Consider the following 115,343-nt stretch of genomic DNA (forward strand, 5'->3'; position numbering starts at 1 on the left):
AGCGCGCGGCGTCGAGACCGATGTCCCCGGGCTTCATCGGGCCATCACAGGCGCCCACCGCCGCCTCCAGCCGCGCCAGCGGCAACGTCAGTGCCAGCAACTCGTCGCGCAGCCCCGGCCAGTCACGCGCCAGCGCCCCGTTGATGCGCGCCGCGGCGGCGTCATCGATCCGTTTCGCCATCAGTCCTCGGATGCAATCGTCCGCCTGGGCTCCGTAACGGGCACGCAGGGCGACCTCGTCGACCCGGGTGGGTTCCAGCACGGGCGGTTGCTCATCGGCAAGCATCTCCGCCTGAAGTCTCGTCATGGAGAATGTCGCCACACCGACCTGTTCGCCATGCAGCGAACCCGGATGCGGGTCCATGAACATGTCGATGTAGTGGCTGATGCCGTGCTCGCCCATCGAGCCGGAGTGGCTGGTGCCTGAAATGACCACCCCCAGCCCGCCGAGCGTCAACAGCCGCACCAGGGCCGCCATGGCGTCAGGGTCGCCATCGAGCAGGCGGCCGGTGCTCTCCAGCACCAGCGGCTCGTCGTCGAGCTGAATGACATAGGGACTGTTGTAGTACGGCGTGCCCAGCAGCCTGTGCGACATCAGCCAGTCGACCTGGGCCACGCCACGGCACAGGGAATCGCCGACGCCAGCGCAGGTCATGCGCGCCGGAGCCGCCGAGAGAACCGAAAGGTCGAAGAAGACGCCCGCGGGGGCCTTCGACTTCAGGCTGTTCTTGTAGCCGCCCGAGGAGATGGAGGCGGTGCTGGTGACATAGCCGTTCATCGAGGCGGCGGTACCGAAGACTGCCGTCTGGCGACCATCTGGGAAGGTCGCATGCTTGCAAAGATCATTGATCGTGCCGGAACCGACCGCAACGACGGCATCGGCATGGCGGATCCGGTCCCTCAGGTCGGCTGCGGTCTCCTCGTCGGCGTGAGGATGGTCGAGAACGACCTCGATGACGTCGCCCAGCGCACGGACCACCCGCCGCCCCATCACCTCGATCGTGTTCTCGTCGCAAACGACGGCAAGCCGGCCGTCCAGCCCGGCCCTTTCCACCAGCCCGGCTTCCGCGCCGTCGAGATCGGGCTCGATCACGATCGTCCGGATCGAGCATTCGACCGGCCTGCCTGTCTCGCCGGGCACGAAACGCCCGCTGAGGAAGTCCTCGATATGCTGGTCACCCCTGGCTTTCAAGCCCGTCATCCTTCACTCTTGAACATCGCCAGCGCTTCGAGAATTTCCCGATTTGCTGGATACACTTTCCTGTAGACATCGAGCAGGCGGCCATAGGCCTGCGCATTGTCCGCCTGCGGGCGAATCTCGACATCGCCCCGTGCTGCCATGCTCGCGGCCGCCTGCTGCGCGTCCGTGAACCAGCCGGCCCCCACGGCGGCGGTGATCGCCGCCCCGAGTGCTGACGCCTCGACGACATCAGAACGGTAGACAGTCTTGCCGGTAGCATCCGCAACGATCTGACACCATGTGCGGCTTCGGGACCCTCCCCCGATGGTCAGCAATTCACGGATGGGCTGGCCGATAGCCTTTTCGATTTCAGCATAACCCATTGCCAGATCGAGCGCGATGCCCTCCATCAGTGCACGGTAGACATGAGCGCGACCATGCTCCGCCGACAGACCCAATAACCCGCCACGCGCGTTGTAGTTCCAGTAGGGGGTCATGACGCCACCCCAATAGGGCATCAGCATCAGCCCCTCGGAACCGATGGGCAGCCGGGCAGCCTCCTGCTCCAGCCGTTCGTAGATTCCGGGATCGGCTTCGGTATCGGCGCCGAACAGCCCCTTGACGAACCAGTCGACGAGAAAGGTGCCGCTGCGCAGGCAGACTTCGTAGATATAGCCGTCGCCCGACAGGCTCGCCATGGTCCGGAACGCCGGATCGGTGGCATAGGCCCGGTCGTAGACACCGCTGACGCAGGCGGTGCCGAGATTGAGATAGGCACTGCCGGCCGCCAGCGTTCCGGTGCCGAGCCCCGCGGCCTGGCCATCGCCACCACCGGCAACGATGGGCGTCCCCTCCGGCAGGCCGCTGAGAGCCGCCGCCGCTTCGCTGACATGCCCCAGCACCGTGCCCGGCCGCTCCGCAACGGCCAGCTGCTCGCGACGCAGGTCCAGCGCCTCCAGGATGACCGGGGAGTAGACGTGGTTGCCGAGGTCGTAGAACCCGGTCGGATCGGCGCTGGCCCAGCTCGTCCGGTATCGTCCGGTCAGGCGCAGGACGAGGAAGGCATGAACGTCGCAGACGCGCGCGGCACGGGCATAGAGTTCGGGCTCGTTGCGCTTGAGCCAGTGCGCGGCGTAGAGGCAGGGAGTCGGGTCCGGCGTCTTGCCGGTGATCTCGCGCAGGGTATCGCGGCCGAGTCTCTCGCTCAGCAGCCGCACATCGTCGCGGCCGCGCTCGTCCAGCCAGGTGATGCCGGGCGATGCTGGCCGGTCGTTCTCATCCAGCAGGACGAAAGTCTCCCGCTGATTGGAAACCGACAGGGCCGCTACCCGACGAAGGTCGATCTGCGCCCCAAGAACCTTCAGGGCCGCGACCAGTGACGTCCACCACTCCTCCGCGTCCTGTTCGAAGAACAGCGGTTTCGGGCTCTCCATGCCGATCGAGGCCCGCCCTTCGGCGACAAAGGCCCCTTCGCGATCGAAAGCCACGACCTTGGTTGCCGTCGTACTGCTGTCGACACCGATAACGAGATCAGCGTTCATCGGGATACATGCTGCCTGATGGTACGGTTGACGATGGCCGACGGTCTCCTACAGTTGGATTCCGCCGGCCGGTCATCAGATCAGCCGCGGAACGGTGCGGCCAGCTCGTTGGTCTGCTCGGCGATGGCATTCATCGCCTCTTCCGGTGAGGAATACTGGCCAGCCAGCAGCTTGCCGAGTTCCACCGGAATGACATTGTTGGCGATCTCCGGCCAGCTTGGCAGATCCGGTTCCGACCCCATGCGGTTGTTGATGGTCCACTCGATGGCCGGGAAGTGACGCGTCGTACCGGCACCGGGCTCGGCCGCTGCCAGCACGCGCGGGTCCTTGAACGCCGACAGGCGTACCGGCGAAGCGCCACCACCGACGATGCACGAGCGCGCAACCACGTCCTTCGATGTCACCCACTGCATGAAGAGCCATGCCGCATCGGGGTTCTTCGAGTAGCGGGACAGGGCAATCGACGAACCGCCCTGATGGCCGATGTGCGGGATCTCGTTGAAGCCCGTTTCGTCCGGTGTGCGCAGGGCCGCCTCTTCGGGTGGAATGGCCGCTGCCATCTTGCCGCCGCCGACCTTGCTGTCGCCGCCATCGAGCCCGGGGAAGAACTCGCCCCAGCTGATGCACTGGGCGGCCACACCCTGGGCCATGGACTGCCACTGGCCATCCCAGGTCCAGGTCTTGGCATCCGGCGGCATGTAATTTACCAGATCGAGCATGTATTGCAGGCCGCGCATGCCGGCCTCGTCATTGCCGGTGAACATGCCGTCCGGGCCGAAGATCGAGCCGCCATGCGACCATAGCCATGCCGTCCAGTCGCACTCCAGACTGTAATGACCGGACTTGAGCTGGCCGGTGGTACCGTAGATGCCGTTGCCGATCTCGGCCTCGTGCAGCGCCCTGGTGACATCCATGTATTCCTGCATGGTCGTCGGCACCGACAGGCCGTGCTTGTCGTACAGGTCCTTGCGGTACATCAGGATGAAGATGGGAATGTCGAACGGAACACCCATCATCTGGTCGTTGGCCATGGCGATGCCCTGGACCAGCGGTGGCGAGAAATCGTCCCAGTCGTAGCCCGGCATCGCCAGCTCGGGCTTGCTGTCGTAGTATTCGCGCGGGTTGAAGGTATCCGGCGAGAACAGCGCGGCCCAGGCCTGGTCGAGATAATAGAGGTCGTAGGTGCCGAGCTGTCCCTGCGCGTCGAGCGTGGCCTTCTGGAGGACCTGCTCCAGCGGCACGATCTCGATCTCGACGTTGATGCCGGTGGCTTCCTCGAACTCGCTCTTGAGCTCGGAGGCGACGTTGGTGGGCGGCGTGGCTTCCGAGGTGTAGCGGATGGTGGTGCCGGCGAACTGGCGGCCGACGTCCTTGAGCCACGCGGTGACGTCATCCGGCGTCTGGGCCTGTGCCAGCGGCGTCCCGAGGTTGGTGAGCCCGCCCCATGGCCGCCCGCCGCCCATCATGGTCGCGGAAAAGCCGGAAAAGCCCACGCCGGCCAAGGCCATCTTGCGGAAGAACTGCCGCCTGGTGATGCGGCGCCGACCGTAGGCCCTTGCCGTATCGGCAATGAAGGTCTTGCGGTCATGGTCTCGAAAGCTCATCAGATGCCTCCTGTTGTTTTCGAGCCTGGGAGGAAGATCGCGACCGGCCGGATACTCAGTCCTTCAGCGAGCCGAGTGTCAGGCCGCGCACGAGATGCTTTTGCACCAGCATGATGAAGATGAAGCTCGGCACGAGGGCCGCACTCCCCAACGCCGTGATCAACCCCCACTCGGTGCCCGTGGAAGTGACGAACGTGGTGATCTTGACCGGAATCGTCCGGATGCTCGTGGTGAGCAGGAGCGAGATGAGGAACTCCGTCCAGGAGAAGATGAAGCAGAGCACCGCCGTCGCCGCCAGCCCGCCCTTGACCAGCGGCAGCACGACCATGCGGAAGACCTGAAACCGCGTGGCGCCGTCCAGCATCGCCGATTCGTCGAGCTCCACCGGCACGTCGTCGAAGAAGCTCTTCAAGAGCAGCACCGCCAGCGGCAGGTTGATCAGCGTATGCGCCAGGATCAGCCCGAGATGGCTGTCGCGCAGCCCCATGTCGCGGAAGATGAAGAACAACGGGATCGCCACAGCAATGGGCGGCATCATCCTTTGCGCCAGCACGAAGAAGACCATGTGGTCCTTTCCGGGTATCGGAAACCGCGAAAGGGCGAACGCCGCGAGCGTCGCCAGCAACAGGGCGCAGAAGGTCGAACCGATGGCAACGATCAGGCTGTCGTAGATCGACGTCAGCGAATAATAGGACGATGCGCCGCCCGTCTGCCCGCCGACGCCGCCTTCGAGATTGATGCGCGACTTGCCGCCGATGGTGACCTCGTAGTTCTCCACCGTCGGCTGGAAATCGGCATAGACCGGCGGTTGGGCAAAGATCGCGGTATAGGGCTTGAACGAGGCCAGCACCCACCAGAAAAGCGGAAAGATGAAAACCAGCACGACAAACCAGGCCAGGATATCGCGCAGTATCACTTTCGAAGCATGTCCCGGCATCAGAACTTCACCCTGAAAATCTTGATGAAGGCAAAGCAGATCACGTTCAGCATGATGAGCGTGAGCAGGCTCAGCGTCGCCGCATAGGGAAAGTTGGCCACACCGAATACCCTGCCGGCATAGAAACTGAGCGTCTCGGTCGCCGTTCCGGGACCTCCCGACGTCATCGCGAAGATATAGTCATAGATGCGATACAGGTCGATCGTGCGGATCAGGACCGCCGTTGCGATGACCCGGCTGAGCATGGGCAGGGTCAGATGACGCAACGTCTGCCACCAGTTGGCACCATCGATGGCCGCCGCCTCGAACGGTTCCTTCGGCAACGCACGAAGACCGGCCATCAGGATCAGCACCATGAACGGCGTCCACTGCCAGATATCGGCTGCCATCACGCCCCAGAGGGCCATGGAGGTGCTGGCAAGGATGGGATTGTCCGGATCGACCAGTCCCATCTCCTTGAGATAATAGGACAGTACGCCGAACTGGCCATCCTCCATGAGCAGGAACATCATGCCCGTGACAGCAGGCGGAACCACCAGAGGCAGGGTCATCAGGGCGCGAAGGAGCCCGTATCCGCGCCGTTCGCAATCGAGCAGCATCGCGATCGCCATGCCCAGCACGACCTGGATGACAAGACATATCAGCGTGTACTCGATCGTCACGACCAGCGAATCGATGAAGCGATCATCGGAAAACGCCTTGATCCAGTTCTCGGCACCAATGAACTTGTAGTCCCGCAGCCCGGGAACCTTGCCCTGGGTACTGAGCCATATCGAATAGATCAAAGGATAGATGCCAAACGCGATAATCATCGCGAACATCGGTGCCAGCCATGGAAACGGATGATCGCCGCTCAGGAATTTCGGCATCCACGGACGACGCGACTCAACAGCACCCTGATATGGAACCGCCACCGTTCCTCCCTCGTATCAATCTGGATTCGGTATCGGCAGAAATTTTGTTTCGTTGCGTTACAATTGTTCAAACCACTGCCGCTGTCAAGCTCCCATACGGGCATACCACGAGCGGAGCGGATCATCGCCGGATAGCAGGGACACCTTCGAAACGGCTCCGGCCCAGTCGAACGCGCCGGCGAGGATGAAGTCGGCAAAACCGGGCCGGTCACCACAGATGCAGGGAGACTGGCGCAGGGTCATCCGCGCCGGTTCGAGGGCCTTTTGCAGGGCAGGTATCGCCGCCTCGCCCTGATGGAACTCCTCCAGCGTGCAACCGAAGCGTTGCTCGCGGGTCTCGCGGAAATAGACCTGGTCTCCGGGTGTCAGGGCCCGGTGGATGTCGAGAATCACGATGCGAAGAATGAGGGGATGAATGACGGAGTCCACCCAGTTCCGGAACGCGCCGGTGAGCGCGCGCGCCTGCTCGCCCTCCATCAGCGGAGGTTCAGGGTAAACCTCGTCGAGATAGCAGGCGATGTCCCAGCTGTCGGTGATCGTGCGCTCGCCATCGGTCAGGATCGGGACCAGCTTCTGGCCACTGAATGCAATCCGGTCCTTGTCGGTGAAACGGATCGGCACGATTTCCGCATCGAGCCCCTTGGCCGCAAGAGCCCGTCGGATGCGGTTGCAGTATGGACTGAAGCGGCACCGGGGATCGGCACCGGTAAGGTCGTAGAGACGTCGGGCCATGGTCATCTTCCTTTTCAGATCGGGGCGGGCCGATGAGGCACCGGGGACGTCGCCAACGCAAGTGAAATGACTTCTTGCATATTGCCAGCCCCATGCCCATCCGCCACCTTACCGGGCACCTGAGGACCGGCGAATACGGGAGTACGAGAGGATGCAGACGAGAGCAGCGGTGGCACACAAGGCCGGAGCACCGCTTTCCATTGAAACGGTCGAGCTGGACGGACCGAAGGCCGGTGAAGTCCTGGTCGAGGTCAAGGCGACCGGCATCTGCCACACCGACGAATTCACCCGCTCGGGCGGTGATCCCGAAGGCATCTTCCCGTCGATCCTCGGTCATGAGGGTGCGGGCGTCGTGGTGGATGTCGGTCCGGGTGTCACCTCTGTGAAGAAGGGTGACCATGTGATCCCGCTCTACACTCCGGAATGTCGCGAGTGCGAGTACTGTCTCAATCCGAAGACCAATTTGTGCCAGGCGATCCGCTCCACCCAGGGTCAGGGCCTCATGCCCGACGGCACATCCCGCTTTTCGATCGGCGGTGAGACGCTGTATCATTACATGGGCTGCTCGACCTTCTCGAACTTCACGGTCATGCCCGAGATCGCGCTGGCGAAAGTCCGCGAGGACGCGCCGTTCGACAAGATCTGCTACATCGGCTGCGGTGTCACCACCGGTATCGGTGCCGTCATCAACACCGCCAGGGTGGAGCCCGGCTCCAATGTCGTCGTCTTCGGTCTCGGCGGCATCGGCCTCAACGTCATCCAGGGCGCGCGGCTCGTGGGCGCCAACATGATCGTCGGCGTCGATCTCAATCCCGGACGCCGGGCGATTGCCGAAAAGTTCGGCATGACCCACTTCGTCAACCCGAAGGATCTCGGCGACAAGGACGTCGTCGCCCACCTTGTCGAACTCACCAGGGGCGGCGCCGATTACAGTTTCGAGTGCATCGGCAATACCCACACCATGCGCCAGGCGCTCGAATGCTGCCACAAGGGCTGGGGCGAATCGGTCATCATCGGCGTTGCCGGCGCGGGGCAGGAAATCTCCACTCGCCCCTTCCAGCTCGTCACCGGCCGGGTCTGGCGCGGCACCGCCTTCGGCGGCGCAAGGGGTCGCACCGACGTTCCGAAGATCGTCGACTGGTACATGGACGGCAAGATCAACATCGACGATCTCATCACCCACACCATGCCGCTCGATGACATCAACAAGGGCTTCGACATGATGCATCACGGCGAAAGCATCCGCAGCGTGGTCATCTACTGATCGGCGATATCCGACGCCGAGGGAAGATCCCGCCACTGGCCGCAAGAAAGGACATCGCCCCTGCGCGGTGTCCTTTCTTCATGGAACCCTTTCGGCAGGTCTCGTGACAGCCGCCAGGATGGCCGGGAACTTCCGAACGGTTCGCGTTCGAGCCGGCCCGCATCCGGGCCTGACCTACCTGGCCTGGGTGAGCCCGCCGGCTACGGCCTGCGCGAACGCTCTCGTGCCAGTGGTCCCGCCCAGGTCGCGGGTGCGCAGTCCTGGAGATGTCAGCGCCGCTTCAAGAGAGGCGTCGATGGCATCCGCAGCCTTCAGGAGTGCCGGGTCATCGTCGCGTTGCCCCATCCAGTTCAGCAGCATGACGGCGGAGCCGATCAGCGAGGAGGGGTTGGCGATGTCCTGCCCGGCAATGTCGGGAGCGGAGCCGTGCTGGGCCTGTGCCATCGCGGCGTTCTCTCCCGCGTTGAGAGAGGCTGCAAGACCGAGGCTTCCGGCGAGTTCGGATGCGAGGTCCGAGAGGATATCGCCGAACATGTTGGTGGTGACGATCACGTCATACCGGTCGGGCGACCGGACGAGGTGCGCGCACATCGCGTCGACGATACGTTCATCATAGGTGACATCCGGGTGCTCCGAGGCAACCTTGCGGCAGCACTCAAGGAACAGTCCGTCGCTTACCCGCATCACGTTGGCCTTGTGCACGGCGGTGACGTGCCTGCCCCGCGTCCCGGCAAGGGCGAAGGCCTCCCGGGCAATCCGCATCGAGCTGTGCCGGGTAATCCGGCGGAATGCCATGGAGACGTCTTCGGTCACCATGATCTCCCCAGGGCCGGAATGAAGGTTGCGGTCGGCGTAAAAACCTTCGGTATTTTCCCGGACGATCACCATGTCGAGCGGGATGCCGGCACGCGGTGCGATATTGGCACGGGTCCGGGCGGGACGAATGTTGGCGAAGAGGTCGAGCCGCTTGCGCAGTTCACCCGAAGGGTTCAGCCCGCCCTCCGCTCGCGGCGGATAGGCGTTGTGGGACACCGGGCCAAGGACGATCCCGTCACAGGTCCGGATCTCCTCGAAGGAGCTGTCGGGAAAGGTGCTTCCGCTGGCTTCGAGCGCAGCAAACCCGATGTCGATCGTCTTGAACGTCAGGCCGAGCCCGAAGGCGTCCGAGGCCGCCGCCAGCACGTGGCGTGTCGCTTCGGCGATTTCTGGACCGATGCCGTCACCAGGCAAAAGGGCAAGGGTGCGTTGCGTCATGGGAGCGGCCTTCTTTGGTCAATCGGGTTGAGCTGGCAAAGAACGGGCTCATTTTACATCGCGTTGACGGGCATGGCAAAGCCGTGCGGCGTAAGCGATCACCAAGAGAAGAACGTCGCCCGCAGTTGGTGGGACAATTCAACTTGTTGAAATATCGTTATATTCGCGAAGCGCATTCCGATCGAGGTGCCGGAACGCGCTCCGCCTTGCAGCCGGCGCAGGATCAGCCGCGCAGGCGATGGCCTTCGGGATCGAACGGTGCAGCCTGGAGTACGCGGGCCGTGTGGGGCAGCCCGAGGAGTGCGACGGTGACGGAATCGCCGGCCCGGACCATCCCGGCCTTGAGATAGGCAATCGCCAGCGATTTTCCCACCGTGTAGCCATATGCGCCGGAGCTGACCTGCCCCACTGGGGTTCCATCGACGAGGAATACAGGTTCGCCACCGGTCGCATCGGCCACCGTCGCATCGATTTCAAGCATGGTCATCACGTCGCGCGGTGCGCGATCGGCAATGGCGAACCAGGCATCACGGTTGAGGAAGTCCTTGTCCCGGTCGATCAGACCGTCGAGACCGGACTCCTGCGGCCAGTATTCGGGCGAATAATCGCGCCCCCACGAACCGTAGCCCTTCTCCACGCGGAGGCTCATGAGCGCGCGGCTGCCCACGGGCCCGGCACCGAGGTTCTTCCCGGCATCGAGAAGGGCTTCGTACAGGGAAGACTGGTCATCGGTACGGCAGTGGAGTTCCCAGCCGAGATCGCCCGTGAATGACACGCGGATGGCCAGGCATTCGATACCCGCCACGGTGATCCTTGCCGAGCGGAAGAAGGGAAAGGCGGCATTCGACAGATCGGCGTCGGTCAGACGCCGGAGCAGGTCGCGGGCGAGCGGGCCGGCGACGTTGAAGCCGCACATGGCTTCGGTCAGGCTTTCGAAGACGGTTCCGTCCGGCAGCGGCAAGGCACGGAAGAAGCGCTGGTGAAAGCGCTCGGCCATGCCCGAACCGATCACCCAAAACTCCGCTTCGCCCAGCCGGGTCACCGTGAAATCGCCGGCGATTCCTCCCCGCTTGCCAATCAGTGGCGTCAGGCAGGAGCGGCCAATGCGGGTCGGTATCCTGTTGGCGAACAGGGCGTCCAGCCAGTCTTTCGCACCCGGACCGGAAACGCGGTATTTGGCGAAATTCGAAATATCGATAATTCCTGCACGCTGGCGCAGCATCCGCGCCTCGCGGCCGACGCTGTCCCACCATGGCTGCCGGGTGAAGCCGGCGCTGTCGGGCGTATCGGCATCGAAATAGAGGGGATGCTCCCAGCCGTAATTGAGGCCGAAAACCGCGCCAAGCGACTTCTGCCTGTCCCACACGGGACGGGTGCGGACCGGTCGCCCGTCCTCGCGTTCCTCCGCGGGGAAGTGGATCTTGAAACGATGGGCATACTGGTCGGCCACCCGTGCACGCGTGAAGGCCCTGTCCGCCCAGTGACCGAAGCGGGCCATGTCCCAGCCGAAAAGGTCGAGCGAGGGCTCGCCCTCCACCATCCACTCCGCCGAGAGCCTTCCCAGGCCGCCGGATTGACTGAAACCGGGGATAATCCCGCAACAGCAGAAATATCCACGGAGTTCGGGAACCGGTCCCAGCAGTGCGGACGAGTCCGGCGACCAGATCATGGGGCCGTTGATCACCCGCTTGATGCCAGCTTCGCCCACCGCCGGAACGCGGGCGATCGCGCGCATCATGTTGTCCTCGATGCGTTCCAGATCGTCGGGAAACAGCTCCTGACCGAAATCTGAAGGCGTTCCATCCTCGGCCCAGAAACGCATGTCGCGCTCATAGGCGCCAATGAGCAACCCCTTGCCTTCCTGGCGAAGGTAATATTCCCCGTCGCGATCGGCCACCGATGGCAGGCGGCGATCCAGAGCCGCTATCCCAGCAATGGTCTCGGTAACGAAATACTGGTGTTCGGTGGGAATGAGCGGCAGCCGGATTCCGGCCATCGCCGCCACCTCGCGAGCCCATAACCCGGCGGCATTGACGACCCAGGGAGTGCGGATGTCGCCCTTGTCGGTGCGCACGATCCAGCTTCCGTCGGGCTGCGCCTCCGTGGCGGTCACGGGCGTGAAGCGGTGGATCTCCGCGCCGCGCTGCCGGGCGCCGACCGCATAGGCATTGGTGACGCCCGACGGATCGACATTCCCGCCATCGGGTTCGAACATGATGCAGCGGATGCCGTCGAAATCGACCAGCGGATGCAGCCTTTCCGCCTCATCCCGGGAGATTTCGCGGAAGTTCATGCCATAGCGGCGGGCCTTGGCCGCCTGAAGGCGGAGCTGGTATTCGCGGGCTTCGGTCTGCGCGAGGTAGAGGCTGCCGGGCTGGAAGATGCCGCAGCCCTGTCCGGTCTCGGCTTCCAGTTCCCTGTACAGCGTCATCGTGTAGTGCTGGAGGCGGGAGATGTTGGTCGAATCGTGCAGCCCGTGGATGTTGGCCGCCGCGTGCCAGGTCGAGCCCGAGGTGAGCTCGGAGCGTTCGAGCAGCACCACGTCGCTCCAGCCGAACTTCGCCAGGTGATAGAGGATCGAACAGCCGATGACGCCGCCACCGATGACGACCGCCTGGGCATGAGTGCGCATGGAAGGCCCCTTGTTCACATTGACCCTGAGTGGATATCCCTACGGTTCGCCCGCGCCGATCTCTTCCTTGCGGCGAGCGACATAGGCATCGAGTTCCTCGGCAATGGCCGGGTCCATCGCCGGTTGTTCGTATTCGTTCAGCGCCTTCTGCCAGATTTCGGTCGCACGGGTCAGCGCATCCTTCGAGCCGGCCGCCTCCCAGTTGCCATAACTCGACCAGTCCGACAGCATCGGCGCATAGAATGCGGTCTCGTAGCGCTGCAACGTGTGTTCCGTGCCGAAGAAGTGGCCGCCGGTGGGTACGGAGGCAATGGCATCGAAGCCCAGTTCGTCCTCGTCGAACGACACAGGTCGCATCATCTCCATCATGTTCTGCAATATCTCCACGTCGAGAACGAGTTTCTCGTAGCTGGCGGTGAGCCCGCCTTCCAGCCAGCCGGCCGCATGATAGATGAGATTGCCACCGCCAAGGACCGCTCCCCATGTCGCCATCGTCGTCTCGTAGGCCGCCTGCAGGTCGACGGCATTCGACGCATTGGCATTGGATGTGCGATAGGGCAGCCGGTAGCGTCGGGCAAGCTGCCCGGCGATGATGTTGGCCTTGGTGTTCTCCGGCGTGCCGAAGGCCGGAGCGCCCGACTTCATGTCGACATTGGAGGTGAAGGCGCCATACATGACCGGTGCACCCGGCCTGACCAGCTGGGTGAGGACGACGCCGAACAGGGCCTCGGCATTCTGCTGCGCCAGTGCCGCTGCCAGCGTCACCGGCGTCATCGCCCCCATCAGCGTGAACGGGGTGATGGCGACGGGCTGGCCATGCCCGGCCATGGCCATAAGACCTTCGGCCATCTCGCCATCGAACAGCCTCGGCGAATTGACCGAGATGATCGTGGTCACGCCCGGATCCCGTGCCAGCGTCTCGAGATCCACACCGCGGGAGATGGCCATCATGCGGATCCCGTCGACCGCGCGTCCCCGGCCGATGGCCGTGCAATGGAAGGAAAGATCGCTGTAGGCGATATTCGCGCGATAAGTGTCCAGATGACGATTATTGGCCGGAAGTTCCTGCGGCGCAGTAACCTGATTGCCGATGATATGAATAGCGTTGAAGTAATGCGCAAGACGAATGAAGTTCTCGTAGTCTTCGAGATTGCCCGTCCGACGTCCCCGCACGCAGTCATGAACGTTGGGCGGCCCGGCGACGAGACCGAAGGCCATGTGCCGGCCGCCGATCACGAGCCGTTTCCCGGTTTCACGTCCGGCCAACGTGAATTGTGATGGCGTGGTGCGCAGGGCCTCGTTCACGAGATCCTCGCCAAAGCGCACGGTACCCTCGTCGCGCTCGACCTTTGCCCCCGCCGCCTCGAAAAGATCAAGAACACGGGAATTCAGGACCCGGATACCGAGATTCCCGAGAATGCGGATCGCTGTCGCATGAATGGCTTCGATCTGTTCCGGACTGGCCAGTTCCATGGGATGCAGGGAGTTTTCCACCGAACGCCAGGGCAATTGCGATACCGCACCACCGCGCGCACCCCTGCTCCGGCGTCCACGTTCGCGCCGTCCGCGCGTGGTTCCGCCATCCGTCATGGACAATCTCCCCTGCGAGATGTGGTGAAACGGTTCATGCAGCCAGACCGCCGGACGTTCCGACAGGGCCACCGACCAGATCGAACAGCCTAGCCGTGCCGTTTGCGTCACCAAGGGCGGCAACCGCCTCCTCGATCTCCGCAACCCGTTCGGGCATCATCACGGCTCCCGCATAGGCGTGAAATTTCGCTGCGACATCCGACAGGGGAAGCGGCGCCTCCGGGTCGCCGATCGCCTCTGTCGGCCCGGAATCGACCCTGCGTCCGTCCTTCAGGACGAGGATAACCCGTGCAAGGCGGCGAGCCGGGAAGGCGGCGTTGAACGCATCACTTTCCGTGACCATCATGCCTTCCGCGAGGCGGGAAATTTCCGGATCGCCGAAGCTCTCCTCCATGACGTCGACCGGCGTCACACCGCCGCGCACCAGGGCCACCGCCGTGGGAAAAGCCGTGGAATACTGGGCCTGTTCGGTCGTTTGCGGCCTGCGGGTGGCCAATCGGCACGACTCGTGGAACGTCACGATTTCGATACGTTCGACATCCTGCGACGTCAGCCGATGGTCTGACCGGAGGTTCAAGACCGCCTGCAAGGCCGGCTGGGCCCAGCGACAGACCGGATAGGGCTTGAAATACTGTTCGGCGATGCGCCAGTTCGACCCGAGGTCCGACCACAGGTCGGCAACGTCGGCCCCCTCGACCGTGATCGCCGGGGCGCCGGTGAAGCCGTCCGCGGCCAGATAGGCCGCCGAGACGCCGGCCATGGCTCCCCATCCCGAGCCATCCTTGACCATCGTGGGATGATCGATGCAGCGCATCATCTGGCTGCGAGGACCATGATACTCGGCAATGCCGATGGCTTCGCGGGTGGGAGCGGATGCGAGGCCGAGGAGGCGCGCGGCGATGGCGGCCGTGGCGACCGCGACCCACGCTCCGGTCGTGTGATAGTCGCAGGCCGTGCGATGCAGGGCCATTCCCGCACGGGTGGCGATCTCGTATCCGAGAATGAATGTTGCAAGGAAATTCCTGTCATCGGCCATCCCCTCCGCCTGGCTGACAGCGAGCAATGCGGGAAGGACACCGCAACCTGCGTGGCCCTTGGTGAGCTTGTGGCCGTCATGCGCATCCAGCGCATCGATGGTCATGCCTCCGGCCAGCGCGGCGCCGGCAGGGCTGACGGCCCGCCCGTCGAACAGCAGGACCGAGCGGCGGCGGCCGGGGCCGAAATATTCCACAGCGTGATCGCGTATGATCCTCGACAGCCGGGTATCGATCGCTCCGGCGGCGACACCGAGCAGGTCGAGCATCCAGCGGCGGCCGAACGCCAGAACATGATCGGGCATGTTGCGCGCATCGCTCTGGTGGAGAAAGTCAACGAATGCGGATGACATGGCTCGTCCCCGATTGCCGTCGTTCAACGTCCGACGAATGTGGCCGTGCGCTTCTCAAGGAGAGCGTTCACGGCCTCGGCATGATCTTCCGTCTGATGGCAGGCGCCCTGATACGCCGCCGCGAGTTCGAGCAGCGAGCCCAGGCGGGTGTCCAGTCCCTCGCGCATCAGCCGCTTGGTCATGCGCAGCTGGCGCGGCGGGTTGCGCGCGATCCGCGCAGCCAGCGCACGTGCCTCATCCATCAACCGGTCGGGTTCGACAACTCTCGACACAAGCCCCCACGCGAGAGCTGTCTCTGCATCGATCGGATCGGCGGTGAACGTCATTTCCGCAGCGCGGGACAGCCCGATCTGGCGCGGCAGGAGCCAGGCTCCTCCATCACCGGCAATGATCCCCACATTGACAAAGTTCTCGGCGAATATCGCCCGGGTGGAAGCGATGCGGATATCGCACATGCAGGTAAGGTCGCATCCCGCTCCATAGGCCGGTCCGTTGACTGCCGCGATCAGGGGAACTTCGCACTCCCAGACCGCACGCGCGACGCGCTGGATTCCCCTGCGATAGGCGTCCTTCACCGAAACGGCATCGCCGCCGAAGGTGCCCTGCTTGTCCTTCATGTGCTTGAGGTTGCCACCCGAGGAAAAGGCCTTGCCGGCACCTGTCACGATGGCGACGCGAACGCTCTGGTCGGCGGTAATGCGGTCCATGGTGGCGACAATCTCGTTGCACAGATCGTGATCGGTGAGCGGATTGCGCAATTCGGGGATATTCAGCATAATGATGACCGTGTGGCCATCCTGTTCGACGAGCAACTTTCCTGACATGGCGGATATCCCTCAGGCGGCCACGGGTGGATCGTAGGCGGCGACAAGTTCGCGCTTGAGCACCTTGCCACTGGGGTTGAATGGCAACGATTCGAGAAATTCATACCGCTTGGGACGCTTGTAGGGTGCGAGATCCTCGCTCGCCCTGCAGAAGGCATCGAGCCTTTCGGCCGTGAGCGAGCTGTCCGAGCGGACGATGAACGCCGCGACCACCTGTCCCCAGCGGGCATCCCTGAGGCCGACAACGGCAGCCTCCTGCACCCCGGGGCAGCGGTAGAGAATCTCCTCGACCTCGCGCGGGTAGATGTTTTCGCCGCCGGACACGATCATGTCGTCGGCGCGTCCATGGAAAAAATAGAAGCCTTCCTCGTCCTGGCTGAAAAGGTCGCCGGTATAGACCCATCCCGCCTTGAGTTTCTTCTGGGTTTCGAACGGCTTGTTCCAGTAACCCGCCATTGCCTGGGGGCCGCGGACGATGAGCTGGCCGATCCTGCCGCGATCCACCGTCTCCGATGGCGCAACCTCGCGTGACGGGTCGTCGACGATGATGCGGCACTCGGAGATCAGTGTGGGCTTGCCGCAGGAACCGAGTTTGCGCAGCGCATCCTCGGGATGCAGTACCAATGTGAGCGACGCCTCCGTCATGCCATAGCCGTTGAAGATGCTCTGGCAGAACTCGTTCATCACCCGCTCCATGGTGACCGACGAGATCGCGGCCCCGCCGGTGGTGATGAGCCGGAGCGACGAGACGTCATAATCCGGGAATTTCGGGTGGAACAGCATCTCCTGTATCTGCGTCGGCACGGCGAACAGGGTCGTGATGCGTTCCGACGCCACGGTCTCCAGCGTCTTTTCCGCGTCGTAACGCCCCGTGACGACATTCGTCCCGCCGACGAGCAGATGCGGGATGAAATAGGCCTGCATCCCGCCGACATGGTAGAGCGGGGCGATGTGCAGCGCGTTGTCGGCGTGGTTCAGCGAATATTCCATCACGCAGTTCATCGCGATGGCGATATCGTTGGTATGCGTATGGATGACGCCCTTGGGCCGGCCGGTCGTTCCCGACGTATAGACCAGTGAGGATATCGCATTGCCGTCGGGCACCGGCCTTGGCTCGTCGCGGTCCACGGTCTCTTCTGCCAGGGTATCGAAATGATGGTGGCCATCGGGGATGTTGGCGCGGTCGTATGCGCAGCCGATGAAGTCATGGACCGAACGGATCTGGGCCTCGATCTTCAGCGCGTTCTCCGTGAGGCTGCGACCATAGACCAGAACCCGGGCGCCGGAGTCCTGCAGGATGTAGGCGGCCTCGCCGGGCGACAGGCGAAAATTCATCGGAACGGCGACAGCTCCCAGAAACTGGCAGGCGAAATAGGTCGTGACGGAATTTTCCGATGTTGACACGTAGAATGCGACCCTGTCCCCGGGACGCACGCCGAGATCGCCCAGGGCCTGTGCGAAACGGCGGACCCGGCCGAGCCATTGGGTATAGGTCCAGCGTCGGTCCTCGAAGACGAGGGCCAGATGATCGGGATAGCGATCGGCGGAAGCTTCCAGAAGGCGGGCGATATGCATCGCGACTCTTCTCCAGTGGGATCACAGATTGGGCCGGATCGACGGCATTTCACGGGCCGCGATCAGGTATTTGCACATTTCCGAGGTACCGCCGACGATGGGTAGCGCACGCGCATCCCGGTAGAGCTGTTCCACACGGCCGTACTGGCGCGTGACACCATCGCCGCCGAGGATCTGTACGGCGCGATCGGTGCAGAAAACCGCCGTTTCCGTGGAGACGAGCTTGGTCTGGCTGGCCTCGCGCATCAGGTCCTTGCCGTCGATTCCCGCGTCATACATCTTCGCGGCCCGGTGAGTGAGCAGTTCGGCTGCATCGATCCGCCAGCTCATCTGGGCGACCATGTCCCAGATGAGCTGCTTTTGTCCGAGTTTCTGGCCAAAGCTGGTACGCGTCTGGGCATGCTCGCGGGCAAGGTCGAATGCCGCGCGGGCGACACCGAGACCGGATCCGCCAAGGATGATCCGTTCGAAATTGAATGCGCCCAGCATGATTCGAAAACCGGCATTCATCTCGCCAAGGAGATTTTCTTCCGGAACACGCACATTTTCGAGCGTCACCTCGCCGACCACCGATCCCCTGCGGCCCATGAAGTCATAGGTGCGGGGAAAGGAAAGCCCCGGAGTTCCAGCCGGTACGAGAATGGCCGTCATGCCCTTCTGGGGCGCGATGTCCGGTTCGGTGATGCCCCAGACGATATAGACATCGGCAACCGAGGCATTGGAAATGTAGCGCTTGAACCCGTCGATCACCCATTCGCGACTGTCCTCGTCGAAACGGATGCGGGTCGCCATGCCGGCACTGTCCGATCCGACATCAGGTTCGGTCATGCAGATCGCCCCGACAGCGTGACCTTCCAGGATTGGCGAAAGGTAGCGTTCGCGCAGGGCCGGCCGGGCATGGGCATGGATCGGATAGGCGCACGACAGCGCCGTGGCGATGGTGGTCTCGAAGGCATAGTTGAGATAGGCGGCTTCTTCGGAGACGATCACCGCATGGGTAAGGCCGGGCCTGGCCAGATTTCCCTTGTAGAGGTCGCGAAACATCACCTTGAGATAGCCGGCCTCGCCCAGGACACGGGCCACATCGAGCTGTGCGGAGAAATCCCGGTCATGTTCGATGCGATCGAGCCGTGTGCCGAGTTCCCGCCGCATCACCGAACGTACCTCGGCGCGAAAGGCCCGGTCGTCGTCAGTGAGGAAAAAGTCGTGCATGTTCCTGTCTCTCAAATATGTCGCCGGACGACATCGGGCACGCCCAGATCCTCGACCACCCTGGAGGTCTCCCGGAGGACCAGGGCGACATTGCTGTCACGCACGGTGGGCAGCAGGTGGCGGGCGCGACGGAGTTCCTCGTAGTCCAGCCGGGCCGTGATCATCTCGTCGCCCGGCCCGGCCACCGCGAGCTCGCGGCCGAAAGGATCGACGATGCGCGAACCGCCCCAGAAATGCAGGTCGCGTTCGGTACCGCTGCGATTGCACATGATGACCGGCGCCCCGTACATCATGGCGTAAAAGCGGCAGGTCAGCGCCCAGCCCGCAGGATTGTCGAACTCCGCACCGACCGCCTCGACACCGGAGCTGACCGGGCAGATCAGCATCGTTGCCCCCTGCAGGAAGGCCAGATGGGTCAGTGCAGGGTTCCAGACATCGGCGCAAATGAGCAGGCCCGCCGTCCAGTTGCCGGCGAGACCGCAAGTCTCGACAAAGCGTCCGGAAGCATAGTGCTTGCCTTCTTCGAGCTTGCCATAATTGGGAAGATTGACCTTGCGGTGAAGATGCAGCAGTTCGCCGTCCCTGAAGACGGCGGCAGCATTGTAGAACTGGGCCGCGGGCCCTTCCTCGATGAAGCCCACCGAGATCGCCATCGGTCCCGCCGCTTCGGCAAGCTGCGCCAATCGTGCGTCCGTACGCGCCATGGCCGCCGAAAGCAGTCTCTCCGGGCCGTAGTGGCCCGTCAGCGACAGTTCCGGGAAAACGAGGAGATCGAGGCCGGCTTCGCGCCCGCGCGCGATCCGCTCCAGATGGCGGTCCATGTTGGCATCGACATCGCCGATCGCGCTCTGGAACTGTGCAGCACCGACAAGAATGGTCTGGGCGGCCTTCATGACCCTTACCCTCATGCGAGAACGGGGAGGCAGAACCTCCCCTTCCGGCGATCCATGCCGATCAGATCAGTCCGTTGTCCTTGAGGAACCCGGCTGCAACATTCTCGATCGAGACCTTGTCGACATCGACCTCCGCATTCAGTTTCGCCATGACCTCGTCATTGAGCTTCTCCGAGACCGAGTTGAGCAGATCGCCGATTTCCGGGTTCGCTTCGAGCACCTCGGCGCGAATGACAGGCGCCAATGCGTAGGAAGGAAAGTAGCCCTTGTCATCCTTGAGTACGACAAAATTGAAGGCCGGGATACGCCCGTCGGTTGCGAACACCAGGCCGACATCAACCTGTCCGTCCTTGAGCGCCTGATACACGAGGCCGGTATCCATGCGCTTGATGTCCGAGCGGCTGAACTCGAAACCATAGGCTTCCTGCAAGGGTTTCAGGCCGTCCGGACGGGCATAGAACTCGGCATTCGAGGCAAAGGTGAGACCGGCGCCGTCATTGACGGCCCTGGCCAGATCGGAGAGCGAGGCGATACCCTTGTCGCTGGCTTCCTCCCCGCGCATGGCAAACGCGTAGGTATTGTTGGCAGCCGAAGGCTCCAGCCAGACGATGCCCTTCTCGGAATCGAGTTCCTTGACACGGGCGTAGGTTTCCTCGGCGTCCAGCTTTTCCTCGACCTTGTTGTAGGTGATGAGCGAGGTGCCGGTATATTCCCAGTAGACGTCGATCTGGCCGTTTTCCATGGCCTGACGAACCGCGGCGGAACCCATTCCTGCCCGATTGTCGACATCGTATCCCTTGGCCGAGAGCAGCTGCTCGGTGATCGACGACAACAGTTGCTGTTCGGTGAAATTCTTGCCGCCCACCACGATTTCAGTGGCCTGGGCGCCCAGTGCGAAGCCTGCGACGGCCAGCCCGGTCAGGGCCGATTTGAGGATCATGTTCATTTCAGCAGCTCCATTTCAACGAGAGTTGGTCCCTGCGTCAACGCAGCGGATTCACGCCTTTGGGGATCAGGTGCAACTGCGCCCTACCCATGAGAAAATCGACGAGGACGGCCAGCAGGGCGGTAGGCAGCGCACCTGCCAGCAGCATTCCGGTGTCCATCAGATCGATGCCGGTGAAGATGAGTTCGCCCAGACCGCCTCCCCCGATGAGAAATGCCAGCGGTGTCGTGCCGACATTGATGGCCAGCGCGGTGCGGATGCCCGAAAAGATGACGTAGAGGGCATTGGGCACCTCGACGTGCAACAGGATCTGCATAGGCGTCATGCCCATGCCGGTCGCAGCTTCCTTGAGATGCGGCGGCACGGCCAGCAATCCGGCATAGGTGTTGCGCACGATGGGCAGCAGCGAGGCGACGAACAGGCCGAAGAAGGCCGGCGGAAAGCCGATACCGAGCAATGTCATCGACAGGGCGATGACGGCCAGAGTGGGAATGGTCGTGCCGATGTTGAACACCTGCATGACCGATTCCGCGTACCGTTCCATGGACGGACGCGACAACCAGATGCCGATGGGAATACCGAGAAGTATGGCTGCCCCGCCGGATGCGGCCACGAGGATCATGTGCTCTCGGGCGAGATAGACGATATCGTCCCAATAGCCGGCGATCTCGCCGATCAATCCCGACGCACCGATCCACAGGCCGATGATGAGGGCAACCCCGCCCGTGGCAATCCGTCCGAAATCGATGGACCTTGTCATCGAACTGCTCCCTTCCTCAACCGGTCCTGCCGTCCGGTTCCGAATAGGTTGCCCGAAGGGCGGCAGTCACGGCCGGCTGCGACACGGTGCCGGCGAAGCGGCCCTCGTCGTCGGTGCAGGCAAGCCACATCTTGTCATGGGCGAACATCTCCGACACCACGGCGCGCAGATCGGCACGCACCGGCACCGTCACCGGCAGGGGATGCGCGATGTCGCCGATGTCGCCGGATGCCCCCTCGACTTCCTCGATGTTCACAAAGCCGACGGGACGGCGGTCGCCGTCGATGATGACCGCTCTCGAAGCCTGCGACGAAATCAGCTTCTGGCGAATGTCAACCGCACTCGCAGTACGCACTGCGACAGGTGTCCCGACATCGATGATTTCTTCGGCCGTAACCAGTCGCAGGCGCTTGAGCGTGCGGTCGGCACCAACGAAATCGGCGACGAACTCGTTGGCGGGATGAGCCAGGATCTGGTCCGGACTGTCATACTGCTCGATCCTGCCCGACCGGAAGATGGCGATCTTGTCGCCCATCTTCACCGCCTCGTCGATATCGTGGCTGACGAACATGATCGTCTTCCTGAGTTCCGCCTGCATCTTGAGAAATTCGTCCTGGATGATCTCGCGGTTGATCGGATCGATCGCCCCGAACGGCTCGTCCATCAGCATGACCGGGGGATCCGCAGCCAGCGCCCGGATCACACCGACCCGCTGCTGCTGGCCGCCCGAAAGCTCCTTGGGATAGCGGCCGAGGAACTGCCTCGCATCCAGCCCCACCAGATCAAGCAGCTCGGCTGCCCGATCGCGCGCCTTCTTCATGTCCCAGCCCAACAACCTGGGCACCACGCATATGTTCTCCTCGATGGTCATGTTCGGAAACAGGCCGATCTGCTGGATCACATAGCCGATGTTGCGGCGAAGCCGGATATCGTCGAGAGCCGAGGTGTCCTCGCCGTTGATGTAGATCTTGCCGCTGGTCGGCGGGATCAGGCGGTTGATCATCTTCAAGGCGGTTGTCTTGCCGCAACCTGAAGGTCCCAGAAGGATACAGATCTCGCCCGAGGGCACTTCCATGTCGACCTTGTCGGCGGCGACGACCACACCGTTGGGCGTGTCGAAAGTCTTGGTGAGCTGTTCAAGGCGAATCATGAGTACATCATCCGATCGAAATGGTTCAGCCGTCCGTGCGGGTTTCGTTCAGCGTTGCAGGCCCGCGGGCGTCAGGCGCTTCTGCAGCCGCAGGAGGACCCAGTCGGCGGCGATTGCGAGGAGGGAGACGGCGATGGCGCCGGTGATGAGCTGCCGCGGATCGGTCTGCGAAATTCCACGCGATATCAGCACACCGAGGCCGCCTGCACCGATATAGGCCGCAATCGCGGCGACCCCGATGTTCATCACCACCGCAGTTCGCACGCCTGCCATGATCACCGGCACGGCAAGCGGGATCTCGACCTGGAGAAGTCTTTGAACCGGGGTCATTCCCATGCCGGTGGCAGCTTCGCGCAAGGCCGGATCGACATTCGTGATGGCAGTGTAGGTGTTGCGAACAATGGGCAACTGGGAATAAAGCAGGATGGCGATGACTGCCGGCAGCCAGCCAATACCCTGGCCGATGGTCGACAGGAGCGGAATCATCAGGCCGAAAAGGGCAATCGACGGAATGGTGACGATGATCGACGCAACATAAAGTACCGTATCGGCGATGCGCTTGTTTTGCGTAATGGCAATACCGATGGGCACGCCCGTGAGAATTGCAAGACCGACTGCGACGGCCACGATTGAAATATGTTCACCGGCCAGGGCCAGGATCACGCCAATATTGTTGGCCATGAAGCTCAGCGTATCCATGTTCCTCCCTGTGCCGGACCATTTGTCTTTATTGCCGGCCTCGAACGCAGATAGCTCGACTTCAGCAGTATGACATTATCACCTGCCGCCATCTTCTTGCACGAATCCGCCATGGCTCCGCGAACGATGTCGACGCGCCACGGACGGCGATTCGCCGAAATGCGCCTTGAACGCACGACTGAAATGACCGAGGCTGGAAAACCCGCAGGTCTGGGCGATCGATTCCAGCGGTTCGGTGGAGCCGATCAGCATGCCGCGCGCCGAGCGCAATCTCAGGTCCATGTAGAAATCGGATGGCAGCTTGCCGAGCTCCGTCACGAAAAGACGTTCGAACTGTCGTTCCGAAATGCCGACATGCGCGGCGATGGCCGGGATCCTTTGAGGATCGGAGATATTCGCCCTCATGATCTGAATCGCCATGAGCAATCTTCGATCGGTGATGCGGAACCGCCAGCGCAAGTCGAGAAGCTGTTCATGGGATGGCGGCCTTATCGGTCCGTGGAGAAACTGTTCGGCGACATCGATGGCCACGTCCTCGCCGTCGAGATCCATGATCACCGCGAGCATCATGTCCATCGCCGCCGCTCCACCCGCAGCGGTAACAATACCCCGGTCCCAGCAATATATCTCCCGGGAAACGTCCAGTTCGTGGAAGCTCTCCTCAAGCAGACGGGTCATTTCCCAATGGATGGTCACCCGCCGGTTCCCCAGCACTCCGGCGCGGGCCAGCAACAGCGTGCCATTGCTGATCGCGCCAATCATCCTTCCCTCGGCCCGCAACCGTCGCAACCATGAGAACAGTCGCGGCGACTGACCGCTTTCATCGAACAGACTGGCGACGACCACCGTGAGATCGGCCCGCGGCGCATTGTCGAGACCATGATGGGCACCGATCGCTATGCCGTTGCTCGCGAGGACATTTCCCATCCGTTCGGCGGCAAGCGACCAGGAATATCGCCCGTTACCCGTAAGTCGGTTGGCAGCCCGCAACGGTTCGATGGCTGAACTGAGTGCCATCATGGAAAAGCCTTCCACGAGATAGAACAGGACGTTGAAGGGCTCCACAGCGGCGACCGGGCCATCCTGAGCTGCGGATTTCCGATAAGCCGCCCCGCCGTTCTCCGCTTCAGCACCACCGGACCAGGCACCCGCGTCGTCGTCCCGGTTCACTCTCGTTGCCTCCCGAACCACACCGCCTTCAGGACGGATTGTCCGATTTCCCCACTTTCGGATTGTTTCCGATCCTGACGGGCTCACAGTGATCCCAAGTTCGTCGTCGGTCCAGCGGCTTGGCGAGCTTGCAGGATCAAGATGTGGAATGGTGTCTTACGCTGGATGACCTGTCAGAGAAATCATCGAAACTTGTCGACTTTCCCGGATCACACCATATCTTTTATGGTCATCCGTTCGCACCTGAACCCGGTATCCACCATCAAGGAACAATATTCGCGTTCTCGTGACGAAATGCAGGTGAGAAATAGCGAGATTCGAGGAAACGCCCAACATGGCAACCAAAACTGACAACGACGTCGACACGGCCTCGATCCGGGCCGATATCGACCAGATCCGCGAAGAATTCATGAGCCTCAAGGACCATCTGCAAAGCCTTGGCAAGCGTCAGGCGGCACGTGGTCGCGCCGCCGGAAAGGCGAAGCTCGACGAGCTTGGAGACGAGCTCGAAGCCTTGCTGGATGATGCCCGCGAGCAGGGATCAGCCACGGTCTCCGATCTCGAACGGCAGATCCGGGATCGGCCGTTGATGAGCCTGTTCGTGGCCTTCGGCATCGGCATGCTGATCAGCCAGTTCATCGGCCGCGGCCGCTAGTCCCGCAACATGCTGGCATCGGCCATTTCACGCATGATCCTGCCGGCGAGCCTGATGGTGCTCGCTGGCCTGTTTGGCCTTGCATCCCTGGGAATGCTGGCTGCTGCGATCTATCTTGGATGGGCGACCATCGCCAGTCCGCCCATCGCGGCCCTGGCTGCATCGATCAGCTACCTGACGCTTGCGGTGGCACTGGTTGGAATTGCATCAATGACCCGGCCGTCAAAGACGCCGCAAGGTTCCATGAAATCGCCGGGGCTGCAACAGGCCGCCCGCGTCGCCGGACGCATGGTAGCGCGCAAGCCCGCCCTTTCGATCCTGGGTGCGCTCGCCGCAGGGTTCATCATCGAACATCTCGACCAGCGACGATCCTGACCCCGGCCGGAATGCCGAAGGCATTTTCCGGTGGCGACCATGTCGAAATATCGGAAATACCCTGGGTCGTCACACGGACGCCCAGGGTACAACAAGCTCAAGAATACCGGAAAAGGGCATTTTCCGAATATGATAGCCAGAATGGCCATGATGTGACCTGGTTACCTGAAATTCAAGTCACCCTGCCCTTTCCGGGAAACAATGCTTTCGTCAGTTCTGGGTGCCTTCTGTCGTCTTTTCCACATCGCCGGCACCCGACGAGCCATCATCACATCCGGTGACGGCAAATCCAGCCATCACCATGACGGCGACCAAAACCCAGCGTTTTGCGTTATTCATGACCCTAGTTCCTTCTTTGACAACGTCTCGACCTGACGTCCGGCTTCGTCGCGGGCAAAGCCGTAACGTTCCCTAATCCGCCCGACGGGTTCGTCGCGGCGGCCCTTGGCAACAAACAATCGTCATCAGCGAGTTTTCCCCGCTGCTGCCTGACCTTGCCCTCAAGCTGCTTCCAGTCCCCTTCGATATGATCGCAAACCATGACAAATCCGTTCAATCACTAACTTTTCTTATTTTTTTCAACACCGCATGTACGGTGCCCGACCATCGAAGTTCCGCAACCGAAGGTCTTGCATTTTATAAGACGTTCTCGATGTCTTGTTAATCCCGCAGCAATACCGTTCTTTGCAATATTTTTTCTTCAGGTCTATTCCACATCCTTGCACGGGTGAAGAAATGCGGTAAATCATCAACCCAAAAGTGATTGAATTGTTTCCAGAACGGTATGGCTATTGTTGATGTGATATTTTCCAGTGCCTGAGCCACGGCATCGACGTGGAGCCGGGCCGTGCTCTCAAGGGCTGCGTCAGATACGCTGATACCCGGACGTCGGCGGCCACGACAGAACGACACTGTCGCGGCCGCGAGTCCGGGAACTCACAGCGTCACCGGATCCATCCATGGATGGCCCGGTTTCCAGGCTCACGGAGACCTCAGGCGGCAGGAGCCGCCGGTTCACCGCTCTTTTCACTGTCCATGCCGGGTTTCGGCAGATCGGACGCCGGCGGCTCGTCCTCCTTGAACGATCCACCCAGGACGAGGTGAAGCTGCACGCGCTGCTTGAGCCGTTCGACCTGGAGACCGAGATGCTGCTTTTCCGCCGAGATGCGCTCCTGTCGGACCTGGTTCACATCCAGATAGTTCACCTGCCCTTCGCGATAGCGCGCCATGGTGATGTTCTCGGCTTCGCTCAATTGCTGCACGGTAATCTTCAACTGCTCTTCCTGCGTGCGCAGAACACCCTCATTGGCCAGGGCGGTCTCCACCTCGCCGAACGCATTCAATGCAAGATCGGCGTAACTCGCGAGAGCCTCTTCCTGCAGCGCCGTCGAGATCTCCGCCTCGGTTTCCAGACGTCCTCCATCAAAGACGGGCATGAAGATATTGCCGGCGAAGTTCCAGGCGATGTTGATCGGGTCGAGCACGTCCTTGAGGTTCTGGCTGGTGCCACCGATGTTGGCTGTCAGCGAAAACTGCGGCAGACGGGCGGCCTTTGCGGCAGCAGTACGATTATATGCGGCTGCGACCCGGCGATCGGCTGCGACGATATCGGGGCGTCGCTCAAGCAATTCGGATGGCAGGCCGGCCGGTGTGGGCGGAGGAACCTCGGTAAGCTTCTTTGCCGCCTCGATTTCGGCGGACGGATAACGCCCGAGGACAATCTCGAGGCTTCGGGCGGCATCGTCGAATGCGCCCTTGCTCTGCGCCAGCTGCTCACGCGCCCGCGCCACGTCGGCCTGGGCGACATTGCGGTCGAGTGGCATGACCAGCCCGGTCTCGACTCGCGCATCGACGACATTGTAGGCCTGCAACTGTGTCTGGAGATTGCGCTCGTCGAGCTCGACCTGCCGGGCATCGCCAAGCAACACGAACCATGAGGTCGCCACCTGGCCGGCAAGCGACAGGCGGGCACCGCGATAGTCAGCCCGGGCGGCGATGGCATCGAGAGTGGCCGCCTGGGCTTCATTTCCCAGTCTGTTCCACACATCCAGTTCCCAGGACGCCTGCAACCCGAGGTCGAAGCTGCCCGTAGCCGTATCCTGAAGGGGGCCGCCCCGCCCGCCACTGCCCGACAAGTCGACTTCCGGACTGAGCTCGGCACCGGCACGACGCGCCCTGGCCTCGGCCTCCCTCACCTTGGCTGCCGTGCCCTTCAGGCTCAGGTTGTTGGTCATCGCCTCACTGACCAGCGCATTGAGTTTCTGGTCGTCGAAACTCGCAACCCAGTTGTCATCGACCAGGCCGGGCTCATCCTCGGCCCGAACCGCAAAGTTCTGCGGGGATTCCGGCAAACCGATGGATGTCGCAGGCGGTGGCGTGTCGCTGAAGGGCGAACATGCCGCCAGACCTCCGGTGAGGGCCGCGACCGTCAGAACGGATCGAAGGTATTCGGAAGCCATACAAGTAACTCCTGTCAACGTCCCGGCAAAGGCGGAAGGTTCAGCATAGTGTCAAGCTCAAGCCGACTCGCCATCGTCTTTCTCCGGCCCGGATGGCTTGGATGTATCATCGCTGCTGCCATCTTATTTCCGATTGTCGTCACCTTGCGTGCTACCGGCCTCTTCCTTCTTTTCATACAGGGGCTTGCCCAGCATGCGGTGTGCCCTCTCACGCAGCGACTGGAAGACGACGTAGAGCCCCGGAATGAAGAAAATGCCAATGCCACTCGCCGCGATCATGCCGCCGAACACCGACATCGCGACCGCCTGTTCGGTCGCGGCACCTGCACCTGAAGCAAGGACCAGGGGAACAAGGCCAAGGATGAAGGCGAAGGACGTCATCATCACCGCCCTGAACCGCAGGTCTGCACCTGCGATGGCGGATTCGACGATGGACTTCCCCTCCTCCCGTTGCATCATCGCGAACTCGACGATGAGAATGGCGTTCTTCGATGCGAGCGCGATCAGCACGACGATACCGATCTGGGCGAAGATGTTGTTGTCGAGGCCCGACACCATCAGCGCGACGAACGCACCCGACATGCCGAAGCTCACCGACAGGATGACACCCAGCGGGATCATCCAGCTTTCATACAGACCGACAAGGAAGAGATAGGCGAACAGCAGGGCCAGGACGAGAATGGCACCGGTCTGGCCGCTCGCCTTCTTCTCCTGGAACGCCGTGCCCGCCCATTGGTAGGTGTACCCCGATGGCAGCGTCTTCGCCGAGATGTCCTCCATCCCGGTAATCGACTCGCCCGACGAATAGCCGGGAGCAGGGCCACCCTGAATGGTCACGGCTTTCAGATTGTTGAACCGTACCATCGTACTCGCCGCTGTTGTCAGTTCGATGGTGGCGAATGCCCTCACCGGGACGAGATCGCCATTCGAGGACATGACACGGACATTGAGGATATCCTCGATCTGCATCCGGCGGTCCGCCACGGCCTGCACCTTCACCTGCCACGTACGGCCGAACCGGTTGAAATCGTTGATGTATGCACCACCCATCAATGACTGCAACGTCGAGAAGATATCGCTGACGGCCACACCGAGGGTCAGGGCCCGCTCACGGTCGACATTCAGGTAAACCTGCGGCGTGGAAGCGTTGAAGGTGTTGATGAGGTAGGCAACACGCTGGTCGGACTGCGCGGCCTGGGCCAGACCGCGGGAGACCTGCGCCAGATCTTCCGGCGTGGCACTTCCCTGACTCTGCAACTGGTACTCGAAGCCCGAGCCCGTTCCGAGACCCATGATGGGTGGCAGGTTGAAGACCGCCACGTTGGCAGCGGCAATCGACGCCATTTCCTTGCGGGTATCGTCGATCGCCGAGAAGACCGACAGGCTCGGATCGGTGCGCTCGTCAAACGGCTTCAGCGTCGCGATCATCATGGCGCGGTTGGGCAGGGAAAGACCGTCCAGCAGGCTGTAACCGCCCACCATGAACATACTTTCCAGCCACGGCTTGTCCTTGATCTTCTCCTCGATGTCCTCGATGACGGCCCGGGTTCGCGAGGTGGAGGCCGCGGCCGGCAACTGGATCTCCCCCATGAAGGCACCCTTGTCCTCATCGGGAAGAAAGCCGGAAGGCACCACTTTCGCGATCATGCCCGTCATGACCAGGAACCCGACCAGCGCCACGAGGGTGACGAAGATGCGCTTGGCGATCTTGCCGACCACGCGCGCATAACCGTTCCGCGTATTTTCGATCCGCTGCTGGATCCAGTGCATGACGCCCGAATCCCGCTTGTCTCCCGGCTTGAGAATGAGCGAACAGAGAGCCGGTGAAAGCGTGAGCGCGTTCAATGCCGAGATGATCATCGACACCGAAACCGACACGGCGAACTGCTGGTACAGCTGGCCGCTGATCCCGGGAATGAACGCGGTGGGCAGGAACACCGACAGCAGGACGAGCGTGATGGCGATGATCGGCCCGGTGATTTCCTTCATGGCCTGCTCGGTGGCTTCGGCCGCCGTCAGGTCGGGATGCTCCTCCAGCTTGTGTTCGACGGCCTCGACGACGACGATGGCGTCATCGACCACGATGCCGATGGCAAGACACATGGCGAGGAGCGAAATCGTGTTCGCGGAGAAACCCAGGGCCAGCATGAAGGTGAACGTACCGATCAGTGCGATCGGCACGACAACGATCGGGATGACCGTCGCACGAAGATTGCCAAGAAAGATGAAGACCACGATCGCAACGAGGACAAAGGCCTCGAACAGCGTGTGGATGACGGACTCGATCGTCTTGTCGACGAACACCGTGGTGTCATAGACGACATTGGCGTCGACACCTTCGGGAAAATCCGGCCGCAGCCGCTCCAGTTCGGCGCGGACCGCATCGGCAACCTGCACGGCGTTCGCACCCGGCGACTGGTAGATGCCGATACCGGCCGCAGGCTTGCCGTTGAACCGGGTGAAGGCATCATCCGACTTGCCGCCGAGTTCGACCTTCGCGACATCGCGAATGCGCAACTGCCCGCCATCGGGAAGCGAACGGATCACGATATCGCCGAATTCCTCCGCCTCGACCATGCGGCCGCGCGTGCTGATGTTGAGCTGGAACTCGGTATCGTTGGTCAACGGTGCCGCGCCGATGCGGCCGACGGCCGCCATCATGTTCTGCGACTGGATGGCATCCGTGACTTCCTGAACCGACACGCCGAGATCGGCCATGCGCAGCGTATCGAGCCAGATCCGCATGGCATACTGCTTGTTGCCGAACAGTGCGGCCTGCCCGACGCCGTGGACGCGGGAGAGATAGTCGACGAGGCTGATCGTCGCGAAATTCGTCAAGAAGAGCTCGTCACGGCTCTCGTCAGGCGAGGTTATCGCCACGACCTGAAGCAATGCGGACGATTTCTTCTGGACCGTCACGCCCAGCCGCTGCGTCTCGGTCGGCAGCTGTGACAGGATCGCGTTGACGCGGTTCATCACGTTGACCGTGTTGATGTCCGGGTCCGTGCCGACCTCGAAACTCACGGTGAGCGTATAGGAACCATCGGCGCCCGACGTCGATTTCATGTAGATCATGTTGTCGACGCCGTTGACCTGCGATTCGATCACCTGGGCAACGGTGGATTCGACGTCTTCGGCCGAAGCGCCCGGATATTGTGCCGTGACGCTGACCTGCGGCGGGACGATATCGGGAAACTGCGCCACAGGAATGGCGGTGATGGCGATGGCTCCGGCGATCGTGATGACCGCCGCGATGACCATCGCCAATCGGGGACGCTTGATGAAGACCGATGAAATCATGATCCGCTATCCGACTTCAGCGAGGGTGTGTCCTCCGCCTGTTCGGTCCTGACCTCCATCCCCTCCTTCACGCGTAACTGCCCCTGGACAATGACCTTCTGCCCCACATCCAGCCCTTCACGGACGGCCACGATGGCATCTCGCTGCGGACCGAGCTTGACGTTCTGGCGCTTGACCTTGCTGTCATCGGTGACGAGCAGGACGTAGGAGCCCGACTGATCGGCCCCGACGGCCACCATCGGGATGGTCGGCACCTTCTGCGGGGAGGCTTCCTCGATCTGGATGCGGACGGTCTGCCCGTCGGTCAGCATCTGGTTCGGATTGGGGAAGATCGCACGCACGATCTGACCGTCCGTCCGCGGATTGACCTTGACGTCGAAGAAATCGATCTTTCCCTGGTGCTCGTAGGGCTTGCCGTTGGCGAGGACCGCGGTGACCAGCAGCGGCGCGTCTCCGACCCGCTCGCGGGCATCCAGGAGCTGGCGCTGGGTGACCTCGAAATAGGCCTTGGCGGGATCGGACTTCACCACCGTCGCGAGAACACCCGAGTCCGCCCCGACAAGATTGCCGATGTCATAGACCGAAAGGCCGACGCGCCCGTCGATGGGACTTTCGATGCGTGTGTAGGAAAGCTCGATCTCCGCCTGCCAGAGCTCCGCCTTCGCCATCTCGACCGATGCCTTGGCCGTACCCTCGGCGGCGATCGCGGTATCGAGATCGGCCTGCGAGGTCGCATTGCGGCTGGCAAGGCTCTCCTGGCGCTTGAGGTCGATATTGGCCTTCTTCAGGTCGGCTTCGGCGGAAGCGAGCTGCGCCTTGCTCTGTTCGACGGCAGCCTCGTACTGCTCGGGCTCGATCAGGAACAGCAACTGGTCCTTCGTGACCTGATCGCCTTCCGCGAAGGCCACTTCACGCAGGAACCCCGTGACCCTCGCCCTGAGCTCGACCCGGAGATCGCCTTCAATCCGCCCCAGGAACTCCGCGCGGTCCCCGAGTTCCCGCATCTTGACTTCGGCGACCTGGACGACAGGCCGCTGGTCCTGCCCCTGTTGCGCGCCATTGTCCTGCGCCCGAGAGTCACCGGCGCCCATGAGAAACACCAGCACCGTGCTGACTGCCGCAAGCTTGCGGCACAACAAGCCCGTTTTAGTCTTCATGAGGAGAACTCTCCTGTTTCGCCCGATAAACCCGGGTTCCGCCACCTCTCGAACCGGAAATTCCCGACTCAGTCATAGCCCGACTTTCAGGACTTCCGCCACTTCGAAACGACTGGTTGAAAGCACTATCGCACATCAGCGCGCCCTCGAATGCACGACGAATCAAGCCGGGGCAACAGCAAATTTTTCCCGCGGCGATCTGCGGCCGTGGTGGGAGGATGTTCCGAAATGCAGCTCGCCGCAACACGATCCGGGATCGGATCAGTTCCTCAGTTCGGCGATGAAATCATAAATGTCGCTCCGGTAGTGACCTCGCGTGAACTCGATCGGACGTCCGTTTCCCAGATAGGCCGTCCTGTCGATCTTGAGGACGGCCATGCCATCTTCAAGCTCCAGCAGCTCGGCATCGCGGGCCTCAACGTTCACCGCGCTGATCCGCTGGATGGCGCGCACGGGAAGGCAATCGCGCTCCCGCAGAACCTCGTAAAGCGAATGTGCGACTTCATCGGGATCGGGAAGGATGTCGGTCGGCAACACGCTCACCTCGATCGCCATCGGCACACCGTCGGCACTGCGCAACCGGCGGAGACGTGCGACCTGTTGTCCCGGCGGAAGGCCGAGGGCCATCGCCTCGTCCGGATGTGGCAGATGCACGCCACTGCTGATGTTGATCGTGTTCGACCTGTAGCCGCGCATACTCATGTACTCGGTAAAGGAGGTGAGCGCCGAAAGGCGGTGCTCGACCTTCTCGGGTGCGGGACGCACAAACGAACCCGATCCGTGATGGCGTTCGATGACCTGCTCGTTGACGAGTTCCGCGACCGCCTTGCGGATCGTCACGCGGGAGACTTCCGCCATCGCTGCAAGTTCCCGTTCCGGCGGAAGTTGCAGGTCCTGCGGAAGACGGCCGTCGCGGATTGCGGCTCCTATGTACTTGCACAACTGGAGATAACGCGGCCCCTGACTGGCAACATACCACAGAGATGGTTTGAAGAAGGTCTCGAGATCGCTTCTGTCCATCGGGAATCCGTTTGCATGCCTCTATAATACCAACATAGAACCTATTATGATAAAATTCCATAGAATAAATATTGCAAGATTGAATATTTTATCCATATGTTCCATGTATTTTGGATATACATATATCATGTCGAAAATTCTTGGTATGTCATGGTTTCATATGGATATGACATTGGTATTGATTTTTGTATTGTACTGGTCCTATTAGCTGGTTCCACCGCACGGGTCGTCCGACGACGCATCCAGGTGGTTGGACCAACGGTCGCCGACCCGCCCCGACGGTCCGGTTCAAGCACGTCAAAAGGGGCGAAGGCCGATGACAGTTGTTCCTCAGGCGCTGATGGAAGCGCGCGACTGGTGGTGCGTTCCGACCGCCCTTTTCGACGGCGTCGACCTGCGACGGGGCGCTGCGCTGCGCTTCGTCGACGGTGTGGCCCGCGACATCGCCGATGCCTCCTCGCTCGCGGCCTCGGCGATCAGACACGATGTAAATGGCACCGTCACGCCTGGACTTTTCGACCTCCAGATCAATGGCGGTGGCGGTACGCTGCTCAATATCGACGGTTCGCCGGAAGGTCTCCGCAATGTGGCACAAGCCCACCGCCGCCTCGGAACGGCATTCTGGCTGCCGACCGTCATCACCGACGCGCCGGAGCGGATCGAGGCCGTGGCCCGCGGGGTCATGGAGGTGGGGGAACGCTTCGGTGTGCGCGGTATCCACATCGAAGGACCCCATCTCAATCCGGCGCGTCGGGGTACGCATGCTGAGCGGTTCATCCGTCCGCTTGACGACCGTACCCGCGACCTGCTGCGGCTCCTGCGCCGGCACGATGTGCGCGTTCTCCTGACACTCGCACCGGAGATGGTGGCGGCCGGCGACATTGCCGAACTGGTGCCCATGGGCGTCAAGGTATCGATCGGTCATTCGGATGCCGATTCCGCCACCGCCCGCCGCGCGCTCGACGAAGGGGCCTGCTCCTTCACGCATCTCTACAACGCCATGTCACCCATGACCGGGAGGGAACCCGGCGTGATCGGAACGGCCATCAACAGCGCGGCCTATTGCGGGATCATCTGCGATGGAATCCACGTGGCCGACGACATGGTCGGCCTCGCGGTGCGCGCGCGGCCCGTCGCCGACCGGATGGTGCTGGTCTCGGACGCCATGCCGACGGTGGGCGGTCCCCCGTCGTTCGACCTCTACGGCCGCACGATTCACGTGCAGGAAGGACGCCTGGTCAATGCCGAGGGAGCTCTGGCGGGCGCACACGTCTCCCTGCTCGAATGCGTGCAGCGCATGGTCCACGTCGTCGGATGCGATGTGGAGGAAGTACTGCGCATGGCCTGGACCAATCCCTGCCGCCTGCTCGACATCCCCGAACGGATCGACATCCGCAAGCTGGCCGTGACCGATTTCATGCTGCTCGGCAACGATCTGGCGCTCACCGGTTTTCTCGGCGACCAGCCGGAGCCTGGCACTCCGGGCGACTGAAACGGAGGATCAGGACCGTTCCGCGGCCAGAAGTTCCAGCACTTTCGCTGCGGCTTCCCGCGGATGCGGCCGGGCATCGTCAGCGTCGCCCGGATAGGCGGCCCGTCGCAGCCGGGTGGCCATCGGACCCGGATCCAGCCACTTTACCCTGATGGCAGTTTTCTCGACCTCGGCAGCATAGGCCGAGGCGATCGCCGCCAGAGCGTTCTTGCTCGCGGCGTAGGCAGCCCAGAACGGCCGCTGGCTCGTCGCATTGCCGTCGGAGAGAAACACCAGCCGCGCCCCGTCGCTCAATCGGAACAGGGGATCGAGGCTGCGGATCAGCCTTTGCGCCGAAAGGGCATTGACCGCCATCACCCGCGCCAGGGTGGCGGGATCGAGCTGGGCCGTCGGAGTGAGCGGCCCGAGTTCGGCGGCGCAATGGACGAACCCGTCGAGCCGACCGAACCGCTGACCGATCGACAGCCCCAGCCGGTCAATGGAATCGCCGTCGAGGACATCGAGCGGCAGCAGGGTGACATCAAGCCCGTCGGCCCGCATCTCGTCGTCAAGCTCTTCAAGCGCCGCCTTGGTCCGCGCAAGCGCGATGATCCGCGCTCCAGCGCGGGTTGCGGCAGCGGCTACGGCCCGGCCAAGCCCGCGGCTGGCGCCGGTGACCAGCACGACGCGGCCCTTGAGCGATGATGATGACATGATCTAGTTGCCCTCAAGCATGAAGGTGAGTTTCGGCCGGGCATCGCCGCCATCATGATCGCGCAACGCCGTCGGATAGTCTCCCGAAAAGCAGGCATCGCAGAATTGCGGCGATCCCTGGTTGCGTTGGGCCTCGCCCACAGCCCGGTAAAGTCCGTCGAGCGAAACGAATGCGAGGCTGTCCACGCCGATCAGCGTCTTCATCTCCTCAATGCTGTGGCTGAACGCGAGCAACTGGCTGCGTTCGGGTGTATCCACACCGTAAAAGCAGGAATGCATGGTCGGAGGGCTGGCGATGCGCATGTGTACCGCGGTGGCGCCCGCCGCCCGGACCATGGCGACAATCTTGGTCGAGGTGGTACCGCGCACGATGCTGTCGTCGACGAGGACGACCGACTTGCCTTCCAGGGTGGCCCGGTTGGCATTGTGTTTCAGACGTACCCCGAGATGGCGGATGGTGTCGGTCGGCTCGATGAACGTGCGGCCGACATAGTGGTTGCGAATGATGCCGAGCTCGAAGGGCCTGCCCGCCTCCTGGGCATAGCCGATGGCTGCCGGCACGCCGCTGTCCGGTACGGGAACCACGACATCCGCATCGGCAGGTGCCTCTCGCGCCAGTTCGATGCCGATACGCTTGCGCACCTCGTAGACGCCCCGCCCTTCCATCACGCTGTCGGGGCGGGCGAAGTAGACATATTCGAAGACGCAGAAACGCTGCGGGACGGCACGGAACGGATGGATCGATCTCACGCCGTCGCCATTGACGATGACGATCTCGCCGGGCTCGATCTCCCGCACGGTCTCCGCTCCGAGAATGTCGAGCGCACAGGTCTCCGATGCGAGGATGTGCGCGTCACCCAGCCGGCCGAGCACGAGCGGCCGCACACCCAGCGGATCGCGCGCGCCGACGATGCCGTCGTCCATCAGCGCGACCAGCGAATAGGCCCCCTCGACCTGGCCCAGTGCATCGACGATACGGTCGATGGTGCTGGTCTTGTGCGAACGGGCGATCAGGTGGACGATGACCTCGGTGTCGGTCGTGGACTGGAAGATGCATCCCCGGTTGACCAGTTCGCGCCGCAGCGTGAGCGCGTTGGTCAGGTTGCCGTTATGGGCGATCGCCATCCCGCCGAACACGAAGTCGGCGAACAGCGGCTGAACGTTGCGCAGCATGCTTTCGCCGGTCGTCGCATAGCGCGTGTGGCCGATGGCGGCATGCCCCTTGAGCTGGTCGACCACGCTCCTGCGCGAAAAACTGTCGCCGATGAGGCCCGTTGCCCTGTGGCTGTGGAAATGGCGCCCATCGAAGGAGACGATGCCTGCCGCTTCCTGACCGCGGTGCTGCAGGGCGTGCAGGCCCAGCACGGCATGCGCGGCAGCGTCCTCGTGATTGAACAGGGCGAAGACACCGCACTCTTCCTTGAGCTTGTCATCGTCGTCGGTCCTGCCAGACGAAGAGAACGGGAAACTGGCCATCGATACTCCTTCGGCGGCGTCACGGTATGGCTGGCACCCTTGTCCCCGGATCGAAGCATTTCGACCGGCAGGACATCTAGTTCGCCGGCAAGCCGGTTCCGGTAGTACCGGTTCCGGAATCGCGGGCACGTTCGAGAGTCGTGTTCACGGCTTCCTGTGAGCGAGCCATCAGGTCGTCGGGAACGTATTGTGCCAGCCAGGCGGTACCTTCCTCCACCTGTGGCAGGGTTCGCGCGCCTGTTACCCAATCGGGAAACTGCTCGCGCGGCATCAGTTCCGTTGCCACGAGATATCCCGCACAGACAATGAGCGCACCCCGGGCGAAACCGAAGACGAGCCCGAGCAACCGGTCGATCGGCCCCAGCGCACTGCGGGAAATGGCATTGGCAATGGCACCGCCGATGAGCTTGAATACGACCAGCGGAATGAAGAACACGAGAAAACCGGTGCCGATATCGGCAATGAGATCGTTATGGACGGCATCCAGCACCATCGGGCGAAACTGACTGAAAGCATAGGATGCTACGGCCAGCGCACCGATCCAGCTCGCGAGGTTGAAGATCTCGCGGACGCCGCCGCGCATCAGCGACAGCAGGGCCGATGTTCCGACAATCAGGATCACACCGACATCGAAGATGGTCAAACCCAGATCATTCATGAACCGTCCGCTTCTCTTGCCACGTTCATACCCAACCGTTCTGGCCCAACCGTTCTGGCGACTTTCGCCATCCGGTCCGCTCAGACGAGGTCGACAAGGCCGTTCAGTCGGGACAATTCCACCTGGTCGATGGGTCCCCTTGCGCCTTCATCACCGCGCCTGGGCGTGATCGCCCGGCCAAACCCCAGCTTTTCGGCCTCCCTGAGACGGGAGTCCCGCCGGCTCACGGGTCTGACCTCGCCAGCCAGGCCGACTTCGCCGAACAACACCGTATCCGCCCTGACCGGCCGGTCGACCAGTGACGAAACCAGCGCTGCCGCGACTGCGAGATCGGCCGCAGGTTCCTGCACCCGCATTCCGCCAGCGACGTTGAGATAGACGTCGCGACCGCTCATCACAAGTCCGCATCGCGTTTCCAGCACAGCCAGAAGCATTGCCAGGCGGTTGCTGTCCCAACCGACCACCGCCCGCCTGGGAGTGGCGAGAGGGCTCGGCGCGACCAGCGCCTGTATCTCGACGAGGATCGGCCGGCTGCCCTCGATGCCGGCGAAGACGACGGTTCCGGCCACCGCCTCCTCGCGGGCGCCAAGGAACAATGCCGAGGGATTGCCCACCGGAACCAGCCCGGCCTCGCGCATCTCGAAGACGCCAATCTCGTTGGCGGGTCCGAAACGGTTCTTCACGGCCCGCAGGATGCGGAACTGAAGACTGCTCTCGCCCTCGAAGTAAAGGACGGTGTCGACCATGTGCTCCAGCACGCGCGGTCCGGCAATCTGCCCGTCCTTGGTCACGTGCCCGATCAGCAGCAATGCCATGGCATGCCGCTTGGCGAACTGGATCAGCCGCTGCGAAGCGGCGCGCAGCTGGCTCACCGTGCCCGGTGCGCTTTCGATCTCGCCGACATGCATGGTCTGGATCGAATCGATCACCAGCAGTGCCGGCATGGCTTCGCCGCGGATCGCACCCAGCACTTCCTCAACCGAACCCGAAGCCGCCAGCTCCAGCCCCGACGCATTGCTGCCGTCGATACCGAGTCGGGTCGCGCGCAGGCGGATCTGCGCGATCGATTCCTCGCCACTGATATAGACGACACGATGCCCGGCCATCGCGAGAGCGGCAGCGGCCTGGAGCGTCAGCGTGGACTTGCCGATGCCCGGATCTCCGCCCAGCAACATCGCCGAGCCCGGAACGACGCCGCCGCCCAGCGCACGATCCAGTTCATCGATGCCCGTCGACAGTCTCGGTGCCGGCCGGTCCTCGCCCGACAACCCGACCAGTTCGAGCATGCCGGCGCGCCGGCGCGTCCGGTCGGCCTCCTTGCGCGTCGCCGCCTCGACGATCTCCTCCACCAGCGTGTTCCACCCGCCGCAGCCGTCGCAGCGCCCCGCCCAGCGCGGATGCACCTGTCCGCAGTTCTGGCAGACGAACATGCGATGCTGCTTGGCCATGAGTGCCGATCCGCTGGTGGTGGACAAGGGTTGACGAACCGCGACCTATAGCAGATCGAACCGCATGTGAAGCAACCGATGGTTGGCGACAATCCCGAACTCACACCCTTGACAATCCACATCCGGCAAACTGACAAACTGATTGCAGGATTTCGCCGTTCACCGGAAGGTCGGTAACATGAAGCATCGTCGTCTCGTGGCCTTCGCCGCGGCCTTCCTCGTGCTGTGCGCCGGCCTGCTGCCCGCGCGTGCGCAGGAACCGGCGCTGGTGGCCGCGGCTTCGAGCCTGCAGTATGCCCTGGCCGGGCTGGCCACGGCCTTTGCCGCACAAGGGCATCCGGCGCCACGGCTCGTCTTCGGCTCGTCGGGCAATATCAGCCAGCAGATCGCCCATTCGGCACCCTTCGAACTGTTCATGGCGGCCGATGAAAACTACATCGCGGATCTGCATGAACGGGACCTGGTCGACCGGCGCGGCACGGTCTACGGGCTGGGCCGGCTCGCCATCTTTGCCGTCAGCGGGTCGCCCGTCGCGGTTGACAGCAATCTCGATGGCCTCGCCCGGTCCTTGAAGGACGGCCGGCTGCGCAAGCTGGCGATCGCCAATCCCGAACTGGCACCCTACGGACGGGCCGCGATGGAAGCGCTCGACGCCACCGCCCTGACCGACCATGTCCGCGATCTGCTGGTTTATGGCGAAAATGTGGCCCAGGCGGCACAATTCGCCGCCAGCGGCTCCGTGGATGCCGGTTTGATCGCCGCCAGCCTCGCCACCAGCCCGGCGATGCGCGGGACCGGCAGCTTTGCCATCGTCGACGAGGCCCTGTACGCCCCGATCCGCCAGGCCATGGTCCTGACGCGCAATGCCGGCGACGAGGCCGAGGCCTTCTTCGCCTTCGTCCTGGGCGACGAGGGTCGCGCCATCCTCGAACAAAACGGTTTCGGCGTACCCGGTGCTGCTGCCGATGGCGGCTGACGGCGGCTCTTCCCTGATGGACTGGCAGGCGCTCGTCCTGTCGCTTGAACTGGCGATACTCACCACCCTGATATTGTTGCCGGTTGGCCTGCTCTGTGGCCGGGCGCTCGCCTACGGGCGCTTCCGGGGCCGCGCGCTGGTCGAGGCCCTCATCCTCCTGCCCCTCGTCATGCCTCCCACGGTCCTGGGCTTCTACCTGCTCACCGGTCTTGCCGCCACCGGCCCTGCCGGTCGACTGTGGCAGGCGCTCACCGGCGGTACCCTCGCCTTCAGCTTTTCCGGCCTCGTGCTCGCCTCGGTCATCGTCAATCTCCCTTTTGCGATCCAGCCGGCACAAAACGCGTTCGAAGCCATCCCCCGCGATCTGCGCGAAGCGGCCGCCTGCTGCGGCATGTCACCGCTGCAGGCCGTCCGGCGTGTCGAATTGCCTCTGGCCTGGCCCGGCATCCTGACCGGACTGATCATGAGCTTCGCCCATACGCTGGGCGAGTTCGGCGTCGTGCTGATGGTCGGCGGCAGCATTCCCGGCGAGACCCGCACGCTGGCCATCGCCATCTACGACCGCACCCAGGCCCTCGACATGCGGGCCGCAGGAACCATGGCCACGGCGCTGATGCTGATCTCGATCCTCACCGTCTCGACCACCCTCCTGCTTTCGCGCCGCAACCGCCGCCGACATGTCTGACAACGCCGCGACCGTCCGGCTCGAACAGGTGGCACCGATTCCGCTCGATCTGTCCATCAAGATCGCGGCGGGCGAGCTGCATGCGCTGGTGGGACCGTCCGGCAGCGGCAAGACCACCATCCTGCGCGCGATCGCCGGCCTTCAGCGCCCGGCGCGGGGCCGCATCGTGATCCATGGCGACACCTGGATGGACAGCGACGACGGCCGCCACCTGCCGGCGCACCGGCGTTCCGTCGGCTTCGTGTTCCAGTCGTTCGCCCTGTTCCCGCACATGACGGCACTGGAGAATGTCGCCGCCGCGTCGGGACTTCGACGCAGGAGCCAGCGCCTCGAACGGGCGCGGGAACTGCTGGAGCGCGTTCACCTCGCCGGGCTGGACCGCCGACGGCCATCGGAACTGTCCGGCGGCCAGCAGCAGCGGGTGGCCGTTGCCCGCGCACTCGCCCGCGAACCGCGCATCCTGCTGCTCGACGAGCCCTTCAGCGCGGTCGACCAGGTGACCCGCCAGCGCCTCTATCGCGAACTGGCGGAACTGCGGCAAACGCTGGCCATACCGATCCTGCTGGTCACCCACGACCTGCAGGAGGCCATGATGCTGGCCGATCGCATGACCGTGATCCAACGTGGCCGGTCGTTGCAGTCGGGCGAGCCGATGGCACTGGTGCGGCGACCGCTCGATGTGACGGTGGCCCGCCTGCTCGGTCACCGCAACATCTTCGATGGCCGGCTCGTCCGCGACGGGCGGGATGGCGCGCTCCGGATCGCCTGGAATGGCCATCGTCTCGAACTGGTGGAACAACCCGAAATGCCCGAAGGTTCGCCGGTGGCCTGGCTGGTGCCCCCCAGCAGCGTGCTGCTGCACCGGCGCGACCGCCCCTCGCTCGGCGAACGCGAAAATCCGGTGGATGCGTGCATCCGGAACCTGACCTTCCTCGGCGACGACGCGCATGTCGTCCTCGATGTCGGTACCGCACAGCCGCTGGCCCTGACCATCGGCGCGCACGCGGCCCGGCGCAACGGCCTCCGCACAGGCGCCGATGTCCGCGTGTCCCTGCTGGCCGAAAGCCTGCACGTCATGCCACCGGACGGGTCGGCGGATCCGGATGCTCCCGTGATGTCGAACATCAGGAATCCGTCCACCAAACGGACAGGTTGAATGTCTTTTCGACACACGCTCTGTCGCATCATCTTATTTTTCAACTAATAGTTGTATGCATTTGAGAATCGCAGTAATTTGCACACTGCGCATCGACGCGACATGACCGGCTGTTGCAACAATACATCGGCATTTCATGTCGTGTTGCAACAGTTGATTCTAGTCTTACTTTCGGACTCTGGTCCTCTTTAAAGAAGATTGCATCATCCATGCTGACGAGTTCCGGCATGGATCAAATTTTATGTATTTTACCATCAAAGAACCTATGTCCTTTATTTGATATTCAACCATTCGTTAATTTTGTCATTGCCTCATTCAATTCATTAAGCTACTGTTAACTTGTCAAGTCAGACGGTGCCTCCCTCCCTACTCGCCCCCGGCAAGCTCCGGCTTGCGGGGGCGCCTTTTTCCGAGGCTGTATTTCCATTATTGATTGAGGAGCCAGCATGAACACTCATCATGCCGTAGCCAATGAGCTCGACCCGTCGGCAAGCGATGATCTCGCAAACGACAATCTGCGCCACGAAGGGCAGCCCCACGCCATGACCGGACAGGAAGAGGCCATCATCAGCGCGGCCGTGCTCGTCGCGACCGCGTTCCAGTTGCGCGACGAGGAAGCCCTGATCCAGACCCTGCGAAAACTGGCCGATGAAGTGGACAACCTTCGGGCCGACTGAGACGGCTTCATTTCCTTACGCCCTGCCCCCGGATCCCCGTTCTCCTTCTGTCCCTGCCGTGGATCCGGGGGCCCGCGCGCCCGCCCGCCTTGAAGAGTGCCGCGCGGCATCCCACATCCGGACCCAGATCGGACGGTTCACCGTCCTCATGCATCGCGGGGTTGTCGGAAGCATTCCTGATCGCCAGGGCGATTATCCCGGGATAGCGAAACTTTCAGTCCGGTAGTTCGACGATCGTGACGATCGTTTTCATGCCGTGACGATTGCGGGGATTCATGGAGGAAACCAGACAGGCCGGCTGGCATGGCACGACGATCCTGTCCGTGCGCAAGGCCGGCAAGGTCGTAATTGCAGGCGATGGCCAGGTCAGCCTCGCGCAGACCGTCATCAAGGCCAACGCCCGCAAGGTGCGCCCGCTCGCGGGAGGTTCGATCCTCGCCGGATTTGCCGGCAGCACCGCCGATGCCTTCACGTTGCTGGAGCGACTCGAAGCCAAGCTCGAACGTCATCCGGGCCAGCTCACGCGTGCCTGCGTCGAGCTCGCCAAGGACTGGCGTACCGACCGTTACCTGCGCCGGCTTGAAGCGATGATGGCCGTTGTCGACAGGGAAGTCTCGCTCGTGCTCACCGGCAATGGCGACGTGCTGGAGCCCGAGGACGGACTGATCGGCATCGGTTCGGGCGGCAATTTCGCACTCAGCGCCGCCAGGGCGCTCATCGATATCGACGGTATGGATGCCGAGGCCATCGCCCGCAAGGCAATGGGCATTGCCGCGGATATCTGTGTCTACACCAACCGCAATGTTGTGCTGGAGTCGATCACCGCATCATGACAGCCCTGACCCCAAGAGAGATCGTCTCCGAGCTCGACCGTTTCATCGTCGGACAGAATGCGGCGAAGCGGGCGGTGGCCATCGCCCTGCGCAACCGCTGGCGGCGGCAGCAGCTCGATGATTCGCTTCGCGAGGAGGTCCTGCCCAAGAACATCCTCATGATCGGCCCCACCGGCTGCGGCAAGACCGAGATCGCCCGGCGTCTCGCGAAACTTGCGCAGGCCCCCTTCCTCAAGGTCGAGGCGACCAAGTTCACCGAAGTCGGCTATGTCGGCCGCGATGTCGAGAGCATCGTCCGCGATATCGTCGAGATCTCCATCAAGCTCACCCGCGACCAGCTGCACAAGGAAGTGCATGCCAAGGCCGAGCAGCAGGCCGAGGAACGGGTTCTCGATGCGCTGGTCGGAAGTTCCGCCGGCAAGGAGACCCGTGACAAGTTCCGCCGGATGCTGCGCGACGGCCAGCTGGCCGACAAGGTGATCGAGCTCGACGTGGTCGAAAGCCAGGGCAGCGGCATGCCGACCTTCGATATCCCGGGCATGCCCGGTGCGCAGCTCGGCATGGTCAATCTGGGCGACATGCTCGGCAAGGCCCTGGGCCAGCGGACCACGCGCAAGAAGATGAAGGTTTCGGAGAGCTACGACGTGCTCGTGGCCGAGGAGGCCGACAAGCTCGTGGACGAGGACCGCATCCGCCGCGAGGGCATCGAGGCCGCCGAGCAGAACGGCATCGTCTTCATCGACGAGATCGACAAGATCTCGGGACGGGAGGCCAAGGGCGGCGATGTCAGCCGCGAAGGCGTCCAGCGCGACCTCCTGCCCCTCATCGAGGGAACGAGCGTATCGACCAAGTACGGTTCGGTCCGCACCGAGCACATGCTGTTCATCGCCTCCGGTGCCTTTCACCTGAGCAAGCCCTCCGATCTGCTGCCCGAACTGCAGGGCCGGCTGCCGATACGCGTCGAGCTGGACGCGCTCAGCCGCGGCGACCTCAAGCGTATCCTTGAGGAGCCGGAGGCGAGCCTGTCGCGCCAGTACGTGGCCCTGCTGGCCACCGAGGGCCTGACACTGGAGTTCACGCCCGAGGCAATCGACGAGATCGCCGGCCTTGCCCACGAGATCAACAATCGGGTGGAGAACATCGGCGCGAGGCGATTGCAGACAGTGATGGAAAAACTCGTCGAGGAGATCAGCTTCACGGCATCCGACCGCGAGAAGGAAACCGTCATCATCGACCCCGACTACGTGCGCCGCCAGGTCGGCGAACTGGTCAGGGATGGCGACCTCTCCAAGTTCATCCTCTGATCGGAACGGATCACGGGACTGGCCGCCATCGACCGATGGCGCTCAGTCCCCTTCCCCGTCCATCTTCTTCTTCTGCCGGATATCCCCGTCTGCATCGCTACCCGGATTGTAGAAATAGAGCGTGGCATAACCGCCAGCACTGCGGTTGAAGACCGGACGGAAGCTGGCGACCCGCCGTTCGATGCGCGGATCATCGAAATGCGACAGCCACACTTCCCCCCATGACAGATATTGCCCATCATCCATGAAGTGCAGGTCCTGGGCGGTCACGCCCTTGATCTTCACCTCTTGCGGCGCCACCTGCATCGAGATCGCCCGGTCGACGGCGTCGGCGAGCGTGTGCCCGCCGATTTCAAGATCGAATGCCGGATATCCCTGCCGTTCGATCAGTTGGGCGATGTAGACGAGGTAGAGTACAGCGTAGTTCTGGTAGTGCACCGCCAGCTTCCCGCGCCGGAATTCACGCGGCAGGGTTCCGTCCGCCGTGAGTTCCGAGACCGCGGAATAGATGGCCGACACGCCGAAGCGGAACAGGTCGTCGTCGGATGTGAGAATTCCGATCATCGTGGCATGCAGCGCGCGACGATAGAAATGGTTGTTGCAGCAACTCTGGCTACCGCCCTCGATACTGATGTGATTGCGGGAGATGCGATTGAGCCAGGCATCGATCTTCCGTTCCTGACTTTCCACGTCTGGTAACCGTCCACGAACGACAGAATAGGCCAGGGCGGTGGTGAACATCATGTCCTCGATGTTGTACCAGGCCTGACGGTCGTCGGAATTGTAGTGGAACTGGCTCAGCGCATCGGCATCGGCCCATCGGGCAAGGACCTCGATCAGACAGTGGCCGTAATAGGACTCATCGATTGCAAGGGAAGCGGCGGCCAGCGCGCTGATCGCATCTTCATAGGCGAACAACGGCTTGATCGCCTCCCGCCACTCGTCGTGATTTGAATAGTACGCCGGCATGCGCAACTTGAAGTCGATAATGGGAATTTGCTCGACAGTCTTGCAACCGGGAGCGTCCTTTGTGACCTGTTCGATGGCCTCGTGCAGCACCGGCGAGCGGGTTTCGGCGAGAAGCCGGCGGCGGGCGTCGACGTCGAAGTAGCTCCTGTCCGGATCGGTGACGCGATACTCGCTGAGATCGAGGGCCCGCCGCTGTTCCAGCGACAGCGCGTTGGCGGAAGACATCGATGCCGCAATTGCGAAAAGGACGATAGCCGGGAAGCCCGCCGCCGCCACGATCAGCCGACGAATGGGGCGCCCGCGCCGGAAGGTGCCGACGGGCGAACATGGACCGGACATCAGCTGCCACCGGTCATGCGGGTGAGCGTTGGCCATGACGTGAAATAGACCTTCATCGGGACACCGACGAGGCCGGCCGGAAGCGGCTTCGACGGTACCAGTTCGACACTGGCGAGACTCTGGTCCTGCGCCACCCATGCGGGGAAGCCGGAGCGCGGCCCGCGGTCGGGATCGAGGCGCACCGAAAGCACCCGCGCCTCGACCATCTCGCCGGTCTGCGGCAATTGCAGATAGGCTTCGTCATGCGGTTCGATGGAGGCGACATCCGACATGTGGACGAGCGCGACAACGCTCATCATGGACGGCTCGGTGCGGATCAGGGTGAATATCTGCTCGCCCTTCTCGACCCATTCGCCTCCCGGCACGGCCCAGGTGACCTCGCAATCGCAGGGTGAGAACAGCCGGTTGGCCTGCTGGCGATGTTCGAGCGCGGCGAGCCGGATGCGACTGACCTCAAGATCGGCATGGCTGGCCGTCGGCACCGTCGAGGCCAGCTCGACCGGCTCGGGCGCACGCAGCTGTGCCAGCGAGACGCCACCAGCGCCTCGCGGCGAAGCGATGACCCGGTCGACCGGCCCTGCGCCATCGGTGCTGGCAGCGGCCACCGTCATGCCCATGCGCCGGTATTCGGCGGCGGCCAGGGCGACATCGGCCTGCAGGGTGGCGTCGATGACCTCGGACAGCCGCTGGTCGGGCTGGACCATCGTGCCTACCGTAAGGTCGTGCGCGGCCAGGCGCCCTTCGGACGGGGCGCGGATGTCGATGCGCGGAGCGGTCAGTGCCGCGAACCGAGACTCGGTGACGGCAAGGCGCTGGAAGAGCGACGTGACCAGGAAGGAGAACATCACCAACGCGCCAAGACCGATGGCCGCATAGCGCGCATGGCGTTTCCACGGCACGGCCTCGTCCCGTTGTTCCTCCTCTTCCTCCAGGTCCTCGACGCGCTGGCGCCTTTGCCGCTCGGTCTGCGCGTCGGAGGGAAGAAGCAATCCTTCGAAGGTGATCAGCTGTCCCGAAAGGAAGGCGCGGATGGTCTTGCGCAGAACCTCCCGCTGGGCCTCGTCCATCGAGGTGATCTGGAAGGTCTGCGGCTTGCCGTCCTGTCCCCCGGAGACGACATGGCACTCGACGTTGAAGGTCAGTTCATAGCCCTTGAACATCAGCCGCAGCCGGCAATCGAGGGTCTCGCCCGTTACGGCCGCGACCAGCGGTTCGACGATGGCGAAACCATCGAGGGACAGGTCGCGGCCGCTGATTGTCCGGCCGTCGTGTTCGACGACAAAGGGCATGGGCACCCGGACGAACTGCCGTTCGCCTCGCTGCTCGGGCACAATTCTCGAAATCGGGGACCGTTGCTTCTGCGGAACGGATTGCCGCGGAGGGAGCAGGTATTCTGCCGGAATTTCTCGCTTCATCGGGATATCTCCCCCGAATTTCGTACAGGTCGGGCCAATGCGGCCGGTTCGGAATATTCGACATGTGCATCTTCGATGCAGGGTTCGGCATGTTCACACGTCAGCCGCCCCGCAAGGACCAGATTCGTCCGGTCGGCACCCGCGCCACGCAGGACCGTCACGCCAAGGTCGATGGGCTCGGTCGATTGCAGCACGAAACGGCCGGGCGGCAGTTGCAGCTGCGGACGGCTGGCGGCACGGGCAATCGCCGCCCGCAGCCAGTAGTCGTCGGAAGCGGCCACTTCCACGCGACCGCTTACGAGGGTGAACATGGCGGTATCCGGAATGGTCAGCACGCCGGTCATGAGCGCCAGCGCATAGACATATCCGGTGAACTGGGTGACATGCATCCCGTGGCCGATCAGCCGCTGGCGAAAGCGCTTCAGGGGATCGGCGGGCTCGCCGGCAACGATGTTCTGCCGCGTCCACTTCTGCTGGTTGACGCGAAACGTCACCCAGGTCTTCACCAGTGCCCCGACGATCTGGTTGTAGTAGAGCAGCACGGGCCAGAGCGGCGAAAACCGGTGACGCTGCAAGCCCAGCAGCACCGAGGCGAACACCCGTGTCATCATGATCCAGCAAAGATACCCCAGCAGGAATGGCCGGCTGTGGGCGACCGTCAGCATGATGGCAACGATCGGCCCCGTGAGCGAGGTCCACATCGAGATGCGCTGGTCGACCAGCGACCACCAGGTGAACAGGCCCATCTTCCGCGGCCCGAGTGCTATCGCCCGGCCGTTGTTGCGCAGCATGTTGCCGTACCAGCGGCGCATCAGGCCGATGCTGCTCGCGAAGAACCGATGGCGGTCCGGCAGCTCCTCGAAGCCATAGGCCACGACATCGGGCACGTAGAGCATCTCCCAGCCCTGTCGCAGCAACCAGAACCACGTGCTCTTGTCGTCGCCGGAAAGGAAGCGGAAGCGGCCGAAACGCCAGTGGTCGATGCAGTCGCGCTCCACATGGCGGATGAAGTCGCGGTCGCCGACGATCGACCCGCGAAACACGCTGAAGCGCCCGGTCAGCACCAGAAGCCGCCTCGACAGCGCCATCGAGCTCATCACCAGATGCCGCTGGGCATAGCGCAGGTCGTACCATTCGCGTGTCCAGCCATTGCCCTTGACGAAGCCGCGATTGTCGGTGGTGATCGCTCCGAGCCGGGGATTGGCGACGAAGAAGGAAAGGCTTCGTTCGAGGGCATCCGGCGGCAGGAAGATGTCGCCATCCATGAATATCACCAGCGAATCCGGGGATGGCAGGTCGCGGGCGATCGCCCGCGCGGCCTCGCCCATCGCACTGCGCTTGCCGTCCCCCTGCTGGAACATGAACCGGATCTCGATATTGCCGGGGTGGCCATGCATGTCCAGCACATGCTGCAACATGTCGACATCGCTCTGGTCGGTGATCGAGGCGATGATCCGGGCCGGTGCCCCATAGCGCATCAGCGCGGTGACAAGACCGCTGTAGACCTTGAAGCTGGTCGCGGCTTCCACGCGATAGGACGTGATCAGCACGTAGATTTCAGGCGCACGCGCGGCCTGCTCCACCCGATCCGCGTCTTTTCTCAATCTGGGGAAGGTATGGTTGAGGAAGATCGTCGACCGGACGACATGGACGCCCCACCAGCCATAGCGCCAGATCGACAGCAGGCCGATGGTGACGATGAAACCCTGCGTTCCCGCGCCATCGACGACGCGCGGAAGGTTCAGCGCGACAATCGCGAACAGGATGGCATAGGCCGCCGCGACGGCGATGCTCAGTCGCCTGCCGGCGAATACCGGCTTCAGATCGAAGGTCCTGGAAAGTTTCACCTGGTCCGCCCGCCGGGTTCGAGAACAGCGATTGCCGGCGATTCGGCCCCATCGCAGGAACATTCCCGAACTGGTTATAGATCCCGGATGTTGACGGTCGGTTAAGAGCGGGTGAGGACCACGAAGACGATGGCCAGCCAGCCCAGGGCCAGCAGGGTGAAAGGCCCGTTCCAGCGCCAGGTGAGGACGGTGGACGGGATGCCGGTGATGCGGGAGAGCATCAGCGATCCGGTCGCGTTGGGTGCCGCCGTCATGGTCAGCCCCCAGCCGCTGGCCAGCGCGAAGGCGACCAGCGCGTGATCGGCAGGCGGCGTCGGGAACGCACTGATCACCGATCCGAGAAAGACCACCATCATCACCGGACTGAGTGCTATCTGCCCCGCCAGGATGATCAGGATCGGCAGCGCCATGAGGAACAGCGCCGGGTCGATCTGGTTGCGGCCCAGCAGGGCGGCGATCTCGTCGGCCGGCGTCAGGGCTCCTGCGACCACGCCGATGAAGCCCGAGGCGCCGAGCATCACGCCTTCGCGCACGCCCGCCGGCAGCCCCACCAGGACGACGTGCCGCCAGCGCTGCCCGACCGCCAGCAGGCCGCGGGCCGGGCCGAGCGCCCCGTTCTGGACGAAGACCCAGATCGACAATGCAATCGGTGCGGCGAGCATCAATGAAGGGACAATTCCCACATTGCTTGATAATCGGATTATGAAGACCAGTGCCAAAAGCATTGCAACAATGCCGGCCAGGTGGTGGAGGGTGCGGGGCGCGAGTGCTGAAACCGCAACGGGAGGGCGCGGGGCGGTCCGGCGATAGCGGAAGCGGTCCTCAAGCCAGCCCAGCACCATCATCACCGCGGCGGTGACGACACCCAGCGTGACCGCGCGCACATGGTCCGCGCCGGGAAACAGCGAGATCAGCAGCGCCTGCGTGACGGACGAGGGTGCCCAGACGACAATCCACGAGAATCCGCGGATCATCGCCGACAACTGGCGCCGCTCTCGGATCGCCTTGACCCGTTCGTCTCCGTCGCTGGCCTTCACGCCTTCCTGGATCAGCGGTGCCAGCAGGCTGATGGCGCCGAAATTCAGGATCATCCCGAACAGGTGACTGCCGGCATGAATGGCGAGGTAGCGCCGTTGCGGCGGTTGCCGGGTCAGGTGAAGACCGCAGGCGCGGATGGCCTGCGAGGTGATCGCCGCCTCGCGCAGCAGCCCCAGGATCTGGATAAAGGAGGCCAGGAACACCGCCTGGTCAACCGCGCGCGCCAGTACCTCGCCCTGATGGCGAAGGACCAGCCAGACAGCCATCGCGGCACAGATGCCCACCAGCGCGCGTTCGCGCAGGCCGGTGCGCGGCATGGCGAACACGACGAATGCGAGGCCGGACGTCCAGGCGAGATAGCGCAGGGTCGCATGGCCGATGAAGATATGGGCGAGTTCGAAGGCAAGCAGCGCCGCGATGGCGACGCTGAGCCAGCTCCATCGGGGCAGGTTCGGGGAGTTGTCTGTCACGACGTGAGACATGCCGCTTTCGCGGATGGACTGCAAACAGTTTCATGACCCCGGCGGCCATGGCGGATCGGCGTCGGCATGACGGTCCTGGCGATCAACCTCAAATGGATTTGGAATTGCAACTTTGGCATCTCCGGTTACGTTGGCCGAAAACTCCCGCCGAAGGATCGCTTTCATGATGTCGAAGAGCCTGCGCTGGACGGCCGCCGTGCTGATGATGATCGGCGCCGGCAAGGTCGCAGCCCAGCAGGTGACCCATCTCGGGCAGAACTGGTCCGATGCCGACCGGACCGCCTTCTACACCACCAGCATCGGCTCGCAGATCATGCCGCAGGCGTGGTTCTGGGCGCTTGAGCGGGCCGACAGCGACGAGAGCTTCATCGGCGACAGCCTCCGGCGCTACGGTTTTCTGGCCTATGACGGAAATCCCGACAAATTGCCGCTCGGCTTCACCATCGACCGCGACCGGCTTGGCGTATGGGTGGGATTCGGCTGTGCGGCCTGCCATACCGGAGAAATCCGGTACGATGGAAGGGCGATCCGCGTCGACGGCGCCCCCGCGCAGGCCGATATCCAGGGCTTTCTCGTCGACCTCGCCGACGCACTGGATGCCACCGTCGACAGCCGTTTCGGCGCGAAGTTCGCGCGCTTTTCCGATATCGCCCTGCGCCGGGGCGGCGAAGAGGCGACACCGGAAGCCGCCGACAGGCTGTTCCGGCAGGCCAGTGCCTTCGCGCAACGCTGGCGGCAACGGGTCGCCCGGGGAGAGCGCGAACTCGTCTGGGGCCACGGCCGCGCCGACGGGCAGGCCAGGCTCGTCACCGAATTCCGGCGCGAGGGAATGACGCCGGCGGGCGCTCCCCCCGCATCGGCACCCGTGAACTTCCCGCACCTGTGGGGAACCTCGGCGCAGTCGCATGGCCAGTGGACCGGCGAGGCGCCCACCGGGACCCCGCTGGCACGGCTGGCACGCAACAGCGGCGAGGCGATGGCGTTCATGGGCAAGGTGGCGGTATCGACCGACCGGCCCTATTTCCCGTCCACGCTGCGCCGGTTCAACATGCTGCGGCTGGAAAGACCGCTGGAAAGGCTGTGGTCGCCGCAATGGCGCGAGGATCTTCTCGGTGCCATCGACTGGAGCGCTGCCGAGAAGGGCGAAACACTCTACATGAAGCATTGTGTCAGTTGTCACGCGATCGTGCCGCATGGCCCGCTGCCGGCGGTGATCGGGACGGTCCTCGAACCCGTGGCGACCTCGGCCGGAGGTGGGGTCGGCACCGATCCCGTCCGGGCCCGCTCGGCCTGTGCCGGCCGCTTCGACACCGGACCGTTGCAGGGTTTCGTGCTCGCCGGCACCGCGTTCCCCTTTCCGCCGGAGATGGCCATCCCGGCGCTGGCGGACCGGATCGTCGAGGGTGCGCTGCTCTCGCCGCTGACCTATGGCTCGATGGAGTCCGCGGCCAGCCTGTTCCGGCCGGATGAACGCGACGCGGCAGCACTGGCGGCGGGCCTTGACCGGCTGGACGAGCGCGACGCGGGCGACGGACCGCTGTTCGACGATCTCGATGTGCTTGCCGGCCGCCTGGATGCCGAGGTGATCGGCCAGCGGGCCGAACCGGGCGATTGCGGCATCGACTCGCCCATGATGCGCTACAAGGCGCGGCCGCTCGACGGCATCTGGGCCACGGCCCCCTATCTGCACAACGGCTCGGTGGCCAGCCTCCACGAGCTGCTGCTGCCGGCGCCGGCGAGAATGAAGGTGTTCCACATCGGTTCCATGGACTTCGATCCGGCGAAGGTCGGCTTCGATCCGTCGCCCGCTCCGGGCACCACCCTGCTCGACACCTCTCTTCCCGGCAATTCCAACGCCGGGCACGACACCTACGGCAATTACAGCTTCAGCGAGGACGATCGCCGCGCACTGATCGAATATCTCAAGACCCTGTGACCGCCGGGCATCCATCACCGGTGATGGCGATCACAGACCGTCACGGGCATCCGGCGGTATGCATGGACACGGAAGGCAGGACGCCTTCTTCCCAACCTCCCTGAACACCGTTTTCGGGCCGCTCTCCAGGCGGCCCGATTTTTTTGCCATGCCGATCCACACCATGCGAATGCCCGTGCCGGTTGTAGGGATGATGACTTATCCACCTTACCCCCGTGCATCCCGTGATCGTTGTCACTGCGGCATCGTCGCCGGTTGGGCCATCCTTCCCGACACCGAAACGCCCAACGCTTGCCAGAGAGGGAGACCACCAATGGCCAGCACCTCCGGAAAACCCACGACAGCCAGCAAGCGGCCGCTGTACCGGATCCTTCATTCCAGCGGCGAGGTCCTCGTCCGCAACCTGCGTCACGCCCGCGACCTCGTGGCCGAAAGGCCCGGAGCGCGGATCTTCCGCGTCGACACCAGCAGCTGGCGCGACGCCTTCGAGGTCGGGCCCACCTGACCGGGCGGCAAATCCCGGCCACGACCGACCTGCGCTCTTGCAAGATGTGACAGTTCTGCGACAACCGGCATCATGCTGCAGAACAGTCCCGACACGCTCGTCGTCTTCGTGGTGCTGGGGGCTGCCTTCATGCACGCCACCTGGAACGCGCTGGTCAAGACCGGCGGCGATCCGTTCATCCGCATGGCCATCGTCAGCTTCGCCCATGTTGCCATGGTGCTGCCGCTGCTGTTCTTCGCCAACCCTCCCGATGCCGCCGCCTGGCCGTGGCTGATCGGCTCGATCGTCACCCACGTCGCCTATTACACCTTCCTCGCGTCGGGCTATCGCGTCGGCGACCTCAGCCACCTCTACCCGATCGCCCGCGGCATCGCCCCGCCGCTGGTCGCCGTCGGCGCCATCGTCTTCCAGGGCGAATGGCTGTCGACCACGGGCACCATCGCCTTTCTCGCCATCTGCATCGGCATCTGGATGCTCGCCTCCACGGGCCGGGGCACCGGTCCCGTCCCGCTGCTCTATGCCCTGGCTACCGGAACGATGATCGGCGGCTACACGATCTGCGACGGCATGGGCGGGCGGCTCACCAGCGACGTACTGGACTACATCGTCTGGCTGTTCGCGCTGGAGGGGTGGCCGTTCATCCTCGCCGTCCTGTGGTTCCGCCGCGCCAACCTGGCGGCCAGCCTGCGCCGGGCCTTCGTTCCGGCATTCATCGGCGGCATCCTCTCGACGACGGCCTACGGTCTCGTCATCTGGGCCATGACGCAGATGCCGCTGGCCCATGTCTCCGCCCTGCGCGAGACCAGCGTCCTGATCGCCGCGATGATCGGCACCATGATGCTGGGCGAACCCTTCGGCCGCAAGCGGATCGCCTCGGCCGTCATCGTCGCCGGCGGCGTCGCCCTGCTGCACCTGTCGGGATAGGAACCCCGCCGCTTCTTTTCCATGATGCGGAGTCGCCGCCCATGAGGCATTGATCATTCCCACGGCGACGGATATCTCAGGCCGGAATGTTCTCATCGGGAGGAACCACATCATGAAGCTGCTTCGATTCGGCCCCAAGGGCCAGGAAAAACCGGGCATCCTCGATTCCGACGGCAGGATCCGCGATCTTTCCGGTCACGTCGCCGACATCGGCGGTGCGGCCATCACCCCCGACGGACTGGCGAAACTGGCGAAGATCGACGTCTCGTCGCTGCCGGCGGTCTCCGGCAATCCCCGCCTCGGCCCCTGCGTCGCCAATGTCGGCAAGTTCATCTGCATCGGCCTCAACTATTCCGACCACGCCGCCGAGACCGGTTCGCCCGTGCCGCCCGAGCCCATCATCTTCATGAAGGCCACCAGCGCCATCTGCGGCCCCAATGACGATGTCGAGATCCCGCGCAACTCGCCCAAGACCGACTGGGAGGTCGAGCTCGGCGTGGTCATCGGCAAGGAAGCCAAATATGTCGACGAGGCCGACGCCCTCGACCATGTCGCCGGCTACTGCGTCATCAACGATGTCTCCGAGCGCTATTTCCAGATCGAGCGCCACGGTCAGTGGACCAAGGGCAAGAGCCATGACACCTTCGGCCCGCTGGGTCCCTGGCTCGTCACGCGCGACGAGATCCCCGATCCGCAGAAGCTCGCCATGGGCCTTGAGGTCGATGGCAAGGTCATGCAGAACGGCAGCACCGAAACCATGATCTACGGCGTCGCGCACTGCGTGAGCTACCTGTCGCGGTTCATGTCGCTGCAACCCGGCGATGTCATCTCAACCGGAACGCCTCCGGGCGTCGGCATGGGCATGAAGCCCCAGCCGGTCTTCCTCCATCCCGGCCAGACCATGCGCCTGTGGATCGAGGGCCTCGGCGAACAGCAGCAGAAGACCGTCCAGGCCTGAGGACACCGACTGCAACCGGAACGTCCTGAAACGCTCCGGTTATTCTATTGATGATGACTATCCCCATATGGGGAGAAATCGGGCGAGGTTCCCGGCGCCGGAAACCGGATTCATTCCGGTTTTCGGTGCTCCGGGGACATCTCCCACCCCGCCCCATCACCGGCATCGCCGGATGCCGCCGAGGAGGGCCAGGTTTCGGATGTCGCGCCCTGCGGCGGCTGTAGCTCCGGCGGGGGCCGTTCCGCAGCCGCGGCGGTCAGGCGTTCGACGAGGAAGACCGCCAGGTCGCGCACCAGCCGCAAACGGCCCCGACGGCGCAGCGCCTTGACATAACGCTGCGGGTCCTGTGCGTCGTAGTAGGCGGCAAGCGCCCGTCGACGCTGGCGACGAAGCCGCTCGCTCTCCGGCAGGTCCGACGTCCCGCTGCCCGCCTTGCGCGGCCGCGCATCGATCCGCCTCAACGCGGATTTCACGAGGTCCGTGAAGGGATGGTCGGGACCCTGACGGCACGCCCAGGCATGCCAGGCGCGTTCCGCCTCCATTCCCGCCGACGACGGACCCGAAAGCCGCCCGTTCCAGCTTTCGAGCCATTGCCGTGCATGGGGAACGACCAGCGATCGAAGACCGGCACGGTTGCGACCGGGCACCGTTCCGAGGGCAGCCAGCAAGGCTGCAACCCGCGGGACATGCCCCAGCCGGTCCACGTCATCACCACTCAGACGAGACCTGCCGCTGCACAGTTCGTCCTTGCGGCCCACCAGCAGAAACCAGCAGGTTTTCAACAGCCGCACCGCCTTCCACCGGGAAACCCGGGAAGCAAGAAGGCGGTCGGTGCCGCGACCGGCCATGGTGGTGGAAATCACGTTCATGGGAACGACTCATGCCATGGACCGCATCACAATGTCAAGGTTATTATTCCTAATATTAATATCTGCATGCAACGCAACCCGCCGTGCCGGAAGACGGGAACCTCCGGTGAATACGGCCCTACCCGGCGGCCCGGACCTCGTGACCGAGGTCGGCTGCAAGCCTGGCGAGGAGGTCGATGGCGGCATCGGCGATGATGGTGCCGGGGGGGAAGATCGCGCGGGCACCGGCAGCGAGCAGGGCGTCGTAGTCCTGCGGCGGGATCACGCCGCCGACAACGATCATGATGTCGCCGCGGCCCTGCCTCTCCAGTTCGGCCCGCAGCTCGGGCACCAGTGTCAGGTGGCCGGCGGCCAGAGATGACGCGCCTATGATGTGCACGTCGTTCTCGACCGCCTGCCGGGCGGCTTCGGCGGGGGTCTGGAAGAGCGGCCCGATATCGACGTCGAAGCCGAGATCGGCAAAGGCCGAGGCGATGACCTTCTGGCCGCGGTCATGACCGTCCTGCCCCATCTTGGCGATGAGGATGCGCGGACGGCGGCCTTCCGCCTCGGCAAAGGTCTCGACGGCACGGCGGCAGGCCCCGACACTCTCCATGGCTCCCGCCTCCTTCGCATAGACCCCGGTGATGCTGCGGATTTCGGCCTTGTGGCGGCCGTAGACCGTTTCCAGCGCGCTGGTGATCTCGCCGACGGTCGCCCTCGCCCTCGCGGCATCGACGGCCAGCGCCAGCAGGTTGCCCTCGCCGGTCCGGGCGGCGCTGCTCAGGGCCTGGAGTGCCGGTTCGAGGGCCGCCTCGTCCCGTTCGGCACGCAGGCGGGCGAGCTTTTCGAGCTGTGCCGCACGGACGGCGGCATTATCGACCTTGAGAACGTCGATGGTCTCGTCCTCCCTCACCCGGTAGCGGTTGACGCCGACCACCGTCTGCCGGCCGCTGTCGATCCGTGCCTGGGTACGGGCGGCCGCCTCCTCGATGCGGAGCTTGGGAATGCCCTGCTCGATGGCCTTCGCCATGCCTCCGGCCTTTTCCACCTCGTCGATATGCGCCAGCGCGCGGACGGCGAGATCGTGGGTCAGCCGCTCGACATAGTAGCTGCCGCCCCAGGGGTCGATGGAACGGCAGGTGCCCGTCTCCTGCTGGATCAAAAGCTGCGTGTTGCGGGCGATGCGGGCGGAGAAGTCGGTGGGGAGCGCCAGCGCCTCGTCGAAGGCATTGGTATGCAGCGACTGGGTATGGCCATGCGTGGCGGCGAGCGCCTCGATGCAGGTGCGGGTGACGTTGTTCATGACGTCCTGCGCGGTCAGCGACCAGCCGGAGGTCTGCGAATGGGTCCGCAGGGAGAGCGAGCGCGGGTTCTTCGGGTTGAACGGTTTCACCAGCCTGGCCCAGAGAAGCCGGGCGGCGCGCAGCTTGGCGACTTCCATGAAGAAGTTCATGCCGATGGCCCAGAAGAAGCTCAGGCGCGGCGCGAAGGCATCGATGTCGAGACCGGCGGCAAGGCCGGTGCGGATATATTCCACACCGTCGGCGAGCGTGTAGGCCAGTTCGAGATCGGCCGTCGCGCCTGCCTCCTGCATGTGGTAGCCGGAAATGCTGATCGAGTTGAATTTCGGCATGTTCGCGGCGGTGTAGGAGAAGATGTCGGAGATGATCCGCATCGAGGGTGCGGGTGGGAAAATGTAGGTGTTGCGGACCATGAACTCCTTGAGGATGTCGTTCTGGATGGTGCCGCTGAGCCTGTCGGCCGGCACGCCCTGCTCCTCGCCGGCGACGATGAAGAGCGCCAGGATCGGCAGCACGGCACCGTTCATGGTCATCGACACCGACATGCGGTCGAGCGGGATGCCGTCGAAGAGCTGGCGCATGTCGAGGATCGAATCGATGGCGACACCGGCCATGCCGACATCGCCGGACACCCGCGGATGGTCGGAATCGTAGCCCCGGTGGGTGGCGAGGTCGAAGGCGATGGAAAGCCCCTTCTGCCCGGCCGCGAGATTGCGGCGGTAGAAGGCGTTGCTTTCCTCGGCCGTGGAAAATCCCGCATACTGGCGGATCGTCCAGGGCTGATTGACATACATTGTCGGATAGGGACCGCGCAGGAAGGGCGCGAGACCGGGAAAGCCGCCCGTGAAGTCGAGCGACCGGGTATCGTCGGGCCCGTAGATCCGCCTGACGGCGATATCCTCCGGCGTAAGCCACGACTCTCCGCCGGGTGCCGCCGCATCGTCGATGCGATCATCCAGTGCAATCTTCGAAAAGTCGGGAATGCTGGTCATGGCCGGCCTCCGATCAGGAGAGATTGTGCATCCTCAAGCAGGGATAGCAGATCGCAGCCCGCGTAGACGAACTTGTCGATCCCGGCCTCGCGCAACTTCGCGTCCGGCCGTCCGGCGAGATAAACCGCCTCGGCACCGGCATCGACCAGTGCCGCTGCAAAGGCGGCCGCACGTTGCTCGTAGCCCGCATCGCTGCCGCACAGGCAGGCCATGCGGCAATTGCTGCCGGCAAAGGCACTCGCCAGCATGGACACATCATCGAGCGGGCCGCTCGCGACCGCCTCGATGCCACCCGCCTCGAACGCGTTGCGGGCGAAATTCGCCCGGGCGCCGTGCTCGGCGAGGCTGCCGATGCAGGCCAGCCAGATGCGTGGCCGCTGGCCGTCACGCGCCAGAAGATCGTCGCTGATATCGCGCAGCCGTTCGAAATCCCCGCCCAGCCGCGACGGTTCCAGCGGGTGGGCTATCGGCTCGAAACCGGCCAGTGCCGGATCGGAAGGCGGCACATATCCGTGCGCTTCCGCCGTCGCCGCCGGTTCATCGAGCCGGGGAAAACTGCTCACCCCGATCACCGGCTCGCGATTGGTGGCGATCCGTTCGAGACGGGCCGCCGCCGTGGCGGCGATCGCCTCCTGGATGATGCCGGCCGAAAGTGCTGCTTCCATGCCGCCCGCCGCCTCGATCCCCTGCACCCGTTCCCAGGCGAGACGGGCAAGGCCGTCGGTGAGGCTTTCGACGAGATAGGCGCCGCCAGCCGGATCGATGACCCGGTGCAACTGGCTCTCCTCCATGAGGATGAGCTGGACGTTGCGGGCCAGGCGGCGGGACCTGCCATTCGAGGTCCCCAGCGACCAGTCATGTGGCAGGACGGTCATCGCCCGCGCGCCGCCGCACAGGCCGGCGAAGGTGGCCGTCGTGGTTCGCAGCAGGTTGGTCCAGCTGTCGCGACGGGTGAGCATGCGGCTGGCGGTGATGGCCTCGATGCCGGTACGGGGTTGCGACACACCCGAGGCATCCAGCACGCGCGCCCAGAGGCGCCGGGCGGCGCGGAGCTTGGCCATCGAGCCGAAGATATCCGTGTCGACGGCAAGCCGCAGGCTGATCCGCCGGCCCGCGTCGTCCACGGGCATTCCGCTGTCCGCCAGCGCACGCAGATAGGCGATGCCGGTCGCCACGACCGCTGCCAGTTCCTCGGCGTCGCTCGCACCGGCCGCATGGTAGACCTCGCCGCAGGCCCGCAGGAGGCCCCACGAGGCCGGAACGGCGGATGCGAGCCCGACGGCCGAATCCACCGCACCGCCGGGCGTCATGTCGCCGAGCGCGACAGCACCCAGAGGATCGGCATTCAGTGCCACACGTCGAAGTTCCAACTCGGTCGCCATTCCGGCGACGGCAACGAAACCGGGGCCGGGATCGAAGGCGAGTTCCAGACTGTTCCCGTCGGCACCTCCCAGCACTTCGGCAAGATCGCCCGTGGTTCCAAGGACGATCCCATCGGGAACGTCGCCGGAAAGCCTGTTTTCACGATCGATGCGCAATTCGACGGACGTGGCACCACCTGCCAGTTCCTCATCCACCTCCTTGCGGGCATCGGCGGGGCGGCTGGCGAAGACGAGCTGGCGGATATCCCACGCAGCGACATCGCCGCTGGCCACCGACCCGCGGACAAAGGGATAGGCGCCGCTGGTGCCACTGCCGGAAGCGGGCCTGTCAGCCTCCGTGAAAAGCGGAGACACGGCGATTCCGTCGGCTGTCCGGGAAACCAGGGTACGCTCGAAATCCCTGCCGGCCAGCACCTTTTCCACAAGTACCATCCACTGGTCGTGCGTGACCGGATCGAAGTCGGATGCGAGCGGCGTGACACGATCATTCATGATCAGGCTTCCGGGAACTTGTGGACATCAGGAAAACGACACAGGGACACACTGCCCCGATGGACGTCGTTCTACCGCCATTCGGGATCCTTCCGACAGACGGCGCGACGACCGGTCGCGCGCCCGAAATGTCACTCCCGGGCGATATCGGCCGTCTCCGCGCCGAGCACGGCGAGAAGGTCGCTCGCGGAGATTTCGATCTCGAGCCCACGCTTGCCGCCGGAAACGAAGATGGTCTCGTGGGCGAGCGCGCTGTCATCGAGAATGGCGGCGAGCTTCTGTTTCTGGCCGAACGGGCTGATGCCGCCCTTGATGTAGCCCGTGGCCCGCTCCGCCTTGCGGATGTCGGCCATGGCGGCCCGCTTGCCGCCCACCTGATGGGCCAGCGCTTTCAGGTCGAGTGTGGCGGCCACCGGAATGATGGCCATGACGAGGCCCACGCCGTCGACATCACCGACCAGCGTCTTGAACACGCGACCCGGATCGACCCCGAGAGCCATGGCGGCCTCGAGACCGATTGCCCCCTTTTCACCCGTATAATCATAGCTGTGCAGTTCGAATGGCCGTCCCGCCGATTCGAGCGCGGCAACGGCGTGGGTACCCCGCGAGGCCATGCCGGCTTTCCTTCCGGTTTTCGCCATCAGATGCCCGCCAGCCGGACAAGCCGCTCGCGCAAATCGAAACGCGCACCGTCGACCACCATTTCCTGTTCGGCGTCGGTCAGCAAAAGGTCCCTGTCCTCCCGTTCGGACCATCCGCCGGTGGCCCGCTTGTGGAAGGACATGGTCCATTCGCTGGGAGGTCCGGCATCGAGCCACGACAGAAGCCGGTTGAAGTGGTGCATGGCGCCGGAAAACAGGTCCTCATAGACGACAACGCCAAAGCGGGACCCGTACCTGAGCACAAGTTCGACCATTTTTTCATGACCGAGGTTCCATTGGCGCAGCGCATCGGCTGCACCGGCTTCCCAGTTGAGGTCGCTGGCATCCACCTGACGCCTTTTCCACGAATCCGCGACCCTCAGGGGATGACGGGTGATCAGGAGCATGCGCGAACGGGGGAAGATCTCAAACAATCTTTCGGCATGCCAGAAATAGTTGGGGACCTTGTCGCCGACGATTTCCGCCCTGGCATACTTGTCGCGAAGGAAGGCGACGTACTTCGCGTCATCCCGCCAGCGGAAATTGTGGGTTTCGTCCGGCGACGGATCGAAGAAGCGCCTGTTGTCGAACAGTTCGCTCACGAGCTCGCCGCAACGGGCGGGCGAAGCGAGATTGAAGTAGCGCTCCATGCCGGCGACAATGGAAGGATGGGAGTTGACGAGTTCGGTGAGGGCAGTCGTGCCGGAACGGGCATTGCCGGCGATGAAGAGATATCGTTGGCGGTTGTTCAAGTATCTTTCCCGCTGTGACCTTTCCAGTATCGATAAGCTACCGGCACGAGGGCCAGTGCCACCAGTCCAAGGATCGGCATAACAACTTCCGGTTTCAAGAAGATTTGCATGTCGGGCTCTTCTCCGCGGTCGAAGAGCGCACCCAGCCCATTGCCCACGCTGGCATAGACCAGTCCGCCGGGGATGATGCCGATAAAAGTGGCGATGGTATAGGTACGCAGGCCGACGCCGAGAAAGGCCGGGACCAGATTGACCAGCCAGAACGGAAAGAGGGGAACCAGCCGCAATACCAGAAGATAACTCATCGCATTTTCGGCAAACCCCCTTTCCATGCGGGCAAGCCATGGCCCCGCACGCCGGCGCAGGCCGTGGCCCAGCGAGCTGCGGGCGATGAGGAAGACCAGCACGGCACCCAGAGTGGCCCCCGACACTGCCAGCATTCCCCCCAGCCAGGTGCCGAACAGGAACCCGGCGGCAATGGTGAGAAAGCTGGCGCCCGGCACCGATACCGCCGTGGCGGCCGCATAGACCAATACCATGATAAACGCCGAGACGACCGGCCTTTCCCGTGTCACGTCCTGAAGAGCCTGCCGATGGTCGCGCAGGGCGTCGAACGTCAGGTAGTGTTGCAGGTCCAGCACGTACGCCGCACCGATGCAGGCGATCAGGATCGCCAGAGGAATCCATCGTTTCCAGGCGGCCCTGTCACCGGGCGGGGAAGGTTTCCCGGCCGGGATCATCCCAGCCTGGCCAGCCAGCGGACCAGCATCCGTGTCCGCGCGTTGAACAGTCTGGGAGTGTAGAACGAACCCGCCACCCGCTTGCCGATCTCGCTCAATGTCGGATAGGGAACCAGCATCGAAGCCAGTTTCGACAGCTTCATGTCCTGTTCGATGGCCATCACCCAGGGAAGGATCAGTTCTCCGGCATGGGCACCGACAATGGTCGCGCCGAGTACCTTCCCCTTCCGGGTAACAACCAGCTTGATGCCGCCTTCCACCGCACCTTCGGCTCTTGCCCGATCATTTTCCGCAAACGGGGAATGGAGGATTTCGCAGACAATCCCCTTTTCCCGGGCTTCTTCCTCACTCAACCCCACATGGGCAAGTTCCGGATCGGTATAGGTCACCCGGGGAATGGCATCCTCGCGCATCCTTGCCGGAAGGCGGAACAAGGCATTTCGGATGACAATCCCCGCCTGATGGCCGGCCACGTGGGTGAACTGCCACCTTCCGGTGACATCCCCGATGGCGAAAATGGTCTTGCGGGTGGTCCGGAGGCGTCCGTCGACGGTAACCCCGCGTCGATCATACTCGATACCGGCCGCATCCAGACCGAGATCCTCGATATTGGGTACCCTGCCGGCTGCGACCAGCAGATGCGTGCCCTCGATCCGCCCGATCCCGTTCCCGTCGCGGATGACGATCGAAGGCCCCTGCTCCACCCGCTCCACCTTTACGGAATCGCGGATGGCCACGCCGTCACCGATGAGGCTCTCGCGCACGACGCGACGCATGTCCCCGTCGTCGCGGGCGAGCATGGGGCCTATATCGACCATGGTCACCGCCGAACCCAGACGGTGGAAGGCCTGGGCCAGTTCGCAGCCGATGGGGCCGGCTCCGAGTATCAGCAGATGACCCGGCAATGTATCCAGATCGAAGACCGTCTCGTTCGTCAGGATATCAACACTTTCAAGACCCGGAACCGGCGGGATGGCCGCGCGCGAACCCGTGGCGATGACAAAGCGCCTCGCGCGAATGCGATGATTTCCAGCCACGACCTCCCGTTCGCCGACAAAACGTCCATGCTCCCGGATGACCTGTACGCCCAGTCCCTCGAACCGCTCCGCACTGTCATGCGGCTCGATGGCCGCAATGACGCGGTGGATATGGCGTCGCACCGAAGCCATGTCGACGCGAGGTTCCATCGCCTCGATACCGAATGCGGACGACGAGCGGACGACATGGGCGCGGTACGCGGCAGCGATCAGGCTTTTCGACGGCACGCAACCGTGGTTCAGGCAGTCTCCGCCCATTTTGGCCCGTTCGATCAATACGGTGCGCGCACCGAGCTGCGCCGCACCGGCGGCAACCGAAAGCCCGCCCGAGCCGGCACCCAGCACGCAGATGTCCGCATTCACCCGATCGACCATCATTCCACCAGACTTGTCCCGGATCATTTTTCACGACAGATACTCCTGCGAAGCCGCACGAACCAGTATTCCGACATCGAGAGAGAAACACGATCGTGAGAACCCGCAGTGAATTGATGAACTATCTCGGGGATCAGGGTATCGAGGTCACGACGACCGACCATCCTCCGGTCTTCACGGTGGAGGACGCCCGGGAACATACCGGCCACCTCGAAGGCGGTCACGTCAAGAACCTGTTCCTGGTCGACAAGACGGGCGATTACTGGCTGGTGACCTGCAGCGACGAGCAGCAGATCAAGGTGAACGGTCTCGCAAGACTTCTGGGGGCGCCGCGTTTCTCATTCGCGAAGCCCGAGCCGTTGCTGGAGATTCTCGGTGTGCGGCCCGGATCGGTCACACCGCTGGCGCTCATCAATGACGATGCCCGCAAGGTGCGGGTCGTGCTCGACGAAAAGATGCTGCGCCACGAGAAGATCAACGTTCACCCGCTGGAGAATACGGCGACGACGACGCTGCGCAGCGCGGACCTTCTCGGTTTCATCCGCTCGCTGGGTTACGAACCCGCCATCGTCGATCTCGACGGTTCTCTCACTGCTTGACCGCCTCGCGGCAGTCACGCAAGATGTCGCTGATCCGTTGGGATACAGGGAGAGATCGTTCGCTCGATGCGCGCGACGCCGAAGGAGCAACCGCCCCGGAAACTCTCAGGCAAAAGGACCGGTATCCGGAAAGGATCCTCTGGAGAGCGGGCACGTCCTCGTGATTGTGCTCCACCGAAGGGGAGAGGTGCCCGTCTCCGACATCGTGTCGCCGGCATCTCGTCAATCTCTCAGGTTCTAGACAGAGGGGGCACAATCCGAGGCGATGGACGCCTTGGAGGTGCTGCTTGAGGTCGAACCTGATGAGTGATACGCGCCCGGCTGAAGATCTGAAGAAAACTCCGTTGCACGATCTGCATCTGGAACTCGGTGGGCGCATGGTGCCGTTCGCCGGCTGGTCCATGCCCGTGCAATACCCCTCGGGTATCCTGGCCGAACACAATCAGTGTCGGCGGAAGGCGGCGCTGTTCGATGTCTCGCACATGGGCCAGCTGCACATCGTCGGCGATGGCGCGGCCGAGCGCATGGAGACGCTGGTGCCCGGCGAGATACGGGCCCTGAAGCCGGGCCGTGCGCGTTATACCATGCTGACCAATGACGAAGGCGGCATCCGTGACGATCTGATCGTGACCCGGACCGGAAACGGCCTGTTCGTCGTGGTCAATGCGGGTTGCCGCGATGCCGATACCGCCCTGATCCGTGCTGCGATGGAACCGGACTTGAGCGTTGCGGAACTCGCCGACAGGGCCCTGCTCGCCCTCCAGGGACCGGCGGCCGCGACCGTACTCGGAAGGCTGTGCCCGGAGGTTGCCGACCTGGCCTTCATGCAGAGTGCGGAGTTCGACGTTTCAGGACTTTCCTGCCGTGTGTCCCGGTTGGGCTATACCGGCGAGGACGGTTACGAGATTTCGGTGCACGCGGACCACGCGGTCAAGCTGGCGCGCACGCTGCTGGCAGCCGAGGAGGTCGAGCCAGCAGGGTTGGGCGCCCGCGACAGCCTGCGACTGGAAGCGGGACTGTGCCTCTACGGTCACGACATTGATACCACGACCACGCCGATCGAGGCGGGCCTGCGCTGGACCATCGGCAAGCGGCGTGCAGCGGAGGGCGGCTTCCCCGGTCATGAGCGCATTCTCGCCGAAATGCACAACAGCCCCGAACGCAAGCTTGTGGGACTCCGGCCAGACGGCCGGGCTCCCGTGCGCGAGGGAGCGGAAGTGCAGGACAGGGACGGCCATATCATCGGCAAGGTCACCAGCGGAGCGTTCGGACCGACAGTCGGCGGCCCCGTTGCCATGGGTTACCTGACCCTTGCCCGTTCGCAGACCGGAGAAACCGTCAACGTCATCCTGCGTGGCAAACCCGTTCCCGCGACTGTCACCGCCATGCCATTCGTGCCCCATAACTACCATCGCAAGGAGATCAAGGGATGAGCCTGTATTTCAGCAAGGACCACGAGTGGGTGTCCGTCGATGGCGACATCGCCACCATCGGCATCACCAACCACGCGCAGGAACAGCTCGGTGACGTGGTCTATGTCGAGTTGCCCGACGTGGGTCGCACGCTCAAGAAGGGCGAGGAAAGTGCCGTGGTCGAGAGCGTGAAGGCTGCCAGCGAGATCTATGCAGCGATCGGTGGCGAGGTTTGCGAGGCCAATCAGGCGATCAGCGACAGCCCGGAAAAGGTCAACGAGGACGCCGAGGGCGATGCCTGGTTCTTCAAGGTCAAGATCGCCGACAAGGGTGAACTCGGCGACCTGATGAACCGCGAGCAGTACGACGCCTATCTCGAAACGATCAGCTGAAACACGAAGGACGAGAAGCAAGCCCATGTCCAAGACCCGCCCGACCCTGGAACAGCTCGAGCGCAGCGATGACTTCATCGACCGTCACATAGGACCGCGTGGCGAAGATCTGCAGGCGATGCTTGATGTGGTCGGTGCCGGGTCGCTGGACGATCTGATCGACCAGACGGTTCCGAAGAAGATCCGGCTGAACCGGCCGCTCGACCTTCCCCCTGCCCGTTCGGAACGTGAGACCATCTCGTATCTGCGAAAGATGATGGAGCGCAACGAGGTGTTCGTGTCGATGATCGGCACCGGTTATTACGGCACCATCGTTCCGGGTGTCGTCACCCGCCGCATCCTCGAAAACCCCGGCTGGTACACGGCCTATACGCCCTATCAGGCGGAAATCAGCCAGGGACGGCTGGAAGCGATCCTCAATTTCCAGCAAATGATATGTGATATCACGGCGATGGATATCGCCAACGCCTCGCTGCTCGACGAAGGCACGGCGGCAGCCGAAGCCATGGCGATGGCTCATCGTACCAGCAAGGCCAAGAACGACACCTTCCTCGCGGACGAGCGCTGCCATCCGCAGACTTTGGGTGTGCTCCGGACCCGGGCCCGTTCGCTTGGTATCGACCTGCGCATCGGCAAGGTCGAGGAACTGGTCGAGAGCACCGAATGCTTCGGTGGACTGGTCCAATACCCGGATACCTATGGTGTCCTGCGCGATCCGACCGCGGTGATTGAAAAACTCCATGGAAAGAAGGCGCTCGCGATTGTCGCATCCGACCTGCTCGCGCTCTGCATGATCAAGCCGCCGGGTGAAATGGGTGCGGACGTGGTGCTCGGTTCGGCCCAGAGGTTCGGCGTTCCCATGGGCTATGGCGGACCCCATGCGGCCTTCTTCGCCACACGCGAGGCCTACAAGCGATCCATGCCGGGCCGCATCATCGGCGTATCGGTGGACAGCGCCGGCCGCCCTGCCCTGCGCATGGCACTCCAGACCCGCGAGCAGCACATCCGACGCGAGAAGGCGACGAGCAACATCTGCACCGCCCAGGTACTGCTGGCCGTCATCGCGGGCATGTATGCCGTCTATCACGGTCCCGAAGGTCTCAAACGGATTGCGCGACGCATTCACCGAATGGCGAAGATCCTGCGTGCGGGACTCCTGGAACTCGGCTTCGATGTCGAGGACGAGATCTTCTTCGATACCATTACCGTGCGCGTTCCCGGCCAGGCCGAGCGTATCGCCGCACGGGCCCGCGAGGGTCATATCAATCTGCGCGTGATCGACCGCGACCGAATCGGTATCGCCCTCGACGAAACCACGCGCCGCAGCGAAGTCAAGGCCCTGTGGAAGGTCTTCTCGCGCAAGGCGCCGGACAGGCTGAGCGTTGCGGCGATGGACGAGAAGGTCGGCACGATGCTCTTCCCCGAAGCGCTGCGGCGTACCTCGTCGTTCCTCGATCATCCGGTCTTCCATCTCTATCACGGCGAAACCGAGATGCTTCGGTACCTGCGCAGGTTGCAGGCCAAGGATATCTCACTCGACCGGTCGATGATCCCGCTCGGGTCATGTACGATGAAACTGAATGCCACCACCGAGATGGAACCGGTGACATGGCGGGATGTTGCCCATCTGCATCCCTTCTGCCCGCTGGAACAGGCTCAGGGCTACGAACAGCTCTTCGAGGAGCTTGAGGACTGGCTCGCTGAAATCACCGGCTTCGATGCGGTCTCGCTGCAACCCAATGCCGGCAGTCAGGGAGAATACACCGGATTGCTGGTGATCAAGCGGTATCTCGAAAGGTCGGGCCAGAGCGAGCGTGATATCTGCCTCATCCCTTCATCCGCACATGGCACCAATCCCGCCAGTGCAGTACTCGCCGGATTGCGGGTCGTGGTGGTCGGCTGCGATGAGAACGGCAATGTCGATGTCGAGGATCTCAGGGCCAAGGCTGCGCAGCATGCGGACAGGCTCGCCGCGCTGATGGTCACCTACCCGTCGACGCATGGCGTGTTCGAGGAAGCCATCGTCGATATCTGCCAGATCGTGCATGACCACGGTGGGCAGGTTTATCTCGATGGCGCCAATCTCAACGCGCAAGTGGGTGTCTGCCGGCCCGGAGATTACGGGGCCGATGTCAGCCATATCAACCTGCACAAGACATTCTGCATCCCGCATGGCGGTGGCGGACCGGGAATGGGACCGATCGGCGTCAAGTCCCACCTGGCACCGTTCCTTCCCGACCACCCTGTGGTCAAGGGCGTCAATCCCGCCGCCTCCGGCGATGAGCCGGTCGGCAACGTGTCGGCCGCCCCGTGGGGTTCGGCGTCGATCCTGCCCATCTCATGGGCCTACATCGCGATGATGGGACCTGGGGGTCTCAGGCGAGCGACAGCGGTGGCAATCCTGAGTGCGAACTATGTCGCCAGACGTCTCGAAGGGCATTTCGACGTGCTCTATCGGGGCCGGAACGGAAGGGTGGCGCATGAATGCATCATCGACATCCGCGACATCAAGGAACGCACCGGCATCACTGCGGAGGACATCGCCAAGCGGCTGATGGATTTCGGTTTCCATGCACCGACGATGTCGTTCCCCGTGGCCGAGACGCTGATGATCGAACCGACCGAAAGCGAATCGAAGGCGGAACTCGACCGGTTCTGCGACGCGATGATCGCCATCGCGGGTGAAATAGCCGAGATCGAACGCGGCGACATGGATCGCGATGTCAATCCGCTGAAGAACGCCCCCCATACTCACCACCTGCTGCTTGAGGACTGGACCCTTCCCTACAGCCGCGAAAAGGCCCTTTTCCCGGACGCCCGCACTCGCGATGACAAGTACTGGCCACCTGTGGGGCGCGTGGATAATGTCTATGGTGACAGGCACCTGATATGTACCTGCCCGCCGATCGAGGACTATCAACAAGCGGCCGAATAGGAGCCCTGATGGAAGAAACCGAAGTCGCCGTCATTGGCGGCGGCATCGCCGGTACGATGACGGCCTATTTCCTGGCGTCAGCCGGCGTACCCGTGACCCTGCTCGAAAAGGGACGGATCGCCTGCGAGCAATCTTCACGCAATTGGGGATGGATCCGCAAGCAGGGCCGTGACCCTCGCGAAATTCCCGCCATAAAGCTCAGTCTCGAACTGTGGAATGAAATCGTTCCGCAACTGGACGAGGATATCGGTTTCTTCCAGGGCGGTACCACCTATCTGGCCGAAACGGACAAGCGTCTGGCCGGCCTCGAACGGTGGCTCGTGCATGCCAGGGAACACGGGCTGGACAGCCGCATGCTGAGCACGGGTGAAGTCAGCCACATGCTCCAGACGAATCACCAGCCCTTCAAGGGCGCATTGTTCACGCCGAGCGACTACCGGGCCGAACCCCAGCGGGCCGTTCCGGCGATAGCCCGGCGGGCGAAGGCGCTGGGTGCCCGGATCCACGAGCGTTGTGCCGTGCGCGGTCTCGAACATTCGGGTGGACGCGTTTCGGCGGTAATCACCGAAAAGGGCCCGGTGCGCTGCAAGGCCGTGGTGCTGGCGGGCGGTGCCTGGTCGCGGCTGATGCTCAAGCATCTCGGCCTGCATCTGCCGCAGCTGGCCGTGAAAGCCTCCGTGATGCGTTCGAACGAGGCACCGCTCATTACCCAAAGCGGTGTCAGTTGCGAACGTGCGGCATTCCGGCGGCGGCGCGACGGCGGCTATACCATTGCGCGCAGCGGTTCCAGCACGTTTGAAATCACGCCGGGTGCCATTCGCGACATGTGGCTTTACCGCCATGTCATTCGTACCGACCTCCCCAGCATGAAACTTCGCATTGGCACGAAGTTCCTTCGCGATTTCTTCGGTCGGGTGGACTGGAGCCTTGACGAACCGGGTCCGTTCGAGGCCATGCGTGTCCTGGATCCTCCGCCCGATCATGCCTTGCTTGACGATGTTCTCAGGGATGCAAAGGAATTGTTCCCACAACTGGAAGATGTTCAGTCCGTGGAGAGATGGGCTGGCATGATCGACGTATTGCCGGATGTGATACCGGTGATGAGTCCGGTCGCAGCCATGCCGGGCCTGCTGGTGGCCACTGGCTTTTCCGGTCACGGCTTCGGCATGGGAGCAGCGACCGGCCGTATCATGGCGGCACTCGCCACGGGCGAGGAACCTCCGGTCAATGTCGATGCCTTCCGGTTCGAGAGATTCACCGATGGGAGCGAGATTCGCCCCTACGAATGGTAGCAAGCAGGGGAATGTCTCCCCTCAACCCGCCCAGGGCCTGAAATGCTTGGCAAGCGTCAGGCCCTGACGGGCATAGTTCGACCCGATGTCCTGTCCGTAGAGCCGGTAGGGAGGCTCGATCAGGTCGTGATAGACGATCCGGCCCATGATCTGGTTGTCGTCGATGATGAACGGCACCTCGTGCGCCCGCACCTCCAGCACCGCCCGCGTCCCGCGGGTACCGTCGGCATGATAACCGAAGCCCGGATCGAAGAATCCGGCATAGTGCACCCGGAACTCGCCGACCGACGTGTCGTAGGCGATCATTTCCCCTGCCGTATCGGGGGGTACCCACACCGCCTGCCGGGATGCAAGGATGTAGAAGTCGTCGTTGCGCAGGATCAGTCCACGACGTCCGGGTCTGGTAACCGGCTGCCAGAAGTCCTTCGCCGCATATGCTCCCACATTGTCGAGGTCGATGGGCGTGGTGACATTCTTGCGGGCGCGATAACCGATGATCCCGGAACCATCCACACCTGAAATGTCGACGCGAATGGCGACACCGGCATTCTTGATGTCGGGATCGTCCTCATCCGGAATCAGATGGTATCGGTCATGCAATTCGCGCAAGGCCGCATCGGACGGGCGTGGACTGCCGCGCTGGATGCGCAATTGCAGCAATCGAGCCCCTTCCCGCGCGAGAATATTGAACGACCTCGGGGAAATCTCGGCATAGAGCGGACCGCGATAATTGGCCGGAACCCTGTCGAACTCCGTACCATAGTCGGTGATCAGGCGCGTGAAGACGTCCAGGCGACCCGTCGAGCTCTTGGGGTTGGCAATACCCGAGTAACGTTTTCGCAGTTCGAGGCGTTCGAGAAGCGGAACGATGTAGACGCTGCCCCTTTCCAGTACCGCACCTTCACGCAGATCCAGACGTGCCATGGTCAGACCGGCGATGCGCTCGGCCACCGTCCGACCGGAACCCGGCAGAAAGGATGCCTCCACCAGAAAGGCTTCGGCACCCAACCGCAGATCAATACTCGAAGGCTGCACCTGACCTTTCGCCAGAGGTGGTGCGATTACCTGCCAGCCCAGCAACTCTTCGAGCCTGTGCGACGGCAGAATGCCCGTGGTCCGTGTCGTCGTGCCCTGGGGAAGCCCATGCTGCGTACGGCGTTGTTCGGGCAGGGATGCGAACAGTTCCGGTTCGTCGTCTTCTGATGCTGGCATGGGATCGTGAATGTCGGGCTAGTTGTTCATCGAGGACCAGAAATCCTCATTGGTCTTGGCAAAGCGCAGCTTGTCGGTGATGAACTCGATCCCGTCGACGGTTCCCATCGGATTGAGGATGCGACGCAACACCCACATGCGTGACAGGGTCGCCCTGTCGACCAGCAGCTCCTCCTTGCGGGTGCCGGACTTGTTGATGTCGATCGCCGGATAGACGCGCTTGTCGGCGACACGGCGGTCGAGGACGATCTCCGAATTGCCGGTTCCCTTGAACTCCTCGAAGATCACCTCGTCCATGCGCGATCCGGTGTCGATCAGCGCCGTGGCAATGATGGTAAGCGACCCGCCATCCTCGATATTGCGCGCGGCACCGAAGAAGCGCTTGGGCCGCTGTAGCGCGTTCGCGTCGACGCCGCCCGTCAGCACCTTGCCGGAACTCGGTACGACGGTGTTGTAGGCCCGGGCGAGCCGCGTGATCGAGTCGAGCAGGATCACCACGTCCTTGCCGTGCTCGACAAGTCGCTTGGCCTTCTCGATCACCATTTCCGCGACCTGAACATGACGGGATGCCGGTTCGTCGAAGGTCGAGCTCACCACTTCGCCGCGGACCGAACGTTGCATGTCGGTCACTTCTTCCGGCCGCTCGTCGATGAGCAGCACGATCAGATGGACTTCAGGGTGATTGGCCATGATCGCGTGAGCGACATTCTGCATCAGCACGGTCTTGCCGGTCCGCGGAGGTGCCACGATCAGACCGCGTTGCCCCTTGCCAAGGGGCGCGACGATGTCGATGACGCGCGTGCTCGTATCCTTCTTTCCCTCGACTTCGAGCATCAGCTTTTCGGTGGGGAAATAAGGCGTGAGATTTTCGAAATGCACGCGATGGCGCGCAACCTCCGGCGGGTCGTAGTTGATCGTGTTGGCCCGCAGCAGCGCGAAATAGCGCTCTCCCTCCTTCGGTGCCCTGACCATGCCCTGGACGATGTCGCCCGTGCGCAACGCGAAGCGGCGTATCTGCGAAGGAGATACATAGATATCGTCGGGGCCGGCCACGTAGTTCACGTCCGGCGAACGCAGAAACCCGAATCCGTCCTGGAGAATCTCCAGCACCCCCTCGCCCGTGATCGGCACGCCCGTCTGGGCCAGCTGCTTGAGCACCGCGAAAACGAGATCGGATTTCTTCAGCGTCGTGGCTTCGGGAATGCCGATTTCCTCTGCGTAACTCAGCAGTTCCCCTGGCGGGCGACGTTTCAGTTCGGAGAGATTTATGGCCGGCAGACTCGGATCGGGCTCGACATACTGCTGGCGCTCGGGTCGTTCCTGACGGTCCTGCCGTTGATTGCGCTCACCGCGCTCGCCACGACGCGGGCGGCGCGGGCGGTCACCACGACGCGGCCGCTCGCGGTTTCCCTCGTCCTCGTCGGACGCGCCGGTTGTCTCCTGCTCGGCCGGCACACCCGCTTCGCGCCCGCTATCACGCTCCCCCTCGCCTTCAGATTCAGGCTCGAACAACAACTTCGCTGCCTTGCCGTCATCGGCATCCGGAGCGACATCAGGTTCCGGAGGTTCGAACGAACTCATGGCCCCGTTCTCACCGGCATCTCCAACCTCGGGCTCCGGCTTCGATGCAGGTTGCTCCTTTTCGGCGGCAGGCTGATCCGCGGTCGCGGCGACGTCCGTTTCGTCTTTCGGTCGCGGCTTGCGGGCACGGCGGCGGCGGACAGGTTTCGTCTCGTCGATAGCCAGATCGGTCGGCTCAGCTTGCTGGTCGTCGGACTCGGTCACGGTGTCGAAGGACCTTTCATTGGCAGCTCGAACTCATCGAGCGGATACTCAAAACGGCTTGAAAACCACGAATATGAGAATGATGATGAAAATGACGGTGGGGACCTCGTTGAGGATCCGGTACCACCGCTCGGGCTTGGGTCGCTCATCATTGGCGAACTTCCGCACATGAGCTGATATTATACCATGATACGCACTCAGGAGGATCACGAACAGAAGCTTCGCATGCAGCCAGCCCGAAGACCAGTAACCGAGGTCGGTCGCCAGCCACAGCCCCATGATCCATGTCGAGACCATGGCCGGGGTGGCTATCGCCCTGAGCAGGCGACGTTCCATGATCTTGAACGTTTCCGAGGTCACGGAACCGGGCTCGGTACCGACATGATAGATCATCAGCCTCGGCAGATACCACATCGCCGCCATCCAGGCCGCAAACGAAAATATGTGAACCACCCGAAGCCAGGATGATAGATCGTCCAGCATCACGCCAACTGAATTGTCTTACTGATAAGGAAGTGTTCAGGGACTGGAGCCAAAACCCGAGGCCGCAATCTGTCGGTGCCGGTTCGGGTCGGAAGTTCGAACGGATCGTGCACCTTGCTGAAGCAGTATTGGATCATCTGGATCGCGATTTCAAGTGCTCAACGACGCAAAGGACATTTTCCGGCGGTGTCTGCGGCACAATTCCATGTCCGAGGTTGAAGATATACGGTCGTCCGGCCCATGCATCGGCAATCCGTTCGGCCGAACGGATCATGGTTTCCCCTCCCGCGACCACAGCCATCGGGTCGAGGTTGCCCTGGAGGCACGGCACCAGATCCCCGGGCAGAGCGGTTGCCGCCCAGGCGGGATCGAGCGAGGTATCGAGCGACAGGCCATCGGGCCGGACGACACGGGCAAAATCGACGCATGCCGGACCGATCGCGCGGGGAAAGGCGATGACCGGGATGTCGGGTGCGAAGGCGCGCAGGTTGTCGACGATCCGGGCAGTCGGTTCATCACACCACCGCTGGCGTTCATCGGGTGCAAGCACGTTGGCCCAGCTGTCGAACAGCTGAATGACCTCGGCTCCGGATTCCACCTGCCGTCGCAGGTAGATCGTGATCGCCTCGCAGAGCAGGTCGATGACGGCCTTGAAAAGGCCCGGCCGGGTCCGGGCCATGAGCCGCGTCGTCGGGAAATCCTTCGACCCCGCCCCTTCGATCATGTAGGCCGCCAGCGTCCATGGCGCACCGGCAAAGCCGATCAGCGTCACGTGTGGCGGCAAGGCTCCGCGCAAACCTTCGAGAATGGCAAAGACCGGCGCAAGGTGCTCGACCACCCTTTCGCTGGAGAGCTTCGCGAGGTCACCCTCATGGCGAAGGGGTGTCAGCTTCGGCCCCTCGCCTTCGACAAAGCCCACATCGGCTCCCAGTGCATCCGGGATGACAAGGATATCCGAAAAGAGAATGGCCGCATCGAAGGGAAAGCGCCTTAATGGCTGCAATGTCACCTCGATAGCCAGTTCCGGGGTGTAACAAAGATCGAGAAACGACCCGGCCCTGGTTCTCGTCCGTCGATATTCCGGGAGATACCGACCCGCCTGCCGCATGAACCAGACCGGGATCTCGTCCGTGAATTCACCTGCCAGAGCGGCCTGAACGAGCTTCCGCTTGCGAACGGCCATTGCTTTTCTCCTCTTCCCTATCAAGAATCTTTAAAAATATTGTAGTTGTAGTTGGTGGGGATGATAGCGGGGATTACGGCGCTCGCCGCACGCCGTCCAGTACCCATCCACATGACTGTCCGCAAGGCAAACGAGGTTGTGGATAAGGGAGATAACATGTCAAAGCCGTTGAATCTGCGAAGAACATGCGGAAGCATGATCCTGTGCGGATCTTTCGAACATGTAGGGTGGCATGAAAAACCCTGCGTTCTCCCATCCACAAAAAGGATGAAAGAGGCTGATCGGCTGAGATATCATCAGGCTCTATCAGGGAGGATGGATTCTCACAGCTCATCCTCATTTCTTCCCCACTCAGCCTGTGGATGGTCATGCGCCTGCATCTTCATCTGATTTCCGATTCGACCGGCGAGACGGTGACGACGGTCGCCCGCGCCGCGGTGTCGCAATTCGAGGACGTGGTGGCGGTCGAGCATGTGTGGTTCTTCGTGCGAACCCGGACCCAGCTCGACCAGGTCCTGACCATCATCGACGCCCTGCCCGGCATCGTCGTCTTTACCCTGGTGTCGCCGGAGCTGCGGCACGTCCTTCAGGAACATTGCCGTCAGCGAGGAATTCCGAGCGTTCCGGTCCTGGATTCCCTCATGAGTGCCCTCACCAACATGCTGGGATCGGCCGGCCGGCCGCAGATCGGCCGCCAGCATGCCATGGATGACGGCTATTTTTCGCGCATCGAGGCCATGGATTTCGCGATGCGGCACGATGACGGTCAGTTCTACGAGGAACTGGACGAGGCCGACGTCGTGCTCGTTGGGGTTTCGCGGACGTCGAAGACACCCACTTGCGTCTATCTGGCCAATCGTGGTCTCAAGTCTGCAAATATTCCCATCGTGCCGGACCTTCCCCAACTCCACATTCTCGAAAGACTGCAAAAACCCCTGGTCGTCGGCCTTACCATCAATCCCGAGTCGCTCGTTCACATCCGCCGCAGCCGGCAGAAGATGCTGGGGATCGATCACGATGACGACAGCCGATATGGCGGCGATTATGCGGATGTCGAACGGGTTCGCAGGGAGCTGGTCCTCGCCCGGCGGCTTTTTGCCCGCAACAACTGGCCCGAGATCGATGTTACAAAACGATCGGTTGAGGAAACTGCTGCAACAATCTACCAATTATACCAATCTCGTGTTAGTCCCGAAATCGAGGCGATTGTCGGCACGTCGGAAGATGGCGGCAACTCTTCCGACTGATGATGGTTGCCATGGCGGTTTCTTGGTGTGGACAGCGGGTGCCATGAGGCCCGCGCGCGATGCAGGTAGTTGCAACAGGGCGAGACGGCGGATCGATGTCACTTCTGACGACGGCGGCCAGAAAGCGCCGGCAAAGGCGCCAGCAAATTCTGATCGGATTGCTGAAGGTCGCTGCGGCGATGGGATTGCTGGGCTTTACGGCCTACTCTTCCTTCGAGGTCGGGACGGCGAAGACCCGCACGCAGAAGGAAAGGCTGGAAACCGAACTTGCGGTTTTTCGTCAACGCGAGCTTGAGCGTGTCCGTCAGGATGCGACGGCCGAAGACGAGGTCAACCGGCTCTCCGATGCCCTCGCCCGCGTCGAAGCGGACTACAATGCAAATGTGCCGACCGGCGATCTCAAGATGCTGGTCGATATCGTCCGGGGACGGCTCGATGAAGGCGTTTCCGTCGATCGGCTCGCTTTCGTGATTCGTGAGGCGGCGATCGAGCGTCGGTGCGACCGCGAGATCGAATCCAAGCGCCTGCAGGTCCGTACCCCGATCGTCTCCAATGCGAGCAATTCCATAGGATTTGCGGATAATCTGGTAACCGTTTCGGGAGAAGGTCCTTCCAACCGCGATGACAATGGCCGCCCCGAGGCGTGGTTCGATCCGGGCCAGCCGGTTCGACTGCAATTCCTGACGATCGGAGGAAAGAGCGAGGTGATCGATGCGGTCCTTCCGATCACCTATTCGGTGGTCGTCGGCGGAAACGAATACCGGTTTCAGGCCACGACTTCGGTACGTCGCGGCTATGTCGATGTCTCCGCCCAGGTTTGCGACTTTCCGTAGCCCCGCTTGCTCTCCGAACGTCGTCGATGGCGGCGGCGGGTTCCCTCACCCCTCGCCTTTTTCGAAGTTCAGGCTGAGCTGATTTTCCGGCCTGTCGTGTTCCTGTCGGCCTATTCCGATCCCGATGAGGCGCACGGCGGTCAGCAGCGGTGCCTTGCGCAACAGCATTTTCGCCAACACGTGGATTTCTGCGGGGTCGGTAAGTGGATGCGCCGCCGAATGGCTGCGTGTCTGGATGTGAAAGTCGGCATACTTGATCTTGAGGGTCAGTGTTCGCCCGGAAAAGGATGAGCGTTCGCACCGGCGAAGCAGGTCATCGCAGAGTTTTCGCAACTCGGTCCCGATCTCGTCGGGATGGGCCAGATCATCCGGAAATGTCGTCTCCACGCTTACGGAAAGGCGCTTGCGCCCCGATTGCACCGGCCGGTCATCCAGGCCCTGAGAAAGGTGCCAGAACCAAGCCCCTGCCCGTCCGAGCAAGGTTTTCAGGTCGTCCGGCGAACGCGATTGCAGGTCGGCGCCACTGTGGATTCCCGCCGCATGGAGGCGTCGTGCGGTAGCGGGCCCTATTCCATGAAAACGCTCGATGGCGAGCCCGCCCAGGATCCCGAGTGCCTGTTCCGGGCGTATCACGGTAAGGCCATCCGGCTTTTCCATGTCGGATGCCAGTTTGGCCAGAAACTTGTTGTAGGAAATTCCGGCGGACGCGGTCAGGCGCAACTCGGCGCGGACCGCCTGCTTGATCGCGTGGGCGATGCAGGTCGCTGACTGGCCGCGTTTGGCAGATTGGGTGACATCGAGATAGGCTTCATCGAGAGATAATGGCTCTATAATCGAGGTATGACGTTCGAAGATCGTCCTCAGAATACGGCTCGCTTCCCGGTAGGCGTCGAAACGCGGGCGGACGAAGGTGATGTCCGGACAGAGCCGACGCGCCGTCGCCGATGGCATCGCTGAACGGACCCCGAACCTGCGGGCTTCGTAGTTCGCCGTCAGCACCACGCCTCGCCTGCTTTCCGATCCGACTGCAAGCGGTATACCTGCGTATTCCGGCCGGTCACGTTGCTCGACGGCGGCATAGAACGCATCCATGTCGATATGGATAATTCGTCTTGACGTCAACGCGGTGTGACCTTCATCCAACAGGGGTACTGGAGATTGAGACTAGGCGTGTCGACCGCGGTTGGCATCATTTGGCGGATCGCTCGTCATTGTCTAGGCTGGCGAAGCGCTTCACTGTATGGAGAGATGTGTTGTCACGCTGCGCAATCGCGATGCTGGCGCTCTTTGTGTCATTTTCGGTTCCGGGGCCGGTTGGTCGAGTGGCGCGGGCGGAAACGCTGTATGAAGCGCTCGAACGGGCCTACAGGGACAATCCCCGCCTGACTGCCGGGCGTGCCCAGTTGCGGGCTGTCGATGAGGACGTATCTCAGGCATTGTCGGGTTTCAGACCGACCATAACCATTGATGGCAGTGCCGTAACAAATTCCACCGAAACAAAATTGAAGCATCGGGACTCGGTCACGACCGATGGACCTACCGCTGATACTGGTCTTACCCTCAGGCAGTCACTCTACAGTGGTGGCGGTACGGTGGCCAGCGTGGCGGCTGCCGAGGAGTCGGTGAAGGCGCAACGCTTCGCACTGCTGTCGACGGAGCAGGATGTTTTCTACGACGTGGTGGATGCCTATACCTCGACATGGCGGGATCGGTCGGTGCTCGATCTTGCGCTCTCCAACGAGGATCGCATCAGGCGACAGTTGCAGGCGACGCGGGATCGTTACCGCGTGGGGGATGTTGCCCGTACCGATGTCGCCCAGGCCGAGGCCCGGCTTGCGCGGGCACGCTCGGACATTGAGCAGGCCAAGGCCAATCTGGCGGGATCGGTGGCCGCGTATCGCGATGTCACGGGTATCGCTCCGGACCAGCTTGAAGATCCTAAGCCATTGGAAAATTTACCGGAATCTATAGAAGCCGCACACGAACTGGCGATGCAGAACCCCTTGGTGCAGTCCCGCCAGCATCTTGTCGAGAACAGTCTTCACACGATTGATGTTGCGAGATCGAATCTTCTGCCGACGGTAGATCTTCTCGGTGACGTATCCTATACGGATCGGCCGGCGGCAGGGACCGACTGGCGGAAGAATGCTCAGATCGGTGTTGTGGTTTCGGTCCCGCTGTACCAGGGCGGGCGCGTCTATTCGGAGGTGCGCCAGACCAAGCAGGTGTTGAAGCAGCGTCGCAGCGAACTGGAGAACAGCCAGCGTTCGATCCAGCGGCAGGTTTCCACGGCCTGGGAAGTTCTTCAGGCCGCACGCGTCGCCATCGTGGCCATTGAATCGCAGGTCAAGGCCAATCGAGTTGCCCTGGCCGGGGTGCAGGAAGAAGCCACAGTGGGTCAACGGACGGTTCTCGATGTTCTCGATGCGGAGCAGGAACTGTTCCAGTCCCAGACCGATCTGGTGCAGGCGCGCGCGGCCGAAGTCCTTGCGGCCTATCAATTGAAATCGGCTGTGGGGCAATTGACAGTCGCCAGTCTTGATCTCGATGTTCCGGCCTACGATCCGAAAATTTACTATGATCGGCAGCGCAGCAAGCTGTTCGGTGTCGATGGTGCCGACCTGAAGGCAGCTTTCAAGCATCAGGTGGAATAATGCCGGTTTTGTGAAAAATCCGGCATTATTCCATATTTTTTGATTACGGCAGGAGAACAGTTGCTCCGGTGGTCTTTCGACCTTCGAGAGCTTCGTGCGCGGCGCGGACGTCCCTGAGTGGGAAGGTCTGGTTGACGTCGATCTTCACATCGCCGCTACCGATGACATCGATGACATCGGCAGCGCAGGCACGCAGGTCCTCGACACTTGCGGTATAGGTCATCAGGCTGGGACGTGTGACATAGAGCGATCCTTTCTGGGTGAGGACGCCGAGATTGAATTCCGCCACTGGACCCGATGCATTGCCGAAACTCACCATCAGTCCACGCGGCTGCAAGCAGTCGAGGGACTTCATGAAGGTCGACTGGCCGACGCCGTCATAGACGACCGGGACACCCTTGCCACCGGTGATCTCCCGGACCCGTTCGGCAAAATCCTCCTCGTTGTAGAGGATCACGTGATCCGCACCGTTGGCCCTTGCAAGTTCGGCCTTTTCCTTCGATCCAGCCGTACCGATAACGGTTGCGCCGAGCTTTTTCGCCCACTGGCAGGCAATCAGCCCGACGCCGCCGGCGGCAGCATGGAAAAGGATGGTATCGCCATCCCTGACCTTGTAGGTCTGGCGAAGAAGGTACTGGGCAGTCATTCCCTTGAGCATCATGGCCGCGGCGGTGTTATCGTCGATGGTATCGGGAATGGGAACGACCGTGGCGGCAGGCATGTTCCGCTCGGTTGAATAGGCTCCGAGCGGTCCGGTGCCGTATGCAATCCGTTGACCGACGGCAAGGTCGGTCACACCGTCGCCGATGGCCGTTACCGTGCCGGCTGCTTCGAGCCCGAGAGGAAGGGGCAGGCCGACGGGACTGGGATAGAGACCGGTACGGAAATAGGTGTCGATGTAGTTGAGGCCTATGGCCGAGTGTCGAACACGGATTTCACCGGGACCCGGCGCGCCGGGCTCGATATCCTCACATTCCATGACGTCGGGACCGCCCGTTCTGGGGCAGATGATGCGCATGGCCATCGTTCTTCCTCCTCTATGTCGTGACAGGGACTTCATCACATAGGAGCCATTCTTCATCCTCGCAACAACACTTCAATGAAGTGCAGTGTCGACTCGTCGGCTCCACATGGATCATAGTAGTAGTAACATACCCGATTCGTTGCCAGGTCGACGTTTCGGCTGTTTTCCCGCTGTTGCAGCGCATCACAGGATCAGGTCGGCGATACACCCGGAGAATGAAGATGAAATTCAATATCGAGGTCGATTGCACGCCGGACGAGGCGAGACAGTTTCTCGGATTGCCGAATGTTGTGCCCATGCAGGAAAGATTGCTCGCCGATCTTGAACAGAGGATGCGCGAGGGCCTAGAGAGCGGCGATCCCCAGCAGCTGCTGATGCAGTGGCTGCCCATCGGTATCAAGGGCATGGAACAGTGGCAGTCAATGTGGACGCAAATGGCCGCAACCGCGTCGGGGTTGCAGCGCGAGGCCCAGAAACGCAAAAAGAGCTAGTTTTCGAACGCTCAGAGACGATTTTCGCACCGGCCACGGCGTATGGACGTGGAGCCATCGCGATCATCCGGATTTCGGGGCCCGATGCCGGTTCGGTATGCCGGGTGCTGAGCGGGAAGGGGCCGCCACCCGCACGACTGGCGACGGTCAGGATGTTGCGGGAACCGGAAACGGGAAACGTTCTGGATCAGGCCATGCTATTGTTCTTCACCGGTCCGGCAAGTTTCACCGGTGAAGACATGCTCGAAATTCATCATCATGGCGGGGTAGGGGTCGGACAGGCACTTCTGTCCGCACTCGCTCAGTCCTCCCTTTGTCGCATGGCCGATCCCGGAGAACTGACGAAACGCGCCTATCTGAACGGCAAGGTGGATCTGACACGGGCGGAGGCGATAGCGGATCTCATAGATGCCACCACGATCGATCAGGTTCACCAGGCAACATCGCAGATATCCGGCGAGCTTGCCGATCGGTCGAAGACGTGGCGACAGGAAATCCTGCACATGCTGGCCATGGTCGAGGCGGAAATCGATTTCTCGGCCGACGACGATGTTCCGGAGAGAATGTGGAGCGGGCTTCGGCCGGACGTGGATGCGATCATCAAGGATCTGCGATCGGCACTCGATGACAGTCGTGCCGGTGAGCGCCTGCGAAACGGGATTGCGGTGGCAGTTATCGGCCGGCCCAATGTGGGCAAATCGAGTCTTGTGAACGCACTGGCTCGGCGCGACATCGCCATCGTTTCCCCAACGCCGGGCACGACAAGGGATGTCATTGAAGTTCACCTCGATCTGAACGGCCTGCCTGTCTGCCTGCTGGATACGGCGGGACTGCGTGACGCGGATGACCCTGTCGAGGCTGAAGGAATACGTCGTGCGTTGGAACGGTCCGCGCGTGCCGACATTCGTCTTCTGCTCGACGACGATGCTCGTTATCTCGTCACTGACGATCCGAATACGATCCTGGTACTGACAAAGTCGGATCGATCCGGAAATCCGGCTGAAATGGATCGCGGCATTGCCATTTCCTGCGTAACGGGTCATGGGATCGACAGACTTCTGGAACAGGTGAAGCTCGCGGCTCGCGGATTGATGCCAAAGGATGGTGTATCGTTGCTGACAAGGGAGCGGCATCGGCAATGCGTTCGTGACGCAGTTGATCATCTGGAACGGGCGATGAGCCTCGACGAAGCGTTGTCGCTTGACATGATTGGAGAGGATCTCCGATGTGCCGGCCGGGCAATTGGCCGGCTTGCCGGAAACGTACATACGGAGGAAATTCTTGACGAAGTTTTTTCGTCGTTCTGCATTGGAAAATGAGTGGCGATGTTTCACGTGAAACATCGCCACTCGTGACGCATCAACCGGGTTTATCAAAAGATCTGTGTCATGAGAACGTATGATGTCATCGTGGTCGGTGGTGGACATGCCGGCTGTGAAGCGGCAGCGGCAAGCGCCCGGTTGGGGGCCGCTACACTGTTGTTGACCATGGATCCCGATAAGATCGGTGTGATGTCGTGCAATCCCGCCATTGGCGGACTTGGCAGAGGTCATATCGTAAGAGAGGTCGATGCGCTCGACGGCGTGATGGCGAAGGCATGCGACGCGGCCGGGATCCAGTTTCGCGTCCTCAATCGAAGCAAGGGAGCGGCCGTGCACGGACCGCGTGTTCAGGCCGACCGACGGCTCTACGCCCTTGCCGTCCAGGATATTCTGCGAAACCAGGATAATCTCGACATCCGGGAAGGATTGGTCGAAGACCTTGTTGTCGAACGGGGCAGGGTATGCGGCGTTCGAACGGAGGCCAGAGAGGATATTCCATCGGGCGCGGTGGTTCTCACCACGGGGACCTTTCTGCGCGGCATCATTCATCTTGGCGAGACAAGGCAGCCGGCTGGCCGACTGGGCGATCGCCCAGCACAGGCACTGGCTCGACGCATGGAGGCGTTGGGTTTGAGGCTTGGGCGCCTGAAGACCGGTACGCCGCCGCGACTCGACGGGGCAACAATCGATTATGCGGCGCTTCAGGTGCAGGACGGTGACCATCCTCCCGAGCCGATGTCATTTTTGACACGGAAGATTTCCAATCCGCAGCGTTGTTGCCATATCACAGCGACCAATGAGGAAACGCACGAGCTTATCCGTCGAAATATCGCCAAAACCCCGATGTATGCCGGGCGGATCGAGGGTACCGGGGTTCGGTATTGCCCATCCATCGAAGACAAGGTCATGAGGTTCGCAGATCGTGGCCGTCACCAGATATTTCTTGAGCCTGAGGGGCTTGATGACGATACGGTTTATCCGAACGGAATTTCCATGGCATTCGAGCCTGATCTTCAACAGGCGATTGTCGCAACCATTCCGGGTTTGGCCAGGACGCGAATGTTGCAACCCGGATATGCCATCGAATATGACCACATCGACCCGAGAGAGCTTGAACCAAGTCTTGAGCTTCGCCGCCTTGGTGGCCTTTTCCTAGCCGGGCAGATCAACGGAACGACAGGATATGAGGAGGCGGCGGGGCAGGGGATCGTTGCCGGAACCAACGCTGCGCTCCTTGCAAGCGGTAACAGGCGGACATTTTGCCTGTCGAGATCGGAGGCATATATCGGCGTGATGATCGACGACCTCGTGACGATGGGCATCGCCGAACCCTATCGCATGTTCACATCCCGCGCCGAATACAGGATTGTGCTACGTGCCGGGAATGCGGACAGGCGCCTGACCGGAATGGCCATGGACGTTGGCCTTTGCGGTGCGGAACGTCAGCGGACGTTCGGAGAAAAGGAGGAACAGTGGAAGGAAACCCGGCGTATGCTGGATGACCTTTCTCTGTCACCGAACGAGGCAGCGGAGGCAGGGATCCCGGTCAGGCAGGACGGGCGGCGAAGGACGGCATTCGAGTTGCTCGCTTTGAAGGATGTGACGTTCGATGGAATTTGCCGCGCCTGGCCGAACCTTCGTAGCGCCGGCAATCCTTCGATTTGGCGGGAGATGGAGGTGGAGGCCAAGTACGAACCCTATCTTCGGCGCCAACGCAACGAAATCACCCGTTTGAAGAAGGATGCGATTCTGGAACTGCCCGAAGAATTGGACTTCGGCGCAATTGCCGGCTTGAGCACTGAATTGAAGGTCGCTCTGGCCAGATATCGGCCGCGGACACTTGCGGCAGCATCGCGATTGCCGGGAATGACACCGGCCGGCCTCGGTCTCCTGTTGAGGTACGCTGTCCGTGCAGGGTGAAACGCCCATGGACGCAGATGCCGTCGGTCATCAACTCGATGTTTCACGTGAAACATTGAGCCGGTTGAAGGTCTATGTCGACAATCTCGTTCGTTGGCAGAAACGGATCAATCTCGTTGGTCCGGCGACCATCGTCGATGTATGGCGGCGTCATATTCTGGACAGTGGTCAATTGTGTGCATTTCTGCCGCAGCGGGCTCAAAGAATAATCGATCTCGGTAGCGGAGCTGGCTTTCCCGGCCTGGTCATCGCTATTATGCTTCCCGCATCCGTTACCTTGGTCGAATCGGATCGTCGAAAGGCGATGTTCCTCAAGGAGACAGCGCGATTGGTTGGTGCCACCAATGTCGAAGTGAGGGCAGACCGGATCGAGTCGCTGGATATCGAGGGCGATGTCGTCACGGCGCGTGCGCTCGCTCCCTTGGACCGGCTCATTGGCTATTCGCTACCGATGTTGGGTCCGCAAGGGTATTGCCTGTTTCTCAAGGGACAGGAATTCGAACGGGAAATCGAGGAAGCACGACGAACCTGGAGAATGCGTGTGGAGCTCATGCAAAGCGTCACCAACAGTTCGAGTCGAATCCTTAAGATCGATGAGGTCAGCCGTGTCCATGGATAGTGCGAACAATCAGCGGGGAAGTCGGATTCTCGCCATTGCCAACCAGAAGGGAGGCGTGGGCAAGACGACGACGGCCATCAATCTCGCGACGGCCCTGGCGGCGGCAGGTCGAAAGGTCCTCGTCATCGATCTCGACCCCCAGGGCAACGCCAGTACCGGGCTCGGCGTTCAGCGCGACCAGAGGCGCCTGACATCCTACCAGCTTTTGCTGGGTCAGGCTTCGTTGTCCGAGGCTGTGATCAATACCTCGATCCCCGACCTTGATATCATCTGCTCCACGGTCGACCTGTCGGCTGCCGAAATCGAACTGGTGACTGCGGATCGGCGAAATTTCAGGCTCCGGGACGCTTTGTCGTCCATTCCCGCACGCTACGACGATGTTCTCATCGACTGTCCGCCATCTCTCGGCATTCTCACCATCAACGCTCTTGCGGCCGCGCACGCCGTTCTCGTTCCGCTCCAGTGCGAGTTTTTTGCGCTGGAAGGTCTGAGCATGCTGATTCGTACCATCGAGAAGATCCGGCGCAGTCTCAATCCGATGTTGCAGATCCAGGGTATCGTCCTGACCATGTACGATCGTCGCAACAACCTGTCCGAACAGGTTGCGACCGATGTGCGGAGTTTCATGGGGGATCGGGTCTTCAAGACCATCATTCCACGCAATGTCCGCGTCTCGGAGGCGCCGTCGCATGGCAAGCCCGTTTTGCTTTACGATGTCCGGTCGACGGGTGCGAAGGCTTATGCGCATCTCGCTGGCGAGATGTTGCGGCGTGAACAATCGCGAACGGGGACGGCAGCCTGATGAGCGAGAATGCCGGCACCAGGAAACGCGGTCTGGGAATGGGCCTGTCGGCCTTGCTGGGAGCAGATACGCACTCGTCGTCCACGGGCGGTGGAGACAGCCATCTGCAGACCGTACCCATCGAATTCCTGCGGGCGTCTCCATTGCAGCCGAGGCGTCATTTCGACGAGGATGAGCTGAACGCGCTCGCCGAATCGATTCGTGCCAAAGGGGTATTGCAGCCATTGGTCGTTCGACCCGTGGATGGAGCTATTCCAGGTTATGAAATTATCGCCGGTGAGCGTCGGTGGCGCGCGTCGCAGATTGCCGGTCTTCATGATCTCCCTGCCATCGTTCGTTCGCTCAGCGATCGCGAGGTTCTCGAAATCGCTCTCATCGAGAATCTGCAACGCGAGGACCTGTCCGCCATCGAGGAGGCGGTTGCGTTTCAGAAACTGATCGATGACTACGGTCATACTCAGGAAGAATTGGGGACTGCACTGGGCAAGAGCCGGAGCCATGTCACCAATACGTTGCGATTGCTCAAGCTTCCGGCCGAAGTCCGGGAAATGGTCGACGATGGACGATTGAGCGCCGGCCATGCACGTGCACTCATCATGAGCGAGGATCCCTTGGCCCTGGCGCAGATCATTATCGACAAGAAGCTGTCGGTACGTGAGACTGAAGAGTTGGCCAGGCGTGGCACCGGGCAAGTGACCGATCGTGCGAAGCGCGATCCCGTGCCCGCCGATCCGAATGTCGCAGCGGCGGAGCAGTTGCTGGCTTCGAGGCTTGGGTTGAAGGTTGACATTCGTGCGAAAAAGCGTGGCGGTACTCTGGTGATTCACTATCGGACCGGCGAACAGCTCGATCAGGTGATGACCCGCCTTACGCGCGAGACGATCAATCAATAAATTGTGGTATTCAGGTTGACATTGACAATATCTTGTGTCGATATCGCCTTGAGGTGAAGCAAGGAAAGAACTTTTTCACCGATCCGGCTCCCCAGGGTCCCGCTGTCATTGCCCATGACAGTCCATGGAAAGTTCGAGATCGGACCACGTCCCGCTGCCCAGAGGACGTTTTTTGATCGACTGCAAGCACTCTTCAGTCAAGGGGTCGTATCGAGAGATGCGGCCCCTATTTTCCTGTATTGTAGAGATTTTCAATGGTTTCTTGAAAACGACTGATAATGATCGGTCTGCGAAGTTTCAAAGTCGGGGTCATCATTCCATTGTCGACGGTAAACGGTGTGGGCATGAGGTGATAGCGGCGAATTCTCTCTATGTTGGACAGTCCGGCATTCACACGCTTCATGGCGTTTGCCATCAGGTCGCGAAATTCCTCATTTTCTCGAAGCACCGCAGGTGTATTTTCCAGCCCGTGCCGTTTGGCGAACTCGGCTGAATAGTCCTTGTCGGCGACAACGAGGGCAACCAGATAGGGGCGCCGGTCGCCATAGACCAGAATCTGACCGATTTCGGTCTCCAGCAATGCGATACCTTCGACACGCTGCGGCGAGATGTTGTCACCGCCCGAATTGACGATGATATCCTTCTTGCGATCGGTGATCCTGAGTCGCCCCTGATCGTCGAACTCTCCGACATCGCCAGTATGGAGCCAACCGTCGACGATCGCTGATGCCGTAGCTTCCTCATCGCGCCAATACCCCTTCATGACATTGGCACCGCGAATGAGAATTTCGCCGTCGTCGGCGATCTTCAGTTCGACACCGTCGAGAGGTGGTCCGACACTGTCGATTCTCGCCTTTCCGGGAACATTGGCGCTGATGACAGGCGACGCCTCCGTTTGTCCGTAGCCCTGCAGGACGGGCAGTCCGAGGGAGACGAAGAACATGCCGACCTCGTGGTTCAATGGCGCGCCGCCCGACACCATGGCCTTGAGCCTGCCGCCGAAGCGTTCCTGGACCTTTCGGCGAACGAGCCTGTCAAGGACCAAGTTGAGCACGGTCTCCATCGGGTTGAGCCTGCCATTGGTCAGATAGTGCTTGCTGCCGAGGAGAAGCGTCCTGTTGAACAACTTCTCCTGCAGACCTCCCTGACGCTGGACGCCCGCCAGGATCTTGGCACGAAGGACTTCGTACAATCGCGGCACACAGGGCAGGATGGTCGGTCGTGCCTCGGCGAGGTTTCTGGAAAGAGATTCCACACTCTCGGCGTAGTAGATCTGTGCGCCGACGGCCATCGGGAAGAACTGGCCGGCGGTGTGCTCGTAGGAGTGCGAAAGCGGCAGGAAGCTGAGGAATACGTCCTTGTCGCCGACATCGACGAGCTTGAGCAGTTCGCGTGCGCCACGCACATTGGCAAGAATGTTCCCGTGGCTCAGCATCACGCCCTTCGGTTGGCCACCGGTCCCGGACGTGTAGATGAAGCAGGCCAGATCATCCTGGCCGATCTCGTCGCTGCGATCGATTCCGGGACCTTGACGACCCAGTTCCGCTACTTCCGTCCACGTCAGGACGGGAAACGGCAGCTCCGGCCGAACGCCGATGTCATCCATGAAAAGCAGGGCCTTGAGCGAACCATGCCCTTTCAGGGCCTGCAGGAGCCTTTGTGCCGGAGTACCGGATGAGCAGATCGCGATGGATGCGCCGCTGTGGTCCAGCAGAAACCGATGGTCGTTGATCGTGTTGGTTGTGTAGGCGGGTACCGTGATGCCGCCTGCCGTGAGCACGGCCATGTCGGAGATGAACCACTCGGGCCGGTTCTCGGATACGAGCAGGACGCGGTCGCCCACGGAAAGGCCCAGTGCGAACAGGGCATTGGCAACCAGCGAAACCTCGCGCTCGACTTCGATCCATGAATGGGCTTGATAGCTGCCGTTCTTCTTGCTCCACAGAAATGGTCGATCTCCCTCCGCCGAAACCACGTTGTGGAAGGTCTTGACGAGATTTTCGGCGATCGTTTCCTGGGTCATTCCTCGATGCCTGCCATAGAACGTTTGGTGATGTTTCTTGGTCATCGCCCCTGTCGTTCATATATCAGGCTTTGTGCAGCTCAAAAGGACTCCCGATGCATCATTTCGACCAAATTCCGATACGGCATGGCGAAAGTGTGGCCTCAAGGGCAACCGATGATGACGTTCCAAGCTGGGATCTCAGCGATCTCTACGCCGGAATCGACGATCCGCAGATCGAATCGGATTTTGAGGTTTCGTCGAGCGAAGCCGATGCCCTTCGGTCCGAGTTCTGCGGCAGGCTCGCCGACATGGATGGGGCGGCACTCGCGCGGCTCGTCAAGGGGTATGAGGGGATCCAGCAGCGGCTGGGCCGGGTCTACAGCTTCGCCCAGCTTGCCCATAGTGCCGATCGGGACAATGCCGGCATCGGTCAGTTTTTTCAGGGCGTGCAGGAACGGGTCAACGACATTTCGACACGGTTGCTGTTCGTCACTCTGGAATTGAACCGGATCGAGGATGATCGCCTGTCTCAGGTCATGCAAGATGCCGACCTCGCGCACTATCGTCCGTGGATCGAGAACGTCCGTTCCTATCGTCCCCATCAACTCGATGACGCGATCGAAAAGACGCTGCATGAAAAATCGGTGGTCGGCCGGAGCGCATGGATCCGGTTGTTCGACGAAACCATGGCCGGTCTGAGATTTTCCTTCGATGGGGAAGAGCTTGGTAGCGCGAAGATCTTTGACAAGCTGTCATCGAGGGATCGGGCCGAGCGCGAACGGGCGGCTGCGAGCATCGGCACGACTCTGGGCAAGAATATCCGGCTTTTCGCCCGCATCACCAACACGCTCGCCAAGGACAAGCAGATCGAGGACAACTGGCGGTCGTTTGCCGAACCGATATCATCGCGGAACCTCGCCAACCAGGTCGAGGACGAGGTGGTCGAGGCGTTGATTTCCGCGACCCGCGATGCCTATCCGCGCATTTCCCATCGCTACTACGAACTCAAGCGGCGCTGGATGGGGCTGGATCGCATGCAGCACTGGGATCGCAATGCACCGCTTCCGGACGATGACGACCGGCGCATCGCCTTCGCGGATGCGAAGGTGGTGGTGCTCGATGCCTACCGCACGTTTTCGCCCACCCTTGCCGACATGGTTGCGAAATTCTTCGACCGGCGATGGATCGATGCGGATGTAAGGACCAGCAAGGATAGCGGTGCCTTCTGTCACCCTACTGTTCCCGGCGTCCACCCCTATGTGCTGATGAACTTCCAGGGGCGAAACCGCGATGTCATGACCCTCGCGCATGAACTCGGGCATGGCGTGCACCAGATCCTTGCCGCCGGACAGGGGCCGCTGATGTCGCATACGCCGCTCACCCTTGCCGAGACAGCGTCCGTCTTTGGTGAACAGCTTACCTTCCGGGCCATTCTCTCCCAGGAAAAGGATGCCGGTCGGCGTCGATTGCTGCTGGCCAGCAAGATCGAGGACATGATCAACACGGTCGTGCGACAGATCGCATTCTGCTGCTTCGAGCGTTCCGTTCATGCTGCGCGTCGCAAGGCGGAGCTGACGACCGAAGAACTCGGCGAGATCTGGATGGATGTGCAGCGGGAAAGTCTTGGACCGGCATTTGACTTCGATCCGGGATATTCCGTCTACTGGAGCTATATTCCGCACTTCATCCACTCACCATTCTACGTCTATGCCTACGCGTTCGGCGATTGCCTGGTGAATGCGCTGTACGCCGTCTACCAGCAGCAGCCCGAGGGATTTGAAGCCCGGTATCTCGATCTGTTGCGCGCGGGCGGTACCATGCGCCACAAGGAATTGCTCGCACCCTTCGGCCTCGACGCGTCAGCTCCGGATTTCTGGGCGAAGGGGCTGGGCATCATCGAAGGGCTCATTGTCGAGCTGGAAGCAGAACTTGGATATGCAGCTTGAGCGATAGAACTGACGGGAACCGCCGAAATGAGCCCAGTGAGAACTCACTGGGCGGCCGGATGCGCCGTTATGCGAATGTCGGTAGCACGTTTGCCGGCGAGGCAGCTCGCCTTGCCGGCCGCCGTGTTCTTGGCCGGAACGTCGATCGTGGCAGCCATGCCAGCCACCTGCGCGAGGCGTTGGGAGGATTGAAAGGGCCATTGATGAAGGTCGCCCAGATGATGGCGACCATACCGGACGCGCTGCCCGCGGAGTATGCTGCGGAACTCGCCCAGTTGCAGAGCAATGCCCCGCCGATGGGCAAGCCGTTCGTCAGGCGGCGCATGGAAAGCGAACTGGGGAGGGACTGGCAGAGCCGCTTTCGTTCGTTTCCTCTCGAACCCGCCGCCGCGGCATCGCTCGGTCAGGTTCACAAGGCGACCCTCAGGGATGGTCGTGAGGTGGCCGCCAAGCTGCAATATCCGGACATCGCGGCCGCGGTCGATGCCGATCTCTCGCAGCTGCGGCTGATCTTCTCGCTCTACCGCCGCTACGACCGGGCCATCAATCCCGAACATATCTACGAGGAAATCGCCGAACGTCTGCGCGAGGAGCTCGACTACCGCCGTGAGGCCCGGCACATCGCGTCGTATCGCCAGATGCTGGCCAATATCGCGGATCTGCATGTTCCCGAGGTGGTCGGCGAGCTTTCCACCGGGCGATTGCTGACGATGGAATGGCTGGATGGACGCAAGTTGTTCGACTTTCGCGACCATTCCCTCGAAGATCGGAACAGGTTGGCGCTGAACATGTTCCGCGCATGGTATACGCCCTTTTACCATTATGGCGTGATTCATGGCGATCCACATCTGGGAAATTATACGGTTCGCGACGATCTCGGTATCAACCTTCTCGATTTCGGTTGCATCCGGATCTTTCCTCCGACCTTTGTCAAAGGTGTGATCGACCTCTACTGGGCCGTTGCTCGCGGCGATCGCGATCTCGCCGTGCATGCCTATGAAAGCTGGGGCTTCAGGCAACTCGATAACACGTTGATCGAGGTCCTCAACGAATGGGCATCGTTTCTGTATGCGCCCTTGCTTGAGGATCGTTCGCGATTGATCGACGAAAGCAGGACCGGTCGTCAGGGCCGCGAGGTGGCCGGACGGGTTCACCGGCGGTTGCGCGAGATCGGGGGTGTCACGCCGCCACGGGAGTTCGTGTTCATGGATCGGGCTGCCATCGGCCTTGGGTCGGTCTTCATGCATCTGAATGCCGAGATCAACTGGTATCAGCTGTTCATGGAACTGATCACCGACTTCGATGTTGCCGATCTCGCCGGGCGACAGCGCGATGTTCTGAAACGGGCTGGCCTTGATGCTCCGTAAATCTCTCTGGGGTCATTCCTCGCTGCTTGCGGCGAGAGTGGAGGAGCATGAGCGGCGACCAGCGACCGACAGGGAGCGCAGGCTGAGTGGCGCTTGAATGAGGGCAAATCACCGGGAGCGTCGATTTTCTGTTGTCCGCTTGCCATTCCGGCATGACGGCAGCGCAACAAAAAAGCGCCGCTCAAGGCGGCGCTCACTTCCCGCAACGAGGCGAGTAAACCCTAGAGCTCGTCACGCTCCGCACGCTTGCGGAGAAGCTTGCGATAACGCCGGATTGCCTCGGCCTTTTCACGAGCACGGCGCTCTGACGGCTTTTCGTAGTGACGACGCATGCGCATCTCGCGATAAAGGCCCTCACGCTGCATCTTCTTCTTCAGTGCCCGGAGTGCCTGATCGACATTATTGTCGCGAACCTGAACCTCTACGATGTCACATACTCCTTAACTTGGCTGCGGCCAGCGCGCAAAAAAGGGTTTCCCAACCAAGGGGATCGGCGTGTCATAGTCGTTCGGGGACGAATTGGCAAGCTCTCAGGAAGAACTTCGGCCCGGTTGACAAGGGGAAAATACAATGGCGTTGCTGAAAATCGCTAAAATGGGACATCCGGTCCTGTTCGAGCGCGCGCAGGAAGTCGAAAATCCGCTCGATGGCGATATCCAGGCTCTCATCGCAAACATGCTCGACACGTTGAAGGACGCTGACGGTCTCGGGCTTGCGGCACCGCAGGTTTACGCGTCGAAGCGGATCATCGTCGTCGCGGGGCTGAACGCCGACCACGAGCCCGACGACAGCGAGCCGCTCGTCCTGGTCAATCCCGTATACGACGCCGTTGGTGACGAGCTCGTGCGCGGTATCGAGGGGTGCCTGTCCATACCCGGGATCCGCGGGATCGTTCCGCGATACGGGCAACTGAACTACAGCGCGCTGGATGGGAACGGGAAACCCGTATCCGGATCTGTAGGCGGCCTCTTCGCCCGCATCATCCAGCATGAGGTCGACCACCTCGACGGCGTCCTGTTCCCGGCACGCCTCGAAAATCCCGTCGATATGGCATTCGACAGCGAACGCGGCTATCTGAAGGAAAGAATGTCGAGAGGATCGAAAAGCCATGTCTGATGCCATCGACGAACGGCGCGAACTCAAGGATCGGATCATCGAGGCAGCGCTCGTCAACGCCGCCTTCGACGGATGGACGCGAGGCGGTCTTGTCGCTGCGGGGAGGGAACTGGAGATCGACGCACCCACGGTCAGGCGGCTGTTCGCCGGCCGGGGGGATGCCGCTCTCGATTGGCTGGACGACTGGCTGGACCGGCGAATGCTGTCGTCGGTTCCAGCCGAGAGCCTCGAAGCCATGCCGGTGCGCAAGCGGATCTCGTCATTGGTGCGGGCGCGTTTCGAGGTCGTCAACGGCCATGAGGAGGCCATGCGGCGCGCGGTTCTGGCGCGCGGCCTCGGCGGAAACATGATTGCAACGGCCCGCTCGACCTGGCGAACCGCGGACCGCATATGGGCCGCCGCAGGATTCGCCGACAAGAGTACCGACGGTTTCAGCAGGTATACACGCCGGTCCCTGCTGGTCGGGATTCTGGTATCGACATTCCTCTTCTGGCTTGAAGACAAGTCCATCGACCATGTCGACAGCTGGTCTTTCCTCGATCGCCGGATCGACGACGCGCTCCGCATCGGCAAGGCCTCGGCCAGCCTCAAGCGGTTCGTGCCGTTTGCCGGTCGCCTGCCCGTTCCCGCGCGACGCGGTGCGTGAAGCGGTATGGGTCCCCGGTGGTACCTTTCCGCCATGGGCACGGATTCCACCGTGGAGACGAGGCTCAATAGGGCAGGATGACGTCGAGCATCTGGGCGCCGTAGCGGGGTTGCTGGACATCGGTGATCTGTCCGCGCCCGCCATAGGCCACGCGCAGTTCGGCAATCTTCTCGTGGCTGATCGTATTCTGCGGAGTGACATCTTCCGGCCGGACGATACCGGCGATCATGACCTCGCGGACCTCGAAATTGACCCGGATCTCCTGGCTGCCCTGAACCACCAGATTGCCGTTCGGCAGGACCTGCGTGATGATCGCGGCGATATTGACGTCGATATCCTCCGAACGCGCTACCTCGCCAATGCCGCGATTGGACATGTCGCTCTCGGCGCTGACCATCGCATCGGGACGGGCGCCGTCCGGCAGGACCTGGGTCAATTTCGTTTCAAAACCGAGGATATTCGTCAAACCAAGATCGTCGCTATTTGTACGTGAGCGGCTGGTTTCATTGCTCAGGTTGGCCTTGTCGGCGATAGTGACACTCACTGTGAGAATATCGCCAATCCGGCGAGCACGCTGGTCACGGAAAAATCCGCGGGCACCTTCGCGCCAGAGCGAATTCGCGCCGGCGCTCACGGATGGATCGGGAGCAGGCATGGGCAGCGAGACGGGCCGGTAGTCCGGCTCGGCCCTCGGATCCTCGATCGGGCGCAATTCCGGCGCCTTGCCGATATTCGAAAGCCGGTCGATGGTATTGCAGCCGGTCGCGGTGACCATGAACAGGGACACGAGGACGGACAGGGCGAAGCGTGACAGGTTCATGGATGGGATCCGATCGGAGACTTGCTGACAACGGCGACCTTCCGGCTGGTGACGATACCGCGAAACTGCTTGCCGCTGTCGACATTCGACAGACGGACCACATCTCCCCTGGCCCCGTCATCCAGTGCTTCTGCGAGCGCGGCAAGTTCCAGGCCTGGCGCCATGAACCGGACTTCGACGATCTCGCCCTGGCGAATGAGCCTGACCTGCCGGATATCCTTCTCGTAGATCGGCTGGTCGCGCCGAAGGAACCGGTCGGCTTCGAGGCCGGCGGCATCGGCGATCTCGAACAGGACGTCGGCGCCGAGGCCGTCGGGGCGCCGCCAGTCGATGGACAGTTCGTTCGGGTCGATCGACTCGCCGCGGCGGATCGTCCGGTTGGGCACGACCACGGGCACCAGTTCCTCGATGCGGCCGCTGACCGGGATCATGCTCTGTTCGCCCGAATCGAGCCGGGCCGCGAGCGTTGCATCGAACATCCCCGTATCGGGATTGGAGGAGATGTCGACCAGGTTCAGCTGTATGCGTCCCTGGGCACGGTTGGGAAGGGGCAGGGCAGGTTGCCGGATCTGCAACTCCATGCGCCGGTCCGACGATTCCGTCCCGATATCGAGGTTGGCGAACAGCATCGATTGCAGGCGTTCGCGGGTGAGGGGCTCTCCCGGTTCGAGCCAGTCGGCTCGTGCGGATGCGGTCAGCAGCACGAGAAAAAGCAAGGATGCGAGGACGCGTTCGATCATCGGCCGTTTCCTCAACGCAGCTGGGCCACGGCCGCCATCATTTCATCGGATGCGGAGATGACCTTCGAATTGAGGTCGTAGGCCCGCTGGGCCGTGATCAGCGCCGTGATTTCCTGGACCGGATTCACGTTGGAACCCTCGAGAAAGCCTTGCAACACGGTTCCGAAGCCATCCGTGCCGGGATTGCCGATGGTGGCGGGACCCGATGCCGGTGTCTCCAGGAGGAAATTGTTTCCGATCGCTTCAAGGCCGGCCGGGTTCACGAAACTCGCGAGGTCGAACTGGCCGACGCTGACCGGGGCGATCTGTCCCTGCACCTTGGCCGACACATAGCCCTCGGCATTGATCGTTAGCTCGACGGTGTCGGCGGGAACTGTCAGGCCGGGGCTGATTTCATATCCATCGGCGTTCACGATGACACCATCGGGGCTGAGCTGGAAATTGCCCGACCTCGTATAGGCCGTGTCGCCATTGGGCATGTCGACGATGAAAAACCCGTCGCCCTGAATGGCGAGATCGAGTTTGTTCTCGGTGTTGAGGACGTCGCCCTGCTCGTGAATCCGGTAGACGGCGGCAGTCTTCACGCCGAGACCGAGTTGCACGCCCGCCGGGACGACTGTTCCGGTGTCGGAAGACTCCGCACCGATGCGGCGCTGGCTCTGGTAGAGCAGATCCTGGAATTCCGGCCGTCGGCGCTTGTATCCCGTCGTGGTCATGTTCGCGACATTGTTCGAGATGACCTCGACATTGAGCTGCTGGGCCATCATGCCCGTTGCGGCGACATTCAATGAGCGCATGGGAACCCCCTATTCCGTCTTGTTCGGATTTGATCGGTGCAATCAGGCTTCGGTATCGAGCATCTGCTCGACCGAACGCCGTGTCAGGTCGTGCTGGGTCTCGATGAACTTCTGGGTCTCCTGAAACGCCCGCAGCGTTTCCATCATGTCGGTCATTTCCAGAATTGCGTTCACGTTGGATGATTCGAGGTTCCCCTGGACGAACTGCGGATTTTCCACGGGGATGGCTGTCTGGGTCGTCTTGAAACTGTTGTGACCGGCGCGGTCCATGTCCTGTTCATCGGCGAAATTCACCAGCTGCAGCCGGCCGGCGATGCCGAGTTCGGTCGAGACCGTTCCATCGGCGGCGATGGTGATGGCACCACTGCCGGCCGGAATGGCGATGGCGGCACCGCCGTCGTCGAGGACGGGATCGCCATCGGCATTGACCAGTTCACCCAGACTGTTGAGCGAGAGATGACCATCCCGGGTATAGGTGACGCCCTGCGATGTGCCGACGGACAGGTAGCCCGGACCATCGATCGCGATATCGAGAGGATTTCCGGTCGTGGAAAGCTCTCCGGGCGAGAGGTCCCTCGTCCGGCCGTTGTCCTGAACAAAACCGATGTCGCCCGCCTTGTCTGCGTCGGTGATGAGCGCGTCGAAATTGACATGTTCGGCCTTGAAGCCGGTGCTGGCCATGTTGGCGATGTTGCCGGCGACCACTGTCATCTTGTTCTGCAACGCCATCTGGCGGCTCAAGGCGATGTAGGAAGTGTTTTCCATGGGAGTCCCGCTTGTGCTGCAGGACTTCAAGCAGGTTTCATGCCAACCGCGGCGACATGCCCTTCAACCGAAGATTTTCTTCCGGATCGGTCCGGAATGGCAGGAATTACCGGGCAGGAATTGCCGGGTGGGCACGTTCGTATCGGGTTTGAAAGGAAACGTTAACCATGTCCATGTTAGCAATCTCCGCGTTGCGGAAGAGATGCAAGGAGAGCGGTTATCATGGCCGAGGAAAACGGTGAGGAAGAAGATGGCGGGAAGAAGGGGGGCAAGCTCAAGCTGATCATCATTGCGGTTGCCGGCCTGCTCGTGCTTGGCGGTGGCGGGGGCGCTGCGGCTTACTTCCTTGGATTGTTCGGCGGCTCGCAGGAGGCGGCCGAAGCCCATGCCGGAGAAGACGCGGCCCACGGCGAGGAGGTTGCCGCGGATGCTCATGGTGAGGCGAAGGCCGATGAGGGGGGCGGACATGGCAAAGCCGCTGCCGAAGGTCATGGAGCTCCGGCCGAAGGTGGCGCGGAGGCAGGGGTGGTATTCGTCGACATGCCCGACGTCCTTGTGAATCTCCAGTCCAATTCCAGCCGCATGCGGTTTCTCAAGCTGCGGGTTGCGCTCGAAACCGAGAACACATCGGTCGCACAGAAGGTGCAGGCTCTGACGCCGCGGATCATGGACAGCTTCCAGATGTATCTGCGTGCATTGACGATCGACGAGATCAAGGGATCGACCGGCATGCAGAAGCTCAAGGAGGAGCTCATGGCGCGCATCAATCATGCCGTGGCACCCGAACGTATCGATGACCTGCTCGTCAAAGAGATGCTGGTCCAGTAACCGCAAGGTTGGGGTAGGTTTTCGATGGCTCCGGGCAACGATGAGGAAGGCGACGCAGTCGATCAGGATGCGATGGCGGCCGAATGGGCGGCCATGGCTGGCGCCGATGGCGAAGAGGGTGGCGAAGGCGAGGCCGGTGCCGGAGGTGAGGACGAACTCGCATCCAGCTGGGCAAGCGTGCTCCAGTCGGATGATCTCGGGTCTGCCAACACGGAAACTTCTGCCGATGAGGCAAGTTCGACCGGTCGGGAACTGAACCAGAACGAGATCGACAGCCTGCTGGGCTTCTCTGACGACAGTGCGCCCAAGGAACGCTCGGGCATTCTTGCCATCATCAATTCGAACGACATCAGTTACGAGCGTCTGCCGATGCTCGAAGTGGTGTTCGATCGGCTCGAACGGATGCTCACCACAAGTGTGCGCAATTTCACATCCGAGAATGTCGACATCAACCTGGAGAACATCACGGCCCAACGCTTCGGCGACTATCTCAACTCGGTACCGTTGCCGGCCCTGATCTCGGTCTTCAAGGCGGTGGAGTGGGATAACTTCGGTCTGATCACTGTCGATAGTCCGATGATTTATTCGATTGTTGATGTTCTGCTTGGTGGTCGAAGAGGCACGATCCCCATGCGTGTCGAGGGCCGGCCCTACACCACAATCGAAGCCTCTCTGGTCGAGCGGCTGATTCGCCTGATCCTCGCCGATCTGAGTTCGGCGTTTGCACCGATCACGCCCGTGCAGTTCCGCTTCGATCGCATGGAGACAAATCCACGGTTTGCGGCAATCGCCCGTCCGGGAAATGCCTGTGTGGTATTCAAACTTCGGATCGATGTGCAGGATCGTGGCGGAAGCGTGGAATTCCTCATCCCGTATGCCACTCTCGAACCCGCACGCGATCTCCTGTTGCAGATGTTCATGGGCGAGAAATTCGGCCGCGATTCCATCTGGGAAAACCATCTCGCACGCGAAATTCTCGTTACCGATGTCGACCTCGAAGCCGTCCTGGATGAACAACTGGTCACCTTGCACGACGTGACCCGCTGGGAGGTCGGCACGATCCTGCCGCTGAACGCGCGTGACAACAGTCAGGTAACGGTGCGCTGCGGCAATGTTCCCATGCTCAAGGGGCGCGTGGGCAAGATCGGCGATCACATGGCGATCGAAATCGAGGAAACACTACAACGATTGGGGCCACAACAGCGTGATTGAGAATATTACCCAAGGGTTGCTGGCGTGCCTGCTGCTGACGACAGTCATCTGGTGCATGGTCATCAATCGCCGACTTTCCCGACTTCGCAGCGACCAGAGCGAAATGCGCGAGTTGATCCTTGCCCTGAACGAGGCAACGCAGCTTGCCGAAAAGAGCATCATCGACATGCGGCGGGCGACGTTGAACGCCGAGCAGCGCGCGCGCGAACAGGAAGCGATGGTTGCGCGCCGGGCACAGGAATTGCGTGAGCTGATGGCGCGGTCAAGCCAGATTGCCATGAAGCTCGAAGCTGCCGGGGTACCGGGGGAACGCGGGCAGGCGAAGGCAGGACGTTCACCGGCACCGGGGATCGGCCAGTCCCGCAGGACCGCTGAATCCGCCCGGGCGCATGTTCAACCGGCTGAAGGGCTCTCCGAATTGCTCACCCGTCAGGAGATGCTGGCAGCACTTGAGCGGGTTCAATGATTGCGGGGCGCTTTCGTGAATGGATAGCCTTTACCAGGCCGGCGCCGGACACCGCCATTCTGGTGGCGACAGTGGTCGTGGCCATGCTGGTTCTGGCCCAGACCCTGTCCGGCTTCGTGTGGCCGGCAGCCCCACCTGTCGAAGAGCAGGCGGCAACGGAACCATCGCCTGTCGAAGCCGAGATGCAGGATGAAGAGCGGCCGGCGGCGCTCGATGACTGGTGGACAGCGGTCGAGCCCGCGGCCGGTGGGGATGCGGCGGTGCAGGAGGCTGACCGGGTCGCGAACCCCGATCGCGGGCTGCTTGAGCCGCGTGAGCGCACCCTGGATCTCTCATCGACCAAGGCTCTCGAAGATGTCGCTGTCGATCTGAAACGCAGGCGCGAGGCCATCGAGAAGCGCGAGGCTGACATGGCCATGCGCGAAGAGACCATGGTGGCAACCCGGGCGAAGCTGGACGAGCAGCTCGACCGCCTGGAGAAGCTGCGTCAGGAAATCGCCGGCATGATCAAGCAAGTCGAGGCCGACGAGGAGGCAAGATTGCAGCAACTGGTGACCGTCTACGAAAAGATGAAGGGAAAGGATGCTGCGGTCATCTTCGATCGTCTTGACCCCGAGGTGCTGCTGGGTGTCTCCGTGCGCATGCGCGAAGCCAAGCTCGCGGCGATCATGGCCAAGATGAACCCGGATCGCGCTCGTTATCTCACGACCGAACTCGCCAGACAGAAAAGCCTGCCGGTTCTCGGGCCATGACGTGACGGAATGTTCCGCATTGTTGTCGGTCAATATTCCATGTCATGGGGAAGGGTTCCATCTGACGGCAAATTGATCGACCCGCCTTGGCTTGTATACTCAGCCCCGATAATACGGTCCTGCATGGGCTTGCGTGGATAATTCGTTGATTCGGACGAATTTTCCTTCCATATCGGCCCAGCTACCGAAGAACTGGCGACAGCTTTGGACGATACGGATTGTCAGGATCCATGACCCGATCGGTGATCACGTTGCGCGAACTTGCGAAGGCGCTCGATCTGTCACCCACAACGGTGAGCCGTGCCCTCAATGGTTTCCCGGAAGTCAATGAAATGACCCGCAAGCGGGTGGAAAAGCTTGCGGGCGAACTCGGCTATCGTCCCAATCTGTCAGCCAAGCGCCTTGCGCATGGCGTTGTCGGCGCGATCGGTCTGGTCCTGCAAAAGGAAGACAAGGGTTTCATCGATCCGCTGCTGGCCGAGTTCCTCGACGGCGTGAGCGCACATCTGGCCACGCTGGACGTCGATCTCACGCTTTTCGCCAGCGGGCGCGGGGATGAGGTCGAGACCTATCGCCGGGCCATCGCGCAAAAGACCGTCGACGGTTTCATCGTCAGTGCTCCCTCGCTGGCCGATCCCCGGGTGATGGAACTGGCCCGCCAGCGATTTCCCTTCGTGTTGCACGGCCGGACCGATGTGAAGGCGCGATATTCCTATTACGACATCGACAATTTCGGCGGCTTCGAACAGGCAACGCGGTTGCTGCTCGGGTTCGGTCACCGCAATCTGGCCTTCATCGGGGGGACACCGGATGCACGCTTTGCAAGCGACCGCCTGTCGGGCACACGTTCCGCACTGGCCGCCGAAGGTCTGTCATTGCCTGCTGAAAACGTGTTTTACGGTCTCATGACCGAAAAACTGGGCCATGAGGCAGGTGGGCGCTATTTCGACATGCCTGCCGGTGAGCGACCGAGCGCCTTCCTGTGTCTCAGCCTTTATGTGGCGCTGGGACTGATGCGCGCGGGGCGGGAGCGGGGGCTGGCCTGTCCGCGGGACTATTCCCTCATCGTCCATGATGACCGGGCACCCTATCTGCGAGCCGAATTTTTCGATCCCCCGTTGACCGCATTGCAATCCTCGATCCGCGATGGAGGCATCCAGGTCGCCTCGATGCTGCTCGAGCGCGTGCGCGGCAATGCTGACGATGTGCGCGAGGTCGTGATGCCGGTCGAGTTGGTCCAGCGACGGTCTGTCAGCCGGGTACCCGCTACCTGAGGGATGGGGAGCCGTGTCGGCTTTTCGGGGTCCTTGGACATCATGATGGACCGGCTTCATTGTCCATCCGTCGATCGTCCGATTCTGGCGATTACCGGTTGTTGTGCGAGGTGGTCAGGCTGTTGCGCAGCAGGACCAGCGAGATCCGCCGATTGCGGGGATCGTTGGGAGCCTCGTCGAGCAGGTGGTCGCTGTCGGCCTTGCCAACGACCTCGGCTATGCGCGAAGGATCGAGACCGGAGGACACGAGGGCGGAACGGGTGGCATTGGCCCGCGCTGACGATAATCGCCAATTGTCATTGTCGACACCGGGAGCAAATGGCGTCGAATCGGTATGTCCTCGAATCGACAGCTTTTGCGGCAGGTTCCTGATCGCCTGAACGACCACGTCGATGAGTTTCTTCGTGTGGTCGAACATTTGTGCGCTGCCAGCGGGGAACATCGCTGTCTGCGCCTGATCGACAATCTGGATGCGAAGTCCGTCTTCGGTCTGGTCGATCATGAGACTGTCGGCATATTCCGCCAGTTCGGGCTTGCTGTTGAGCTGCTGTATGATGGCCGCGCGAGCCGTATCGAACTGCTCGTCCTCGCGTCGCTGGGCCGCTGCAGCCATCGCCTCTTCGCTGGCAAGACCGCTCAGATCCTGATCCATCGTCAACGACGAGGAGGAGAAATCCATCTCGAAGTGGTCGGCATCCTGATCCGCCTGGTTCGGCTGGGCCATGTTGTCCATGCTGAATGGCGACACGGGGGCGGTGACCACGATCTGCGGGCTGGTGATCGAGGTGCCGTCGAGGAAACCGCCAATACCACCGGGTTCGCCGGAGTTCTGATCGGCTTCGCTGAAATACTGGGCAAGACCCTTGAGGGTCTCCTCGCTGGCGGAACTGAGAAGCCAGAGCATGAGGAAAAACGCCATCATCGCCGTCACGAAGTCGGCATAGGCAACTTTCCAGGCACCGCCGTGATGGCCGTGGCCACCTTCCTCGATGACCTTCTTGATGATGATCGGAGCCTGCTGGTTCGACATGGTTCAATCACCCTGCGAGAGGATCGGCAGGCAGCTCGTTGAGAACCTCGTCCAGTTCATGGAAGCTGGGCTGAAGTTCGGACGGGACGTTGCCACGGGCGAGTTCCACGGCGATCGGCGCCGAATGTCCCTGCAGGTAGGCGACCAGACATTCGCGGATGATGTAATAGAACTGACCATCCTGCTCATAGCATTGGTTGAGGCGGGCGGTCATCGGACCGATAAAGCCATAGGCCAGATAGACCCCCATGAAGGTACCGACGAGAGCGCCGCCGATCATGCCGCCCAGAACCTCCACCGGCTGGTCGATCGCGCCCATCGTCTTCACGATGCCGAGCACGGCGGCGACGATGCCGAGTGCCGGCAGGCCGTCGGCGATGTTCTGAAGTGCTGCACCGCGGGCATGGAGCTCGTTGTGATGCTTCTTCAGCTGTCGCTGCATGCAGTCTTCGACCTGATAGGGATCGTCCATGCTCATGGTCATCATGCGCAGCGTGTCGGCGATGAAATCGAGTGCGAAATGGTCGTGCTGGATCTTGGGAAACTTGGAGAAGAGCGTACTCTCGTGGGGATTGTCGAGATGCGGTTCCAGAACGAGAACGCCCTTGGTCTTCAGCAGCTTGATGATCATGTACATCAGGGACAACAGATCGCGATAGTCGTCCTTCTTCCATTTCGGGCCGCTGAAGACATGCTTCAGGTCGCCGAGGGCTCCCTTGAGCACACCTCCACCATTGGCGATGAAGAACGTGCCGACAGCCGCTCCGCCAATCATCATCAACTCGAAGGGCATGGCCTTGATGATGATGCCGAACTTGCCACCGGCCAGAAAATAGCCGCCGAAAACGAGGCCGATAACGCAGAGTATGCCAATGATGGCGAGCATGCCGATCCCAACTCGAACAACCGTTTGAACCGGTTATACGGGGTGGTGGTTAACAATCGGTAAGTGGAGAAAGCGAACGAAACGCCGCGAGCCTGGCGGCAAGGCGATCCCGTCCGTCAGTCGCGCGTGGAATGGCGCAGCAATCGCTGCTTTTCACGTTGCCAGTCGCGATCCTTCTGGGTTGCGCGCTTGTCGTATTCCTTCTTGCCGCGCGCCACGCCCAGTTCGCACTTGGCGAAGCCACGCTTGTTGAAATAGAGCGAAAGCGGGACGATTGTCATGCCCTTGCGCTGCACGGCGCCGAAGAGGGAAGCCATTTCGCGTCGTTTGAGCAGCAATTTGCGAGGTCGCCGCGTCTCATGATTGAACCGGTTTCCACCATGAAACTCGGGGATGTATGCGTTGAACAGATACAGCTCACCGCCCATCTCGCCGGCGTGGGCCTCGTTGATGGTTGCGCGTCCTTCGCGAAGCGACTTCACTTCCGTGCCCGTCAGAACCAGGCCGGCTTCATGTCGCTCCTCGATGAAATAATCGTGAAATGCCCGTCGATTTCTCGCAATGTCGCGAAAACGCGGCTTTTCCTTGCTCATTGATGGAAAACCTTCGGGCGTGGTGCCGGATTCAGTTCAGGAGCCCGGCATGGATCATGGCTGCGTCAACACGGGCCTTGCATGCATCGCTCGCCGGAACCATCGGCAGGCGCAGTTCATTGCTGCAGCGATCAAGTCGACTGACGGCATATTTGATCGGGCCGGGACTGGTTTCGGAGAACAGGGCGTTGTGAAGCGGCAACAATCTGCGCTGGATGGCGAGCGCCTCGTCATGTCGCCCTTCCTGCCATGCCGTATGCATCTGCGAGCACAACCGCGGCGCGACATTGGCCGTCACCGAGATGGCGCCGCCGCCGCCATGCGCCAGGAACGCGATCACGTTTCCGTCCTCGCCGGTGAGCTGGCAGAAATCCGCACCGCACGCGGCATGGGTTTCCAGCGGTCGGACGATATCGCCCGACGAGTCCTTCACACCGGCGATCCGGGGTAATGCGGCTAATTTTCCCATTGTTTCCGGCGACATATCGATAACCGAACGTCCCGGGATGTTGTATATGATGATGGGTATGTCGGTTGCATCGTGGATGGCCTGGTAATGCGCAAAGAGGCCCGCCTGCGTGGGTTTGTTGTAGTAAGGGGTTACAACGAGAGCGGCATCGGCTCCGGCATGCTCGGCATGCCGGGTCAGCCGGATGGCCTCCGCTGTCGAGTTCGAGCCCGTTCCGGCGATGACCGGCCTGCGGCCGTTGACCACCTCGATGGTTACCTCGATGACACGGTCGTGCTCGTCATGCGACAGGGTCGGGCTTTCCCCGGTCGTTCCCGTCGGCACGAAGCCATGGGTTCCCTCGGCAATGTGCCACTCAACCAGGTCACGAAGCGCGGCTTCATCGACCGAGCCGTTGCGGAAGGGCGTGATAAGCGCCACAATCGAACCACGGAACATCTTGTTCCACCCTAAGTGTTGATCATGATCATCGTTCGTCGCACCATAGTGGCCGCTTATTCGCGCGGCAAGGCGGCAACACCGCTGAAATTCCCCTCAGACACACCAATGAGCCCGATTGACCGAGCTTTGACCAAATCCTGCTGGCCCGCCCTGGTAATCCTGTCGATGCTGAGTGGTTCGGTTGCCCACGCCGAACCGCGCGTCGATGTGGATGCCCACCATCTGCATCGTGCCCTTTCGGCCCTGTCCTCCGGAGACGGAGGGCTAGCCATGCGCCACGCGGAGATGATCTCCAATCCCGCCGCGGCCGAATACGTCCGATGGCGCCTCCTGCTCGATCAGGAGGTCGACCACTCCATCGGGGATTATGCCGATTTCATCGAGCGCCACCCTTACTGGCCGCGTCTCGACCGGATCCAGGTGCGCATGGAGGAATCCATGAGCCTGGATGGCAATGAGAAGGCGGCTCAGCGGGTGCTGGATACGCGCGGCCCGCTGCTCGGTGACGGAACCGTGGCGCTGGCAGTCGTCTGGGAGAAGGCGGGGCGGGCAGACAAGGCGCGGGACATGATCCGCCATCTCTGGCGGACCGGGGTCGTGCGTGACAGCCTTGAGGATATTATTCTGTCCCGGTTCGGTGATGATCTGCGCACCGAGGACCACGAGGCCCGTCTCGACTTCCTGCTTTGGGAGCGCCATCTCTCGGCGGCCCGGCGAATGTTGCGGCTCGTTCCCGACGGATATCGCCGGCTCGCCGAGGCCCGCATGAAGTTGCAGCTCATGGACGCAGGTGTCGATGCCGCCATCAACCGCGTGCCCCGCCAGTATCGCGACGATCCGGGCCTGACCTTCGACCGGCTGCGTTGGCGCAGGCGGAAGGGCCGCGACAACGACGCGCGGGCCATGCTCATGCATCCGCCGGCGGATCTTGTGCGACCCGAGGTCTGGTGGACCGAGCGTTCCTATCAGATTCGCGAGCTCATGGCGGAAAAGCGCTATGATTCCGCCTTCCGCCTGGCTCGCCTGCATGGTCAGACGGATGGGCTGCCCTTTGCCGAGGCGGAATGGCTGGCGGGCTGGCTGGCACTGCGATTTGCCGGCAAGCCGCAGGAGGCGCTCACCCGTTTCTCCAATCTGGCGGCGAAAGTCTCTACACCGATAAGTTCGTCTCGTGCCGCCTATTGGGCGGGCAGGGCGGCCTTCGCTACCGGCGACAAGGCTGCGGCGAAGGACTGGTACGGTCGTGCCGCGGTGTTCGCGACCACCTTCTATGGCCAGGAGGCCGCCATCGAGCTGGGGCGCGAGCAGCCACTCATCAACATCGGCACGCAGGCCGCCGATCATCCTCCCACCAGTGACATCCGCGAGCTGCTCGAAATCGGTCGCATGCTCTGTCATGCCGATGCCCCCCTTTATGCGCTGGCGTTCTGGCAGAAGATCCTCGAACTTCAGCCGGATGATCCGATCATCGCCCTGCGTGAGGCCGCCAGTTGCGGTCGCCCGGATCTGACCATCCGCCTGGGCAAGCGGGCTGTGCGGTCCGATCTGCTGGACCCGATCGCCACCTATCCGGTCGTTCAGGTTCCGACCCTGCTGGACCCTCCGCGAAATGGCCCACCGTCCGCGCTGATGCTGGCGATCGCCCGGCAGGAGAGTCATTTCAACACGGACGCGCTCAGTGTGGCAGGGGCGATGGGCCTCATGCAGTTGATGCCATCCACGGCCCGCCATGTCGCAAGGATCAACAATCTGCCCTTCGTTCCGGCAAGGCTCACGACCGACCCCGACTACAATGCCCTGCTCGCCGCACATTTCCTCAAGGGATTGCTGCGGCAATACGGGAACTCGAATGAAATGGTTGCCGCCGCCTACAATGCGGGGCCCAACCGTGTCCGTCGCTGGGTCGAGGAGTTCGGCGATCCGCGCGGGATGAGTGAACACGATCGTATCGACTGGATCGAGAAGATCCCCTTCAGCGAAACCCGCAATTATGTCCAGCGGGTCGTCGAGGGCTTCCGGGTCTATCACCGGTTGCTCAAGGAAGGGGGCGGCTGGAAAATCAGTCCGGTCGTCGATCGCGGCCCCATGGTGCCGCCACCCGTACCCGGGGCGAAGCCGGGCGACTCCTGAAGGTGCGCGCCGTATTCAAGGCCATGTACACCTGTGTCTTTGTTGCGTGGATACCTGTCGCCCGGTTGCAACAGTGCACATGGCGCGCAGGATGGCGTGCGGGTCGTCGAGCGGCTGCCCGTCATGACCCTGTGGGCACTTGCACCGGTTCCGGGACTGCTTCACGATGACAGGTGGAAACCCTGCTGAAAGCTGACACCATGTTGCCCGTAACATTCGACGATGTTCTCGACGCTGCCGCACGCCTCGAAGGTCAGGCGGTCGTAACGCCCCTGCTGGAAGATCCGTTCCTGAATGAACGGGCCGGAGGCCGGTTGCTGGTCAAGGCCGAACCGCTGCAACGCACCGGCTCGTTCAAATTCCGCGGTGCGTTCAACAGGATTTCCACGGTCGCCGAACCATCGGTGGTGGCCTTTTCGTCGGGCAATCATGCGCAAGGGGTTGCCCTCGCCGCCAGACTGCTGGGTAAGACCGCAACCATCATCATGCCGTCGGATGCACCGCGTATCAAGCAGGAGAACACACGGGCGTACGGAGCCGGATTGCGAACCTACGACCGATATCATGAGGTGCGGGAGGCTATCGGCGAGGATATTTCCCGTGAAACCGGGGCTGTCCTCGTCAAGCCCTATGACGACCCGCACGTCATTGCCGGGCAGGGGACCGTCGGGCTGGAGATGGCGCGGCAGGCTCGTGATCTGGGCGTGGAGCCGGACGCTGCGATTGTCTGTGCCGGTGGGGGAGGGCTCACCGCCGGTTGCGCCATAGCGCTCACCCATGCCTTTCCCGACATTGCCGTTCATACCAGCGAACCTGCGGGTTACGACGACCACCGGCGCTCGCTTGAATCTGGCCATCGTGAAAAGGTCGACGGGTCGGCACATTCCATCTGCGATGCACTTCTCGCTCCCATGCCCGGTGAACTGACCTTCGCGATCAACAGCAGGCTGGTCCGCTCCGGCTATGCCGTGAGCGACGACGAGGTTCGCATGGCGATGCGTCTGGCCTTCGATCGCCTGAAGGTCGTGGTCGAACCGGGCGGTGCCGTGGCCCTTGCCGCCGCCTTGTCGGGCAGGCATGACTGCAGGGGCCGCGTTACACTTGTCGTCCTGTCGGGCGGCAATGTCGATCCGGACCTCTATCGCACCTGTCTGGTCGAACAGTCCTGCTGACCTTCGGGTCAGTGACGCGGCTGGCCGTCAGGCAACGCCAGGCTTGCGGACGGCCTCGCCTCCCAGCTCCAGCAGCACGATTTCAGGCGGCACGCCGATGCGTACCGGTATGCCCGTACATCCCAGTCCGGCAGATACGATCAGGTGGCGATCATCTTCGACGATGTGGCCGTAACGGTAACGTTGGCCGTAGCGTGACGGGACGAATGGCGCATATCCGGCGATGGCGATCTGCCCGCCATGGGTATGTCCGCTCAGGGTAATCGAAAACCGGTCGGAGACTTTCGGGAAAATGTCGGGTTCATGGGCCAGCAGGATTGCCGGCGCGTCATCGGTGATGCTTGCCACCGTGGCCGGGAGGTCGTCCACACCTTCATAACCTCCCTTGTTGTCGGGAAATGCGAGCTGGTCGCCGAGGCCGGCGACCCAGAAGGGGTGGCCGTCCTTTTCCAGCCGAACCGCGTCATTCTCCAGTGAGGTAATGCCCACCTTGCCCATTTCCTTCTGGATCACCAAGGGACCCTTTCGGGTCTTGGGGGCAAAGGTGTCGGCCCACCAGTCATGATTCCCCATGACTGCAATGGTGCCAAGCGGCGACCTGAACTCCGCGCACATCTCCGCCACGGCGCGAAAGCTGTATTCCCTGTAATTGATGCTCAGGCCCGACGCGTAATCCCCGAGCAGGAACACGATGTCCGGTTTGAGCGCATTGGTGCGGGCGATGATGCGGCGAAACCAGCGGCCGGGCATGAATGGCTTGTTGAGGTGAGGGTCGGCAATGATCGCCGCGCGCAATTGCAGTTCTTTCGGCCAGCGCGGCAGATCCGGTGCGTATCGTTTCACATGAAGCCGCAGAAACGGCTCCACCAATGTACCGTATGTCCCCATCACCAGACCGGGAATGGCAATCCCGGCCAGGACCTGCCGACGGGTCAGACCGGACCCGGATCGCTCAGGTCCGGCCTTTCGCTTGCCTGACAAGACTTCAGGCGTCGATCAGCATGCGCTGGGGGTCCTCGATGCATTGCTTGACCCGCACGAGGAAACTCACCGCTTCCTTGCCGTCGATGATCCGGTGATCGTAGGAGAGTGCGAGATACATCATCGGCCGCGCCTTGATCTCGCCACTGGGCATGACCATCGCCCGCTGGACGATATTATGCATTCCGAGAATGCCCACCTGAGGCGGATTGAGGATCGGCGTGGACATCATCGAACCGAAGATGCCGCCATTGGTGATGGTGAAGGTGCCGCCGTTCAGCTCCTCCATGGAGAGCTTGCCGTCGCGGGCGCGCGTGCCGAGATCGGCGATACTCTCCTCGATGCCTGCGAGACCGAGCCTGTCGGCACCCCGTACCACCGGCACCACCAGCCCCGATGACGAGCTGACGGCCACGCCGATATCATAGAAATGCTTGTAGACGATCTCGTCTCCGTCGATTTCCGCGTTGACTGCGGGATAAGCCCGCAGCGCATCCACACAGGCCTTGACGAAGAATGACATGAAACCCAGCTTGATGCCGTGTTTCTTGACGAAACTGTCCTGATATCGGGAACGGAGTTCCATCACCGCAGTCATGTCCACCTCGTTGAAGGTGGTCAGCATGGCTGCCGTGTTCTGTGCTTCCTTGAGGCGTTCGGCGATGCGCTTGCGCAGGCGGGTCATCTTCACCCGATCCTCGCGCCCGCCACCTGAGACAACCGGGGCCGCGGCCTTGCCGGAGGCGCTGGTTGCCGCGGGGGAAGCCGATGCCTGCAGCACATCACCCTTGGTCACGTTCCCCTTGGGGCCGGTTCCGGACACCTTCGCCAGATCGACGCCCTTTTCGTCGGCAATCTTGCGTGCCGCCGGGCCGACGCCGCCCGAGGAGGATGACGCCGCGGAACTTTCCGCCCCGGCGGCCGTTGCCGGCTCGGGTTCAGGGGCTGGAGCGGGTGCTGCGGCCCCGGCGGCCCCCTCCTTGATCCGTCCGAGCAGGGCGCCGACCTCGACGTCGGAACCCTCCTCGACCAGGATTTCCTCGATCATCCCCGCAACGGGCGAGGGCACCTCAAGGCTGACCTTGTCGGTCTCCAGCTCGACAACGGGCTCGTCGACGGCAACGGCGTCACCGGCTTTCTTCATCCACCGGGCCACCGTCGCTTCGGTCACCGATTCACCGAGGGTGGGTACCTTGATCTCGACACTCATGCTGCGCTCTCCTCGAAGGCCGGTGCCCGGGTCACAGGCCGAAGCCAAATTAAAGTGTATAGGCGTCGTTCACGAGCTTTTCCTGCTCGCGGACATGCTGGGCATGGAAACCGGTGGCAGGGGAGGCTGCAGCCTTGCGCCCGGCATAGACCAACCGGTCCTGTGATGCTCCGATGTTCTTCATGACCTGTTCGATGAGCGGCGCCACGAAGAACCATGCACCCATGTTGTGGGGTTCCTCCTGGCACCACACGAAACGGGCATTGCGCGGGAACCGTGAAAGTTCCTCCGTCAGCACCTTCTCGGGGAATGGCGCGATCTGTTCCAGTCGCAGCAGGGTAACCTTGTCATTCAGTCCGAGGTCCTCCTTTGCCTGCAACAGGTCATAGTAGACCTTCCCGGTGCAGAGCACGACCCGCTCGATGGCGGCATCGGCCGGCCCGGGCGGGGTATCCCACATCACCCGGTGGAAGCTCGTGCCCGGCGCCATGTCGGCGAGGCTGGACACGCAGCGCTTGTGCCGCAACAGCGATTTCGGCGTCATGACGATGAGCGGCTTGCGGAAACTGCGATGCAGCTGCCGCCGCAGCATATGGAAGAGATTGGCCGGCGTGCTCGGATAACAGACCTGGATGTTATCCTCGGCGAACAGCTGGAGGAACCGTTCGAGGCGGGCCGAACTGTGCTCGGGGCCCTGACCTTCATATCCGTGCGGCAGCTGGCAGACCAGGCCGCAGAAACGCTGCCACTTCTTTTCGCCAGCGGAAATGAACTGGTCGAAATAGACCTGCGCGCCATTGGCAAAGTCGCCGAACTGCGCCTCCCATATGGTGAGGCAGTTGGGATCGGCGAGGCTGTAGCCATATTCGAAGCCGAGTACGCCCTCTTCGGAGAGAAAGCTGTCGATCACCTCGATATGCGCCTGCTTTTCGGCAAGGTTCAGCAGTGGAAAGTACTTTTCCTCGGTCTTCTGGTCATAGATCGCGGCATGCCGGTGAGAGAAGGTGCCGCGTCCGACATCCTGGCCGGAGAGGCGAACCGGATAACCCTCGGCAAGCAGGGTGGCAAAGGCGAGATGCTCACCGGTTGCCCAGTCGATCCCCTCGCCGTCCTCGATAGCTTTGCGCCGCTGGCCAATCACCCGCTTCAGTCTCGGGTGCACATTCAGGGTCTCCGGAAGGGCCGTCATGATCAGGCCGAGTTCGCGCAGGCGCTCGACCTCGCAAGCCGTGCTCCCGCGCTCGTAGTCGATCGGTGGCGGCTTGAGACCCGACCATGCGCCTTCCAGCCAGTCGGTCTTGTTCTTCTTGTAGCTGCCGGCGGCGTCATGGGCGGCATCGAGCTGCTTGTTGAAACTGTCCACCAGCTCCTGGCCAAACCCCTTGGGCACGATGCCACCATCTTCCAGCCGGCGCGCATAGACCTGCCGTACGGTCGGATGCTGGGCGATGCGCTTGTACATCAAGGGTTGGGTGAAACTCGGCTCATCGCCTTCGTTGTGACCGTGGCGGCGATAGCACCACATGTCGATGACCACGTCCTTCTTGAACTTCTGTCGAAATTCCACCGCCAGTCGCGCAACCTGCGTGACTGCGACAGGATCATCGCCATTGACATGGAAAATCGGGCATTGCACACCACGCGCCGTATCGGACGGGTAGGGCGAGGTACGGGCATAGGCCGGGCTGGTCGTGAAGCCGATCTGGTTGTTCACGATGAGGTGGATGGTCCCGCCAACGCGATATCCCTTGAGCTCGGACATCTCCAGGCACTCATGGACCACGCCCTGACCCGCGAAGGCGGCATCGCCATGCAGGAGGACGCCCATGACCCGGGCGCGCTCGGTGTCACCCTTCTGCTGCTGTTTCGCGCGGACCTTGCCCATGACGACCGGGTTCACCGCCTCAAGATGCGATGGATTGGCCGTCAGCGAAAGGTGGATCTGCCGGCCATCGGGAAGCACGCGATCGGTGGAAGTCCCCAGATGGTACTTGACGTCACCCGATCCGAGAACATCGTCGGTCACCACGCCACCCTGAAATTCGGAGAAGATCGCCGAATAGGGCTTGCCCATGACATTGGCCAGGACGTTCAGCCGGCCGCGATGCGGCATGCCGACGACGATTTCCTCGATACCCAGCTCCGCCGAGGCACGGATCATCGTCTCCAGTGCCGGAATGGCGCTTTCTCCGCCATCGAGCCCGAAACGCTTGGTGCCCGGAAACTTGACGTGGAGAAACTGCTCAAATCCTTCTGTTTCGGTCAGATGTTCGAGGATTTCCCGTTTTTCATCCGGAGCCGCGTCGAAGGTCCCCCCGGCATTCTCGATGGTCTGCTGGATCCAGCTTTTCTGGTCGGGATCCTGAATATGCAGGAATTCGATGCCAACCGTACCACTGTATGTTTTCTTGACCACTTCGAGAACATGCCGGAGTGTAGCCTGTTCCAGTCCCAGTACGTAGTCGAGGTAGAACTCGCGGTCGAGATCGGCATCCGTGAAACCGTAGGAGTGGTAGTCGAGTTCGGGGTGCTCGTCCTTCATGGCGAGCCCCAGGGGATCGAGCTTCGATGCCAGATGGCCGCGCACGCGATAGGCGCGTATCAGCATGATGACGCGCAGATGGTCGCGAATGATCGACCGTAACTCGGAACTGTCGCCAATCCGGCCCAGGCTGACCGGCACATTGGCATTGGCGGCGTCCGCCATGTCGCCATGCCGTGGAAGCAGCGCGGCGCGAGCCTGTTCGAACAGTGCGCGGTCACCGGCGTCGAGGGTATCGAAATATACCCTCCAGCTCTCGTCAACCGATGCCGGATCGTCGATGTAGCGGGCAAACAGGTCCTCGATGAACGAACTGTTTCCACCGTACAGGAAGGAGGTTTGTTCCAGATCGCGTCGTTTAGCCATTGTCCCCGCCATATTCGGCCCGCGTCGCTTGATTGCGATGCGCGACGCGGGCGTTCTACAACATTGTCAAAAAGAAATCGCTCAAGAACCTGCGCCGAGGGCCTCGACCATCGCCTCTCCGATATGGGCAGGGCTCTTCGCGATTGTAATACCGGCGGAACGCATGGCCTCGATCTTTTCCTCGGCACCGCCCTTGCCGCCCGAGATGATGGCCCCCGCATGGCCCATGCGGCGGCCGGGGGGAGCCGTACGACCGGCAATGAAGCCGGCGACCGGCTTTTTCGTCCTGGCCTGCTTGAGGAAGTCGGCGGCATCCTCTTCGGCGCTGCCGCCGATCTCGCCGATCATGATGATGCCTTCGGTCGCGTCATCGCCGAGGAACATGTCGAGTGCATCGATGAACTCGGTACCCTTGACCGGATCGCCGCCGATGCCGATGCATGTGGTCTGGCCCAGGCCGGTGACCGTCGTCTGTGCAACCGCCTCGTAGGTCAGGGTGCCGGAGCGCGAGACAATGCCGATCCTGCCGACCTTGTGGATATGGCCGGGCATGATGCCGATCTTGCACTGGCCGGGGGTGATGACACCGGGGCAGTTCGGGCCGACCAGCCGAGTGGACGAACCGTCCAGCGCCCGGCGGACCTTCACCATGTCCAGTACCGGGATTCCCTCGGTAATACATACGACCAGCGGTATTTCCGCGTCGATGGCCTCGAGGATGGCATCGGCCGCGAATGCGGCCGGGACGTAGATCACCGAGGCATCGGCACCCGTTGCCGAGCGTGCATCGGCGACCGTATCGAATACCGGGAGGCCCAGATGCGTCTCACCGCCCTTGCCGGGGGTCACGCCGCCCACCATCTTTGTGCCGTAGGCAATCGCCTGCTCGCTATGGAAGGTCCCCTGGGCGCCGGTAAATCCCTGACAGATCACCTTCGTGTTGCGGTCGATCATCACGGACATCAGCCAGCACTCCCAACGGCATCGACAATCTTGCGGGCAGCATCGGAAAGGTCATCCGCTGCGGTGATGGACAGGCCCGAATTGGCAAGGATCTCCTTGCCCTGCTCGACATTCGTGCCTTCGAGACGAACCACCAGCGGTACGGTAAGGTTGACCTCGCGAGCCGCGGCGACAACGCCCTCCGCGATGACATCGCAACGCATGATGCCACCGAAGATGTTGACCAGCACACCCTCGACATTCGGATCGGACAGGAGCAGCTTGAACGCCGCAGTCACCCGTTCCTTGGTGGCACCGCCACCGACGTCGAGGAAGTTGGCGGGTTCGCCGCCATAGAGCTTGATGATGTCCATGGTGGCCATGGCGAGACCGGCGCCATTGACCATGCAGGCGATATTGCCATCGAGCTTGATGTAGTTCAGCTCGTGACGGCTGGCTTCGATCTCCTGCGGATCCTCTTCGTCGAGGTCGCGCAGGTCGACGATCTTCTGCTGGCGGTAGAGTGCGTTCGAATCGAAGTTCATCTTCGCATCGAGAGCGATGATGTCGCCGCCCTTGGTGACAACCAGCGGGTTGATTTCCACGAGGCTGGCATCACGCTCGATCATGCAGCGATAGAGGCCAGCCATGAAGGCCACGGCCTTCCTGATCTCGCCCCCCTTGAGGCCGAGACCGAAGGCCAGCTTGCGGCCGTGGAAGGCCTGAAAGCCCGTGGCCGGATCGATGGCGACCATGAGGATCTTTTCCGGGGTCCGGGCGGCGACCTCCTCGATCTCGACACCGCCTTCGGTGGAGGCCATGAAGGTCACGCGGCTGGTCGCCCGATCAATCACCGCGCCGAGATAGAGCTCGCGGCCGATGTCGCAGCCGTCCTCGATATAGACACGCTTGACCACCCGTCCCGCAGGTCCGGTCTGGTGGGTGACCAGTGTCATGCCGAGCATGTCATCGGCAAGCTGACGAACCTCTTCGACGGATTTCGCCAGCTTGACACCACCGCCCTTGCCGCGCCCGCCCGCGTGGATCTGTGCCTTGACGACCCATACCGGGCCACCGAGCTCGCGTGCAGCCTTCTCGGCCTCCTCCGGAGTGTAGGCAACCGACCCGCGCAGGGTGGCGACGCC

The 115,343-nt window shown here is 62.2% G+C and carries 98 protein-coding genes and 1 riboswitch (2 of these 99 running past the window's edge); of the genes, 39 read left to right on the top strand and 59 right to left on the bottom strand.

What is annotated here, in order from left to right:
* From H6851_04560 to H6851_04585, 6 genes are all read right to left on the bottom strand, one after another.
* Window positions 1–1,201, bottom strand: partial view of an iron-containing alcohol dehydrogenase gene (locus H6851_04560; protein MCB9942874.1) — the 5' portion only. The gene continues 113 nt to the left of window position 1, outside the view; 1,201 of the gene's 1,314 nt are visible here — the first part of the coding sequence; the start codon lies at window positions 1,199–1,201; its stop codon lies off the left edge, out of view.
* Window positions 1,198–2,721: a hypothetical protein gene (locus H6851_04565; protein ID MCB9942875.1), complete on the bottom strand. Its 1,524-nt coding sequence runs from the start codon at window positions 2,719–2,721 to the stop codon at window positions 1,198–1,200. The genes H6851_04560 and H6851_04565 overlap by 4 nt, the downstream gene beginning before the upstream one ends.
* A gap of 80 nt (window positions 2,722–2,801) precedes the next feature.
* Complete coding sequence (locus H6851_04570; protein MCB9942876.1) at window positions 2,802–4,325, bottom strand: extracellular solute-binding protein; 1,524 nt, start codon at window positions 4,323–4,325, stop codon at window positions 2,802–2,804.
* A 55-nt stretch (window positions 4,326–4,380) separates the two neighbouring features.
* Complete coding sequence (locus H6851_04575; protein ID MCB9942877.1) at window positions 4,381–5,262, bottom strand: carbohydrate ABC transporter permease; 882 nt, start codon at window positions 5,260–5,262, stop codon at window positions 4,381–4,383.
* Window positions 5,262–6,131 (bottom strand): sugar ABC transporter permease, encoded by an 870-nt coding sequence (locus H6851_04580; GenBank protein ID MCB9942878.1) that lies wholly within the window; start codon window positions 6,129–6,131, stop codon window positions 5,262–5,264. The genes H6851_04575 and H6851_04580 overlap by 1 nt, the downstream gene beginning before the upstream one ends.
* A 129-nt stretch (window positions 6,132–6,260) precedes the next feature.
* Window positions 6,261–6,908 carry a glutathione S-transferase N-terminal domain-containing protein gene (locus tag H6851_04585; GenBank protein ID MCB9942879.1) on the bottom strand — a complete coding sequence of 216 codons (648 nt, stop codon included), beginning with the start codon at window positions 6,906–6,908 and terminating at the stop codon, window positions 6,261–6,263.
* A gap of 151 nt (window positions 6,909–7,059) precedes the next feature.
* Here H6851_04585 and H6851_04590 point away from each other — a divergent pair, with 151 nt between their 5' ends.
* On the top strand, window positions 7,060–8,172 hold the full coding sequence (locus H6851_04590) for an S-(hydroxymethyl)glutathione dehydrogenase/class III alcohol dehydrogenase (protein MCB9942880.1): 1,113 nt from the start codon (window positions 7,060–7,062) through the stop codon (window positions 8,170–8,172).
* A 174-nt stretch (window positions 8,173–8,346) separates the two neighbouring features.
* Here H6851_04590 and H6851_04595 read toward each other — a convergent pair whose 3' ends face one another.
* The 13 genes from H6851_04595 to H6851_04655 all read right to left on the bottom strand — a co-directional run bounded on the left by H6851_04595 (window position 8,347) and on the right by H6851_04655 (window position 24,264).
* Complete coding sequence (locus tag H6851_04595; protein ID MCB9942881.1) at window positions 8,347–9,426, bottom strand: isocitrate/isopropylmalate dehydrogenase family protein; 1,080 nt, start codon at window positions 9,424–9,426, stop codon at window positions 8,347–8,349.
* 223 nt (window positions 9,427–9,649) lie between these two features.
* The gene (locus H6851_04600; protein MCB9942882.1) at window positions 9,650–12,058 is read right to left on the bottom strand and encodes a GcvT family protein; all 2,409 of its coding nucleotides are present in this window, start codon (window positions 12,056–12,058) and stop codon (window positions 9,650–9,652) included.
* A 39-nt stretch (window positions 12,059–12,097) separates the two neighbouring features.
* Window positions 12,098–13,648 carry a trimethylamine methyltransferase family protein gene (locus tag H6851_04605; protein ID MCB9942883.1) on the bottom strand — a complete coding sequence of 517 codons (1,551 nt, stop codon included), beginning with the start codon at window positions 13,646–13,648 and terminating at the stop codon, window positions 12,098–12,100.
* Between the two features lie 34 nt (window positions 13,649–13,682).
* Entirely contained in the window at window positions 13,683–15,035 is a 1,353-nt protein-coding gene (locus tag H6851_04610) for an MmgE/PrpD family protein (GenBank protein ID MCB9942884.1), read from the bottom strand.
* A gap of 23 nt (window positions 15,036–15,058) precedes the next feature.
* Complete coding sequence (locus H6851_04615) at window positions 15,059–15,859, bottom strand: crotonase/enoyl-CoA hydratase family protein (protein ID MCB9942885.1); 801 nt, start codon at window positions 15,857–15,859, stop codon at window positions 15,059–15,061.
* A gap of 12 nt (window positions 15,860–15,871) precedes the next feature.
* On the bottom strand, window positions 15,872–17,434 hold the full coding sequence (locus H6851_04620; protein ID MCB9942886.1) for an AMP-binding protein: 1,563 nt from the start codon (window positions 17,432–17,434) through the stop codon (window positions 15,872–15,874).
* A 21-nt stretch (window positions 17,435–17,455) separates the two neighbouring features.
* Entirely contained in the window at window positions 17,456–18,646 is a 1,191-nt protein-coding gene (locus H6851_04625; GenBank protein MCB9942887.1) for an acyl-CoA dehydrogenase family protein, read from the bottom strand.
* An 11-nt stretch (window positions 18,647–18,657) separates the two neighbouring features.
* Complete coding sequence (locus tag H6851_04630; GenBank protein ID MCB9942888.1) at window positions 18,658–19,539, bottom strand: nitrilase; 882 nt, start codon at window positions 19,537–19,539, stop codon at window positions 18,658–18,660.
* A 61-nt stretch (window positions 19,540–19,600) separates the two neighbouring features.
* Window positions 19,601–20,485, bottom strand: coding sequence for a glycine betaine ABC transporter substrate-binding protein (locus H6851_04635; protein ID MCB9942889.1), 885 nt, complete (start codon window positions 20,483–20,485; stop codon window positions 19,601–19,603).
* A gap of 37 nt (window positions 20,486–20,522) precedes the next feature.
* On the bottom strand, window positions 20,523–21,245 hold the full coding sequence (locus tag H6851_04640; protein MCB9942890.1) for an ABC transporter permease: 723 nt from the start codon (window positions 21,243–21,245) through the stop codon (window positions 20,523–20,525).
* Between the two features lie 16 nt (window positions 21,246–21,261).
* Window positions 21,262–22,395 (bottom strand): ABC transporter ATP-binding protein, encoded by a 1,134-nt coding sequence (locus H6851_04645; protein MCB9942891.1) that lies wholly within the window; start codon window positions 22,393–22,395, stop codon window positions 21,262–21,264.
* A 48-nt stretch (window positions 22,396–22,443) separates the two neighbouring features.
* On the bottom strand, window positions 22,444–23,094 hold the full coding sequence (locus H6851_04650; GenBank protein ID MCB9942892.1) for an ABC transporter permease: 651 nt from the start codon (window positions 23,092–23,094) through the stop codon (window positions 22,444–22,446).
* Between the two features lie 78 nt (window positions 23,095–23,172).
* Window positions 23,173–24,264, bottom strand: a complete 1,092-nt coding sequence (locus H6851_04655) for a GlxA family transcriptional regulator (GenBank protein MCB9942893.1) — start codon at window positions 24,262–24,264, stop codon at window positions 23,173–23,175.
* A 334-nt stretch (window positions 24,265–24,598) separates the two neighbouring features.
* Between H6851_04655 and H6851_04660 the strand changes: the two genes are divergently transcribed.
* Entirely contained in the window at window positions 24,599–24,919 is a 321-nt protein-coding gene (locus H6851_04660; GenBank protein MCB9942894.1) for a DUF883 family protein, read from the top strand.
* Window positions 24,920–24,928: 9 nt separating this feature from the next.
* Window positions 24,929–25,294 carry a hypothetical protein gene (locus H6851_04665; protein MCB9942895.1) on the top strand — a complete coding sequence of 122 codons (366 nt, stop codon included), beginning with the start codon at window positions 24,929–24,931 and terminating at the stop codon, window positions 25,292–25,294.
* Window positions 25,295–26,286: 992 nt separating this feature from the next.
* Here H6851_04665 and H6851_04670 read toward each other — a convergent pair.
* The 4 genes from H6851_04670 to H6851_04685 form a co-directional block, all read right to left on the bottom strand.
* Window positions 26,287–27,753 (bottom strand): TolC family protein, encoded by a 1,467-nt coding sequence (locus tag H6851_04670; GenBank protein ID MCB9942896.1) that lies wholly within the window; start codon window positions 27,751–27,753, stop codon window positions 26,287–26,289.
* A 123-nt stretch (window positions 27,754–27,876) separates the two neighbouring features.
* Window positions 27,877–31,053: an efflux RND transporter permease subunit gene (locus H6851_04675; GenBank protein MCB9942897.1), complete on the bottom strand. Its 3,177-nt coding sequence runs from the start codon at window positions 31,051–31,053 to the stop codon at window positions 27,877–27,879.
* A complete protein-coding gene (locus tag H6851_04680) occupies window positions 31,050–32,210 on the bottom strand; it encodes an efflux RND transporter periplasmic adaptor subunit (protein ID MCB9942898.1) in 1,161 nt (386 codons plus the stop codon). Before H6851_04680 ends, H6851_04675 begins: the two co-directional genes overlap by 4 nt.
* Window positions 32,211–32,471: 261 nt before the next feature.
* Window positions 32,472–33,230, bottom strand: coding sequence for a GntR family transcriptional regulator (locus H6851_04685; GenBank protein ID MCB9942899.1), 759 nt, complete (start codon window positions 33,228–33,230; stop codon window positions 32,472–32,474).
* 316 nt (window positions 33,231–33,546) lie between these two features.
* On the opposite strand from H6851_04685, the gene H6851_04690 reads away from it, so the two are divergent.
* Window positions 33,547–34,722, top strand: coding sequence for an N-acetylglucosamine-6-phosphate deacetylase (locus tag H6851_04690; GenBank protein MCB9942900.1), 1,176 nt, complete (start codon window positions 33,547–33,549; stop codon window positions 34,720–34,722).
* 9 nt (window positions 34,723–34,731) lie between these two features.
* On the opposite strand, the gene H6851_04695 is transcribed toward H6851_04690, so the two are convergent.
* The 4 genes from H6851_04695 to radA all read right to left on the bottom strand — a co-directional run bounded on the left by H6851_04695 (window position 34,732) and on the right by radA (window position 38,997).
* On the bottom strand, window positions 34,732–35,415 hold the full coding sequence (locus H6851_04695; protein ID MCB9942901.1) for an SDR family NAD(P)-dependent oxidoreductase: 684 nt from the start codon (window positions 35,413–35,415) through the stop codon (window positions 34,732–34,734).
* Window positions 35,416–35,418: 3 nt separating this feature from the next.
* The gene (locus tag H6851_04700; GenBank protein ID MCB9942902.1) at window positions 35,419–36,891 is read right to left on the bottom strand and encodes an amidophosphoribosyltransferase; all 1,473 of its coding nucleotides are present in this window, start codon (window positions 36,889–36,891) and stop codon (window positions 35,419–35,421) included.
* Window positions 36,892–36,967: 76 nt separating this feature from the next.
* Window positions 36,968–37,549 carry a CvpA family protein gene (locus H6851_04705; GenBank protein MCB9942903.1) on the bottom strand — a complete coding sequence of 194 codons (582 nt, stop codon included), beginning with the start codon at window positions 37,547–37,549 and terminating at the stop codon, window positions 36,968–36,970.
* Between the two features lie 80 nt (window positions 37,550–37,629).
* Window positions 37,630–38,997: a DNA repair protein RadA gene (radA, locus tag H6851_04710; GenBank protein ID MCB9942904.1), complete on the bottom strand. Its 1,368-nt coding sequence runs from the start codon at window positions 38,995–38,997 to the stop codon at window positions 37,630–37,632.
* A 178-nt stretch (window positions 38,998–39,175) separates the two neighbouring features.
* On the opposite strand from radA, the gene modA reads away from it, so the two are divergent.
* The 6 genes from modA (at window position 39,176) to hslU (ending at window position 44,628) form a co-directional block, all read left to right on the top strand.
* A complete protein-coding gene (gene modA, locus H6851_04715; protein ID MCB9942905.1) occupies window positions 39,176–39,973 on the top strand; it encodes a molybdate ABC transporter substrate-binding protein in 798 nt (265 codons plus the stop codon).
* A 16-nt stretch (window positions 39,974–39,989) separates the two neighbouring features.
* Window positions 39,990–40,658, top strand: a complete 669-nt coding sequence (gene modB, locus H6851_04720) for a molybdate ABC transporter permease subunit (protein MCB9942906.1) — start codon at window positions 39,990–39,992, stop codon at window positions 40,656–40,658.
* On the top strand, window positions 40,651–41,814 hold the full coding sequence (locus H6851_04725) for an ABC transporter ATP-binding protein (protein ID MCB9942907.1): 1,164 nt from the start codon (window positions 40,651–40,653) through the stop codon (window positions 41,812–41,814). The genes modB and H6851_04725 overlap by 8 nt, the downstream gene beginning before the upstream one ends.
* 446 nt (window positions 41,815–42,260) lie before the next feature.
* Window positions 42,261–42,491 carry a hypothetical protein gene (locus tag H6851_04730; GenBank protein ID MCB9942908.1) on the top strand — a complete coding sequence of 77 codons (231 nt, stop codon included), beginning with the start codon at window positions 42,261–42,263 and terminating at the stop codon, window positions 42,489–42,491.
* A gap of 275 nt (window positions 42,492–42,766) precedes the next feature.
* Complete coding sequence (gene hslV, locus H6851_04735; protein MCB9942909.1) at window positions 42,767–43,324, top strand: ATP-dependent protease subunit HslV; 558 nt, start codon at window positions 42,767–42,769, stop codon at window positions 43,322–43,324.
* A complete protein-coding gene (gene hslU, locus H6851_04740; GenBank protein ID MCB9942910.1) occupies window positions 43,321–44,628 on the top strand; it encodes an ATP-dependent protease ATPase subunit HslU in 1,308 nt (435 codons plus the stop codon). The genes hslV and hslU overlap by 4 nt, the downstream gene beginning before the upstream one ends.
* A 42-nt stretch (window positions 44,629–44,670) precedes the next feature.
* Here hslU and H6851_04745 read toward each other — a convergent pair whose 3' ends face one another.
* The 4 genes from H6851_04745 to H6851_04760 all read right to left on the bottom strand — a co-directional run bounded on the left by H6851_04745 (window position 44,671) and on the right by H6851_04760 (window position 50,718).
* Window positions 44,671–45,936 (bottom strand): alginate lyase family protein, encoded by a 1,266-nt coding sequence (locus H6851_04745; protein MCB9942911.1) that lies wholly within the window; start codon window positions 45,934–45,936, stop codon window positions 44,671–44,673.
* Window positions 45,936–47,351: an HlyD family efflux transporter periplasmic adaptor subunit gene (locus tag H6851_04750; protein MCB9942912.1), complete on the bottom strand. Its 1,416-nt coding sequence runs from the start codon at window positions 47,349–47,351 to the stop codon at window positions 45,936–45,938. Before H6851_04750 ends, H6851_04745 begins: the two co-directional genes overlap by 1 nt.
* Entirely contained in the window at window positions 47,348–49,198 is a 1,851-nt protein-coding gene (locus H6851_04755; protein ID MCB9942913.1) for a glycosyltransferase, read from the bottom strand. Before H6851_04755 ends, H6851_04750 begins: the two co-directional genes overlap by 4 nt.
* 101 nt (window positions 49,199–49,299) lie before the next feature.
* Window positions 49,300–50,718 (bottom strand): hypothetical protein, encoded by a 1,419-nt coding sequence (locus H6851_04760; protein ID MCB9942914.1) that lies wholly within the window; start codon window positions 50,716–50,718, stop codon window positions 49,300–49,302.
* Between the two features lie 163 nt (window positions 50,719–50,881).
* Here H6851_04760 and H6851_04765 point away from each other — a divergent pair, with 163 nt between their 5' ends.
* The 4 genes from H6851_04765 to H6851_04780 all read left to right on the top strand — a co-directional run bounded on the left by H6851_04765 (window position 50,882) and on the right by H6851_04780 (window position 55,041).
* On the top strand, window positions 50,882–52,654 hold the full coding sequence (locus H6851_04765) for a hypothetical protein (GenBank protein MCB9942915.1): 1,773 nt from the start codon (window positions 50,882–50,884) through the stop codon (window positions 52,652–52,654).
* Window positions 52,655–52,967: 313 nt separating this feature from the next.
* Entirely contained in the window at window positions 52,968–53,159 is a 192-nt protein-coding gene (locus H6851_04770; GenBank protein MCB9942916.1) for a hypothetical protein, read from the top strand.
* A gap of 72 nt (window positions 53,160–53,231) precedes the next feature.
* On the top strand, window positions 53,232–54,083 hold the full coding sequence (locus H6851_04775; protein ID MCB9942917.1) for an EamA family transporter: 852 nt from the start codon (window positions 53,232–53,234) through the stop codon (window positions 54,081–54,083).
* Window positions 54,084–54,195: 112 nt separating this feature from the next.
* The gene (locus H6851_04780; GenBank protein ID MCB9942918.1) at window positions 54,196–55,041 is read left to right on the top strand and encodes a fumarylacetoacetate hydrolase family protein; all 846 of its coding nucleotides are present in this window, start codon (window positions 54,196–54,198) and stop codon (window positions 55,039–55,041) included.
* Window positions 55,042–55,151: 110 nt separating this feature from the next.
* On the opposite strand, the gene H6851_04785 is transcribed toward H6851_04780, so the two are convergent.
* The 7 genes from H6851_04785 to H6851_04815 all read right to left on the bottom strand — a co-directional run bounded on the left by H6851_04785 (window position 55,152) and on the right by H6851_04815 (window position 63,604).
* Window positions 55,152–55,910 (bottom strand): hypothetical protein, encoded by a 759-nt coding sequence (locus H6851_04785; protein MCB9942919.1) that lies wholly within the window; start codon window positions 55,908–55,910, stop codon window positions 55,152–55,154.
* A gap of 118 nt (window positions 55,911–56,028) precedes the next feature.
* Complete coding sequence (scpA, locus tag H6851_04790; protein MCB9942920.1) at window positions 56,029–58,185, bottom strand: methylmalonyl-CoA mutase; 2,157 nt, start codon at window positions 58,183–58,185, stop codon at window positions 56,029–56,031.
* Window positions 58,182–60,059, bottom strand: coding sequence for a methylmalonyl-CoA mutase (locus H6851_04795; protein ID MCB9942921.1), 1,878 nt, complete (start codon window positions 60,057–60,059; stop codon window positions 58,182–58,184). Before H6851_04795 ends, scpA begins: the two co-directional genes overlap by 4 nt.
* Window positions 60,060–60,190: 131 nt before the next feature.
* Complete coding sequence (gene ybaK, locus H6851_04800) at window positions 60,191–60,700, bottom strand: Cys-tRNA(Pro) deacylase (protein MCB9942922.1); 510 nt, start codon at window positions 60,698–60,700, stop codon at window positions 60,191–60,193.
* Window positions 60,700–61,452, bottom strand: a complete 753-nt coding sequence (locus tag H6851_04805) for a sulfotransferase (GenBank protein MCB9942923.1) — start codon at window positions 61,450–61,452, stop codon at window positions 60,700–60,702. Before H6851_04805 ends, ybaK begins: the two co-directional genes overlap by 1 nt.
* Complete coding sequence (locus H6851_04810; protein MCB9942924.1) at window positions 61,449–62,192, bottom strand: TVP38/TMEM64 family protein; 744 nt, start codon at window positions 62,190–62,192, stop codon at window positions 61,449–61,451. The genes H6851_04805 and H6851_04810 overlap by 4 nt, the downstream gene beginning before the upstream one ends.
* Complete coding sequence (locus H6851_04815; protein ID MCB9942925.1) at window positions 62,189–63,604, bottom strand: FAD-dependent oxidoreductase; 1,416 nt, start codon at window positions 63,602–63,604, stop codon at window positions 62,189–62,191. The genes H6851_04810 and H6851_04815 overlap by 4 nt, the downstream gene beginning before the upstream one ends.
* A gap of 116 nt (window positions 63,605–63,720) precedes the next feature.
* Here H6851_04815 and H6851_04820 point away from each other — a divergent pair, with 116 nt between their 5' ends.
* The 5 genes from H6851_04820 (at window position 63,721) to H6851_04840 (ending at window position 70,234) form a co-directional block, all read left to right on the top strand.
* Window positions 63,721–64,203 carry a prolyl-tRNA synthetase associated domain-containing protein gene (locus H6851_04820; protein MCB9942926.1) on the top strand — a complete coding sequence of 161 codons (483 nt, stop codon included), beginning with the start codon at window positions 63,721–63,723 and terminating at the stop codon, window positions 64,201–64,203.
* Between the two features lie 36 nt (window positions 64,204–64,239).
* Window positions 64,240–64,334, top strand: a riboswitch (glycine riboswitch).
* 171 nt (window positions 64,335–64,505) lie between these two features.
* Complete coding sequence (gene gcvT / locus H6851_04825; protein MCB9942927.1) at window positions 64,506–65,636, top strand: glycine cleavage system aminomethyltransferase GcvT; 1,131 nt, start codon at window positions 64,506–64,508, stop codon at window positions 65,634–65,636.
* Complete coding sequence (gcvH, locus tag H6851_04830) at window positions 65,633–66,007, top strand: glycine cleavage system protein GcvH (GenBank protein MCB9942928.1); 375 nt, start codon at window positions 65,633–65,635, stop codon at window positions 66,005–66,007. The genes gcvT and gcvH overlap by 4 nt, the downstream gene beginning before the upstream one ends.
* A gap of 25 nt (window positions 66,008–66,032) precedes the next feature.
* Window positions 66,033–68,942, top strand: coding sequence for an aminomethyl-transferring glycine dehydrogenase (gcvP, locus tag H6851_04835; protein MCB9942929.1), 2,910 nt, complete (start codon window positions 66,033–66,035; stop codon window positions 68,940–68,942).
* An 8-nt stretch (window positions 68,943–68,950) separates the two neighbouring features.
* Complete coding sequence (locus tag H6851_04840) at window positions 68,951–70,234, top strand: FAD-binding oxidoreductase (GenBank protein MCB9942930.1); 1,284 nt, start codon at window positions 68,951–68,953, stop codon at window positions 70,232–70,234.
* Between the two features lie 21 nt (window positions 70,235–70,255).
* Here the strand turns inward: H6851_04840 and H6851_04845 are convergent, their stop codons facing one another.
* The 4 genes from H6851_04845 to H6851_04860 all read right to left on the bottom strand — a co-directional run bounded on the left by H6851_04845 (window position 70,256) and on the right by H6851_04860 (window position 74,897).
* Window positions 70,256–71,446, bottom strand: a complete 1,191-nt coding sequence (locus tag H6851_04845) for a 2'-deoxycytidine 5'-triphosphate deaminase (protein MCB9942931.1) — start codon at window positions 71,444–71,446, stop codon at window positions 70,256–70,258.
* 18 nt (window positions 71,447–71,464) lie between these two features.
* Complete coding sequence (gene rho / locus H6851_04850; protein MCB9942932.1) at window positions 71,465–72,715, bottom strand: transcription termination factor Rho; 1,251 nt, start codon at window positions 72,713–72,715, stop codon at window positions 71,465–71,467.
* Between the two features lie 564 nt (window positions 72,716–73,279).
* On the bottom strand, window positions 73,280–73,714 hold the full coding sequence (locus H6851_04855) for a CopD family protein (GenBank protein MCB9942933.1): 435 nt from the start codon (window positions 73,712–73,714) through the stop codon (window positions 73,280–73,282).
* Between the two features lie 133 nt (window positions 73,715–73,847).
* On the bottom strand, window positions 73,848–74,897 hold the full coding sequence (locus H6851_04860) for a uroporphyrinogen decarboxylase (protein ID MCB9942934.1): 1,050 nt from the start codon (window positions 74,895–74,897) through the stop codon (window positions 73,848–73,850).
* A gap of 362 nt (window positions 74,898–75,259) precedes the next feature.
* Between H6851_04860 and H6851_04865 the strand changes: the two genes are divergently transcribed.
* Entirely contained in the window at window positions 75,260–76,144 is an 885-nt protein-coding gene (locus H6851_04865) for a kinase/pyrophosphorylase (protein ID MCB9942935.1), read from the top strand.
* A gap of 95 nt (window positions 76,145–76,239) precedes the next feature.
* Window positions 76,240–76,977 carry a hypothetical protein gene (locus H6851_04870; protein ID MCB9942936.1) on the top strand — a complete coding sequence of 246 codons (738 nt, stop codon included), beginning with the start codon at window positions 76,240–76,242 and terminating at the stop codon, window positions 76,975–76,977.
* A 45-nt stretch (window positions 76,978–77,022) separates the two neighbouring features.
* Here the strand turns inward: H6851_04870 and dinB are convergent, their stop codons facing one another.
* Window positions 77,023–78,069 (bottom strand): DNA polymerase IV, encoded by a 1,047-nt coding sequence (gene dinB, locus H6851_04875; GenBank protein MCB9942937.1) that lies wholly within the window; start codon window positions 78,067–78,069, stop codon window positions 77,023–77,025.
* 161 nt (window positions 78,070–78,230) lie between these two features.
* On the opposite strand from dinB, the gene H6851_04880 reads away from it, so the two are divergent.
* On the top strand, window positions 78,231–79,631 hold the full coding sequence (locus H6851_04880; protein MCB9942938.1) for a TolC family outer membrane protein: 1,401 nt from the start codon (window positions 78,231–78,233) through the stop codon (window positions 79,629–79,631).
* 43 nt (window positions 79,632–79,674) lie between these two features.
* On the opposite strand, the gene H6851_04885 is transcribed toward H6851_04880, so the two are convergent.
* Window positions 79,675–80,691: a quinone oxidoreductase gene (locus H6851_04885; protein ID MCB9942939.1), complete on the bottom strand. Its 1,017-nt coding sequence runs from the start codon at window positions 80,689–80,691 to the stop codon at window positions 79,675–79,677.
* A 185-nt stretch (window positions 80,692–80,876) separates the two neighbouring features.
* Here H6851_04885 and H6851_04890 point away from each other — a divergent pair, with 185 nt between their 5' ends.
* The 6 genes from H6851_04890 (at window position 80,877) to H6851_04915 (ending at window position 86,702) form a co-directional block, all read left to right on the top strand.
* Complete coding sequence (locus H6851_04890) at window positions 80,877–81,146, top strand: hypothetical protein (GenBank protein ID MCB9942940.1); 270 nt, start codon at window positions 80,877–80,879, stop codon at window positions 81,144–81,146.
* Window positions 81,068–82,465 carry a tRNA uridine-5-carboxymethylaminomethyl(34) synthesis GTPase MnmE gene (gene mnmE, locus H6851_04895; protein ID MCB9942941.1) on the top strand — a complete coding sequence of 466 codons (1,398 nt, stop codon included), beginning with the start codon at window positions 81,068–81,070 and terminating at the stop codon, window positions 82,463–82,465. The genes H6851_04890 and mnmE overlap by 79 nt, the downstream gene beginning before the upstream one ends.
* A 69-nt stretch (window positions 82,466–82,534) precedes the next feature.
* Window positions 82,535–84,388 carry a tRNA uridine-5-carboxymethylaminomethyl(34) synthesis enzyme MnmG gene (gene mnmG / locus H6851_04900; protein MCB9942942.1) on the top strand — a complete coding sequence of 618 codons (1,854 nt, stop codon included), beginning with the start codon at window positions 82,535–82,537 and terminating at the stop codon, window positions 84,386–84,388.
* 7 nt (window positions 84,389–84,395) lie between these two features.
* Complete coding sequence (gene rsmG / locus H6851_04905; protein MCB9942943.1) at window positions 84,396–85,007, top strand: 16S rRNA (guanine(527)-N(7))-methyltransferase RsmG; 612 nt, start codon at window positions 84,396–84,398, stop codon at window positions 85,005–85,007.
* Entirely contained in the window at window positions 85,000–85,809 is an 810-nt protein-coding gene (locus H6851_04910) for a ParA family protein (GenBank protein MCB9942944.1), read from the top strand. Before rsmG ends, H6851_04910 begins: the two co-directional genes overlap by 8 nt.
* On the top strand, window positions 85,809–86,702 hold the full coding sequence (locus H6851_04915) for a ParB/RepB/Spo0J family partition protein (GenBank protein ID MCB9942945.1): 894 nt from the start codon (window positions 85,809–85,811) through the stop codon (window positions 86,700–86,702). Before H6851_04910 ends, H6851_04915 begins: the two co-directional genes overlap by 1 nt.
* 226 nt (window positions 86,703–86,928) lie before the next feature.
* On the opposite strand, the gene H6851_04920 is transcribed toward H6851_04915, so the two are convergent.
* On the bottom strand, window positions 86,929–88,725 hold the full coding sequence (locus H6851_04920; protein ID MCB9942946.1) for a long-chain fatty acid--CoA ligase: 1,797 nt from the start codon (window positions 88,723–88,725) through the stop codon (window positions 86,929–86,931).
* A gap of 95 nt (window positions 88,726–88,820) precedes the next feature.
* On the opposite strand from H6851_04920, the gene H6851_04925 reads away from it, so the two are divergent.
* Window positions 88,821–90,653, top strand: a complete 1,833-nt coding sequence (locus tag H6851_04925; GenBank protein MCB9942947.1) for a M3 family oligoendopeptidase — start codon at window positions 88,821–88,823, stop codon at window positions 90,651–90,653.
* A gap of 59 nt (window positions 90,654–90,712) precedes the next feature.
* Window positions 90,713–92,020 (top strand): AarF/ABC1/UbiB kinase family protein, encoded by a 1,308-nt coding sequence (locus H6851_04930; protein ID MCB9942948.1) that lies wholly within the window; start codon window positions 90,713–90,715, stop codon window positions 92,018–92,020.
* A 221-nt stretch (window positions 92,021–92,241) separates the two neighbouring features.
* On the opposite strand, the gene H6851_04935 is transcribed toward H6851_04930, so the two are convergent.
* Complete coding sequence (locus H6851_04935; GenBank protein ID MCB9942949.1) at window positions 92,242–92,448, bottom strand: 30S ribosomal protein S21; 207 nt, start codon at window positions 92,446–92,448, stop codon at window positions 92,242–92,244.
* A gap of 142 nt (window positions 92,449–92,590) precedes the next feature.
* Here H6851_04935 and def point away from each other — a divergent pair, with 142 nt between their 5' ends.
* Both def and H6851_04945 read left to right on the top strand, forming a co-directional pair.
* On the top strand, window positions 92,591–93,136 hold the full coding sequence (gene def / locus H6851_04940) for a peptide deformylase (GenBank protein MCB9942950.1): 546 nt from the start codon (window positions 92,591–92,593) through the stop codon (window positions 93,134–93,136).
* Complete coding sequence (locus H6851_04945; GenBank protein ID MCB9942951.1) at window positions 93,129–93,782, top strand: COQ9 family protein; 654 nt, start codon at window positions 93,129–93,131, stop codon at window positions 93,780–93,782. Before def ends, H6851_04945 begins: the two co-directional genes overlap by 8 nt.
* 64 nt (window positions 93,783–93,846) lie before the next feature.
* Here the strand turns inward: H6851_04945 and H6851_04950 are convergent, their stop codons facing one another.
* Genes H6851_04950 through flgF form a run of 4 tightly spaced genes read right to left on the bottom strand, consistent with a single transcriptional unit; the run spans window position 93,847 to window position 96,904 of the window.
* Window positions 93,847–94,602: a flagellar basal body L-ring protein FlgH gene (locus H6851_04950; protein ID MCB9942952.1), complete on the bottom strand. Its 756-nt coding sequence runs from the start codon at window positions 94,600–94,602 to the stop codon at window positions 93,847–93,849.
* A complete protein-coding gene (gene flgA / locus H6851_04955) occupies window positions 94,599–95,342 on the bottom strand; it encodes a flagellar basal body P-ring formation protein FlgA (GenBank protein MCB9942953.1) in 744 nt (247 codons plus the stop codon). The genes H6851_04950 and flgA overlap by 4 nt, the downstream gene beginning before the upstream one ends.
* A gap of 11 nt (window positions 95,343–95,353) precedes the next feature.
* A complete protein-coding gene (flgG, locus tag H6851_04960; protein MCB9942954.1) occupies window positions 95,354–96,139 on the bottom strand; it encodes a flagellar basal-body rod protein FlgG in 786 nt (261 codons plus the stop codon).
* 42 nt (window positions 96,140–96,181) lie between these two features.
* Window positions 96,182–96,904: a flagellar basal-body rod protein FlgF gene (flgF, locus tag H6851_04965; protein ID MCB9942955.1), complete on the bottom strand. Its 723-nt coding sequence runs from the start codon at window positions 96,902–96,904 to the stop codon at window positions 96,182–96,184.
* Between the two features lie 222 nt (window positions 96,905–97,126).
* Here flgF and H6851_04970 point away from each other — a divergent pair, with 222 nt between their 5' ends.
* From H6851_04970 to H6851_04990, 5 genes are all read left to right on the top strand, one after another.
* Window positions 97,127–97,732, top strand: coding sequence for a flagellar basal body-associated FliL family protein (locus H6851_04970; GenBank protein ID MCB9942956.1), 606 nt, complete (start codon window positions 97,127–97,129; stop codon window positions 97,730–97,732).
* A 24-nt stretch (window positions 97,733–97,756) separates the two neighbouring features.
* Window positions 97,757–98,944 carry a flagellar motor switch protein FliM gene (gene fliM / locus H6851_04975; GenBank protein MCB9942957.1) on the top strand — a complete coding sequence of 396 codons (1,188 nt, stop codon included), beginning with the start codon at window positions 97,757–97,759 and terminating at the stop codon, window positions 98,942–98,944.
* Window positions 98,937–99,410: a hypothetical protein gene (locus H6851_04980; protein MCB9942958.1), complete on the top strand. Its 474-nt coding sequence runs from the start codon at window positions 98,937–98,939 to the stop codon at window positions 99,408–99,410. The genes fliM and H6851_04980 overlap by 8 nt, the downstream gene beginning before the upstream one ends.
* Window positions 99,407–100,162, top strand: a complete 756-nt coding sequence (locus H6851_04985; protein MCB9942959.1) for a hypothetical protein — start codon at window positions 99,407–99,409, stop codon at window positions 100,160–100,162. Before H6851_04980 ends, H6851_04985 begins: the two co-directional genes overlap by 4 nt.
* Window positions 100,163–100,392: 230 nt before the next feature.
* Window positions 100,393–101,436 carry a substrate-binding domain-containing protein gene (locus tag H6851_04990; protein MCB9942960.1) on the top strand — a complete coding sequence of 348 codons (1,044 nt, stop codon included), beginning with the start codon at window positions 100,393–100,395 and terminating at the stop codon, window positions 101,434–101,436.
* Window positions 101,437–101,527: 91 nt separating this feature from the next.
* Here H6851_04990 and H6851_04995 read toward each other — a convergent pair whose 3' ends face one another.
* From H6851_04995 to H6851_05010, 4 genes are all read right to left on the bottom strand, one after another.
* Complete coding sequence (locus tag H6851_04995; protein ID MCB9942961.1) at window positions 101,528–102,466, bottom strand: OmpA family protein; 939 nt, start codon at window positions 102,464–102,466, stop codon at window positions 101,528–101,530.
* A 7-nt stretch (window positions 102,467–102,473) separates the two neighbouring features.
* Entirely contained in the window at window positions 102,474–103,352 is an 879-nt protein-coding gene (gene motA, locus H6851_05000) for a flagellar motor stator protein MotA (protein MCB9942962.1), read from the bottom strand.
* A gap of 116 nt (window positions 103,353–103,468) precedes the next feature.
* Window positions 103,469–103,945, bottom strand: a complete 477-nt coding sequence (smpB, locus tag H6851_05005; GenBank protein ID MCB9942963.1) for an SsrA-binding protein SmpB — start codon at window positions 103,943–103,945, stop codon at window positions 103,469–103,471.
* Window positions 103,946–103,976: 31 nt separating this feature from the next.
* Window positions 103,977–104,852, bottom strand: coding sequence for a 4-hydroxy-tetrahydrodipicolinate synthase (locus H6851_05010; GenBank protein MCB9942964.1), 876 nt, complete (start codon window positions 104,850–104,852; stop codon window positions 103,977–103,979).
* Window positions 104,853–105,020: 168 nt separating this feature from the next.
* Here H6851_05010 and H6851_05015 point away from each other — a divergent pair, with 168 nt between their 5' ends.
* Both H6851_05015 and H6851_05020 read left to right on the top strand, forming a co-directional pair.
* Window positions 105,021–106,985: a lytic transglycosylase domain-containing protein gene (locus H6851_05015; GenBank protein ID MCB9942965.1), complete on the top strand. Its 1,965-nt coding sequence runs from the start codon at window positions 105,021–105,023 to the stop codon at window positions 106,983–106,985.
* A 200-nt stretch (window positions 106,986–107,185) separates the two neighbouring features.
* Complete coding sequence (locus H6851_05020) at window positions 107,186–108,157, top strand: threonine/serine dehydratase (GenBank protein ID MCB9942966.1); 972 nt, start codon at window positions 107,186–107,188, stop codon at window positions 108,155–108,157.
* 27 nt (window positions 108,158–108,184) lie between these two features.
* On the opposite strand, the gene H6851_05025 is transcribed toward H6851_05020, so the two are convergent.
* From H6851_05025 to sucC, 5 genes are all read right to left on the bottom strand, one after another.
* The gene (locus H6851_05025; GenBank protein MCB9942967.1) at window positions 108,185–109,045 is read right to left on the bottom strand and encodes a metallophosphoesterase; all 861 of its coding nucleotides are present in this window, start codon (window positions 109,043–109,045) and stop codon (window positions 108,185–108,187) included.
* 97 nt (window positions 109,046–109,142) lie between these two features.
* Window positions 109,143–110,348: a 2-oxoglutarate dehydrogenase complex dihydrolipoyllysine-residue succinyltransferase gene (gene odhB / locus H6851_05030; protein ID MCB9942968.1), complete on the bottom strand. Its 1,206-nt coding sequence runs from the start codon at window positions 110,346–110,348 to the stop codon at window positions 109,143–109,145.
* Window positions 110,349–110,397: 49 nt separating this feature from the next.
* Window positions 110,398–113,256, bottom strand: a complete 2,859-nt coding sequence (locus H6851_05035) for a 2-oxoglutarate dehydrogenase E1 component (GenBank protein ID MCB9942969.1) — start codon at window positions 113,254–113,256, stop codon at window positions 110,398–110,400.
* Window positions 113,257–113,337: 81 nt separating this feature from the next.
* Window positions 113,338–114,219, bottom strand: a complete 882-nt coding sequence (sucD, locus tag H6851_05040; protein MCB9942970.1) for a succinate--CoA ligase subunit alpha — start codon at window positions 114,217–114,219, stop codon at window positions 113,338–113,340.
* Window positions 114,219–115,343, bottom strand: partial view of an ADP-forming succinate--CoA ligase subunit beta gene (gene sucC, locus H6851_05045; GenBank protein MCB9942971.1) — the 3' portion only. The gene runs 45 nt beyond the window's last position; the window shows 1,125 of its 1,170 coding nt (coding positions 46–1,170); its start codon lies beyond the right edge, outside the window; its stop codon occupies window positions 114,219–114,221. The genes sucD and sucC overlap by 1 nt, the downstream gene beginning before the upstream one ends.

The organism is Geminicoccaceae bacterium, from assembly GCA_020638465.1.
Taxonomy (GTDB): Bacteria; Pseudomonadota; Alphaproteobacteria; order Geminicoccales; family Geminicoccaceae; genus JAGREO01.

What these genes read in the sequence shown, in the direction of transcription:
- hslV (MCB9942909.1), top strand. Translation starts at nt 42,767, where the DNA reads ATGGAGGAAACCAGACAGGCCGGCTGGCATGGCACGACGATCCTGTCC.
- gcvP (MCB9942929.1), top strand. Translation starts at nt 66,033, where the DNA reads ATGTCCAAGACCCGCCCGACCCTGGAACAGCTCGAGCGCAGCGATGAC.
- H6851_04580 (MCB9942878.1), bottom strand. Translation starts at nt 6,131, where the DNA reads ATGCCGAAATTCCTGAGCGGCGATCATCCGTTTCCATGGCTGGCACCG.
- H6851_04780 (MCB9942918.1), top strand. Translation starts at nt 54,196, where the DNA reads ATGAAGCTGCTTCGATTCGGCCCCAAGGGCCAGGAAAAACCGGGCATC.
- H6851_04990 (MCB9942960.1), top strand. Translation starts at nt 100,393, where the DNA reads ATGACCCGATCGGTGATCACGTTGCGCGAACTTGCGAAGGCGCTCGAT.
- H6851_04930 (MCB9942948.1), top strand. Translation starts at nt 90,713, where the DNA reads ATGCGCCGTTATGCGAATGTCGGTAGCACGTTTGCCGGCGAGGCAGCT.
- hslU (MCB9942910.1), top strand. Translation starts at nt 43,321, where the DNA reads ATGACAGCCCTGACCCCAAGAGAGATCGTCTCCGAGCTCGACCGTTTC.
- H6851_04680 (MCB9942898.1), bottom strand. Translation starts at nt 32,210, where the DNA reads ATGAAGACTAAAACGGGCTTGTTGTGCCGCAAGCTTGCGGCAGTCAGC.
- H6851_04785 (MCB9942919.1), bottom strand. Translation starts at nt 55,910, where the DNA reads ATGAACGTGATTTCCACCACCATGGCCGGTCGCGGCACCGACCGCCTT.
- H6851_04945 (MCB9942951.1), top strand. Translation starts at nt 93,129, where the DNA reads ATGTCTGATGCCATCGACGAACGGCGCGAACTCAAGGATCGGATCATC.
- motA (MCB9942962.1), bottom strand. Translation starts at nt 103,352, where the DNA reads ATGCTCGCCATCATTGGCATACTCTGCGTTATCGGCCTCGTTTTCGGC.
- H6851_04665 (MCB9942895.1), top strand. Translation starts at nt 24,929, where the DNA reads ATGCTGGCATCGGCCATTTCACGCATGATCCTGCCGGCGAGCCTGATG.
- smpB (MCB9942963.1), bottom strand. Translation starts at nt 103,945, where the DNA reads ATGAGCAAGGAAAAGCCGCGTTTTCGCGACATTGCGAGAAATCGACGG.
- H6851_04690 (MCB9942900.1), top strand. Translation starts at nt 33,547, where the DNA reads ATGACAGTTGTTCCTCAGGCGCTGATGGAAGCGCGCGACTGGTGGTGC.
- scpA (MCB9942920.1), bottom strand. Translation starts at nt 58,185, where the DNA reads ATGACCAGCATTCCCGACTTTTCGAAGATTGCACTGGATGATCGCATC.
- flgG (MCB9942954.1), bottom strand. Translation starts at nt 96,139, where the DNA reads ATGCGCTCATTGAATGTCGCCGCAACGGGCATGATGGCCCAGCAGCTC.
- H6851_04635 (MCB9942889.1), bottom strand. Translation starts at nt 20,485, where the DNA reads ATGAACATGATCCTCAAATCGGCCCTGACCGGGCTGGCCGTCGCAGGC.
- H6851_04765 (MCB9942915.1), top strand. Translation starts at nt 50,882, where the DNA reads ATGATGTCGAAGAGCCTGCGCTGGACGGCCGCCGTGCTGATGATGATC.
- H6851_04705 (MCB9942903.1), bottom strand. Translation starts at nt 37,549, where the DNA reads ATGAATGATCTGGGTTTGACCATCTTCGATGTCGGTGTGATCCTGATT.
- H6851_04670 (MCB9942896.1), bottom strand. Translation starts at nt 27,753, where the DNA reads ATGGCTTCCGAATACCTTCGATCCGTTCTGACGGTCGCGGCCCTCACC.
- radA (MCB9942904.1), bottom strand. Translation starts at nt 38,997, where the DNA reads ATGGCCAAGCAGCATCGCATGTTCGTCTGCCAGAACTGCGGACAGGTG.
- H6851_04845 (MCB9942931.1), bottom strand. Translation starts at nt 71,446, where the DNA reads ATGCCAGCATCAGAAGACGACGAACCGGAACTGTTCGCATCCCTGCCC.
- H6851_04730 (MCB9942908.1), top strand. Translation starts at nt 42,261, where the DNA reads ATGAACACTCATCATGCCGTAGCCAATGAGCTCGACCCGTCGGCAAGC.
- H6851_04820 (MCB9942926.1), top strand. Translation starts at nt 63,721, where the DNA reads ATGAACTATCTCGGGGATCAGGGTATCGAGGTCACGACGACCGACCAT.
- H6851_05020 (MCB9942966.1), top strand. Translation starts at nt 107,186, where the DNA reads ATGTTGCCCGTAACATTCGACGATGTTCTCGACGCTGCCGCACGCCTC.
- H6851_04865 (MCB9942935.1), top strand. Translation starts at nt 75,260, where the DNA reads ATGGTCATGCGCCTGCATCTTCATCTGATTTCCGATTCGACCGGCGAG.
- H6851_04760 (MCB9942914.1), bottom strand. Translation starts at nt 50,718, where the DNA reads ATGTCTCACGTCGTGACAGACAACTCCCCGAACCTGCCCCGATGGAGC.
- H6851_04915 (MCB9942945.1), top strand. Translation starts at nt 85,809, where the DNA reads ATGAGCGAGAATGCCGGCACCAGGAAACGCGGTCTGGGAATGGGCCTG.
- H6851_04575 (MCB9942877.1), bottom strand. Translation starts at nt 5,262, where the DNA reads ATGCCGGGACATGCTTCGAAAGTGATACTGCGCGATATCCTGGCCTGG.
- H6851_04660 (MCB9942894.1), top strand. Translation starts at nt 24,599, where the DNA reads ATGGCAACCAAAACTGACAACGACGTCGACACGGCCTCGATCCGGGCC.
- H6851_04590 (MCB9942880.1), top strand. Translation starts at nt 7,060, where the DNA reads ATGCAGACGAGAGCAGCGGTGGCACACAAGGCCGGAGCACCGCTTTCC.
- H6851_04815 (MCB9942925.1), bottom strand. Translation starts at nt 63,604, where the DNA reads ATGGTCGATCGGGTGAATGCGGACATCTGCGTGCTGGGTGCCGGCTCG.
- H6851_04970 (MCB9942956.1), top strand. Translation starts at nt 97,127, where the DNA reads ATGGCCGAGGAAAACGGTGAGGAAGAAGATGGCGGGAAGAAGGGGGGC.
- H6851_04925 (MCB9942947.1), top strand. Translation starts at nt 88,821, where the DNA reads ATGCATCATTTCGACCAAATTCCGATACGGCATGGCGAAAGTGTGGCC.
- dinB (MCB9942937.1), bottom strand. Translation starts at nt 78,069, where the DNA reads ATGGATGCGTTCTATGCCGCCGTCGAGCAACGTGACCGGCCGGAATAC.
- H6851_04890 (MCB9942940.1), top strand. Translation starts at nt 80,877, where the DNA reads ATGAAATTCAATATCGAGGTCGATTGCACGCCGGACGAGGCGAGACAG.
- H6851_04605 (MCB9942883.1), bottom strand. Translation starts at nt 13,648, where the DNA reads ATGACGGATGGCGGAACCACGCGCGGACGGCGCGAACGTGGACGCCGG.
- H6851_04675 (MCB9942897.1), bottom strand. Translation starts at nt 31,053, where the DNA reads ATGATTTCATCGGTCTTCATCAAGCGTCCCCGATTGGCGATGGTCATC.
- fliM (MCB9942957.1), top strand. Translation starts at nt 97,757, where the DNA reads ATGGCTCCGGGCAACGATGAGGAAGGCGACGCAGTCGATCAGGATGCG.
- H6851_04640 (MCB9942890.1), bottom strand. Translation starts at nt 21,245, where the DNA reads ATGACAAGGTCCATCGATTTCGGACGGATTGCCACGGGCGGGGTTGCC.
- H6851_04565 (MCB9942875.1), bottom strand. Translation starts at nt 2,721, where the DNA reads ATGAACGCTGATCTCGTTATCGGTGTCGACAGCAGTACGACGGCAACC.
- H6851_04610 (MCB9942884.1), bottom strand. Translation starts at nt 15,035, where the DNA reads ATGTCATCCGCATTCGTTGACTTTCTCCACCAGAGCGATGCGCGCAAC.
- H6851_04855 (MCB9942933.1), bottom strand. Translation starts at nt 73,714, where the DNA reads ATGCTGGACGATCTATCATCCTGGCTTCGGGTGGTTCACATATTTTCG.
- modB (MCB9942906.1), top strand. Translation starts at nt 39,990, where the DNA reads ATGGACTGGCAGGCGCTCGTCCTGTCGCTTGAACTGGCGATACTCACC.
- H6851_04840 (MCB9942930.1), top strand. Translation starts at nt 68,951, where the DNA reads ATGGAAGAAACCGAAGTCGCCGTCATTGGCGGCGGCATCGCCGGTACG.
- H6851_04910 (MCB9942944.1), top strand. Translation starts at nt 85,000, where the DNA reads ATGGATAGTGCGAACAATCAGCGGGGAAGTCGGATTCTCGCCATTGCC.
- H6851_05010 (MCB9942964.1), bottom strand. Translation starts at nt 104,852, where the DNA reads ATGTTCCGTGGTTCGATTGTGGCGCTTATCACGCCCTTCCGCAACGGC.
- gcvH (MCB9942928.1), top strand. Translation starts at nt 65,633, where the DNA reads ATGAGCCTGTATTTCAGCAAGGACCACGAGTGGGTGTCCGTCGATGGC.
- H6851_04685 (MCB9942899.1), bottom strand. Translation starts at nt 33,230, where the DNA reads ATGGACAGAAGCGATCTCGAGACCTTCTTCAAACCATCTCTGTGGTAT.
- H6851_04700 (MCB9942902.1), bottom strand. Translation starts at nt 36,891, where the DNA reads ATGGCCAGTTTCCCGTTCTCTTCGTCTGGCAGGACCGACGACGATGAC.
- H6851_04795 (MCB9942921.1), bottom strand. Translation starts at nt 60,059, where the DNA reads ATGAATGATCGTGTCACGCCGCTCGCATCCGACTTCGATCCGGTCACG.
- H6851_04985 (MCB9942959.1), top strand. Translation starts at nt 99,407, where the DNA reads ATGATTGCGGGGCGCTTTCGTGAATGGATAGCCTTTACCAGGCCGGCG.
- H6851_04600 (MCB9942882.1), bottom strand. Translation starts at nt 12,058, where the DNA reads ATGCGCACTCATGCCCAGGCGGTCGTCATCGGTGGCGGCGTCATCGGC.
- H6851_04570 (MCB9942876.1), bottom strand. Translation starts at nt 4,325, where the DNA reads ATGAGCTTTCGAGACCATGACCGCAAGACCTTCATTGCCGATACGGCA.
- H6851_04770 (MCB9942916.1), top strand. Translation starts at nt 52,968, where the DNA reads ATGGCCAGCACCTCCGGAAAACCCACGACAGCCAGCAAGCGGCCGCTG.
- H6851_04775 (MCB9942917.1), top strand. Translation starts at nt 53,232, where the DNA reads ATGCTGCAGAACAGTCCCGACACGCTCGTCGTCTTCGTGGTGCTGGGG.
- mnmG (MCB9942942.1), top strand. Translation starts at nt 82,535, where the DNA reads ATGAGAACGTATGATGTCATCGTGGTCGGTGGTGGACATGCCGGCTGT.
- H6851_04650 (MCB9942892.1), bottom strand. Translation starts at nt 23,094, where the DNA reads ATGGATACGCTGAGCTTCATGGCCAACAATATTGGCGTGATCCTGGCC.
- H6851_04615 (MCB9942885.1), bottom strand. Translation starts at nt 15,859, where the DNA reads ATGTCAGGAAAGTTGCTCGTCGAACAGGATGGCCACACGGTCATCATT.
- sucD (MCB9942970.1), bottom strand. Translation starts at nt 114,219, where the DNA reads ATGTCCGTGATGATCGACCGCAACACGAAGGTGATCTGTCAGGGATTT.
- H6851_04645 (MCB9942891.1), bottom strand. Translation starts at nt 22,395, where the DNA reads ATGATTCGCCTTGAACAGCTCACCAAGACTTTCGACACGCCCAACGGT.
- flgA (MCB9942953.1), bottom strand. Translation starts at nt 95,342, where the DNA reads ATGATCGAACGCGTCCTCGCATCCTTGCTTTTTCTCGTGCTGCTGACC.
- H6851_04950 (MCB9942952.1), bottom strand. Translation starts at nt 94,602, where the DNA reads ATGAACCTGTCACGCTTCGCCCTGTCCGTCCTCGTGTCCCTGTTCATG.
- H6851_04585 (MCB9942879.1), bottom strand. Translation starts at nt 6,908, where the DNA reads ATGGCCCGACGTCTCTACGACCTTACCGGTGCCGATCCCCGGTGCCGC.
- H6851_04625 (MCB9942887.1), bottom strand. Translation starts at nt 18,646, where the DNA reads ATGCACGACTTTTTCCTCACTGACGACGACCGGGCCTTTCGCGCCGAG.
- H6851_05025 (MCB9942967.1), bottom strand. Translation starts at nt 109,045, where the DNA reads ATGGGGACATACGGTACATTGGTGGAGCCGTTTCTGCGGCTTCATGTG.
- ybaK (MCB9942922.1), bottom strand. Translation starts at nt 60,700, where the DNA reads ATGGCGAAAACCGGAAGGAAAGCCGGCATGGCCTCGCGGGGTACCCAC.
- H6851_05015 (MCB9942965.1), top strand. Translation starts at nt 105,021, where the DNA reads ATGCTGAGTGGTTCGGTTGCCCACGCCGAACCGCGCGTCGATGTGGAT.
- H6851_04745 (MCB9942911.1), bottom strand. Translation starts at nt 45,936, where the DNA reads ATGTCCGGTCCATGTTCGCCCGTCGGCACCTTCCGGCGCGGGCGCCCC.
- def (MCB9942950.1), top strand. Translation starts at nt 92,591, where the DNA reads ATGGCGTTGCTGAAAATCGCTAAAATGGGACATCCGGTCCTGTTCGAG.
- H6851_04620 (MCB9942886.1), bottom strand. Translation starts at nt 17,434, where the DNA reads ATGCATATCGCCCGCCTTCTGGAAGCTTCCGCCGATCGCTATCCCGAT.
- H6851_04630 (MCB9942888.1), bottom strand. Translation starts at nt 19,539, where the DNA reads ATGAAGGCCGCCCAGACCATTCTTGTCGGTGCTGCACAGTTCCAGAGC.
- H6851_05035 (MCB9942969.1), bottom strand. Translation starts at nt 113,256, where the DNA reads ATGGCTAAACGACGCGATCTGGAACAAACCTCCTTCCTGTACGGTGGA.
- H6851_04885 (MCB9942939.1), bottom strand. Translation starts at nt 80,691, where the DNA reads ATGAAGTCCCTGTCACGACATAGAGGAGGAAGAACGATGGCCATGCGC.
- H6851_04695 (MCB9942901.1), bottom strand. Translation starts at nt 35,415, where the DNA reads ATGTCATCATCATCGCTCAAGGGCCGCGTCGTGCTGGTCACCGGCGCC.
- H6851_04995 (MCB9942961.1), bottom strand. Translation starts at nt 102,466, where the DNA reads ATGTCGAACCAGCAGGCTCCGATCATCATCAAGAAGGTCATCGAGGAA.
- H6851_04595 (MCB9942881.1), bottom strand. Translation starts at nt 9,426, where the DNA reads ATGACGCAACGCACCCTTGCCCTTTTGCCTGGTGACGGCATCGGTCCA.
- flgF (MCB9942955.1), bottom strand. Translation starts at nt 96,904, where the DNA reads ATGGAAAACACTTCCTACATCGCCTTGAGCCGCCAGATGGCGTTGCAG.
- rsmG (MCB9942943.1), top strand. Translation starts at nt 84,396, where the DNA reads ATGGACGCAGATGCCGTCGGTCATCAACTCGATGTTTCACGTGAAACA.
- H6851_04870 (MCB9942936.1), top strand. Translation starts at nt 76,240, where the DNA reads ATGTCACTTCTGACGACGGCGGCCAGAAAGCGCCGGCAAAGGCGCCAG.
- H6851_04725 (MCB9942907.1), top strand. Translation starts at nt 40,651, where the DNA reads ATGTCTGACAACGCCGCGACCGTCCGGCTCGAACAGGTGGCACCGATT.
- gcvT (MCB9942927.1), top strand. Translation starts at nt 64,506, where the DNA reads ATGAGTGATACGCGCCCGGCTGAAGATCTGAAGAAAACTCCGTTGCAC.
- H6851_04750 (MCB9942912.1), bottom strand. Translation starts at nt 47,351, where the DNA reads ATGAAGCGAGAAATTCCGGCAGAATACCTGCTCCCTCCGCGGCAATCC.
- odhB (MCB9942968.1), bottom strand. Translation starts at nt 110,348, where the DNA reads ATGAGTGTCGAGATCAAGGTACCCACCCTCGGTGAATCGGTGACCGAA.
- H6851_04920 (MCB9942946.1), bottom strand. Translation starts at nt 88,725, where the DNA reads ATGACCCAGGAAACGATCGCCGAAAATCTCGTCAAGACCTTCCACAAC.
- H6851_04810 (MCB9942924.1), bottom strand. Translation starts at nt 62,192, where the DNA reads ATGATCCCGGCCGGGAAACCTTCCCCGCCCGGTGACAGGGCCGCCTGG.
- modA (MCB9942905.1), top strand. Translation starts at nt 39,176, where the DNA reads ATGAAGCATCGTCGTCTCGTGGCCTTCGCCGCGGCCTTCCTCGTGCTG.
- H6851_04860 (MCB9942934.1), bottom strand. Translation starts at nt 74,897, where the DNA reads ATGGCCGTTCGCAAGCGGAAGCTCGTTCAGGCCGCTCTGGCAGGTGAA.